Annotated in this window: 115 protein-coding genes, 3 pseudogenes and 1 riboswitch; of the genes and pseudogenes, 59 read left to right on the top strand and 59 right to left on the bottom strand. The window is 73.7% G+C overall.

Annotated elements, in window-relative coordinates; genetic code table 11:
* Positions 1-66: 66 nt before the first annotated feature.
* Together V5O46_RS10540 and V5O46_RS10535 are read left to right on the top strand one after the other, a co-directional pair.
* Positions 67-1,017: a cytochrome c oxidase assembly protein gene (locus V5O46_RS10540; RefSeq protein WP_332884252.1), complete on the top strand. Its 951-nt coding sequence runs from the start codon at positions 67-69 to the stop codon at positions 1,015-1,017.
* Positions 1,018-1,091: 74 nt separating this feature from the next.
* Complete coding sequence (locus V5O46_RS10535; RefSeq protein WP_332884251.1) at positions 1,092-1,259, top strand: hypothetical protein; 168 nt, start codon at positions 1,092-1,094, stop codon at positions 1,257-1,259.
* A 3-nt stretch (positions 1,260-1,262) separates the two neighbouring features.
* Here V5O46_RS10535 and V5O46_RS10530 read toward each other — a convergent pair whose 3' ends face one another.
* Genes V5O46_RS10530 through V5O46_RS10515 form a run of 4 tightly spaced genes read right to left on the bottom strand, consistent with a single transcriptional unit; the run spans position 1,263 to position 5,342 of the window.
* Positions 1,263-2,468: a sensor histidine kinase gene (locus tag V5O46_RS10530; protein ID WP_332884250.1), complete on the bottom strand. Its 1,206-nt coding sequence runs from the start codon at positions 2,466-2,468 to the stop codon at positions 1,263-1,265.
* Positions 2,465-4,195, bottom strand: coding sequence for a sodium/solute symporter (locus V5O46_RS10525; protein WP_332884249.1), 1,731 nt, complete (start codon positions 4,193-4,195; stop codon positions 2,465-2,467). The genes V5O46_RS10530 and V5O46_RS10525 overlap by 4 nt, the downstream gene beginning before the upstream one ends.
* Positions 4,196-4,214: 19 nt before the next feature.
* Positions 4,215-4,574: a hypothetical protein gene (locus V5O46_RS10520; RefSeq protein WP_332884248.1), complete on the bottom strand. Its 360-nt coding sequence runs from the start codon at positions 4,572-4,574 to the stop codon at positions 4,215-4,217.
* 3 nt (positions 4,575-4,577) lie between these two features.
* Positions 4,578-5,342, bottom strand: a complete 765-nt coding sequence (locus V5O46_RS10515) for a LytR/AlgR family response regulator transcription factor (RefSeq protein ID WP_332884247.1) — start codon at positions 5,340-5,342, stop codon at positions 4,578-4,580.
* 77 nt (positions 5,343-5,419) lie between these two features.
* On the opposite strand from V5O46_RS10515, the gene V5O46_RS10510 reads away from it, so the two are divergent.
* The 3 genes from V5O46_RS10510 to rocD all read left to right on the top strand — a co-directional run bounded on the left by V5O46_RS10510 (position 5,420) and on the right by rocD (position 8,117).
* On the top strand, positions 5,420-5,944 hold the full coding sequence (locus tag V5O46_RS10510; RefSeq protein ID WP_332884246.1) for an Lrp/AsnC family transcriptional regulator: 525 nt from the start codon (positions 5,420-5,422) through the stop codon (positions 5,942-5,944).
* 116 nt (positions 5,945-6,060) lie between these two features.
* Positions 6,061-6,900 carry a dimethylargininase gene (gene ddaH, locus V5O46_RS10505; protein WP_332884245.1) on the top strand — a complete coding sequence of 280 codons (840 nt, stop codon included), beginning with the start codon at positions 6,061-6,063 and terminating at the stop codon, positions 6,898-6,900.
* A complete protein-coding gene (rocD, locus tag V5O46_RS10500; RefSeq protein ID WP_332884244.1) occupies positions 6,897-8,117 on the top strand; it encodes an ornithine--oxo-acid transaminase in 1,221 nt (406 codons plus the stop codon). Before ddaH ends, rocD begins: the two co-directional genes overlap by 4 nt.
* A gap of 72 nt (positions 8,118-8,189) precedes the next feature.
* Here the strand turns inward: rocD and V5O46_RS10495 are convergent.
* Positions 8,190-8,610: pseudogene (locus V5O46_RS10495) on the bottom strand (RpiB/LacA/LacB family sugar-phosphate isomerase); the annotation flags it as partial.
* A gap of 239 nt (positions 8,611-8,849) precedes the next feature.
* On the opposite strand from V5O46_RS10495, the gene V5O46_RS10490 reads away from it, so the two are divergent.
* Together V5O46_RS10490 and V5O46_RS10485 are read left to right on the top strand one after the other, a co-directional pair.
* The gene (locus V5O46_RS10490; protein WP_332884243.1) at positions 8,850-9,602 is read left to right on the top strand and encodes a lysophospholipid acyltransferase family protein; all 753 of its coding nucleotides are present in this window, start codon (positions 8,850-8,852) and stop codon (positions 9,600-9,602) included.
* Positions 9,603-9,660: 58 nt separating this feature from the next.
* A complete protein-coding gene (locus V5O46_RS10485) occupies positions 9,661-10,695 on the top strand; it encodes an NAD-dependent epimerase/dehydratase family protein (RefSeq protein ID WP_332884242.1) in 1,035 nt (344 codons plus the stop codon).
* 98 nt (positions 10,696-10,793) lie between these two features.
* On the opposite strand, the gene V5O46_RS10480 is transcribed toward V5O46_RS10485, so the two are convergent.
* From V5O46_RS10480 to V5O46_RS10450, 7 genes are all read right to left on the bottom strand, one after another.
* Positions 10,794-11,582: an urease accessory protein UreD gene (locus tag V5O46_RS10480; RefSeq protein WP_332884241.1), complete on the bottom strand. Its 789-nt coding sequence runs from the start codon at positions 11,580-11,582 to the stop codon at positions 10,794-10,796.
* Positions 11,579-12,259 (bottom strand): urease accessory protein UreG, encoded by a 681-nt coding sequence (gene ureG / locus V5O46_RS10475; RefSeq protein ID WP_332884240.1) that lies wholly within the window; start codon positions 12,257-12,259, stop codon positions 11,579-11,581. Before ureG ends, V5O46_RS10480 begins: the two co-directional genes overlap by 4 nt.
* A 119-nt stretch (positions 12,260-12,378) precedes the next feature.
* Complete coding sequence (locus V5O46_RS10470; RefSeq protein ID WP_332884239.1) at positions 12,379-13,053, bottom strand: urease accessory protein UreF; 675 nt, start codon at positions 13,051-13,053, stop codon at positions 12,379-12,381.
* An 11-nt stretch (positions 13,054-13,064) separates the two neighbouring features.
* On the bottom strand, positions 13,065-14,786 hold the full coding sequence (locus tag V5O46_RS10465) for an urease subunit alpha (protein WP_332884238.1): 1,722 nt from the start codon (positions 14,784-14,786) through the stop codon (positions 13,065-13,067).
* Positions 14,779-15,090, bottom strand: a complete 312-nt coding sequence (locus tag V5O46_RS10460) for an urease subunit beta (RefSeq protein WP_332884237.1) — start codon at positions 15,088-15,090, stop codon at positions 14,779-14,781. The genes V5O46_RS10465 and V5O46_RS10460 overlap by 8 nt, the downstream gene beginning before the upstream one ends.
* A gap of 38 nt (positions 15,091-15,128) precedes the next feature.
* Complete coding sequence (locus V5O46_RS10455; RefSeq protein WP_332884236.1) at positions 15,129-15,431, bottom strand: urease subunit gamma; 303 nt, start codon at positions 15,429-15,431, stop codon at positions 15,129-15,131.
* A 128-nt stretch (positions 15,432-15,559) separates the two neighbouring features.
* Entirely contained in the window at positions 15,560-16,207 is a 648-nt protein-coding gene (locus V5O46_RS10450) for a TetR/AcrR family transcriptional regulator (protein ID WP_332884235.1), read from the bottom strand.
* 106 nt (positions 16,208-16,313) lie between these two features.
* On the opposite strand from V5O46_RS10450, the gene V5O46_RS10445 reads away from it, so the two are divergent.
* Positions 16,314-17,306, top strand: a complete 993-nt coding sequence (locus V5O46_RS10445) for an ABC transporter permease (RefSeq protein ID WP_332884234.1) — start codon at positions 16,314-16,316, stop codon at positions 17,304-17,306.
* Between the two features lie 92 nt (positions 17,307-17,398).
* Here V5O46_RS10445 and V5O46_RS10440 read toward each other — a convergent pair whose 3' ends face one another.
* Positions 17,399-17,683, bottom strand: a complete 285-nt coding sequence (locus V5O46_RS10440) for a type II toxin-antitoxin system Phd/YefM family antitoxin (RefSeq protein WP_332884233.1) — start codon at positions 17,681-17,683, stop codon at positions 17,399-17,401.
* A 106-nt stretch (positions 17,684-17,789) separates the two neighbouring features.
* Between V5O46_RS10440 and V5O46_RS10435 the strand changes: the two genes are divergently transcribed.
* The 4 genes from V5O46_RS10435 (at position 17,790) to V5O46_RS10420 (ending at position 20,220) form a co-directional block, all read left to right on the top strand.
* Positions 17,790-18,158: a VOC family protein gene (locus tag V5O46_RS10435; protein ID WP_332884232.1), complete on the top strand. Its 369-nt coding sequence runs from the start codon at positions 17,790-17,792 to the stop codon at positions 18,156-18,158.
* A 113-nt stretch (positions 18,159-18,271) separates the two neighbouring features.
* The gene (locus V5O46_RS10430) at positions 18,272-18,907 is read left to right on the top strand and encodes an ATP-dependent Clp protease proteolytic subunit (RefSeq protein ID WP_332884231.1); all 636 of its coding nucleotides are present in this window, start codon (positions 18,272-18,274) and stop codon (positions 18,905-18,907) included.
* A 7-nt stretch (positions 18,908-18,914) separates the two neighbouring features.
* Positions 18,915-19,223: a hypothetical protein gene (locus tag V5O46_RS10425; protein WP_332884230.1), complete on the top strand. Its 309-nt coding sequence runs from the start codon at positions 18,915-18,917 to the stop codon at positions 19,221-19,223.
* 374 nt (positions 19,224-19,597) lie between these two features.
* Positions 19,598-19,743, top strand: a riboswitch (cyclic di-AMP (ydaO/yuaA leader).
* Positions 19,744-19,746: 3 nt separating this feature from the next.
* Positions 19,747-20,220 carry a C40 family peptidase gene (locus V5O46_RS10420; RefSeq protein ID WP_332884229.1) on the top strand — a complete coding sequence of 158 codons (474 nt, stop codon included), beginning with the start codon at positions 19,747-19,749 and terminating at the stop codon, positions 20,218-20,220.
* 42 nt (positions 20,221-20,262) lie between these two features.
* Here the strand turns inward: V5O46_RS10420 and V5O46_RS10415 are convergent, their stop codons facing one another.
* Positions 20,263-20,724: an ATP-binding protein gene (locus V5O46_RS10415; RefSeq protein ID WP_332884228.1), complete on the bottom strand. Its 462-nt coding sequence runs from the start codon at positions 20,722-20,724 to the stop codon at positions 20,263-20,265.
* Between the two features lie 216 nt (positions 20,725-20,940).
* On the opposite strand from V5O46_RS10415, the gene V5O46_RS10410 reads away from it, so the two are divergent.
* Both V5O46_RS10410 and V5O46_RS10405 read left to right on the top strand, forming a co-directional pair.
* The gene (locus tag V5O46_RS10410) at positions 20,941-21,801 is read left to right on the top strand and encodes a helix-turn-helix domain-containing protein (RefSeq protein WP_332884227.1); all 861 of its coding nucleotides are present in this window, start codon (positions 20,941-20,943) and stop codon (positions 21,799-21,801) included.
* A gap of 9 nt (positions 21,802-21,810) precedes the next feature.
* The gene (locus V5O46_RS10405) at positions 21,811-22,041 is read left to right on the top strand and encodes a DUF397 domain-containing protein (protein WP_332884226.1); all 231 of its coding nucleotides are present in this window, start codon (positions 21,811-21,813) and stop codon (positions 22,039-22,041) included.
* Positions 22,042-22,078: 37 nt separating this feature from the next.
* Here the strand turns inward: V5O46_RS10405 and V5O46_RS10400 are convergent, their stop codons facing one another.
* On the bottom strand, positions 22,079-23,206 hold the full coding sequence (locus tag V5O46_RS10400; RefSeq protein WP_332884225.1) for an 8-amino-7-oxononanoate synthase: 1,128 nt from the start codon (positions 23,204-23,206) through the stop codon (positions 22,079-22,081).
* A gap of 168 nt (positions 23,207-23,374) precedes the next feature.
* Between V5O46_RS10400 and bioB the strand changes: the two genes are divergently transcribed.
* From bioB to V5O46_RS10380, 4 genes are all read left to right on the top strand, one after another.
* A complete protein-coding gene (bioB, locus tag V5O46_RS10395) occupies positions 23,375-24,589 on the top strand; it encodes a biotin synthase BioB (RefSeq protein ID WP_332884224.1) in 1,215 nt (404 codons plus the stop codon).
* A complete protein-coding gene (locus V5O46_RS10390; RefSeq protein WP_332884223.1) occupies positions 24,582-25,868 on the top strand; it encodes an adenosylmethionine--8-amino-7-oxononanoate transaminase in 1,287 nt (428 codons plus the stop codon). The genes bioB and V5O46_RS10390 overlap by 8 nt, the downstream gene beginning before the upstream one ends.
* Before the next feature lies 1 nt (position 25,869).
* The gene (gene bioD / locus V5O46_RS10385; RefSeq protein ID WP_332884222.1) at positions 25,870-26,586 is read left to right on the top strand and encodes a dethiobiotin synthase; all 717 of its coding nucleotides are present in this window, start codon (positions 25,870-25,872) and stop codon (positions 26,584-26,586) included.
* Positions 26,587-26,828: 242 nt separating this feature from the next.
* A complete protein-coding gene (locus V5O46_RS10380) occupies positions 26,829-27,527 on the top strand; it encodes a class I SAM-dependent methyltransferase (RefSeq protein ID WP_332884221.1) in 699 nt (232 codons plus the stop codon).
* A gap of 47 nt (positions 27,528-27,574) precedes the next feature.
* On the opposite strand, the gene V5O46_RS10375 is transcribed toward V5O46_RS10380, so the two are convergent.
* Positions 27,575-27,949, bottom strand: a complete 375-nt coding sequence (locus tag V5O46_RS10375; protein WP_332884220.1) for a fic family toxin-antitoxin system, toxin component — start codon at positions 27,947-27,949, stop codon at positions 27,575-27,577.
* A gap of 3 nt (positions 27,950-27,952) precedes the next feature.
* On the bottom strand, positions 27,953-28,171 hold the full coding sequence (locus V5O46_RS10370; RefSeq protein ID WP_332884219.1) for a toxin-antitoxin system HicB family antitoxin: 219 nt from the start codon (positions 28,169-28,171) through the stop codon (positions 27,953-27,955).
* Positions 28,172-28,396: 225 nt separating this feature from the next.
* Here V5O46_RS10370 and V5O46_RS10365 point away from each other — a divergent pair, with 225 nt between their 5' ends.
* From V5O46_RS10365 to mug, 11 genes are all read left to right on the top strand, one after another.
* Positions 28,397-29,251 (top strand): ABC transporter ATP-binding protein, encoded by an 855-nt coding sequence (locus tag V5O46_RS10365; RefSeq protein WP_332884218.1) that lies wholly within the window; start codon positions 28,397-28,399, stop codon positions 29,249-29,251.
* A gap of 4 nt (positions 29,252-29,255) precedes the next feature.
* Positions 29,256-31,823 (top strand): ABC transporter permease, encoded by a 2,568-nt coding sequence (locus V5O46_RS10360; RefSeq protein WP_332884217.1) that lies wholly within the window; start codon positions 29,256-29,258, stop codon positions 31,821-31,823.
* A gap of 151 nt (positions 31,824-31,974) precedes the next feature.
* Complete coding sequence (locus V5O46_RS10355) at positions 31,975-32,442, top strand: nuclear transport factor 2 family protein (protein WP_332884216.1); 468 nt, start codon at positions 31,975-31,977, stop codon at positions 32,440-32,442.
* 18 nt (positions 32,443-32,460) lie between these two features.
* On the top strand, positions 32,461-33,051 hold the full coding sequence (locus V5O46_RS10350) for a TetR/AcrR family transcriptional regulator (RefSeq protein WP_332884215.1): 591 nt from the start codon (positions 32,461-32,463) through the stop codon (positions 33,049-33,051).
* A 79-nt stretch (positions 33,052-33,130) separates the two neighbouring features.
* Complete coding sequence (locus V5O46_RS10345) at positions 33,131-33,559, top strand: GNAT family N-acetyltransferase (RefSeq protein ID WP_332884214.1); 429 nt, start codon at positions 33,131-33,133, stop codon at positions 33,557-33,559.
* Positions 33,560-33,641: 82 nt separating this feature from the next.
* Positions 33,642-34,988 (top strand): hemolysin family protein, encoded by a 1,347-nt coding sequence (locus tag V5O46_RS10340; RefSeq protein ID WP_332884213.1) that lies wholly within the window; start codon positions 33,642-33,644, stop codon positions 34,986-34,988.
* The gene (locus V5O46_RS10335; RefSeq protein WP_332884212.1) at positions 34,985-35,998 is read left to right on the top strand and encodes a hemolysin family protein; all 1,014 of its coding nucleotides are present in this window, start codon (positions 34,985-34,987) and stop codon (positions 35,996-35,998) included. The genes V5O46_RS10340 and V5O46_RS10335 overlap by 4 nt, the downstream gene beginning before the upstream one ends.
* An 89-nt stretch (positions 35,999-36,087) precedes the next feature.
* Entirely contained in the window at positions 36,088-36,861 is a 774-nt protein-coding gene (locus V5O46_RS10330; protein ID WP_332884211.1) for an SGNH/GDSL hydrolase family protein, read from the top strand.
* Positions 36,862-36,960: 99 nt separating this feature from the next.
* Complete coding sequence (locus tag V5O46_RS10325; RefSeq protein ID WP_332884210.1) at positions 36,961-37,176, top strand: hypothetical protein; 216 nt, start codon at positions 36,961-36,963, stop codon at positions 37,174-37,176.
* A 113-nt stretch (positions 37,177-37,289) separates the two neighbouring features.
* Complete coding sequence (gene purB, locus V5O46_RS10320; protein WP_332884209.1) at positions 37,290-38,732, top strand: adenylosuccinate lyase; 1,443 nt, start codon at positions 37,290-37,292, stop codon at positions 38,730-38,732.
* Between the two features lie 19 nt (positions 38,733-38,751).
* Entirely contained in the window at positions 38,752-39,297 is a 546-nt protein-coding gene (gene mug / locus V5O46_RS10315) for a G/U mismatch-specific DNA glycosylase (RefSeq protein WP_332884208.1), read from the top strand.
* 33 nt (positions 39,298-39,330) lie between these two features.
* Here mug and V5O46_RS10310 read toward each other — a convergent pair whose 3' ends face one another.
* Together V5O46_RS10310 and V5O46_RS10305 are read right to left on the bottom strand one after the other, a co-directional pair.
* Positions 39,331-40,056: an ABC transporter permease gene (locus V5O46_RS10310; RefSeq protein ID WP_332884207.1), complete on the bottom strand. Its 726-nt coding sequence runs from the start codon at positions 40,054-40,056 to the stop codon at positions 39,331-39,333.
* A gap of 2 nt (positions 40,057-40,058) precedes the next feature.
* The gene (locus V5O46_RS10305) at positions 40,059-40,979 is read right to left on the bottom strand and encodes an ABC transporter ATP-binding protein (protein WP_332884206.1); all 921 of its coding nucleotides are present in this window, start codon (positions 40,977-40,979) and stop codon (positions 40,059-40,061) included.
* A gap of 108 nt (positions 40,980-41,087) precedes the next feature.
* Between V5O46_RS10305 and V5O46_RS10300 the strand changes: the two genes are divergently transcribed.
* The 3 genes from V5O46_RS10300 (at position 41,088) to V5O46_RS10290 (ending at position 44,171) form a co-directional block, all read left to right on the top strand.
* Positions 41,088-42,242, top strand: coding sequence for a sensor histidine kinase (locus V5O46_RS10300; RefSeq protein ID WP_332884205.1), 1,155 nt, complete (start codon positions 41,088-41,090; stop codon positions 42,240-42,242).
* Positions 42,243-42,268: 26 nt separating this feature from the next.
* The gene (locus tag V5O46_RS10295; protein ID WP_332884204.1) at positions 42,269-42,931 is read left to right on the top strand and encodes a response regulator transcription factor; all 663 of its coding nucleotides are present in this window, start codon (positions 42,269-42,271) and stop codon (positions 42,929-42,931) included.
* Positions 42,932-43,016: 85 nt separating this feature from the next.
* On the top strand, positions 43,017-44,171 hold the full coding sequence (locus V5O46_RS10290) for an ROK family transcriptional regulator (RefSeq protein WP_332884203.1): 1,155 nt from the start codon (positions 43,017-43,019) through the stop codon (positions 44,169-44,171).
* 207 nt (positions 44,172-44,378) lie between these two features.
* Here V5O46_RS10290 and V5O46_RS10285 read toward each other — a convergent pair whose 3' ends face one another.
* On the bottom strand, positions 44,379-45,140 hold the full coding sequence (locus V5O46_RS10285; protein ID WP_332884202.1) for a GntR family transcriptional regulator: 762 nt from the start codon (positions 45,138-45,140) through the stop codon (positions 44,379-44,381).
* Between the two features lie 326 nt (positions 45,141-45,466).
* Here V5O46_RS10285 and V5O46_RS10280 point away from each other — a divergent pair, with 326 nt between their 5' ends.
* On the top strand, positions 45,467-46,345 hold the full coding sequence (locus tag V5O46_RS10280; protein ID WP_332884201.1) for an alpha/beta fold hydrolase: 879 nt from the start codon (positions 45,467-45,469) through the stop codon (positions 46,343-46,345).
* On the opposite strand, the gene V5O46_RS10275 is transcribed toward V5O46_RS10280, so the two are convergent.
* Together V5O46_RS10275 and V5O46_RS10270 are read right to left on the bottom strand one after the other, a co-directional pair.
* Complete coding sequence (locus V5O46_RS10275) at positions 46,297-47,163, bottom strand: alpha/beta fold hydrolase (protein ID WP_332884200.1); 867 nt, start codon at positions 47,161-47,163, stop codon at positions 46,297-46,299. The two genes, V5O46_RS10280 and V5O46_RS10275, sit on opposite strands and share 49 nt — an antisense overlap.
* A 142-nt stretch (positions 47,164-47,305) precedes the next feature.
* On the bottom strand, positions 47,306-47,845 hold the full coding sequence (locus V5O46_RS10270; protein WP_332884491.1) for an SRPBCC family protein: 540 nt from the start codon (positions 47,843-47,845) through the stop codon (positions 47,306-47,308).
* Positions 47,846-48,220: 375 nt separating this feature from the next.
* Between V5O46_RS10270 and V5O46_RS10265 the strand changes: the two genes are divergently transcribed.
* From V5O46_RS10265 to V5O46_RS10240, 6 genes are all read left to right on the top strand, one after another.
* Positions 48,221-48,871 carry an HD domain-containing protein gene (locus V5O46_RS10265; RefSeq protein WP_332884199.1) on the top strand — a complete coding sequence of 217 codons (651 nt, stop codon included), beginning with the start codon at positions 48,221-48,223 and terminating at the stop codon, positions 48,869-48,871.
* A 46-nt stretch (positions 48,872-48,917) separates the two neighbouring features.
* Positions 48,918-50,681, top strand: a complete 1,764-nt coding sequence (locus tag V5O46_RS10260) for an NAD(P)/FAD-dependent oxidoreductase (protein ID WP_332884198.1) — start codon at positions 48,918-48,920, stop codon at positions 50,679-50,681.
* A 113-nt stretch (positions 50,682-50,794) separates the two neighbouring features.
* Positions 50,795-51,352: an RNA polymerase sigma factor gene (locus tag V5O46_RS10255; protein WP_408648963.1), complete on the top strand. Its 558-nt coding sequence runs from the start codon at positions 50,795-50,797 to the stop codon at positions 51,350-51,352.
* A gap of 47 nt (positions 51,353-51,399) precedes the next feature.
* Complete coding sequence (locus tag V5O46_RS10250; protein WP_332884196.1) at positions 51,400-52,089, top strand: hypothetical protein; 690 nt, start codon at positions 51,400-51,402, stop codon at positions 52,087-52,089.
* Between the two features lie 101 nt (positions 52,090-52,190).
* Positions 52,191-53,762 (top strand): ABC1 kinase family protein, encoded by a 1,572-nt coding sequence (locus V5O46_RS10245; protein ID WP_332884195.1) that lies wholly within the window; start codon positions 52,191-52,193, stop codon positions 53,760-53,762.
* A gap of 52 nt (positions 53,763-53,814) precedes the next feature.
* The gene (locus V5O46_RS10240) at positions 53,815-54,693 is read left to right on the top strand and encodes an SAM-dependent methyltransferase (RefSeq protein WP_332884194.1); all 879 of its coding nucleotides are present in this window, start codon (positions 53,815-53,817) and stop codon (positions 54,691-54,693) included.
* Between the two features lie 75 nt (positions 54,694-54,768).
* Here the strand turns inward: V5O46_RS10240 and V5O46_RS10235 are convergent, their stop codons facing one another.
* From V5O46_RS10235 to V5O46_RS10195, 9 genes are all read right to left on the bottom strand, one after another.
* On the bottom strand, positions 54,769-56,010 hold the full coding sequence (locus tag V5O46_RS10235) for a wax ester/triacylglycerol synthase domain-containing protein (RefSeq protein ID WP_332884193.1): 1,242 nt from the start codon (positions 56,008-56,010) through the stop codon (positions 54,769-54,771).
* Between the two features lie 52 nt (positions 56,011-56,062).
* Complete coding sequence (locus V5O46_RS10230; RefSeq protein ID WP_332884192.1) at positions 56,063-57,385, bottom strand: NAD(P)/FAD-dependent oxidoreductase; 1,323 nt, start codon at positions 57,383-57,385, stop codon at positions 56,063-56,065.
* Positions 57,382-57,966 carry a flavin reductase family protein gene (locus tag V5O46_RS10225; RefSeq protein ID WP_332884191.1) on the bottom strand — a complete coding sequence of 195 codons (585 nt, stop codon included), beginning with the start codon at positions 57,964-57,966 and terminating at the stop codon, positions 57,382-57,384. Before V5O46_RS10225 ends, V5O46_RS10230 begins: the two co-directional genes overlap by 4 nt.
* A complete protein-coding gene (locus tag V5O46_RS10220) occupies positions 57,938-58,405 on the bottom strand; it encodes an SRPBCC family protein (RefSeq protein ID WP_332884190.1) in 468 nt (155 codons plus the stop codon). The genes V5O46_RS10225 and V5O46_RS10220 overlap by 29 nt, the downstream gene beginning before the upstream one ends.
* Positions 58,406-58,459: 54 nt before the next feature.
* Positions 58,460-59,755, bottom strand: coding sequence for an aspartate aminotransferase family protein (locus V5O46_RS10215; protein WP_332884189.1), 1,296 nt, complete (start codon positions 59,753-59,755; stop codon positions 58,460-58,462).
* The gene (locus V5O46_RS10210; RefSeq protein ID WP_332884188.1) at positions 59,752-60,894 is read right to left on the bottom strand and encodes an SDR family oxidoreductase; all 1,143 of its coding nucleotides are present in this window, start codon (positions 60,892-60,894) and stop codon (positions 59,752-59,754) included. Before V5O46_RS10210 ends, V5O46_RS10215 begins: the two co-directional genes overlap by 4 nt.
* Before the next feature lie 164 nt (positions 60,895-61,058).
* Positions 61,059-62,192, bottom strand: coding sequence for an acyl-CoA dehydrogenase family protein (locus V5O46_RS10205; RefSeq protein ID WP_332884187.1), 1,134 nt, complete (start codon positions 62,190-62,192; stop codon positions 61,059-61,061).
* 85 nt (positions 62,193-62,277) lie between these two features.
* Positions 62,278-63,240 (bottom strand): bifunctional lysylphosphatidylglycerol flippase/synthetase MprF, encoded by a 963-nt coding sequence (locus tag V5O46_RS10200; protein WP_332884186.1) that lies wholly within the window; start codon positions 63,238-63,240, stop codon positions 62,278-62,280.
* Positions 63,224-63,742, bottom strand: a complete 519-nt coding sequence (locus V5O46_RS10195) for a hypothetical protein (RefSeq protein ID WP_332884185.1) — start codon at positions 63,740-63,742, stop codon at positions 63,224-63,226. Before V5O46_RS10195 ends, V5O46_RS10200 begins: the two co-directional genes overlap by 17 nt.
* Before the next feature lie 231 nt (positions 63,743-63,973).
* On the opposite strand from V5O46_RS10195, the gene V5O46_RS10190 reads away from it, so the two are divergent.
* The 4 genes from V5O46_RS10190 (at position 63,974) to V5O46_RS10175 (ending at position 67,960) form a co-directional block, all read left to right on the top strand.
* A complete protein-coding gene (locus tag V5O46_RS10190; RefSeq protein WP_332884184.1) occupies positions 63,974-65,560 on the top strand; it encodes an alkaline phosphatase D family protein in 1,587 nt (528 codons plus the stop codon).
* A gap of 129 nt (positions 65,561-65,689) precedes the next feature.
* Positions 65,690-66,061: a hypothetical protein gene (locus tag V5O46_RS10185; RefSeq protein WP_332884183.1), complete on the top strand. Its 372-nt coding sequence runs from the start codon at positions 65,690-65,692 to the stop codon at positions 66,059-66,061.
* Positions 66,058-66,600: a hypothetical protein gene (locus V5O46_RS10180; protein ID WP_332884182.1), complete on the top strand. Its 543-nt coding sequence runs from the start codon at positions 66,058-66,060 to the stop codon at positions 66,598-66,600. Before V5O46_RS10185 ends, V5O46_RS10180 begins: the two co-directional genes overlap by 4 nt.
* 109 nt (positions 66,601-66,709) lie before the next feature.
* Positions 66,710-67,960, top strand: coding sequence for a GNAT family N-acetyltransferase (locus V5O46_RS10175; protein WP_332884181.1), 1,251 nt, complete (start codon positions 66,710-66,712; stop codon positions 67,958-67,960).
* Positions 67,961-68,010: 50 nt separating this feature from the next.
* On the opposite strand, the gene V5O46_RS10170 is transcribed toward V5O46_RS10175, so the two are convergent.
* Positions 68,011-69,300 (bottom strand): trans-sulfuration enzyme family protein, encoded by a 1,290-nt coding sequence (locus V5O46_RS10170; protein ID WP_332884180.1) that lies wholly within the window; start codon positions 69,298-69,300, stop codon positions 68,011-68,013.
* Between the two features lie 60 nt (positions 69,301-69,360).
* Between V5O46_RS10170 and V5O46_RS10165 the strand changes: the two genes are divergently transcribed.
* Positions 69,361-69,843 carry an Lrp/AsnC family transcriptional regulator gene (locus tag V5O46_RS10165; RefSeq protein WP_332884179.1) on the top strand — a complete coding sequence of 161 codons (483 nt, stop codon included), beginning with the start codon at positions 69,361-69,363 and terminating at the stop codon, positions 69,841-69,843.
* Positions 69,844-69,921: 78 nt separating this feature from the next.
* Entirely contained in the window at positions 69,922-71,610 is a 1,689-nt protein-coding gene (locus V5O46_RS10160) for a DUF885 domain-containing protein (protein WP_332884178.1), read from the top strand.
* Between the two features lie 9 nt (positions 71,611-71,619).
* On the opposite strand, the gene V5O46_RS10155 is transcribed toward V5O46_RS10160, so the two are convergent.
* From V5O46_RS10155 to V5O46_RS10145, 3 genes and pseudogenes are all read right to left on the bottom strand, one after another.
* On the bottom strand, positions 71,620-72,330 hold the full coding sequence (locus V5O46_RS10155) for an SDR family oxidoreductase (protein ID WP_332884490.1): 711 nt from the start codon (positions 72,328-72,330) through the stop codon (positions 71,620-71,622).
* Positions 72,326-72,665, bottom strand: a pseudogene (locus V5O46_RS10150) (Imm21 family immunity protein); the annotation flags it as partial. The pseudogene V5O46_RS10150 and the gene V5O46_RS10155, both read right to left, overlap by 5 nt.
* A gap of 21 nt (positions 72,666-72,686) precedes the next feature.
* On the bottom strand, positions 72,687-73,166 hold the full coding sequence (locus V5O46_RS10145; protein ID WP_332884177.1) for a rhodanese-like domain-containing protein: 480 nt from the start codon (positions 73,164-73,166) through the stop codon (positions 72,687-72,689).
* A gap of 94 nt (positions 73,167-73,260) precedes the next feature.
* Here V5O46_RS10145 and V5O46_RS10140 point away from each other — a divergent pair, with 94 nt between their 5' ends.
* Positions 73,261-73,707, top strand: a complete 447-nt coding sequence (locus V5O46_RS10140) for an Lrp/AsnC family transcriptional regulator (RefSeq protein WP_332884176.1) — start codon at positions 73,261-73,263, stop codon at positions 73,705-73,707.
* A gap of 114 nt (positions 73,708-73,821) precedes the next feature.
* On the opposite strand, the gene V5O46_RS10135 is transcribed toward V5O46_RS10140, so the two are convergent.
* The 3 genes from V5O46_RS10135 to V5O46_RS10125 form a co-directional block, all read right to left on the bottom strand.
* On the bottom strand, positions 73,822-74,259 hold the full coding sequence (locus V5O46_RS10135) for a DUF2267 domain-containing protein (protein ID WP_332884175.1): 438 nt from the start codon (positions 74,257-74,259) through the stop codon (positions 73,822-73,824).
* Positions 74,260-74,315: 56 nt separating this feature from the next.
* Positions 74,316-74,711, bottom strand: coding sequence for a DUF2267 domain-containing protein (locus V5O46_RS10130; RefSeq protein ID WP_332884174.1), 396 nt, complete (start codon positions 74,709-74,711; stop codon positions 74,316-74,318).
* A 94-nt stretch (positions 74,712-74,805) separates the two neighbouring features.
* Positions 74,806-75,237 carry an Hsp20/alpha crystallin family protein gene (locus V5O46_RS10125; RefSeq protein ID WP_332884173.1) on the bottom strand — a complete coding sequence of 144 codons (432 nt, stop codon included), beginning with the start codon at positions 75,235-75,237 and terminating at the stop codon, positions 74,806-74,808.
* Between the two features lie 105 nt (positions 75,238-75,342).
* On the opposite strand from V5O46_RS10125, the gene V5O46_RS10120 reads away from it, so the two are divergent.
* A complete protein-coding gene (locus V5O46_RS10120; protein WP_332884489.1) occupies positions 75,343-76,002 on the top strand; it encodes a type III effector protein in 660 nt (219 codons plus the stop codon).
* A gap of 81 nt (positions 76,003-76,083) precedes the next feature.
* Here the strand turns inward: V5O46_RS10120 and V5O46_RS10115 are convergent, their stop codons facing one another.
* The 5 genes from V5O46_RS10115 to V5O46_RS10095 all read right to left on the bottom strand — a co-directional run bounded on the left by V5O46_RS10115 (position 76,084) and on the right by V5O46_RS10095 (position 82,367).
* Entirely contained in the window at positions 76,084-79,092 is a 3,009-nt protein-coding gene (locus tag V5O46_RS10115; RefSeq protein ID WP_332884172.1) for an SMC family ATPase, read from the bottom strand.
* Between the two features lie 40 nt (positions 79,093-79,132).
* Complete coding sequence (locus V5O46_RS10110) at positions 79,133-80,296, bottom strand: exonuclease SbcCD subunit D (RefSeq protein ID WP_332884171.1); 1,164 nt, start codon at positions 80,294-80,296, stop codon at positions 79,133-79,135.
* Between the two features lie 159 nt (positions 80,297-80,455).
* Positions 80,456-81,082, bottom strand: a complete 627-nt coding sequence (locus V5O46_RS10105; RefSeq protein WP_332884170.1) for a YigZ family protein — start codon at positions 81,080-81,082, stop codon at positions 80,456-80,458.
* Positions 81,083-81,099: 17 nt separating this feature from the next.
* Positions 81,100-81,642: a SixA phosphatase family protein gene (locus tag V5O46_RS10100; RefSeq protein WP_332884169.1), complete on the bottom strand. Its 543-nt coding sequence runs from the start codon at positions 81,640-81,642 to the stop codon at positions 81,100-81,102.
* On the bottom strand, positions 81,639-82,367 hold the full coding sequence (locus V5O46_RS10095) for a hypothetical protein (protein ID WP_332884168.1): 729 nt from the start codon (positions 82,365-82,367) through the stop codon (positions 81,639-81,641). The genes V5O46_RS10100 and V5O46_RS10095 overlap by 4 nt, the downstream gene beginning before the upstream one ends.
* A gap of 137 nt (positions 82,368-82,504) precedes the next feature.
* On the opposite strand from V5O46_RS10095, the gene V5O46_RS10090 reads away from it, so the two are divergent.
* On the top strand, positions 82,505-82,924 hold the full coding sequence (locus tag V5O46_RS10090; protein ID WP_332884167.1) for a CoA-binding protein: 420 nt from the start codon (positions 82,505-82,507) through the stop codon (positions 82,922-82,924).
* Between the two features lie 69 nt (positions 82,925-82,993).
* On the opposite strand, the gene V5O46_RS10085 is transcribed toward V5O46_RS10090, so the two are convergent.
* On the bottom strand, positions 82,994-83,353 hold the full coding sequence (locus tag V5O46_RS10085) for an ArsR/SmtB family transcription factor (protein ID WP_332884166.1): 360 nt from the start codon (positions 83,351-83,353) through the stop codon (positions 82,994-82,996).
* Between the two features lie 59 nt (positions 83,354-83,412).
* On the opposite strand from V5O46_RS10085, the gene V5O46_RS10080 reads away from it, so the two are divergent.
* Complete coding sequence (locus V5O46_RS10080; RefSeq protein WP_332884165.1) at positions 83,413-84,540, top strand: cation diffusion facilitator family transporter; 1,128 nt, start codon at positions 83,413-83,415, stop codon at positions 84,538-84,540.
* Between the two features lie 4 nt (positions 84,541-84,544).
* Here the strand turns inward: V5O46_RS10080 and V5O46_RS10075 are convergent, their stop codons facing one another.
* The 3 genes from V5O46_RS10075 to V5O46_RS10065 form a co-directional block, all read right to left on the bottom strand.
* Positions 84,545-85,102 carry a YbaK/EbsC family protein gene (locus tag V5O46_RS10075; RefSeq protein WP_332884164.1) on the bottom strand — a complete coding sequence of 186 codons (558 nt, stop codon included), beginning with the start codon at positions 85,100-85,102 and terminating at the stop codon, positions 84,545-84,547.
* Between the two features lie 43 nt (positions 85,103-85,145).
* Positions 85,146-85,718 carry a helix-turn-helix domain-containing protein gene (locus V5O46_RS10070; RefSeq protein ID WP_332884163.1) on the bottom strand — a complete coding sequence of 191 codons (573 nt, stop codon included), beginning with the start codon at positions 85,716-85,718 and terminating at the stop codon, positions 85,146-85,148.
* A gap of 177 nt (positions 85,719-85,895) precedes the next feature.
* A complete protein-coding gene (locus tag V5O46_RS10065; RefSeq protein WP_332884162.1) occupies positions 85,896-86,660 on the bottom strand; it encodes an acyltransferase in 765 nt (254 codons plus the stop codon).
* Positions 86,661-86,767: 107 nt separating this feature from the next.
* Here V5O46_RS10065 and V5O46_RS10060 point away from each other — a divergent pair, with 107 nt between their 5' ends.
* On the top strand, positions 86,768-87,301 hold the full coding sequence (locus V5O46_RS10060) for a gamma carbonic anhydrase family protein (RefSeq protein ID WP_332884161.1): 534 nt from the start codon (positions 86,768-86,770) through the stop codon (positions 87,299-87,301).
* Positions 87,302-87,867: 566 nt separating this feature from the next.
* Here the strand turns inward: V5O46_RS10060 and V5O46_RS10055 are convergent.
* Together V5O46_RS10055 and V5O46_RS10050 are read right to left on the bottom strand one after the other, a co-directional pair.
* Complete coding sequence (locus V5O46_RS10055; protein WP_332884160.1) at positions 87,868-89,853, bottom strand: ricin-type beta-trefoil lectin domain protein; 1,986 nt, start codon at positions 89,851-89,853, stop codon at positions 87,868-87,870.
* Positions 89,854-90,210: 357 nt separating this feature from the next.
* A pseudogene (locus V5O46_RS10050) lies at positions 90,211-90,637 on the bottom strand (DUF4442 domain-containing protein).
* Positions 90,638-90,823: 186 nt separating this feature from the next.
* Here V5O46_RS10050 and V5O46_RS10045 point away from each other — a divergent pair.
* Positions 90,824-91,846 (top strand): hypothetical protein, encoded by a 1,023-nt coding sequence (locus V5O46_RS10045; protein WP_332884159.1) that lies wholly within the window; start codon positions 90,824-90,826, stop codon positions 91,844-91,846.
* A 10-nt stretch (positions 91,847-91,856) separates the two neighbouring features.
* Here the strand turns inward: V5O46_RS10045 and V5O46_RS10040 are convergent, their stop codons facing one another.
* From V5O46_RS10040 to V5O46_RS10030, 3 genes are all read right to left on the bottom strand, one after another.
* Positions 91,857-92,702 (bottom strand): spermidine synthase, encoded by an 846-nt coding sequence (locus V5O46_RS10040; RefSeq protein ID WP_332884158.1) that lies wholly within the window; start codon positions 92,700-92,702, stop codon positions 91,857-91,859.
* Positions 92,703-93,084: 382 nt separating this feature from the next.
* Positions 93,085-94,254, bottom strand: coding sequence for an elongation factor Tu (tuf, locus tag V5O46_RS10035; protein WP_332884157.1), 1,170 nt, complete (start codon positions 94,252-94,254; stop codon positions 93,085-93,087).
* Between the two features lie 329 nt (positions 94,255-94,583).
* On the bottom strand, positions 94,584-95,306 hold the full coding sequence (locus V5O46_RS10030; protein WP_332884156.1) for a DNA alkylation repair protein: 723 nt from the start codon (positions 95,304-95,306) through the stop codon (positions 94,584-94,586).
* Between the two features lie 49 nt (positions 95,307-95,355).
* On the opposite strand from V5O46_RS10030, the gene V5O46_RS10025 reads away from it, so the two are divergent.
* On the top strand, positions 95,356-96,225 hold the full coding sequence (locus V5O46_RS10025) for a TVP38/TMEM64 family protein (RefSeq protein WP_332884155.1): 870 nt from the start codon (positions 95,356-95,358) through the stop codon (positions 96,223-96,225).
* 21 nt (positions 96,226-96,246) lie between these two features.
* On the opposite strand, the gene V5O46_RS10020 is transcribed toward V5O46_RS10025, so the two are convergent.
* Complete coding sequence (locus V5O46_RS10020) at positions 96,247-97,416, bottom strand: thiolase family protein (protein ID WP_332884154.1); 1,170 nt, start codon at positions 97,414-97,416, stop codon at positions 96,247-96,249.
* A gap of 184 nt (positions 97,417-97,600) precedes the next feature.
* Here V5O46_RS10020 and V5O46_RS10015 point away from each other — a divergent pair, with 184 nt between their 5' ends.
* From V5O46_RS10015 to V5O46_RS10005, 3 genes are all read left to right on the top strand, one after another.
* A complete protein-coding gene (locus tag V5O46_RS10015) occupies positions 97,601-98,074 on the top strand; it encodes a winged helix-turn-helix transcriptional regulator (protein WP_332884153.1) in 474 nt (157 codons plus the stop codon).
* 139 nt (positions 98,075-98,213) lie between these two features.
* Positions 98,214-99,089, top strand: a complete 876-nt coding sequence (locus tag V5O46_RS10010; protein ID WP_332884152.1) for an undecaprenyl-diphosphate phosphatase — start codon at positions 98,214-98,216, stop codon at positions 99,087-99,089.
* 81 nt (positions 99,090-99,170) lie between these two features.
* Positions 99,171-99,371, top strand: coding sequence for a hypothetical protein (locus V5O46_RS10005; RefSeq protein WP_332884151.1), 201 nt, complete (start codon positions 99,171-99,173; stop codon positions 99,369-99,371).
* Between the two features lie 94 nt (positions 99,372-99,465).
* Here the strand turns inward: V5O46_RS10005 and V5O46_RS10000 are convergent, their stop codons facing one another.
* On the bottom strand, positions 99,466-100,068 hold the full coding sequence (locus V5O46_RS10000; RefSeq protein WP_332884150.1) for a DUF4291 domain-containing protein: 603 nt from the start codon (positions 100,066-100,068) through the stop codon (positions 99,466-99,468).
* 91 nt (positions 100,069-100,159) lie between these two features.
* On the opposite strand from V5O46_RS10000, the gene V5O46_RS09995 reads away from it, so the two are divergent.
* Entirely contained in the window at positions 100,160-100,645 is a 486-nt protein-coding gene (locus V5O46_RS09995; protein WP_332884149.1) for a nuclear transport factor 2 family protein, read from the top strand.
* 69 nt (positions 100,646-100,714) lie between these two features.
* Positions 100,715-102,289, top strand: coding sequence for an apolipoprotein N-acyltransferase (gene lnt / locus V5O46_RS09990; protein ID WP_332884148.1), 1,575 nt, complete (start codon positions 100,715-100,717; stop codon positions 102,287-102,289).
* Here lnt and V5O46_RS09985 read toward each other — a convergent pair.
* Entirely contained in the window at positions 102,213-103,118 is a 906-nt protein-coding gene (locus tag V5O46_RS09985) for a Gfo/Idh/MocA family protein (protein ID WP_332884147.1), read from the bottom strand. The genes lnt and V5O46_RS09985 overlap by 77 nt on opposite strands.
* Positions 103,115-104,389: an FAD-dependent monooxygenase gene (locus V5O46_RS09980; RefSeq protein WP_332884146.1), complete on the bottom strand. Its 1,275-nt coding sequence runs from the start codon at positions 104,387-104,389 to the stop codon at positions 103,115-103,117. Before V5O46_RS09980 ends, V5O46_RS09985 begins: the two co-directional genes overlap by 4 nt.
* 124 nt (positions 104,390-104,513) lie before the next feature.
* Here V5O46_RS09980 and V5O46_RS09975 point away from each other — a divergent pair, with 124 nt between their 5' ends.
* Positions 104,514-105,104: a TetR/AcrR family transcriptional regulator gene (locus V5O46_RS09975; RefSeq protein ID WP_332884145.1), complete on the top strand. Its 591-nt coding sequence runs from the start codon at positions 104,514-104,516 to the stop codon at positions 105,102-105,104.
* A 334-nt stretch (positions 105,105-105,438) separates the two neighbouring features.
* The gene (locus V5O46_RS09970; protein WP_332884144.1) at positions 105,439-105,987 is read left to right on the top strand and encodes a hypothetical protein; all 549 of its coding nucleotides are present in this window, start codon (positions 105,439-105,441) and stop codon (positions 105,985-105,987) included.
* Between the two features lie 73 nt (positions 105,988-106,060).
* On the opposite strand, the gene V5O46_RS09965 is transcribed toward V5O46_RS09970, so the two are convergent.
* The 3 genes from V5O46_RS09965 to V5O46_RS09955 form a co-directional block, all read right to left on the bottom strand.
* The gene (locus V5O46_RS09965; protein WP_332884143.1) at positions 106,061-106,582 is read right to left on the bottom strand and encodes a hypothetical protein; all 522 of its coding nucleotides are present in this window, start codon (positions 106,580-106,582) and stop codon (positions 106,061-106,063) included.
* Positions 106,583-106,783: 201 nt separating this feature from the next.
* The gene (gene ung, locus V5O46_RS09960) at positions 106,784-107,467 is read right to left on the bottom strand and encodes a uracil-DNA glycosylase (RefSeq protein WP_332884142.1); all 684 of its coding nucleotides are present in this window, start codon (positions 107,465-107,467) and stop codon (positions 106,784-106,786) included.
* A gap of 94 nt (positions 107,468-107,561) precedes the next feature.
* A complete protein-coding gene (locus V5O46_RS09955; protein WP_332884141.1) occupies positions 107,562-109,148 on the bottom strand; it encodes an ABC transporter substrate-binding protein in 1,587 nt (528 codons plus the stop codon).
* Positions 109,149-109,352 lie beyond the last annotated feature (204 nt).

The raw sequence follows: 109,352 nt of genomic DNA, 5'->3' as shown, positions 1-109,352 counted from the left end.
CAAACAGCTGTCGGCAGACAGCTGTGGACAGACCGTACGCAACCCCCACGAATCAGGAGCCGGCGGATGGATCACAGCGGGCACGGCATGATGATGGATCTGCCGCCGTTCACGCTGGCGCGGAGCCTGGAGTGGTCCACGGACCCGTTCTTCCTCGTGGCCTGCCTGCTCGGGCTGGCCCTGTACGGCTGGGGCGTGGCACGCCTGGTGCGGCGCGGCGACCGGTGGCCGGTCGGGCGGACCGCCGCGTATGTGCTCGGGGTGCTGTCCATCGTGCTGACGATGTGCACCAAGCTGAACGACTACGGCATGGTCATGTTCAGCGTGCACATGGTGCAGCACATGATCATCAGCATGGTGTCGCCGATCCTGATCCTGCTCGGCGCCCCGATCACGCTGGCGCTGCGCGCGCTGCCGCCGACGGGCCGGGGCCGCAAGGGTCCGCGCGAGCTGCTGTTGATGCTGCTGCACAGCCGGTACATGCGGATCGTCACCCACCCGGTGTTCACCATTCCGCTGTTCATCGCGAGCCTCTACGGGCTGTACTTCACCCCGCTCTTCGACTTCCTGATGGGCTCGCGGGCCGGGCACATCGCGATGATGGTGCACTTCCTCGCCGTCGGCCTGGTCTTCTTCTGGCCGATCATGGGCGTGGACCCCGGGCCGCACCGCCCCGGGTACCTGATGCGGATGCTGGAGCTGTTCGCGGGCATGCCGTTCCACGCGTTCTTCGGCATCGCGCTGATGATGGCGTCCACCACCATGGTCGAGACGTTCCAGAACCCGCCCGCCTCGCTCGGCATCGACCCGCTCTCCGACCAGAACGCGGCCGGCGGTATCGCCTGGGCGTTCAGCGAGATCCCGTCCGTGCTGGTGCTGGTCGCGCTGCTGTTCCAGTGGTACGCCTCGGACCAGCGGCAGGCCCGCCGCACCGACCGGGCCGCCGACCGGGACGGGGACAAGGAGCTGGAGGCGTACAACGCCTATCTGGCGTCGCTGCACGCCCGCGGGAACTGAGGCCGCCGCACCGTTCGGCTTCCGCCCGGGGCTGGGGCACCATGGAGGGAACGGCCTACGAGGAGGGTGTTGCGATGCCCGGTTCCATGGACGGTTCCACGAAGGCGATGGGGGCGCTGACCATCGGCGGCCTGGTCACGGTGACCGCGTACACGGTGGCGCTCGGCGGGAACGGCTGGCTGTGGTTCGGCTGGGTCGTCCTGGGTCTGCTCACCCTGGGGATGGTCGCCACCCGCTCCTGATCCTCAGGGGCCGCTGAGCCGTCCGCCCGAGTGCACGCCCGGCTGGTACTTGGGCAGCCGGACGGAGATCCTCATGCCGGCACCGGCGGCCGTCTCGATGACCAGGCCGTGGTCGTCGCCGTAGACCTGGCGGAGCCGGTCGTCGACATTGGACAGCCCGATGCCGCCCGAGGGGCTGACCTCGCGGGCGAGGATGCGGCGCAGCAGGCCGGGGTCCATGCCCGCGCCGTCGTCCTCGATGACGACCAGGGCCTCGGCGCCCGCGTCCTGGGCGGTGATCTGGATGTGGCAGCGGTCGGACTTGCCCTCCAGGCCGTGCTTGACGGCGTTCTCGACCAGTGGCTGCAGGCAGAGGAAGGGCAGGGCGACCGGCAGCACCTCGGGGGCGATCTGCAGGGTGACGGCGAGCCGGGCACCGAAGCGGGCCCGCACCAGCGCCAGGTAGTGGTCGATGGCGTGCAGCTCGTCGGCGAGGGTGGTGAAGTCGCCGTGCCTGCGGAACGAGTAGCGGGTGAAGTCGGCGAACTCCAGCAGCAGCTCGCGGGCGCGCTCGGGGTCGGTGCGGACGAACGAGGCGATGACCGCGAGCGAGTTGAAGATGAAGTGCGGGGATATCTGCGCGCGCAGCGCCCTGATCTCGGCCTCGATGAGCCGGGTGCGGGACTGGTCCAGATCGGCGAGCTCCAGCTGCACGGAGACCCAGCGGGCCACCTCCCCCGCGGCCCGGACGAGCACGGCCGACTCGCGGGGCGCGCACGCGACCAGGGCGCCGTGCACCCGGTCGTCGACGGTGAGCGGGGCGACGACCGCCCAGCGGACCGTGCAGTCGGGGGTGTCGCAGGCCAGCTGGAAGGCCTCGCCGCGGCCGGTCTGCAGCGGTCCGGCGAGCCGTTCCATGATCTCGGTGCGATGGTGGCCGCCGATGCCGTCCCAGGCCAGGACCTGTTTCTCGTCGGTCAGGCACAGCGCGTCCGTGCCCAGCAGGGAGCGCAGCTTGCGGGCCGACCTGCGGGCGGTCTCCTCGGTCAGCCCTGCACGCAGCGGCGGTGCGGCGAGGGAGGCGGTGTGCAGGGTCTCGAAGGTGGCGTGCTCGACGGGGGTGCCGAGTCCGCCGAGGTGCTGCGGCCGGGCCGTGCGCCGGCCGAGCCAGAAGCCGACCGCCAGCAGCGGCAGCACGGCGACGCAGAGGCCCGCCAGGAATCCGCTCACGTGCTCACCTCCGTACGCCGTTCCTCGGTGCGCAGCTCCTCCGGCAGATGGAACCGGGCGAGGATCGCCGCCGTCCCGGCCGGCACCCGGCCCGGCGTGGCCAGCGACACCAGGATCATGGTGAGGAAGCCCAGCGGCACCGACCAGAGCGCGGGCCAGGCCAGCAGCGCGTGCAGGGCACCGCCGCCGCCCGGGAAGCCGGCCATGGTCGCGGCGACGGCGACCAGCGCGGAGCCGCCGCCGACCAGCATCCCGGCCGCCGCGCCCGGCGGGGTGAGCCGCCGCCACCAGATGCCGAGGACGAGCAACGGGCAGAAGGAGGAGGCGGAGACGGCGAAGGCGAGACCCACGGCGTCGGCGATCGGCAGCCCGCCGACCGGCATGCTCGCCGCCAGCGGCGCGGCCATGGCGAGGACGGTGCCGAGCCGGAAATGCCGCACGCCACGGGAGGGCAGCACGTCCTGGGTGAGCACGCCCGCCACGGCCATGGTCAGCCCGGAGGCGGTGGACAGGAACGCGGCGAAGGCACCGCCCGCGATCAGCGCACCCAGCAGATCGCCGCCGACTCCCCCGATCATCCGCTCGGGCAGCAGCAGCACCGCAGCGTCCGCGTCCCCGGTCAGGGCGAGCTCGGGGGCGTAGAGGCGGCCGAGGGCGCCGTAGACGGGCGGCAGCAGGTAGAAGGCGCCGATCAGGGCGAGGACGGCGACGGTGGTGCGGCGGGCGGCGACGCCGTGCGGGCTGGTGTAGAAGCGGACGACGACATGCGGCAGTCCCATGGTGCCGAGGAAGGTGGCGAGGATCAGTCCGTAGGTGGCGTACAGCGGGCGTTCGGTGCGGCTCTCGGCCCGGGACGGCGACAGGGCGTCGTCGGCGCCCCGGTCGGTGGCCGGGACGGCGGTGCCCTCGGTGAAGGTGAGGCGGGTGCCGGCGTCGATGCGGTGGGTGCCGGCGGGCAGCCGGAGCCGGGTTCCGTCGTGCGGACGGCCGTCGACGGTGCCGTCGATGGTGACGGTGAGCGGCCGGTCCAGCTTCAGGGTGAGGGCGTCCTCGACCCGGACCGACCGCTGCTCGCGGAAGGCGGCCGGTTCGTCGAAGGCGCGGCCGGTCGCCCCGTCGCCCTGCCAGGCCAGGACCAGGAAGAGGGCGGGCACCAGCAGGGCGGTGAGCTTGAGCCAGTACTGGAAGGCCTGGACGAAGGTGATGCTGCGCATGCCGCCGGCGGCGACGATGGCGGTGACCACGACGGCGACGATCACCCCGCCGAGCCAGTCGGGGGCGTCGGTGAGCACGGTGAGGGTCAGCCCGGCGCCCTGCAGCTGGGGCAGCAGATAGAGCCAGCCGGTGCCGACGACGAAGGCCCCGGCCAGGCGCCGGACGGCCGGTGAGGCGAGCCGCGCCTCGGCGAAGTCGGGCAGGGTGTAGGCGCCGGAGCGGCGCAGCGGGGCGGCGACGAACAGCAGCAGGACCAGGTAGCCGGCGGTGTAGCCGACCGGGTACCAGAGCATGTCGGGGCCCTGCACCAGGAGCAGTCCGGCGATGCCGAGGAAGGACGCGGCGGACAGGTACTCACCGCTGATCGCGGCGGCGTTCAGGCGCGGGCCGACGGTGCGGGAGGCGACGTAGAAGTCGGAGGTGGTGCGGGAGATGCGCAGGCCGAAGGCGCCGACGAGGACGGTGGCGACGACGACGAGGGCGACGGCGGTGACGGCGTAGCCGGAGTTCATGGGCGGGTGACTGCCGGGGTCAGCGGTCTTCGACGAGGCGGACGAAGTCGCGCTCGTTGCGTTCGGCGCGGCGCACGTACCAGCGGGCGAGGAGGACGAGCGGGGCGTACAGGCCGAAGCCGAGGACGGCCCACTCCAGCTGCCGGGCGTCCGGTGCCGCGGCGAACACCAGCGGCAGCGGGCCGACGAGCAGCACGAGCACCGCGAAGACGGTGAGCCCGGCGCGCAGTTGGCTGCGCATCAGGGAGCGCACATAGGTGTGGCCGAGGGTGGTCTGCTCGTCGATCTCGGTGCGGGGGCGGTAGGAGCCGGGGCCGGTCCGGGTGCGCCGGGGCGGGCCGGTGACGACGACGCGCCGGTCGGCGGGGTGCGGGGTCACGGGTCACGGCCTCCTCATCAGCAGGTCCCGCAGCTCGCGGGCGTGGCGCCGGCTGACCTGGAGTTCCTCGTCGCCGATGCGGACGCTCACGGTGCCGGCGTCGAGGCGTAGCTCGCCGATGTGGCGCAGAGCGACCAGATGGCGGCGGTGGATGCGGACGAAGCCGCGGGAGCGCCAGCGCTCCTCCAGGGTGGACAGCGGGATGCGGACCAGATGGCTCCCGTTGCCGGTGTGCAGCCGGGCGTAGTCGCCCCGGGCCTCGACATGGGTGATGTCGTCGACGGCGACGAAGCGGGTCACACCGCCCAGCTCGACGGGTATGTGGTCGGGGTCGGGTTCGTGGACGGGGATACGGGGTGCGGTGGGCTCACCGCCCCGGCCGCGCAGTTCGGCGGCGCGGCGCACGGCCTCGGCCAGGCGTTCCCTGCGGACGGGTTTGAGCACGTAGTCGACGGCCTTGAGGTCGAAGGCCCGGACGGCGAAGTCCTCGTGCGCGGTGACGAACACGACCAGGGGCGGCCGGGCGAACCCGCCGAGCAGCCGGGCCAGGTCGAGGCCGTCGAGGCCGGGCATCTGGATGTCGAGGAAGACGACGTCGATGGCCTCGGGGCCGTCGGGCCCGGACTCCAGGGCGCGGGTGATGCGGCGCAGCGCCTCGGTGGCGTCGCCGGCGCCCTCGGCGGCGGAGATCCGCGGATCGGCGTTGAGCAGGTACACGAGTTCCCCGAGCGAGGGGCGTTCGTCGTCGACAGCCAGGGCGCGCAGCATGGACGTGGAGTCTAGGGGCGATCCGGGCGCCTGCACATGTGCCCGGCGTCGGCGTTCGCGCTGGATACAGTGCCCGCATGAGCAGCAGGCCCACGTCGTTCGACGAGCTCGACCGGAAGATCGTCACCGCCCTGATGGCGAACGCCAGGACCTCCTTCGCCGAGATCGGCGCGGACGTCGGGCTGTCCGCGACGGCGGTCAAGCGCCGGGTGGACCGGCTGCGGGAGACCGGGGTGATCACCGGGTTCACGGCGACGGTGCGGCCGGCGGCGCTGGGCTGGCGGACCGAGGCCTATGTGGAGGTGTACTGCGAAGGGGCCGCGCCGCCGCGGCGGCTGGCGGAGGTGGTGCGCAACCATCCGGAGATCACGGCGGCGATGACGGTGACCGGGGGTGCGGACGCGCTGCTGCACGTGCGGGCGCGGGACGTGGAGCACTTCGAGGAGGTGCTGGAGCGGATCCGTACGGAGCCGTTCATCCGGAAGACGATCAGTGTGATGGTGCTGTCCCATCTGATCCCGGACAGTCCGGAGGCGGGCACCAGTCAGCCTGCCCCGGAGGACGCCGGGGAACGCGCATCGGACGTGCGTCGGCCAGGCTGAGAACGCAGCGATCCTGCGTGAACACGCAGTCATTGTTCCTTGTCGCCCGTCCGGGTCGCTTCTTACCGTGGTGTCAACCCCGTCACACCCTGTGAGCGAAGCGGAGGAACCCCTCTGTGACCGACCCCCGTGTGCCGCGCCGGCGGCGCTTCTTGGTCTGCGAACCCAGACACTTCGCCGTGCAGTACGCGATCAACCCGTGGATGCAGCCCGACGCTCCCGTGGACACCGTCCTGGCCCTGCAGCAGTGGCGTGCGCTGACGGACACCTACCGTGCCCACGGCCACACCGTGGAGACCGTGGAACCGGTGCCCGGTCTGCCGGACATGGTCTTCGCCGCCAACGCCGCCGTCGTCGTGGAGGGCAGGGTCTTCGGCTCGCTGTTCCACGCCCCCGAGCGCCGCCCGGAGTCCGTGCCGTACGCGGCCTGGTTCAAGGGCCGCGGCTTCGACGTCCACCAGCCCGAAGCGGTCTGCGAGGGCGAGGGCGACCTGGTGCCGGCGGGCCGCTGGATCCTGGCGGGCACCGGGTTCCGCACCACCCGGGCGGCCCATCGCGAGGTGCAGGAGCACCTCGGGGTGCCGGTGATCGGGCTGACGCTGGTCGACCCGTACTTCTACCATCTGGACACGGCCCTGTTCGTCCTCGACGACGCCGGGCACGGGACGGACGGGAACATCGCGTACTACCCGGAGGCGTTCTCGCCCGGCAGCCGCGAGGCGCTCGCCCGGCTGTACCCGGACGCGGTGCTCGCCACCCGCGAGGACGCGATGGCGTTCGGCCTCAACTCCGTGTGCGACGGCCGCCATGTGTTCATCTCGCCCGGCGCGACCGGTCTGGCCGAGCGGCTCGCCGACCGTGGCTACGTCCCCGTCCCCGTCGACCTGTCCGAGTTCCACAAGGCAGGCGGCGGCATCAAGTGCTGCACCCAGGAAATCCGGGAGAACCACTCATGACCGCACCCGCCCGCACCCGCAGCTCGGCGGAGCTGATCCGCGCCGAGGAGCCCGTCCTCGCGCACAACTATCACCCGCTGCCCGTGGTCGTCGCCCGGGCGGAGGGCGCCTGGGTGGAGGATGTCGAGGGCCGCCGCTACCTGGACATGCTGGCCGGCTACTCGGCGCTGAACTTCGGCCACCGGCACCCGGCGCTGATCGAGGCCGCCCACCGCCAGCTGGACCGGCTGACGCTGACCTCCCGTGCCTTCCACAACGACCGCCTCGCCTCGTTCGCCGAGCGGCTCGCGGGGCTGACCGGCATGGACATGGTGCTGCCGATGAACACCGGCGCCGAGGCGGTGGAGAGCGGCATCAAGGTGGCCCGCAAGTGGGCCTACGACGTCAAGGGCGTCCCGGCCGACCGGGCGACGATCGTGGTCGCCGCGGACAACTTCCACGGCCGGACCACGACGATCGTCGGCTTCTCCACGGACGAGGACGCCCGGCGGGGCTTCGGCCCCTTCGCACCCGGCTTCCGCATCGTGCCCTACAACGATCTGGCGGCCCTGGAGGAGGCTGTCGACGCGACCACGGCGGCCGTGCTGATCGAGCCGATCCAGGGCGAGGCCGGGGTGATCATCCCGGACGACGGCTATCTGGCGGGCGTCCGGGAGCTGACCCGCCGCGCGGGCTGTCTGTTCCTGGCGGACGAGATCCAGTCGGGGCTCGGCCGTACCGGGCGCACCCTCGCCGTCGAGCACGAGTCGGTGGTACCGGACGTGGTGCTGCTCGGCAAGGCGCTGGGCGGCGGCATCGTGCCGGTGTCGGCGGTGGTCGGCCGGCGCGAGGTGCTCGGGGTGCTGCACCCGGGCGAGCACGGCTCGACGTTCGGCGGCAACCCGCTGGCCGCGGCGGTCGGCACGGCGGTGGTGGAGCTGCTGGAGACCGGGGAGTTCCAGCGGCGGGCGGACGAGCTGGGCGAGGTGCTGCGGGCCGGGCTCGCCGGTCTGACCGGCAAGGGCGTGACCGGGTTCCGGGCGCGCGGACTGTGGGCGGGCGTCGACGTGGACCCGGCGCTCGGCACCGGCCGTGAGGTCAGTGAGCGGCTGATGCGGGAGGGCATCCTCGTCAAGGACACCCATGGCTCCACGATCCGGATCGCGCCGCCGCTGACCATCACGGCGGAGGAGCTGCAGGAGGCGCTGGGCACCCTGGAGAAGGTCCTGACGGCCTGAGCCCCGGCGGCGCGGACCGCCGGCGCGCGGACCGCGCGCCGCTACGGAGCGGCTCGGCCCCGGTCGAGCCGCCACGTGTGCCACGTTCTCCGGGTCCTCGGCGTCCGTGCCTGCCTCCCCGGCCAACCAGGCGGCCGGGATCTCCTCGAGCGGCGGCTCCGACGTCAGCCGCAGGCTGAGCGTCGGCACATGGGCAGCGTTCCAGCGGCGGGCTCCGTCCGCCGTGCAGGCGTCCGGGCAGAGGACGCCCGGACGCCGGGCACCTTGTTCGCGGCGATCGAGGCGCCGGTGCCGGTCCGGCAGCACACCACGGCCTGGCCGGCCGAGCCCTCGGCGACATCCCGCGCGGCCCGCTCCGAGCAGACCGCCCACCGGGGGGCGTCCCCGGGACGCAGCGCCCCGTGCGGGCGCACCTCGTGCCCGCGCCGGTGCAGTTCCTCGACCGGGAGCGGGCGGCGGGTTCGGCCATGTCGGAGGAGACGGAGATCCGCATGCCGCCGAGCCTGCCCGCGCGCCGTGACCACGACCGGAGTGCCGTTCACCGCTTCCCCCGCCGTCCCGCCGTCCCGCCGTCCTGGTTGTCCCGCCGGCCCGGTTGCCCTGGCCTCCCGGTTGTCCTGGCTCCCGGTCGTCCTGGCTCCCGGTTGTCCTGACGCCCCGGTGCGGAACCCGGGCCCGACCGGGTATGACAGCAACAGTCACGCGGGTCCCGGCCGACGGAGGGAACGAACGGTGTTCTACCACCTGCTCAAGTACGTGCTGCTGGGCCCGTTGCTGCGGCTGCTCTTCCGCCCCCGGATCGAGGGGCTGGACCGGGTGCCGGCGTCGGGTCCGGCGATCGTGGCCGGCAACCACCTCTCGTTCTCCGACCACTTCCTGATGCCCGCCGTGCTCAGACGCCGGATCACCTTCCTGGCCAAGGCCGAGTACTTCACCGGCCCCGGGCTCAAGGGGCGGCTGACGGCGTTCTTCTTCCGCAGCGCCGGGCAGATCCCGGTCGACCGCTCGGGGAAGGAGGCGGGCCGGGCCGCGATCCGCGAGGGGCTGGCCGTGCTCGGCAGGGGCGAGCTGCTCGGCATCTATCCGGAGGGCACCCGCTCGCACGACGGACGGCTCTACAAGGGCAAGGTCGGTGTCGCGGCGATGGCGCTGAGAGCGGGTGTGCCGGTCGTCCCCTGCGCGATGATCGGAACCTTCGAGGCACAGCCGCCCGGCAGGATCGTCCCGCACCTCCACCCGGTGGTGATCCGGTTCGGCAAGCCGCTGGACTTCTCCCGGTACGCCGGCATGGAGAACGAGAAGGCGGTGCTGCGGGCCGTCACGGACGAGATCATGTACGCGATCCTGGCGCTGTCCGGGCAGGAGTACGTCGACCGGTACGCGGCCGTCGTCAAGGCGGAAGAGGCCGAGCAGACACAGGCGGCGCAGCGGGCGGCCCGCACGGCGCGGCGGCGCCGCTCCGGCCGGCGGATGCCGCTCGGCTGACTTCTGCCGCCGGCAGAACGGGCTGCGGCGAACGCCACCGTCGCCGTACCGTCCCCGCATGACACGAGCTGTGGTGATCGGGGCGACGGGGCAGATCGGGCGCGCGACGGTGGACGCGCTGGCGCGCGACGGGTGGGACGTGACGGCCGTCTCGCGGAGCGGCGACGGGGATCGCGGCCGGCCGGAGGGGGTGCGCGTGGTGCGGGCCGACCGGGAGGACGACACGCAGCTGGCGGCTGCGGTCGGCGACGGCTGCGACGTGCTGGTGGACACGGTGGCGTTCGGGCCCGGGCACGCCCGGCAGCTGATCTCACTGGCCGGGCGGGTCGGCTCGGCGGTCGTGATCTCCAGTGTGTCGGTGTACGAGGACGACCGGGGGCGGAACTTCGACACCCAGGGCGAGCCCGGCGGGTTCCCCGAGTACCCGGTGCCGCTCAGCGAGGAGCAGCGCACGGTCCGGCCGGGCGACTCCTCGTACAGCACCCGGAAGGCGGCGCTTGAGCGGGAGCTCCTGGCGGCGGGCGACCGGCTGCCGGCCACACTGCTGCGCGCCGGTGCGGTGCACGGCACGCACTGCCGGACCCCGCGGGAGCTGTACGTGGTCAAGCGCAACCTGGACGGCCGGCGGCAGCGCGTGCTCGCCTACGGCGGGGAGAGCCGGTTCCATCCGGCGAGCGTGCACAACATCGCCGAACTGGTCCGGCTCGCGGCCGCCCGGCCGGGCTCCCGGGTCCTGAACGCCGTGGACCCGGACGCGCCCACCGTGGCCCGGATCGCGCGGGAGATCGACGCGGTGATGGGCGTGCGGACCGAGAGCGTGCTGGTGGACGGAGCGCCCCCCGCGCCCCGGGTGGGCGACACGCCCTGGACGGTGCCGGCGCCGGTGGTGTGCGACATGTCGGCGGCGGAGCGGGAGCTGGGCTACCGGCCGGTGGTCCGGTACGCCGACACGCTGCCGGACACCATCGCCTGGATCGAGGGGCACCTGGACGGTCGGGACTGGCGGGAGGCGTACCCGAAGATGGCCCGGGCGTACGGCGACCTGTTCGACTACACGGCGGAAGACGCCTGGCTGGCCGGGCTCCCCGTCTGACGGGCGGCTTGCGTCCCGTCCCCGCACGTCCGGGCGGGCTGCCGGGCAGGGATACGCCACAGCCCACCGCCGGGGACGGCGGCACAGGACGGCCGGTGTCAGGCGCGGAGGCGCGCCTCGGGGCGGGTGCCGAGGTACGCCAGCGCTGCGTCCAGGACCCGCCGCAGCCGCAGTGCGTCCGGTGAGACCGCCGTGACCAGCGCGGCCGGCCCGGCCAGCGGCATGATGGCCGCTCCGTCCGCGAGAACCCGGGCGGCCGGCGGGGCTTCGGCGAACTCCGGCCGGACGAGGACCAGTTGGCCGACGGCGCGGTGTCCCGCCAGTCCGGCCGGGCCGTCCCAGCCGCCCGGTGCGCCGGGTCCGCAGGTCAGCTCCTGGTCGAGGACGCACCGCCCGGCGACCCGCACCGTGAGCCGGCTGCCGAGCCGCCCCGGTTCCTCACCGGCGCGGCCGAGCACCTGCTCCTCGCGCAGCACCAGCCGCCCGGTGGCCGCGAGATCGACGCGGGTGGTGACGGACAGGTCACTTCCGCGGGCGGAGATCAACTGCTCGGGCAGCCAGTGCAGTTCCGCCCCGTCGCCGACGGTCAGCCGGACGTCGTAGCGGGCGTCGCCCTTGCCGGGCCCCGGCAGCGCGATGGTGGCGGCGGCCGATCCGATCCGCAGCCGGGCGCCGTCGCCGGCCTCCGCCTCGACGGCGAGACGGTCGCCGCCCAGCGGCCCGCTCATCGCGCCGACCAGCATCACCCGGGCCTCGGCGCCGCTCCCCCGAGTGCGGCGCGGGGCCAGCGGCCCCCCACCCTCCAGCACGGGCAGGGACGTGCCGCCCCGCCCGTCGCCGCGGGCGAGGATCCGCGCGGTGGCCCGGACGCCGCCGGGGGTGCTCATGCCGACGTCCACGCGGCGAGGCGGCCCCGCACCCAGTCGGCGGCCTCGCGCACTCCGGCCTCCTCGCGCAGCGACTGCAGGACGACGGGGAGTTCGCCGCGCTGCTCCTTGGCGTCGGCGGCCATCCGGGCCAGGTCGGAGCCGACGTACGGCGCCAGGTCGGTCTTGTTGACGACGAGCAGGTCGGCGGTGGCGACGCCGGGACCGCCCTTGCGCGGGATGTCGTCGCCGCCGGCCACGTCGATGACGAAGACCTGGGCGTCGACCAGGCCCTTGGAGAACGTGGCGGTGAGATTGTCGCCGCCGGACTCCACCAGGATCAGGTCGAGCGGCCCGGCCTCCTCCTCCAGGTCCTCGACGGCTTCGAGGTTGGCGGAGATGTCGTCGCGGATCGCGGTGTGCGGGCAGGCGCCGGTCTCCACGGCGGTGATCCGCTCGGGCGGCAGCACCGCCTCGCGGAGCAGGAACTCGGCGTCCTCACGGGTGTAGATGTCGTTGGTGACGACGGCGAGCGACAGCTCGTCGCGCAGCGCCCGGCAGAGCGCGGCGACGGTCGCGGTCTTCCCGGACCCGACGGGCCCGCCCAGGCCGATCCGCAGCGCGCGGCGGGTCCCGTCGGGCCGGTGCGCATCGGCGCTGACGGCGGCGGGCCCGTGGTGGGAATGGTCGAGATGCATACAGCGGCTCCATGTCTCGGCCCGTCCGGCGCTCGAGGACGAGGCCGCAAGGCCGGTACGGGGTCCGGGGCGAGGCCCCCCGGGGTCGGGAAAGGAAGGGGCGGCAGGGGCGGAGGTACCTAGGACGCGAACAACCGCACCCCCCACGCCGCATGCTCCTCCGCCGCGATCTCCATCAGCGGCGCAGAAGCCGCGGGCAGCACCTCGACCCCGCACTCCACGACCGACCGCGCCGCCTCCACGGCCCGGTCGACCGTCCGGTCCACCTCGGCCGCCGTCCGCGCCAGCACCCCCGTCGCATCGAACGGATCGAGGCTGAGCAGCCGCACCGTCGCCGTCGCCGGCCCGCTGACACTCTCGTACGCCGCGCAGTACGCCGCGTCGACCGGCCCCAGCCCCGCCGCCCGCGCGGCGAGCCCGAGCACCACCGGCTGGTGGGCGCCCTTGGGGAACTCCCGTGCCAGGGCGTCCAGTTCACCCGAGGGCCAGGTGGCGCGGGCGGCCCGTAGCAGCTGCCGCCCGAGCCGACGGGCGGCGGTCCGCAGCGCGGGCGAGGGCGTCCGGGCGTCCGCGGCCCCGTCCAGCGCCACCGGATCGGCACCGAGAGCGGCCGCCGCCGCGAGCGAGGCCGCGACCAGCCCCGTGGTGTGCAGCCGGCCCCGGCAGAAGGTCTCCAGGCTCGCGGCGTCGGTGACCCGCCCGGCTTTCACCGCCGCCTCGGCTCCGCCGGAGTGGGCGTGCCCGCCGGCCGGGAAGCGGCCGTCGGCCAGGACGAGGAGTGCTGCTCTCGACATGACGCCCGGCCTCAGAACAGGAAGTAGCGCTGTGCCATGGGCAGTTCCACGGCCGGTTCCGCCTCGACCAGCTCCCCGTCGATGTGTACGGCGAAGCTGTCCGGGTCGATCACCACCTCGGGCCGGGCGTCGTTCTCGCGCATGTCGGCCTTGGTGACGCCGCGCGTCGAGGCGATCGCCACGTATCGCTTGCCGAGCGGCAGCCGCTCCGGCAGCCCGCCCTCGAGCGCCGCGTCGGCGACGAAGTTGACCGAGTTGGCGGCGGGCGCGCGGCCGATCGCCCCGAACATCGGCCGGGGCAGGACCGGCTGCGGGGTCGGGATGGAGGCGTTGGCGTCACCCATCTGCGCATAGGCGATCTGCCCGCCCTTGAGCACCAGCAGCGGCTTGACGCCGAAGAACGCCGGTTCCCACAGCACCAGGTCGGCGAGCTTGCCGGTCTCGACCGAGCCGATCTCGCGGGCGAGGCCCTGGGCGAGCGCGGGGTTGATCGTGTACTTGGCGACGTAGCGGCGTACGCGGTGGTTGTCGGCGCCGCCGTCGCCGGGCAGTGCGCCGCGCTGCCTCTTCATCGCGTGGGCGGTCTGCCAGGTCCGCATGACCACCTCGCCGACCCGGCCCATCGCCTGGGAGTCGGAGGAGATGATGGAGATCGCGCCCAGGTCGTGCAGCACGTCCTCGGCACCGATGGTGGACGGCCGGATCCGGGACTCGGCGAAGGCCAGGTCCTCGGGAACCGCCGGGTTGAGGTGGTGGCACACCATCAGCATGTCGAGATGTTCCTCGGCGGTGTTGACGGTGAACGGCCGGGTCGGGTTGGTGGAGCTGGGCAGTATGTGGGGCTCGGAGACCACGGTCATGATGTCGGGTGCGTGTCCGCCGCCCGCGCCCTCGGTGTGGTAGGCGTGGATGCCCCGGCCGCCGATCGCGGCGAGGGTGTCGCCCACGAATCCGGCCTCGTTGAGGGTGTCGGTGTGGATGGCGACCTGGACGCCGGTGCGGTCGGCGACGGTGAGGGCCGCGTCGATGGCGGCCGGGGTCGCTCCCCAGTCCTCGTGGATCTTCAGCCCGACCGCCCCGCCCCGGATCTGGGACAGCATCGCCTCGTGGGAGACGGTGTTGCCCTTGCCGAGCAGGCCGACGTTGACGGGATGGGCCTCCATCGCCTCCAGCATCCGGGCCAGATGCCAGGGGCCCGGAGTGACGGTGGTGGCCTTGGAGCCCTCGGCCGGGCCGGTGCCTCCGCCGACCAGGGTGGTGATGCCGGCGGCGAGCGCCTCGTCGGCGATCTGCGGGCAGATGAAGTGGACATGGGCGTCGATGGCCCCGGCGGTCAGGATGCGGCCGTTGCCCGCGATCACCTCCGTCTCCGGGCCGATGACCAGGTCGGGGTGGACGCCGTCCATGGTGTCGGGGTTGCCGGCCTTGCCGATGCCGGTGATCCGGCCGTCGCGGATGCCCACGTCGGCCTTGACGACGCCCCAGTGGTCGACGACGACCACGCCCGTGATGACGGTGTCGGGGGTGCCGTCGGCCCGGGTGGCCCGGGACTGGCCCATGGACTCCCGGATGACCTTGCCGCCGCCGAACACCGCCTCCTCGCCGGCGAGCCCGGGGCCGCCCGCGCGGTCCTCCTCGATCTCGATCAGCAGGTCGGTGTCGGCGAGCCGGATGCGGTCGCCCGTGGTCGGGCCGAACAGGTCGGCGTAGGCGGCGCGGGAGATCTCAGGCATCGAGGGCGCCTCCGGTCTCCCCGCGCAGTCCGGGCACGACGCGGGCGCCGGCCACGGGGACGAGCTCGACCTCGACCGGGACGCCGGGCTCGAAGCGTACGGCGGTGCCGGCGGCGATGTTGAGCCGCTTGCCGTGGGCGGCTGCGCGGTCGAACTCCAGGCCGGGGTTGGCCTCGGCGAAGTGGTAGTGGGAACCGACCTGGACGGGCCGGTCGGCGGCGTTGAGCACGGTCAGCCGGGTGACCACGCGGCCCTCGTTGTAGACGATCGGCGGGTCGGCGTACAGGATCTCTCCGGGAATCACGGCAGCAGCCCTTTCACACGAGCGGTCACGCGACGGGGTCACACGATCGGGTCGTGGACGGTGACGAGCTTGGTGCCGTCCGGGAAGGTCGCCTCGACCTGCACGTCGTGGACCATCTCCGGGATGCCGTCCATCACGTCGTCGCGGGTGAGCAGCTTGCGTCCGGAGGACATCAGCTCGGCGACGGTGCGGCCGTCCCGGGCGCCCTCGAGGATGTGCGCGGTGATGAGGGCGACGGCCTCGGGGTGGTTGAGCCGCAGGCCGCGGGCCCGGCGCTTCTCGGCGACGTCGGCGGCCACATGGACGAGCAGCCGTTCTTGTTCGTGCGGGGTCAGTTGCACGTCCCACCTCACAGTCCTCGCTCCGGACCGTGGGGGTCCGGTTGCCGCGGCTACCGGGCCACGCCCCTGGTGTCCGGGGTCCGCAGGCTAGCTGCACCGGGTTTCGGTCACGTTAACCCCGCGGACGATCACGATCGTTGCTCAGGGCTACTTTCTTGATCGTTCCTTTGCACGCTCATCAACGCCCGCAGACCGTCCCGCAGCGTCTCCTCGGGCACCGGACCGAACAGGGCGAGCTGCGCCGCGAACCCCTGCACAAAGGCGATCATCACTCGGGCCATGGCGTCGGCGTCGGCGTCGGCGGGCATCAGCCCCGCCTCCTTGTACGCCTCGACCAGCAGCCGCCAGGACCCGCGGACCACGGCGAACCCGTCCCGCAGCACGGCCGCCAGCTCCTCGTTGCGCACGGTCTCCGCCCAGACCTGCAGCATCAGCCGGGGGAACATCCAGGTGCCGTCGGCCAGCAGGGTCGGCCGCTCCTGCTGCAGCTGCGCCATGGTCCGGGGGATCAGCACATCGGGGGTGGGCGGCGGGGTCTCCCGAGCGGCCCGCTCGTACACCTCCCGCACGGTGCCGAGCACCTCGGCGACGATGGCCCCGATGAGCTCGTCCTTGCCGCTGAAGTAGCGGTAGACCGCACCGGCGGACAGATCCACCTCTTTCAGGACGTCCTGCATGGACGTGGCGTGGAAGCCGTTCCGGGCGAAGCAGAGAGCGGCGCCGTCGAGGATCTGACGGCGGCGGGCGTCGAGGTGCGCCTGGGATACGCGAGCCATGGTGGTGAATGTAAAACGAACATTCCTTCTTGACAAGGAACCGGAGTGGCGCGACGGTGGGGGCACATCCAAAACGAACGATCCTTCTTTTTACGGAGGGGTTTCCATGACCACATCGCCGGCCGGCCGTCGCGCCGTCGCCGTCGCGCTCCTGATTCCGGCCCTGATCGCGCTGGCCCTGTGGGCCTTCGCCTGGCCGGCCGCCCGCACCGCGCCCCGCGATCTGCCGCTCGGCGTGGCCGGACCGGCTCCCGCCGCCGCCCAGGTCGAGGAGCGGCTCGCCGGGCAGGGCGACGCCTTCGAGGTCCACCGCTACGCCGACGAGTCCGCCGCCCGCGACGCCATCGAGGACCGCACGGTGTACGGCGCACTGGTCGTGACCGGGCAGGGCCCGAAGCTGCTCACCGCCACAGCGGCGGGCCCCGCCGTCGCGCAGCTGCTGCAGCAGGCGGCGGAGCAGATGTCCGCCACCGGCGCCCGGCCGCAGACGGTCGACGTGGTGCCGGCACCCGCCGGGGATCCGCGCGGCTCCGGTCTGGCGTCCAGCGTGCTGCCGCTCGCGCTGGCCGGGATCGCCACCGGTGCCGCGGTGAGCCTGCTCGGCCTGCGCGGGATGCGCGCGGTGGCCCTGCTCACCGGTACCGCGGCCCTGGTCGGCGTGGTTGCCGCCGGGATCGCGCACAGCTGGCTGGGGGTGACCACGGGGAACTGGTGGGCGGTGGCCGGGGTGCTCGGACTGTCCACGCTGGCCGTGGCCGGGGCCGTCGCCGGGCTCGGTGCGCTGCTCGGCCGGCCGGGCATCGGACTCGGCTCGTTCCTGGTGATGCTGCTCGGCAACCCGTTCTCGGGCGCGGCCTCGGCACCGGAGCTGCTGCCCGAGCCGGTCGGCGCGATCGGTCAGTGGCTGCCGCCGGGCGCGGGTGTCTCGCTGCTGCGCTCGGTGTCGTTCTTCGACGGGGCGGCGGCCGCCGGCCCGGCCCTCACTCTGGCCTGGTGGGCCGCCCTCGGCCTGGGCGCGGTCCTGCTCGGCGGTGCGCTGCGGGACCGCAATCGCCCCGCCGCGGCCACCGCCGACCGCCGGCCGGCGCCGGTCGGCTGACCCGGCGTGCCGTCATGCTCCGGCCGTGCGCCGCGCACCGCGGTCGAGGAGCGGCGCGCGCCCGGCCGGACGCATGCCGCGCGCGGGCCGGCTCAGGACGGGGCGGCGCCCCGGTGCTCCGCCGCGATACCGAAGCGCTGCCGCGGGCGCTCGCGCGGCGCCGCGGTGGCATCGCGTACGCCGGAGACGGAGGTGGCCACCTGCTCGCCCGGGGGCTCCGGGCCCTCCTCCAGGCGCTCGAGGTCGGCGGCGGAGACCAGGGCGACCAGAGGCTTCCCGTGCCGCGTCACGACGACGCGCTCACCGCCGTACACCACGCGGTTGATCAGATCGGCGAGCTCAGCCCTGGCTTGCGTCACCGGAATCTCGTAGGCCATGACCCCAGCTTACGGCGGGAGTCGGGGCGGCCCGGCTGCGCTGTTCCGCCCCGGGGAGCACGATGGGGGCGGGACACGTGTACGGCGCGGGCCGCGGGAGGTCTCCATGGCAGGCGAACCGTCGTTCTTCGAACTCGGCGTGGCCGACCCCGAGCGGGGGCGGGTCTTCTACGGCGCCCTGTTCGGCTGGGCCATGGATCCGGGACCCACCGGGCGCGGTTACACCCTCGGCACCGGCGGACTGCCGGGCGGTATGCACGGCGGGGACGCGGGGGCCTCGCCGTATCTCTTCTTCCGGGTCGACGATCTGGAGGCCGCGGCGGCCCGGGTGCGGGAGCTGGGAGGGTCGGTGGAGAGCATCGGCGGCGAGGGCGGGGAGGACCCGGAGTCGGCGGGCCGGTTCGGCCGGTTCATGCTCTGCCGGGACGACCAGGGATCGGCGTTCGGGCTGCACGAGCCGCCGGGGAAGCGCTGACCGGACACGTCGGCCGTCCGCTGCGGGCGAACCCCGGATCCCTCGCCGTTGATACGTACGTCCTGTACATTTTTTGTGGAGCGCAGCCGATTCCGCCGCCAGGAGGGTTCGCCATGTCCCGACCGTCCGCCCGTCATGTCCTGCCCGAGTTCACGGAGCGCACGGGCCTCGGGACCCGGACGACGGATCCGTACGCGAAGCTCCTGCAGGAGCGGATCGTCATCCTCGGCACGCCGATCGACGACGTCTCGGCGAACGACGTGATGGCGCAGTTCATGCATCTGGAACACCAGGCCCCGGACCGCGACATCGCCCTGTACATCAACTCCCCCGGCGGCTCGTTCAGCGCCATGACGGCGGTCTACGACACGATGCGGTACGTGACCTGCGACGTGGAGACGACCTGCGTGGGCCAGGCCGGCCCGGCCGCGGCGGTGCTGCTGGCCGCGGGCACCCCGGGCAAGCGGTCCGTGCTGCCGGACGCGCGGGTGGTGGTCCACCAGCCCGCGCTGACCGGGCCGGTCCAGGGGCAGACCAGTGATCTGGCCATCCAGGCGGAGGAGTTGACGCGCATCCGCGCCCGGCTCGAGGAGCTGCTCGTCCGGCACACCGGGCGCAGCCCGGAGCAGGTCCGCGCAGATCTGGAGCGGGAGACGGTCCTGGACGCCCGGCAGGCACTGGAGTACGGCCTGGTGGACCGCGTCGTGGCCAGCCGCAAGGGCGCCCGCCCCACACCGGCCGCGGGGTGAGCCCCCGATGCTGCCGCCGGAGCTGCCGCCGCTGCCCGCCCTGACCCGCGCGGAGGCCGAGCTGATCGACCGGTACCTCGACGTCGTCGATCTGGTGGGCCGGATCAACCCCGCCCACGACGGCGACACCTACCGCGGACTGCGCGCCGCCCAGGCCCTGGTCGGCCGCGCCGCGGCGCTGCGCGACGCGCTGGAGGTGATGCACCGGCGCGGCGAGACGCGGCTGCACGCCGCCACGCTGGCGCGTGCTCTGCGCGTGCTGGACGGCGAGCGGCGCGCGGCGCGGGTGGCCCTGCCGCAGCCGCGGGCTGAGTGACGCGGTTGCACGGTCCGAAACGGACCAAACGGCGTACCCCCTTTCGGCGGAGAATCACCTCTTTTTTCGGCACGGTCGCGGTTGCGCGCCGGGTATGCGCGGGACCGGTGCCGGTGGTCTCCGTAGCTGGTTGGGCCGTGGCCCGGTGCATCGGTGCGGCTTCGGACATCCTGGCGTCCCCCCGAACGGACGCGTGGCGCGTAACAACACGACCCCCCTGTCCCACTGGGATTTTCCGACCGGGGTGCAGCAAGATCCGTGACTGACGACAAGACCTCGCCGCAGCGGCGGGGCGATCCGGGCGGACGCCGAGTCCTGCCGCCGCCCGGATGACCGGTCGACAGGAGTGGATCGGCAGGAGTGGAGGACCCGAGCACGTCGGGTCGCCGGAACGGCCGTCTCTCGTCCGAGGGGCACCGGGCCGAGCAGCCCTTGGGGTGAAGCCGCACCCGTGCGGCCGGGCAACTTCGCCAGCCCGAATCCGACAGGTCATCCTTCACAGGCGGCTGACGAAGGGTTGCGCATGACCGCGCTCAATCGTGTCCCGCACTTCCTGGCCCGGGCCGGTACCGCCTCGGCCCTCACCCTCGCCGCCGTGGGCGGCTCCGTCGTGGTCCCGGGCGCCGCCTCGGAGGCCTCCGCCGCGGCCGTGGCGACCAGGGCCCTGCAGGTGGCCGCGTCCAAGAAGGGCTCCCCGTACCAGTACGGGGCCACCGGCCCGTACCGCTTCGACTGCTCCGGGCTGACGCTCTACTCGTTCAAGAAGGCCGGCAAGCGGCTGCCGCGCACCGCGGCCCAGCAGTACAACCGGACCCGGCCCGTCTCCGTCCGCCACCGCAAGGCCGGGGACCTGGTGTTCTTCCACTCGGGCCGCAGCGTGTACCACGTCGGCATCTACGCCGGGAAAGGCCGGATCTGGCACGCCCCGAAGACCGGGGACGTGGTGCGGCTGCAGAAGATCTGGACCAGCAGCGTCCTGTACGGGCGCGTGCGCTGACCCCGGGTCCCGGGGGCTGACGGCCCGTCCGGACGGCTGCCGTCACCCCCGGGGCTGGCCTCCTGCGGCGACCGGCTCGGTGGCCGGGGCCGCCCACGGGAGTTCGATGGACACGGTCTTGCCGCCCTCACGGGTGGGCCGGACCCGCAGTCTGCCGCCGCACTCGGCGGCCAGCCAGCGGATGATCACCATGCCCCGGCCGTTGTCCTGCTGCACCGCCGCGGGCAGTCGCTTGGGCAGACGGGGGTGACTGTCCGTCACCCCGATGTGCAGGCGTTCGTCCCGGTCCAGGACGACGTCCACCGTGAACGTGGGCGACTGGCCGAGGGTGTGCTGCACGGCGTTGGTCGCGAGCTCCGAGACGATGAGCCGGATCGTCTCGGAGACCTCGGTGTCCGCCGGCAGTCCCCACTCCGCCAGGGTGCCGACCACATAGCCGCGGGCCGCGGAGACCGAGGCGGGATCGCTCGGCAGAGTGACGGATGCTTCCAGATGGTCTGCCATGGCGACGTCGTCCCTTTCCCACGGGACCGCAGTCCGACACGGAGCGGATGGTTCGAGTACGGTCCCGGACTGGTGCTTCGCCCGCCAGACTGCCATCACCACGCCGGTGAAGGGCGGCGATCCGCCAAGATATGCATATATCTGTCGCTCGAAGCGGTGAAATCTGCGACGGCAGACCGTATGTGGGCGGCTCGGAAGGACTGGAAGGAATGGCCCATGGAGCACGGTCCCGTGGTGCGCCGCCGGAAGCTGGGTGCCGAACTGCGCGCGCTGCGCACCTCGGCGGGCATCACCAGCGGTGAGGCTGCCCGGATGGTGGGCTGGCACCAGTCGAAGGTGAGCCGGATCGAGACGGGCACGAGCGGCTCGAAACCCGCCGACGTACGGTTACTGCTGGACGCCTACCGGGTTTCCGACGCCCAGCTCCGGGAGCTGCTGCTGACGCTGGCGGGCGCCGACGGCGACGGCGGCCGGCACCACTGGTGGCACGCCTACCGCGGGGTGCTGCCGCCCACCTACCGGGACTTCATCAGCCTGGAGTCGCAGGCGAGCGCGATGCGGACCCTGGAGACCACCGTGGTGCCCGGGCTGCTGCAGACGCCGCGGTACGCCCGGGCGGTGACCCGTGCGGCGGCGGACGGGCTGCCGGACGAACGGCTCGACGCGCTGGTGGAGGTGCGGCTGGCCCGTCAGGACGTACTGCGTGGGAGTCCGCCGCTACGGCTGAGCGCGGTCCTGGACGAGGCGGTGCTGCGCCGGGAGGTCGGCGGGCCGGAGGTGATGGCCTGCCAGCTCCAGCGGCTGGTCGAGGCGGCACGGCTGCCGCATGTCCGGCTCCAGGTGCTGCCGTTCACCGCGGGGGCGCATATCGGCGTCACCGGACCTTTCGTAATCTTCTCATTTTCGAGCACTTCTGATCTGGACGTGGTTGTTCTCGACCACTTGACGAGTAGCCTCCATCTCGAACGGAAAGAAGACCTGGAGGCCTACACCGAGGCCTTCAACGCCCTTCGACACCACGCCCTTTCGCCCGACGACTCGTTGGAATTCATCGCCGCGACAGCGGCCGGCGCGTAAGGAGGCACCATGACAGCACTGCCTCGCAACGTCACTTCCGGTACCCGACCGCACGAGGTGCGATGGCTGCGCAGCAGCTACAGCACCGGAGCGAACAACTGCGTCGAGACGGCCCGGCCGGCGGCCGGCCCCTGGGCCGGACTGCTCGCCGTGCGCGACTCCAAGGCACCGTCCGGACCCGCCCTGCTCTTCTCCCCCGAGAGCTGGACGGAGTTCACGGCGGCGCTCCGCGAGGGCTAGACCGCCCTCCGGTGACGCCCGGCCGTGCCTCGCCGACTCATGGCCGCGTGTCGCCGATCACCCGTACAGCGCGTTCGATCTGGTCCCCGGACAGATCCGCACGGGCCGTCAGCCTGAGCCGTGAGATGCCGTCGGGCACGGAGGGAGGACGGAAGCATCCCACGGCCAGGCCGGCGGTTCGGCAGTCGGCCGCCCAGCGCACGGCCGCCTCCGGGGACGGCGCGCGCACCGAGACGACCGCGGCGTCCGGACGGACCGCCTCCAGGCCGGCACCGGTGAGCCGCGCGTGCAGTTCCGCCGCCACCTCGCGCGCGCGTGCCGCCCGCCCGGGCTCCCGGCGCAGCAGCCGCAGCGCCGCCAGGGCCGCCCCCGCCGGGGCAGGGGCCAGCCCCGTGTCGAAGATGAACGTCCGGGCAGTGTTGACCAGGTGGTCGATCACCCTGGCCGGCCCCAGCACGGCACCGCCCTGGGCCCCGAGCGACTTGGACAGCGTCACCGTGACGACGACGTCGCCGGCGCCCGCCAGGCCCGCGGCCTGCGGGGCTCCCCGGCCGCCGTCGCCGAGCACGCCGAGGCCGTGGGCGTCGTCGACGACCAGCCCGGCGCCGTGCGCACGGCACGCCTCGGCGAGCGCGGCCAGCGGTGCGGCGTCGCCGTCGACGGAGAACACCGTGTCGGAGACGGCGACGGCGGGCCCGTCGTGCGTCTGAAGTGCCTTGGCCACCGCCTCGGGGTCCGCGTGCGCCACGACCTGGGTGGCGCCGCGGGCGAGCCGGCAGCCGTCGATCAGGGACGCGTGGTTGCCTGCGTCGGAGATCACGAGGGAGCCGTGCGGGGCCAGCGCGGTCACCGCGGCGAGATTGGCCGCGTAGCCGGAGGAGAACACCAGCGCCGCCTCGAAGCCGCAGAAGGCGGCGAGTTCCCGCTCCAGCTCGGCGTGCAGCCCGGTGGTCCCGGTGACCAGCCGGGAGCCGGTCGCGCCGGCGCCCCAGGTGCGCGCCGCCTCCGCGGCGCCCTCGGTGACCTCGGGATGCCGGGCCAGGCCCAGGTAGTCGTTGCTCGCCAGGTCCAGCAGCGGGGAGTCGGCCGGGCGCGGGCGCAGGCTCCGCACGAGGCCCGCGCGGCGGCGCAGCGCCGCCTGCTCGTCGATCCAGCCGAACGCCATGGGCCGATCCTCCCCCGGAGAGTTCGTGAGCGTGGTTTTGTAGGCAGTGCACAGACACTAGCGCCACGACGGGCCGCGCACGGTGTGGCGATACCCACACGGTGAACCGCCGGTGTTGTGCGAAGTCTCCTTGGCCCGGGGCCCTTGTGTAGGACAGGATCGGCTCTCATGGACCTGTTGAACACGCTGGTGGACAAGGGGCTGCGGCGCGAGCCGCCGACCCGCGAGGAGGCGCTGGCCGTCCTCGCGACTTCCGACGACGCTCTGCTCGATGTGGTGGCCGCGGCCGGCAAGGTGCGCCGGCACTGGTTCGGCCGGCGGGTGAAGCTCAACTATCTCGTCAATCTCAAGTCCGGCCTCTGCCCGGAGGACTGCTCCTACTGCTCCCAGCGGCTCGGCTCCAGGGCCGAGATCCTCAAGTACACCTGGCTCAAGCCGGACCAGGCCTCCGAGGCCGCCGCCGCGGGCGTGGCCGGGGGCGCCAAGCGGGTGTGCCTGGTGGCCAGCGGGCGCGGGCCCACCGACCGGGACGTGGACCGGGTGTCGGACACCATCAAGGCCATCAAGGAGCAGAACGAGGCGGTCGAGGTGTGCGCCTGCCTCGGGCTGCTCTCCGACGGCCAGGCGGAGCGGCTGCGCGCGGCGGGGGCGGACGCCTACAACCACAATCTGAACACCTCCGAGGCGACCTACGGCGACATCACCACCACCCACACGTACGCCGACCGGGTGGACACGGTCCACAAGGCGCACGCGGCCGGGCTGTCCGCCTGCTCCGGGCTGATCGCCGGGATGGGCGAGAGCGACGACGACCTGGTCGACGTGGTGTTCTCGCTGCGCGAGCTGGACCCGGACTCGGTTCCGGTCAACTTCCTGATCCCGATGGAGGGCACCCCGCTGGCCGGGGAGTGGCATCTGACCCCGCAGCGGTGCCTGCGCATCCTGGCGATGGTGCGGTTCGTCTGCCCGGACGTCGAGGTGCGCATCGCGGGCGGACGCGAGGTCCATCTGCGCGCGATGCAGCCGCTCGCCCTGCACCTGGCCAACTCGATCTTCCTGGGCGACTATCTCACCAGCGAGGGCCAGGCCGGCCGGGCGGACCTGGAGATGATCGCGGACGCCGGTTTCGAGGTGGAGGGCGCCGGCCAGGTCACGCTTCCGCAGCACCGGGCGGCGGCCGGGGGCGGCTGCGGCTCGCACGGAGGCGACGGCGGGGGCTGCGGCTCGCACGAGACCGACGCCGCGGGCGCGGGGTGCGGCTCGCACGCGGGCGGCGGGGTCTGCGGCACCGCTCCGGCCGCCGGGCGGCCCGAGGAGCCCCGCACGGACCTGGTCTCCGTACGCCGCCGCGGCGCCGGAACGGACCTCGCGCCCAATGCCTGACCCGGACCTGAGCGTGGACGCGCTGCTGGCCCTGGACCGGCGGCACGTCTGGCACCCGTACGGCCCGATGCCCGGCCGGCAGGACCCGCTCGTCGTGGAGTCGGCGAGCGGGGTCCGGCTGCGGCTCGCCGACGGCAGCGGCGAGCTGGTGGACGGCATGTCGTCGTGGTGGTCGGCGATCCACGGCTACAACCACCCGGTGCTGAACGAGGCGGCGCGCGGGCAGCTGGAGCGGATGAGCCACGTCATGTTCGGCGGGCTCACCCACGAGCCCGCCGTGCGGCTGGCGAAGCTCCTTGTCGACATGTCACCGGAGGGCCTGGAGCACGTGTTCCTCGCCGACTCCGGCTCGGTGTCGGTCGAGGTGGCGGTGAAGATGTGCCTGCAGTACTGGCGCTCGCTGGGCCGCCCCGGCAAGCAGCGTCTGCTGACCTGGCGCGGCGGCTACCACGGCGACACCTGGCAGCCGATGTCGGTGTGCGACCCCGAGGGCGGCATGCACGAGCTGTGGAGCGGGGTACTGCCCCGCCAGGTCTTCGCGGACCCGCCGCCCGCCGCGTACGAGGAGACCTACGCCGAGCATCTGCGCGCGCTCGTCGCCCGGCACGCGGACGAACTGGCCGCGGTGATCGTCGAGCCGGTGGTGCAGGGCGCGGGCGGGATGCGGTTCCACTCCCCCGCCTATCTGCGGGTGCTGCGCGAGGCGTGCGACGCGCACGACGTACTGCTGGTGTTCGACGAGATCGCGACCGGCTTCGGCCGCACCGGCGCGCTGTTCGCCGCCGGGCACGCGGCCGTGACGCCGGACGTGATGTGCGTGGGCAAGGCGCTGACCGGCGGCTATCTGACGATGGCGGCGGCTCTGTGCACGTCCCGGGTGGCGGACGGCATCTCACGGGGCGAGGTGCCGGTGCTGGCCCACGGCCCGACGTTCATGGGCAATCCGCTGGCCGCGGCCGTCGCCTGCGCGTCGATCGAGCTGCTGCTCGGCCAGGACTGGCGTGCCGAGGTCAAGCGGATCGAGTCGGGGCTGCGCGAAGGGCTGACGCCCGTGGCCGGGCTGCCGGGCGTCACGGACGTGCGCGTGCTCGGTGCGATCGGCGTGGTGCAGCTGGACCGCGCGGTGGACATGCGGGCCGCCACCGCCGCGGCGGTGCGCGAGGGCGTGTGGCTGCGGCCGTTCCGTGATCTGATCTACACCATGCCGCCGTACGTCACCAGTGACGCGGACGTGGCACGTATCGCCCGCGCGGTGTGCGCGGCGGCGCGGGAGGGATGAGATGCCGGTACTGGTGATCACGGGCACGGGCACGGAGGTCGGCAAGACGGTGGTGACCGCCGCCGTGGCCGCGACCGCGCTGGCCGCCGGCCGGTCGGTGGCCGTGCTGAAGGCCGCACAGACCGGTGTACGGCCGGACGAGCCCGGCGACGCCGAGGAGGTCGCACGGCTGGCCGGTGCGGTGACCGCGGCGGAACTCGCCCGGTACCCGGAGCCGTTGGCGCCGGCGACGGCGGCCCGCCGGGCCGGGCGGGCGCCGGTTCACCCGGAGGAGGTGGCCGAGACCGCGGCCAAGCTGGCCACCGAGCACGACCTGGTGCTGGTGGAGGGGGCGGGCGGACTGCTGGTGCGGTTCGACGCGGCGGGCGGCACGCTGGCGGATGCCGCCGTCCTGCTGCGGGCGCCGGTGCTGGTGGTCGCGGCGGCGGGCCTGGGCACCCTGAACACCACCGAGCTGACGACGCGTGAGCTGCGGCGCCGGGGGCTGGAGGTGGCCGGTGTCGCCATCGGCAGCTGGCCGTCCGCGGCGGACCTGGCCTCGCGCTGCAACCTCGCCGACCTGCCGGACGTCGCCGGGGCACCGTTGCTCGGCGCGGTACCCGACGGGGCCGGTGCCCTGGCTCCGGAGGCGTTCCGCGCGGCGGCACCGCACTGGCTGGCGCCCCGTCTGGAGGGGACCTGGGACGCGGAGGCGTTCCGGGTGCGGCAGGCGCCCTGAGAGGCGCGCCGGGGCGCCTCCCGGCGGGGGCCGTCGTGCACCCGCCCGGCGCGTCCGGGAAGGGCACCCCGGCGGCCGTCGGCGGGTCCCGTCGACCGGAGCGGACGCGGCTGTACGCGCCCGGCAACGGTTGCGGACCGGGGAAACCGATGCGGGGGCCGAACGGCGGAGCGTGGCCGGGGGTGCGGTGGCGCCGGGCGGGGGACAATCGCGGTAAGGCGCCATCCGGCGAGGGAGGTCCCATGCCGTTCCGTTCCGACCGCTCCGTCCGTACGGCCCGTTCCGGCACGGTGCCGCACGACGCCGTGCACCACCCGGTGTTCGCCCGCTACTACGCCCGGTTCAGCGCCGGCGCCGAGAGGCGGATGGGCCTGGGCGCGCTGCGCGACCGGATGCTGGCCGGGCTGTCCGGCCGGGTGATCGAGATCGGCGCGGGCAACGGTCTGAACTTCGCGCACTACCCGAGCGCCGTCTCCGAGGTCGTCGCCATCGAACCGGAGCGGTATCTGCGGCAGTTGGCCGTGGAGGCGGCGCTGCGCTCGGAGGTGCCGGTGGACGTGGCGCCGGGCGCGGCCGAGGCACTGCCGGTCAAGAGCGAGGCGTTCGACGCGGCCGTGCTGTCGCTGGTGCTGTGCAGCGTCCGCGATGTGCCGCGGGCCCTCGGCGAGCTGCAGCGGGTGCTGCGGCCGGGCGGTCAGGTGCGGTTCCTGGAGCACGGCCGGGGCGGTGGCCGGGTGATGACCTTCACCCAGCGGGCCATGGACCGGACGGTGTGGCCCGCGCTCTCCGGCGGCTGCCATGTCTCCCGGGAACCGGTCGCCGCGCTGCGGGCCGCCGGGTTCACGCTGGGCCCCTACCGGCGGCTGCTGGTGCCGGAGCACGGGCCGCCGCTGCCCAGCTCGTACTGCGCGCTGGGGACGGCCTGGCGGCCGGTCCAGTGACGGCGGGGCCCGGGGGCACGGAAGCACTGCGCATCAGGATCAGCGGGTCATCCGCACCAGGCGCGCAGCTCCCGGGCGATGTCGTGGACCGAGGCCTCGCCGCTCTTGACCAGCCGGGCCAGATCGCGGACCTGCTCGGGCGAGGTGGCGACCTTCAGGCCGCTGCCGACCAGATAGGCGTAGGCGACCGCGGAGGCGAACAGCGCGTTGGAGCGCTCCAGCGCGGGCACGTGGATCAGCAGCTGGAGCAGTGCGGCGGCGCGGGCGTGCGGGCTGTCGTAGACGGGGACGTCGAGTATCTCGGCCTGGTGGCGGGCGACGGCGGCGACCAGCGCACCCCAGTCGGTGACCTGGGGGTCTCCCGGGGTTCGCTGCTCGGCGAGCAGCAGCAGCCAGGCCAGATCGATGCGCAGCGGGCTCAAAGGTCAGCGACGGCCCTCGCCGGCCTCTTCGGCGAACACCTTCTCGTACTGCTGCATGAAGTCGGCGGCGGCCTCCACGAACGTCCGGCCGACCTCGCCGGTGTCCTGCCGGACCAGCTCCTCGATGTAGCGGTTGACGCTCATCCCGCGGGCCAGGGCGCGCTCGCGGGCCGCTCGGGCCGTGCCCTCGTCCACCCGCACGTTCAGCTGGGTCTTCGCCATACTCCGAAGCTAGCGCCGGAACGCTAGCACCGGCAAGGGCGGGCGGCAGGGACGTCACCGTGAGTGGCCCCGGCGTCCGTACGGCTGTCCCCGTACCGCTGCCCCCGTACGGCGGCTGCGCCTGGACGGCGCCGCGACACCCGGGACGGATACCCGGTGTGGGACGGGTCACAGTACCCTCGGGCCCAGGCAGTCACCCTGCGAGGCACGCGTCAGGAGGCCGTCGTGTCCCCACTCCCCGCCGAGCACGCGGCCGCGCCGGCACCGGGCGGCGACCTGATCGCGGCCCGCGCCCGCGGGCTGACCAAGGCCTACGGTGCGGGCGAGGCGACGGTGCTCGCGCTGGACGCGGTGGACGTGGACATCGCCCGCGGGCGGTTCACGGCGGTGATGGGACCGTCCGGTTCCGGGAAGTCCACGCTGATGCACTGTCTGGCGGGGCTGGACACGGTGTCGGCCGGACAGGTGTGGCTGGGCGGCACCGAGATCACCGGGCTGCGGGACCGCGAGCTGACCCGGCTGCGCCGGGACCGGGTCGGGTTCATGTTCCAGTCGTTCAACCTGGTCCCCACGCTGAACGCGCTGGAGAACATCACCCTGCCGATGAACATCGCGGGCCGGCGGCCGGACGCCCGCTGGCTGGACCAGGTCGTCGACACCCTGGGCCTGCGCGACCGGCTGCGGCACCGGCCGGCCCAGCTCTCCGGCGGACAGCAGCAGCGGGTGGCCTGTGCCCGGGCGCTGGTCTCCCGGCCCGAGCTGATCTTCGCGGACGAGCCGACCGGGAACCTGGACTCGCGCGCGGGGGCGGAACTGCTCGGCTTCCTGCGGGAGGCGGTCGACGCGCTCGGCCAGACCGTCGTCATGGTCACCCATGACCCGGGCGCCGCCGCCCGTTCCGACCTGGTGCTCTTCCTCGCCGACGGCCGCATCGTCGACACGCACGAGCACCCCACGGCGGAGGCGGTGCTGGACCGGATGCGTCTGTTCGCCGGCCCCGCCGCCGGCCCGACGGGCCCGCCCGCGGACCGTGCCGCCCCACCCGCCCCCGGGCCGCCCGGGTCACCGGGCGAGGACTGACGCCGTGCTCAAGGCGACGTTGCGGAGCTTTCTCGCGCACAAGGGGCGGTTGCTGCTCTCGGCGCTGGCCGTGGTGCTGTCGGTGGCATTCGTCACCGGCAGCCTGATCTTCTCCGACACACTGAGCCGGACCTTCGACCGGCTGTTCGCCTCGACGGCCGCGGACGTCACCGTCAGCCCCCGGACCGGACTGGCCGAGGCGGTCCCGTCGGGCCGTACGGCCACCCTCCCGGCAGCGCTGGCGCAGCGCGTGGCCGGGATCGAGGGGGTCGCCGCGGTGCGTGCCGAGGCAGAGGTCCAGAACATCACGGTCGTCGACGACGCCGACGCGTCGGTGAGCCCCACCACCGGCGCGCCGACGATCGGCACGGCCTGGCAGCCGACCGAACGCAGCCCGGTCGAGCTGACCTCCGGCCATCCGCCGCGCGGGACCGGTCAGGCGGTGCTGGACGCGGAGACCGCGGACCGCGCGGACGTGTCCGTCGGCGACGTCCTCACCGTCGTCGCCCCGCCGGGTTCCTTCCGGGTCGAGGTGGTCGGCATCGCGACGTTCACCACCACCAACCCCGGCGCGGCGCTGCTGTTCCTGGATCCACCGGCCGCGCGGACCATGCTGCTGGGCGATGCCGGGGCGGCCACCGCCCTCGCGGTGACGGGCACGGAGGCCGTGAGCGACGAGGTGCTCAAGCAGCGCGTCGAAACCGCTCTGGGCGCGGGCGCCTACGAGTACCGCACCGCCGCCGAGCAGGCACAGTCCGACGTCGAGCAGCTCGGTGGGTTCCTGGACGTCCTCAAGTACGTGATGCTCGGGTTCGCCGGCGTCGCCGTGCTCGTGGGCATCTTCCTGATCGTCAACACCTTCTCCATGCTGATCGCGCAGCGCACCCGGGAGCTGGGGCTGCTGCGGGCACTGGGTGCGGACCGGCGCCAGGTGCGCCGCTCGGTGCTCACCGAGGCACTGCTGACGGGCCTGGTCGGCGCCACGCTCGGGCTGGCCGCGGGCATCGGCCTGGCGGCGGGGCTGATCGAACTGCTGAACGTCATCGGCATGAACATCAGCGCCGCCGAGATGGTGATCGGCTGGGTGACCCCGGTCGCCGCGTACGCCGTCGGCCTCGGCGTGACCTTCGTCGCCGCCTATCTCCCGGCCCGCCGCGCGGCGGCCGTCTCACCGATGGCGGCCCTGGCCGCGGCCGAGGTGGCCGACGTGGGCCGGCCACTGCACGTGCGGGCCGTGGTGGGCTCCGTGGTCGGGGCGGGCGGTGCGGCGGCGCTGGCCGGGTGCGTGGCGTCGGAGGAGACCGCCTCGGCGGCGTCGCTGCTGGGGCTCGGCGTCGGGCTGACCCTGGTGGCGACGGTGATCGGGGGCCCGCTGCTGGTCCGGCCGGTGATCCGGGTGCTGGGCGGGGCATTCCCGGCGCTGTTCGGTGCGGTGGGCCGGATGAGCCGGCGCAACGCCCTGCGCAATCCGCGGCGTACCGGCGCGACCGCCGCCGCGCTGATGGTGGGGCTGGCACTGGTCGGCGGCATGTCGGTGGCCAGCGCCTCCATCACGGAGTCCTTCGACCGGCGGATCGACCGGACGCTGGGCGCGGACTTCGGCGTGCAGAGCGGACGGTTCGTGCCGTTCCCGTCGGAGATCACCGAGCAGGTGCGCGACACACCGGGCGCCGGGCTGGTGGTGAGGGCGCGGTTCGCGCCGGTGGCGGTGCGGCTGCCGGACGGGCAGCGCGTGGAGACCACGGCCGCGGCCTACGATCCGCGCCTCGACGAGGTCGCCAACATCACCTATGCGCGCGGCGACACGGCGGCGGCGCTGGCGCCCGGGCGGCTGGCCATGGACGCGGACTTCGCGCGGGAGCACGGGGTGCGGCCCGGCACCGTGCTGCCCGTCGAGTTCCAGGGCGGGCGCTCCGCCGAGCTGACCGTCGGTGCACTCACCGACCTGGACACGGCCGAGGGGTTCGGCACCCGGGGCGGGCTGTTCTTCGGGATGACGACGCTGGAACGGTACGCGCCGGGCGGCCAGGAGTCCGCCCTGTACGTCAACGCCGCCCCGGGCACGGGTGACGACGAGCTGCGCGCCGCCCTGGAGCGGACGCTCCAGCCGTATCCGCAGGTGCAGGTGCGGGACCTCGCGGACTACAAGCAACTGGTGCGCGACCAGATCGTCGTGCTGCTCTATCTGGTGTACGCGCTGCTGGGGCTGGCGATCGCGATCGCGGTGCTCGGCGTGGTCAACACGCTCGCGCTGTCGGTGGTGGAGCGGACCAGGGAGATCGGGCTGCTGCGGGCGATCGGGCTCTCGCGGCGGCAGCTGCGGCGGATGATCCGGCTGGAGTCGGTGGTGATCGCCGTGTTCGGTGCGGTGCTGGGGCTCGCCCTGGGGCTGGTGTGGGGCGTGTGCACCCAGCAGGTGCTCGCGCTGCAGGGCATGACGGCGCTGGCGATCCCCTGGGGCACGGTCGCCGCGGTCGTGGTCGGCTCGGCGGTGATCGGCGTGGTGGCGGCCGTGCTTCCGGCGTTGCGCGCCTCGCGCATGAACGTCCTGGAAGCCATCGCGCACGAGTGATCGAGCACCTCGGCGCCGCTGCCGGAAGGTACGACGGGCCGCGCAGACCCAACTCCTTAACGAGAAGACTTTCGCGTTATCAGTATGCGGTGCTACATTGGGACCACTAACGCGAAGTCCCTCGCGTTAGTGGTTACCGAAAGGACCGGCCATGACCAGCCGTACCGCCGACGCCGCCGTGCGCGCCGCCGCCCAGCAGACCTTCCGCGACCACCTCGACCACCTGTCGTCCGGGCGGATCGAGGAGTGGGTGGAGCTGTTCACCGAGGACGGTGTGCTGGAGTTCCCCTACGGACCCGCCGGCTTCCCCCCGTCCGTCACGGGGAAGGCCGAACTCCTCGCGTACATGCAGAACTTCCCCCGGCACTTCGACGTGGAGTTCACCGGCCCGCGGTTCCACGAGACGCTCGACCCGGCCCTCGTCGTCGCCGAGTTCTCCAGTGTCGGTACGGCGATCAGCACCGGCCGGCCCTACCACCAGCGGTACATCTCCGTCGTGGAGACGAGGGACGGGAGGATCAGCCGTTACGTCGACTTCTGGAACCCGCTGGTGGCCGCCGAGTCGCTGGGTGAGGACACCCAGGGCGTCTACACCACGTTCCGGGCCGACGTGCCGTGACAACTAAGCTCGGGGACCATGTCCGACCCCCGCCCCGCCCGCCGCCCCGGTGGCCGAACCGCCCGGATCCGCGCCGACGTCCACCGGGCCGTGGACGAGCTGCTGCGCGAGCAGCCGGCGACCGAGCTGACGATCGCCCGGATCGCCGAACGCTCCGGCGTGCACCTCGGCACCCTCTACCGGCGCTGGGGCAGCGCGGACGGCATCCTCGTGGACGTGGTCGGCGAGCGCCTCACAGCACGCTCGCCCGTGCCCGACACCGGCGACTTCAGCCGTGACATGGAGACCTACGCCCGGGAGGCCGCCGAGGACCTCTCGGGCCCCGAGGGCATCCTCTTCCTGCGCGCCCTCGTCGCGGTCCGCCTCGGCAACGACACCGAGGACGATCTGCCTCCCACGCTCGCCCACCGTTTCGACGAGATGCAGGCCATGCTCGACCGTGCCGCCGCGCGGGGAGTCGACGTGCCGAGCGCACAGGACGTCTTCGAGATCATCATCGCGCCCCTCGTGGCGGGCCTCCTCTTCGGCACCGAACCCAGCGGCCCCGACGCGACCGCCCGCCTCGTCGACCGCCTGCACCGGCTCACCGGGCACCGGGCCGTCGGCTGATCCGGGGCGGGCTGCCCGGGTCGTCGTCCGGATACCGGAATTCCCCCTGCCCGCGCACCCCGCGTGATGGGATCACCGCATGACTGATCCGCGGATCCGCACCGCCGCACCCGAGGACCTGGACGACGTGCTGGCCTTCTGGAAGACGGCCGCGGAAGGCACCAGCATCAGCGACGACCGGGACGGGGTGGAACGGCTGGTCGCCCGGGACCCCGAGGCGCTGCTGCTCGCCGTGCGCGGCAGCGAGCTGGTCGGCACGGTGATCGCCGGCTTCGACGGCTGGCGCTGCCATCTGTACCGGCTGGCGGTGCACCCGGACCACCGCCGGCAGGGCGTCGCCGCCGCGCTGCTCGCCGCCGCCGAGGAACGGTTCGTCCGGCTCGGCGGGCGGCGCGCGGACGCGATGGTGCTGGTGCACAACACGTCGGCGCAGCACGCCTGGCGCTCCTCGGGGTACACGCCCGAGGAGCGGTGGCGGCGCTGGGTGAGGCCGCTGACCGACGGCTGAGCAGCCGCCGCGGCGAATCCTCCGGGGCGCGACAGCGAGCGGTCCGCACCGGTCTGGCCGATCATGGGACGGAGGTGACGCCATGACCGAAGTGCTCCTGCTGCTGGTGGCGATCCTGCTGTCGCTGACCTGCGGTGCCTTCGTCGCGGCGGAGTTCTCCCTGACCACGGTGGAGCGCGGCGAACTGGAGCGGGCCGCGGCGCGCGGCGACCGGGGCGCGGCCGGTGCCCTGAAGGCGGTACGGAACCTGACGTTCGAGCTGTCCGGGGCACAGCTGGGCATCACCGTGACCAATCTGGTCGTCGGCATGCTCGCCGAGCCCTCGATCGCCCGGCTGATCGCGGGCCCGCTGCGCGACCTGGGGGTGTCCGGATCGGCGGCCTCGTCGCTGGCGCTGGTACTGGGCACGGCCATGTCCACGGTGGTCCTGATGGTGGTCGGCGAGCTCGTGCCGAAGAACTGGGCGATCTCCTCGCCGCTTGCCGTGGCCCGGCGGGTGGGCACCCCCATGCGTTGGTTCAGTGCCGTCTTCCGCCCCTTCATCACCCATCTGAACAACACCGCCAACCGCATCGTGCGCAGGTTCGGCGTGGAACCCGCCGAGGAGCTGGCGTCCGCGCGAGGGCCCCAGGAGCTGGCGGCGCTGGCCCGGCACTCCGCCAAGGAGGGCGCGCTGGAGGCGGACACCGCCGAACTCTTCGTCCGGACGCTCAACCTCGCCGACCTGACCGCGGAGAACGTGATGACGCCGAGGGTGCAGGTCATCGCCCTGGAGGACCGGGCGACCTGCGAGGACGTGGCGAACGCGACCCGGGCGACCGGGCTGTCCCGGTTCCCCGTCTACCGGGAGAGCCTGGACGTGGTGGTGGGCACCGCGCACATCAAGGACGTGCTGGCCGTGCCGGCCGAACGCAGGCCCCGGGTCCTGGTCTCCGAGCTGCTGCGCGAGCCGCTGCTGGTACCGGAGTCGCTCACCGTGGACCGGCTCCTCGACCGGCTCTCCGGACGGCGCACGATGGCGGTCGTGATCGACGAGTACGGCGGGATGGCCGGCGTGGCGACGCTGGAGGACATCGTCGAGGAGGTCGTCGGCGAGGTACGGGACGAGCACGACCCGCACGAGACACCCGAGCTGGACCCGGCCGGCACGGACGAGCAGGGCCACGCCCTGTACTGGGCCGACGGTGCGGCACGGGTGGACCGGCTCGCCCGGTTGGGACTGCGGGTGCCTCAGGGGCCGTACGAGACGCTCGCCGGTCTGGTCGCCACCGGGCTGGGGCGGATTCCGGAGGTCGGCGACACCGTGGAGGTGGCGGGCTGGCGGCTGGACGTGGTGGACGCGACGGGCCGCCGGGCCGCCCGGGTGCTGCTGCACGCGCCGCTCGACGACGAACGGCGCGGTGCCGGGGAGGAGGGGAGGGGGCGATGATCGCCGTACAGCTGCTGACCGGTCTGGCGATGCTGGTCCTGAACGCGTTCTTCGTGGGCGCCGAGTTCGCGCTGATCTCGGTGCGGCGCAGCCAGGTGGAGCCGTACGCCGAGGAGGGCGACCGGCGGGCCGGGAGCGTGCTGTGGGGGCTGAAGCACGTGTCCGCCCTGATGGCGGCGGCCCAGCTCGGCATCACCCTGACCACCCTGGTGCTGGGCATCGTCGCGGAACCGGCGATCGCCCACCTGTTGGAGCCGGTCTTCCATGCGCTGGGGGTGCCGTCCGGTGCGGGACACGTGGTGTCGTTCGTGATCGCGCTGTCGCTCGCCACGTATCTGCACATGCTGCTGGGCGAGATGGTTCCGAAGAACATCGCGGTGGCGGAGCCGGTGCGCAGCGCGCTGCTGCTCGGCCCGCCGCTGGTGGCGCTGGCGCGCGCGCTGCGGCCGGTCATCTTCACCATCAACGCCTTCGCCAACGGCCTGCTCAGGCTGCTGCGGGTGGAGACCAGGGACGAGGTCGCGGCGACGTTCACGGACCGGCAGCTGGCCGAGATCGTGAAGGACGCGAGCGAGGCGGGCCTCATCGACGACCGGGCCCAGGAGCGGCTGCACGACGCGCTGGAACTGGGTCGGCGCCCGGTGCGGGACGTGGTGCTGCCGCTGGAGCGCGTCGTGCACGCGCGCGTGGGCATCACGCCGGAGCAGCTGGAGCGGCTGTCGGCGGAGTCCGGGTTCTCCCGCTTCCCGGTGGTGGACGACGGACGGCGGATCGTCGGCTATCTGCACGTCAAGGACGCCCTGGACGCCTCGCCGCGCGATGTGGCGTTCCGGCTGCGCGACATGCGGCCCATCGCCAGGGTGCGGGAGGGCACTCCGCTGGACGACGTGCTGACGGCGATGCGCGGCAGCCGTACGCATCTGGCGGCCGTGCTCGGCACGGACGGGCGGCTGGCGGGCCTGGTGACGATGGAGGACGTGCTGCAGGAGCTGTTCGGGCAGCGCACCTGAGGCACCGGCGCGGGCAGAGGTGGGCCTCCGCGGTGCGCCGGAGGGCGACAGACCGGGGGGTATGTGCAGGCGCTACCATTTCTGTCGCCATGCAGACGAACCCCACCCACACCAGCCTGGTCGCGGTCGGCGACTCGTTCACCGAGGGCATGTCCGACCGGCTGCCCGACGGCTCCTACCGGGGCTGGGCCGACCTCCTCGCCGGCCGGATGGCCGCCCGTACCCCCGGATTCCGGTACGCCAACCTCGCGGTGCGCGGAAAGCTGATCGGACAGATCGTCGACGAGCAGGTCGACACGGCGGCGGCCATGGGTGCGGATGTGATCACTCTGGTCGGCGGGCTCAACGACACGCTGCGGCCCAAGTGCGACATGGGGCGGGTACGGGGGCTGCTGACCGAGGCCGTGGAGCGGCTCGCCCCCGGCTGCGAACAGCTGGTGCTGATGCGCAGCCCCGGCCGCCGGGGCCCGGTGCTGGAGCGGTTCCGGCCGCGCATGGAGGCGCTGTTCGCCTGCATCGACGAGCTCGCGGAGCGGCACGGCGCCGTGGTGGTCGACCTGTACGGCGCGCCGTCGCTGGGCGACCCGCGGCTGTGGGACGTGGACCGGCTGCACCTGACCGCCGAGGGCCACCGCCGGGTGGCGGAGGCGGTGTGGCAGGCGCTCGGCTACGAGGCGGAGGACCCCCGGTGGCGCACCCCCCTGCCGGCGGCGCTGCCGCCCGGGTGGGCCGTGCGGCGGGCCGCGGATCTGCGGTTCGCGCAGCGGCATCTGCTGCCGTGGATCGGCCGGCGGCTGACCGGCCGCTCGTCCGGCGACGGGCTGCCCGCGAAGCGGCCGGAGCTGCTGCCGTACGAGGGCTGACAGGCCGCGAGAAGTGCCGCCGGGGGCGAACGGGTGACGGGGGCGTTTCCCGGCGTTTCCCGGCGTTTCCCGCCGGTGGCCGCCGTCGTTGAGCCGTGCATGATCAAGAAGCTCGCCTGTGTCTCCGTCCTCGCCGCCGCTGCGCTGGCGTCCGCCCCCGCGGCCCAGGCCGCTCCGGCCGCCGTACCGGACCCGGGCCCGGCCCGGGGCGTTCCCGGGGCACCGTTCCTGCAGGGCCTCCTCGGGTCGCTCGAGGTCGGCCATCCGGTCGCCTCCCCGCGGTCGCTGCTCCCCACGGGCGTCCTCGGCCGGTGAGGCCGCCCCGGTGACGCATGCTGTCGCCGCAGGTCGGGGGGCGTCCCGGCGGCGCTCCCCGGCTCGTGTGCACCTTCCGGGGCGGGCGCGGACGCCGGGTAGACTCCGTGCACGTGACTTCCGCTCCCGCCAAGCCCCGCATCCCGAACGTCCTCGCCGGACGGTACGCCTCCGCCGAGCTCGCCACGCTCTGGTCCCCCGAGCAGAAGGTGAGGCTGGAGCGGCAGCTCTGGCTCGCCGTGCTGCGGGCCCAGCAGGACCTCGGCATCGAGGTGCCCGCCGCGGCGATCGCCGCCTACGAGGGTGTGCTCGACCAGGTCGACCTGGCCTCGATCGCCGAGCGTGAGAGGGTCACGCGGCACGACGTGAAGGCGCGGATCGAGGAGTTCAACGAGCTCGCCGGGCACGAGCACGTGCACAAGGGCATGACCTCCCGTGACCTGACCGAGAACGTCGAGCAGCTGCAGATCCGGCTCTCGCTGGAGCTGATGCGCGACCGCACGGTGGCCGTCCTGGCCCGGCTGGGCCGGCTGGCCGGGGAGTACGGCGAGCTGGTGATGGCCGGACGCTCGCACAACGTGGCCGCACAGGCCACGACCCTGGGCAAGCGATTCGCCACCGCCGCCGACGAGCTGCTGGTCGCCCACGGCCGGCTGGAGGAGCTGCTCGGCCGCTACCCGCTGCGCGGTGTCAAGGGCCCGGTCGGCACCGCCCAGGACATGCTGGACCTGCTCGGCGGCGACGCGGGCCGGCTCGCCGAGCTGGAGCGCCGGATCGCCGCCCACCTGGGCTTCTCCCAGGCCTTCACGTCGGTCGGCCAGGTCTACCCGCGCTCCCTGGACTACGAGGTGGTGACCGCGCTGGTGCAGCTCGCGGCGGCGCCGTCCTCGCTGGCGAGGACGGTCCGGCTGATGGCCGGGCACGAGCTGGTGACCGAGGGCTTCAAGCCCGGCCAGGTCGGCTCCTCGGCGATGCCGCACAAGATGAACACCCGCTCCTGCGAGCGCGTGAACGGCCTGATGGTGATCCTGCGCGGCTACGCCTCGATGACGGGTGAGCTGGCGGGCGACCAGTGGAACGAGGGCGACGTGTCGTGCTCGGTGGTGCGCCGGGTGGCGCTGCCGGACGCGTTCTTCGCGCTGGACGGTCTGCTGGAGACGTTCCTGACCGTCCTCGACGAGTTCGGCGCCTTCCCGGCCGTCGTGGCCCGTGAGCTGGACCGCTACCTCCCCTTCCTCGCCACCACCAAGGTGCTGATGGGCGCGGTGCGCGCGGGCGTGGGACGCGAGGTCGCCCACGAGGCGATCAAGGAGAACGCGGTGGCGTGCGCGCTGGCCATGCGCGAGCAGGGTGCCGAGCGCAACGAGCTGCTGGACCGGCTCGCCGCGGACGAGCGGATCCCGCTGGACCGTGCGCAGCTGGCCGAGCTGATGGCGGACAAGCTCTCCTTCACCGGTGCCGCCGCCGACCAGGTGGCCGCCGTCACCGGGCGCATCGAGGAGATCGTCAAGCAGTACCCCCGGGCCGCGGGCTACACGCCCGGCGCGATCCTCTGACACCCGGCCGCCCCTCCCCATGGCGCGCTTCACCCCGGCGGAGCTGGAGGCCGCCCGCGACCGTCTGGTACCCGACGTGGCCGCGGACGGGCTCCGCGTGCTCTTCTGCGGCATCAACCCCGGGCTGACGACGGCTGTGACGGGGCACCACTTCGCCCGCCCCGGCAACCGCTTCTGGCCGGTGCTCCACCGGTCCGGCTTCACCCCACGGCTGCTGAGGCCGGACGAGCAGCGGGAGCTGTTGTCCCACGGGCTCGGCATCACCAATGTCGTGGCCCGGGCGACCGCGCGGGCGGACGAGCTGTCCGCCGAGGAGTACCGGGAGGGCGGCCGGCTGCTGGCGCTGAAGGTGGCGCGGCTGCGGCCCCGTTGGCTGGCCGTGGTGGGGGTGACCGCCTACCGGGCGGCGTTCGGCGAGCGCAGGGCGCAGGTGGGCCCGCAGCAGCGGCGGATCGCGGACGCGCACGTGTGGGTACTGCCCAACCCCAGTGGGCTGAACGCCCATTGGACCGTGCGGACGATGGCGGAGGAGTTCGCCCGGCTGCGGGCCGCGGCGGAGGGGTAGGCGGGCGGGTGCCCGGGGTCGGACACCCGCCGTTCAGGCATCCTGGCGGTGCAGCCGCCGGGCGCCGGCTAGCACGGCGGCCGTGGCCCACAGCGCGGTCACCGCCGGCCCCGACCAGGGACCCGGCGGCCCGTCGTGGGACCGGTGCAGCACCGCCTGCCCCGCCCGGTCCGGCAGGAAGCCGGTCGCGCTTCCGGCGATGTCCCCGATCACGAACGGGACCACGAGCAGCAACGGGATCAGCAGGGAGAGGGTGGCCACCCCGCTGCGGAACAGCGCGGTGAGGCCGGCTGCGAGCACGGCCATCAGCATGAAGTAGATCCCGCAGCCCACCACGGCGCGCGTCTGTTCCCCGGCGGTGAGCCCGCCCGCAGCGGAGCCCAGGCCCGCGCGGGCCGCCCACAGCGCGACCGCGGCCGTGACCAGCCCCACCGCGAGGGTGGCCGCGGCGACGACCGTGAGCTTCGCCGCGAACCACCGCGCGCGCTGCGGCACCGCGGCCAGCGAGACCCGGATCGCGCCCCCGTGGTACTCGCAGGACACGGCCATGGCGCCGAAGGTGACCGCGGCGATCTGCCCGGGCACGACGCCCGACAGGGCGGTGAACAGCGGGTCGAACTCCGGGTCCGAGGTGTCGGAGAGCCCGGCGAGCGCCGAGAACCCGGTGGTGACGGCGAACAGCGCCAGCAGCGCACCGCACAGCGACCGCAGGGTCCGGATCCTGATCCACTCGGCGCGGAGAACGGGTGTGAAGGACATGGTCAGGCCTCCTGCGGCGGTGCGGTGAACTCGGTCTCGGCCGCCGTCAGGCCGAGGTAGGCCTGCTCCAGCGTGCCCTCCTCCGCGGCCAGTTCGAGGAGCGGTACCCCTGCGGTGGCGGCGAGGCGCCCGATGTCGTCCACGCGCGCGTCGTACACGGTCCAGTGCCCGTCCTCGTGCTCCACGGCGTGGTGGCCGTGCCGGGCGAGGGCGCCCTTGAGGGCGGCGTCGTCGGTGGTCCGGATTCGGACGCGCGCCCGCACGTGCGCATGGATGAAGTCCGGCAGCGGGGTGTCGGCGAGCAGCCGTCCCCTGCCGAGGACGACGAGGTGGTCGGCGAAGGACGCGGTCTCGGACATCAGATGGCTGGAGACCAGGACGGTGCGCCCCTCGGCGGCGAGCCGGCGGAGCAGCTCCCGGATCCAGATGATGCCTTGCGGGTCGAGCCCGTTGGACGGTTCGTCCAGCATGACCACCTCCGGGTCGCCGAGCAGGGCGGCGGCGATACCGAGCCGCTGGCGCATGCCGAGGGAGTACGTCTGCACCCGGCGGCGGGCCACGGCCGCGATGCCGGTCTCCTCGAGGACCTCGTCCACGCGGCGCTGCGGGATGCGGTTGCCGGCCGCCAGGGCGCGCAGATGATCGCGGGCCGTGCGCGACCCGTGGGCGGCCTGCGCGTCGAGCAGCGCGCCGACGTGCCGCAGCGGCTCCTGCAGGGCGGAGTAGACGCGTCCGCCGACGGTGGCGGTCCCGGAGGTCGGCCGGTCCAGGCCGAGCACCAGCCGCATGGTGGTGGACTTGCCGGCGCCGTTGGGTCCGAGGAAGCCGGTGACGCGGCCGGGTTGCACGGTGAAGGTGAGGTCGTCGACGGCGCGTCGGTGGCCGTACTCCTTGGTGAGGGCGTGGACGTCGATGCTGGTCATGGCAGCAGCGTGCCGGGGCGTACCGGGGCGGGGCCTCCCCCGCCGGTGGAGATCGTCTCCCCTGTGCGGGGGAGGCCCGCTGTCGGTGGCCGCTGGCACGATGGCGTCATGGTCCGCTTGCTGCGCCCGCTGGTCCGGGGGACGACATACACACGGCTGCTGCATCTGTGGGTGCCGATGCTGTTCGTGAGCGTGTGGGCGCTCGTCGACGACACCAGACTGTGGGTGCCCGCGGTGGTCCTGGTCGCCATGGGGCTGCTCCCGGCGGTGCGTACCGGCGAGGGCGTGCAGGCGCGGCTGCTGCTCACACCCGGCGAGGACGATCCGGCGTACTCGGTGGCCCCGTCGGCGGGCCTGCGGGACCGGCTGCGCACGGTGGGGTGGCTGCAGGTGCGGCTGCTGCTCGGTGGGGCCACCGCGTACGCCTGCGTATGGCTGCCGGTGGTCACCGTCCAGCTGGTGCGGCTGGCACTGGGCCACCCCGGCGGCGGTGGGCCGATCCCGTCCGGAGTGGAGCCCCACTGGGGGTACGGGCTGCTCGCCCCGCTCCCCCTCCTCGCTCTGTACGGCGCCGTGGTGGGCCTCGGTCTCCTGGTGACGGCGGCGGCCCGGGCGTTCCTCGGCCCTTCCGCCGCCGAGCGCCTCGAGGCCCTCGAGGAACGCACCGAGCAGTTGCTGGAACGCAACCGCATCGCCCGCGAGTTGCACGACTCCATCGGTCACGCGCTGACGGTGGCCGTCGTCCAGGCCGGGGCCGCCCGCGCGGCGAACAGCCCCGAGTTCACCGACCGGGCGCTGACCGCGATCGAGGAGACCGGCCGGTCCGCGCTGGAGGACCTGGAGCGGGTGCTCGGCGTGCTGCGCGAGGCGGAGCGGCCGATGGGCAGCCGGCCGACGCTGGCGGACGCCGACCGGCTGCTGGAGTCCGCCCGGTCCTCGGGCGCGAAGGTCGACACCGAGGTCACCGGAGCGCTGGACAGCGTGCCCGGGCCGGTGTCCCGGGAGGGTTACCGCATTCTGCAGGAGTCGCTGACCAACGTGCTGCGGCACGCGGGCGCCGTCCCGGTGCGCGTCCGCATCGACGTGGCGGACGGCGTCCTGACCCTGGAGATACGCAATCCGCTCCCGGGGGCCGCACCCGCCGCGGGCCGCGGCACCGGTCTGCGCGGCATACGCGAGCGGGCCGCGCTGCTCGGCGGGCACGCCCGGACGGGGTGCGACGACGGGGACTGGCGGGTGCGTGTGATGCTGCCGTCGGGCTGATCAGGGACAGGCTCTAGGCTGGCCGGATGCCGGTCACCGTCCTTCTCGTCGACGACGAGCCCCTGGTACGCGCGGGTCTGCGGGCCGTGTTGGAGGCCCAGCCGGACATCGAGGTCGTCGGGGAGGCGGCCGACGGGGCGGCGGTCGTACCACTGGTGCGGCAGATGCGGCCCGACGTGGTGGCGATGGATGTGCGTATGCCGCTGCTGGACGGCATCGAGGCCACCCGCACCCTGCTGCGGACGGTGCCGGGGCCTCCGAAGATCCTCGTCGTGACGACGTTCGAGAACGACGAGTACGTGTACGAGGCGCTGCGCGCGGGTGCCGACGGGTTTCTGCTGAAGCGGGCCCGGCCGGCGGAGATCGTGCACGCGGTGCGGCTGGTGTCCGAGGGCGAGTCGCTGCTGTTCCCGGCGTCGGTGCGGCAACTGGCCGCGGAGTACGGGGACGGTGGCGGCAACCGCGCGGCGCGGGCGGCGCTGGAGCGGGCGCGGCTGACCGAGCGGGAGGGCGAGGTGCTCCGGCTGATGGCGCGGGGGATGTCGAACGCGGAGATCGCCGCCCGGCTGGTCGTGGGCACGGAGACGGTGAAGTCGCATGTCAGCGCCGTCCTGGCGAAACTTGGGGCGCGGGACCGGACTCAGGCGGTGATCGCGGCGTACGAGTCTGGGTTCGTGGCACCGGGCTGAGCGGGTGGTGCGGACCGGCGCTCGCCGGGCGGGCGGGCGGCGAGTACGATCCGGCCAACACGCGCACGAGCTGGGAGGACCGACAGTGGGGCGGCTGACGGGCGGGGATCCCTCGCTGCTGCGGAGGATCAACTCCGCGGTGGTGCTGCATGCGCTGCGATCCACGGACTGCGCGACGCTGACCGAGATCACCCGGGTCACGGGGCTGTCCCGGCCGACCGTCGAGGGCGTCGTGGAGCAGCTGGTCGAGGCCGGTCTGGTGGTGGAGAAGGCGGCCGAGGAGGGGGCGGCCCGGCGGCAGGGGCGGCCCGCACGGCGGTTCCGGTTCCGCGCGGAGGCGGGGCATCTGCTGGGCCTGGAGATCGGGCCGCACCGGGTCGCCGCGCTCCTGTCCGATCTGCACGGGCGGGTGGTCGGCGCGCAGGCCAAGGACGTCGACGAGACCGCGCCGGCCGACGAGCGCCTGGAGCGGCTGCGCACCGCGGTCGCCGAACTGCTGCGCCGGGCCGGTGTCGCCCGCGGCTCGCTGCGGGCCGTCGGCGCGGCCGTCCCGGGGATCGTGGACGCGGACGGCACGGTCCGGCTGGGCACCGCGCTGCCCGGCTGGACGGGGCTGCGGCTGGGCGAGCGGCTGGGCCGTTCCTTCAAGTGCCCGGTGCTGGTGGAGAACGACGCCAACGCGGCGGCGGTCGCCGAGCACTGGAAGGGGGCCGCCACCGGGTCCGACGACGTGGTGTTCGTGCTGGCCGGACTGAGCCCCGGGGCCGGTGCGCTGATCGGCGGGCGGCTGCACCGGGGGTTCGGCGGGGCGGCCGGCGAGATCGGTGCCCTGCATCTGCTGGGCCGGGGGGCGACACCGGAGACTCTGCTGTCGACCACCGACGAGCCCCTGCACCCGCTGGACGAGCAGGCGGTCGCCAAGGTGTTCGCCCAGGCCCGCGACGGCGACCAGGGGGCCCGCGCGGCCGTGGACCGCTTCATCCAGCGGCTGGTGCACGACGTGGCGGCGCTGGTGCTGGCCCTCGATCCCGAACTGGTCGTCATCGGCGGCTGGGCGGCCGGTCTGGACGGGGTCCTGGAGCCGCTGCGCGGTGAGCTGGCCCGCTACTGTCTGCGGCCGCCGAAGGTGACGCTGTCGCTGCTCGGCGAGGCGGCGGTGGCGACGGGCGCGCTGCGGCTGGCCCTCGACCATGTGGAGGAGCAGCTGTTCGCGGTGGAGGGCGCCACGGCGCGCCGCTGAGCGCTGCGCAGGAAGCCCCTCGGTATCGGGAAGGGCCCCGGTATCCGGAGGTTCCGCAGCAGCCGGAGTGCCGTGACCTGTCGTCGGTCCGCTGGTGCGGGGCCGTCGTGACTGGTCCACCCGGCGCGGCGCGGCCCCATGCCGGTCCGGCACCGCGCCCCGCCGGGGCGTCTCCCGGCCGCAGCCGGCTCCCCCGCGGCCTGCGGGTCAGGAGGCCTGGTTCTCCGGGTCGTGGTGGATCTCCACGTCGCCCGAGTCGCCGAAGGTCAGCCGGCAGGTGTCCGCCCGGTAGGTCGCGACGGACAGCGCCGCGGTGCGGTCGGCGGCGAGGTAGCGGGTGGTGACGACGAGGACGGGCGCTCCGGGCAGCCGGTCCAGTTCCTTTGCGTCGTCGGCGCGGGCGGAGCCGAGTTCCACGGCGTTCTCCTGGCGCTGCAGCGGAAGCCGCTGCAGCTCGCGCAGGACCGCACGCGCACGGGCCGCGCCGGACGGCACGTCGATCGCGGAGAGGTCGGGTACCGAGGCCGCGGGAACGTAGAGCAGCTCCGCCGCCACCGGCTGGCCGTGCGACATCCGGGAGCGGCGCACGGTGTGGACGGGCTCCTCGCGCCCGGTGCCCAGCTGCCCGGCGACGGCCGCGGGCGGGGCGGCCGGCATGCAGTCGAGGGGCTGCCAGGTGTCGTCGGCCTCGCCCGGCCAGGCCTGCCCGTGGGCACCGACGGCCACGCCCATGCGCGGCGGGGCGACGGTGGTGCCGACACCGCGGCGGCGCTGCAGCCGCCCCTCGAGTTCGAGCTGCTCCAGGGCCTGGCGGAGCGTGGCCCTGGCGACGCCGAAGCGCGCGGCGAGGTCACGCTCGTTGGGCAGGATCTCGCCCACCGAGAACTCCGCGTCCAGCGCCTCGCTGAGCACGGTCTTCAGATGCCAGTACTTCGGCTCCGGCACCGATTCCAGCTGCGTGGTCCCCACCCTGTCCTCCGCAATCGCCGTGATCCGGCGGCGTTTTCGCGCCCTTGTTTATTAAAGGTTGTTGCACTTCTCAGCGACGATAAGACGGCCCACACCCTTGGTCAAGACCAATCCTCGATCGGCCGGACGCGGTCCGGCCCCGGTGCGGCACAGCGTTCACGTGGCGTTCGCACAGGGCGGCAGGGGTGACGCGACGGCAAATCACCCGTCGCGGGCCGGGGGCTTCCGTGCACCGTCACGAAACCATGACCAAAGGTCTACCCGTCGGTAGCTTTTGCTGACACCCTGTCTACGCACACCTCCGTCACGCGTCCCAGAGGAGCTGCATGTCCACCACCGTCACCTTCCAGGTCACCACCGCGTCGGGCCCGCGGAGCCTGACCCTCGCCTATGCGCGCACCGGCCGCGGCGCACCGCTGCTGCTGATGCACGGCATCGGGCATCACCGGCAGGCCTGGGACCCGGTGGTGGACATCCTCGCCACCGAGCGCGAGGTGATCGCCCTCGACCTGCCGGGGTTCGGCGTCTCCCCCGCGCTGCCGGAGGACCTGCCGCACGACCTGCCGACGATGAGCACCGTGCTCGCCGGGTTCTGCGAAGCCCTGGGACTGGACCGGCCGCACGTGGCCGGCAACTCGCTCGGCGGGCTGCTGGCCCTGGAGCTCGGCCGCGAGGGCCACGCACGGTCCGTCACCGCCCTGTCCCCGGCGGGCTTCTGGTCCGAGCCCGAGCGGCGCTACGCCTTCGGCGTACTGACCGGCATGCGGGCCACCGCCCGGCGGCTGCCGCTGCCGCTGGTCGAGCGAATGGCCCGCACCACGGCCGGGCGCGCGGTCCTGACCAGCACCATCTATGCCCGCCCCGGCCGCCGTTCACCCGAGGCCGTGGTCGCCGAGACGCTCGCGCTGGCCCGCGCCGAGCGCTTCGCCGAGACCCTCCGCTCGGGCCGCGAGGTGCGCTTCACCGACGACGTCCCGGGCATACCGGTGACCGTGGCGTGGGGCAGCCGGGACCGGTTGCTCATACCCCGGCAGGGGGTGCGCGCGAAGCACGCCGTCCCCCGTGCCCGGCTGGTCAAGCTGCCCGGCTGCGGCCATGTGCCGATGAACGACGACCCGGCGCTGGTCGCCCGGGTCTTGCTGGACGGCAGCCGGGATCAGGAGGACAGCGCCTTGAGCACCTCAGCCAGCACCGTGGCGTTGTAGGGCATGCTCACGTGCGGGGTGTGGTCCTCGGGGTCGATGTCCTGCAGGACGATGTTCCGGACGTAGCGGCCCTCCGTCTCCGCCAGGGCGCACGAGGTGTACGGGGTCACCACGTCGTCGTAGCGTGTGGCGATGACGGTGTGCCGGACGCCCTCGGTGGTCTCGCCCAGGTCGGCGAGCTCACGCTGGAAGGGGTGGTCGTGCTGGAGCTGGGGCCACGCCGGGACGACCGTGGCCACGGCGCCCTGCTCGACCAGCTCCACCGCGCCGGGGATCTGACGGGCGAGGTTCATCAGGCCCTGGGCGGTGATGCCGTGGTTGCTGGGCGCGATGCCGACGAAGTTGTGCACCTTGGACCCGCCGCCCAGGGCGTTGAGGTAGTAGCGCGGCATCATGCCGCCCTGCGAGAAACCGACGAGGTCCGCCTTCTCCGCGCCGGTGCGCCGCAGCACCTCGTCGACGAACTCGGCGAGCTGCCGCGCGGACTCCTTGATGTCCCCGAGACCGAAGATCACGGGGTTGAGGTGCCGGCCGTAGTCCGGCCGGAAGACCCGGTGGCCGTGCTGCCGCAGCAGGGGTGTCGCCGAGGTCCAGGTGTAGCCGCGGTTGCCGAAGGTGCCGTGGACGAGCACGACCGGGCGGGGGTGCTCCTCGGTCAGCGGCAGGTCCCAGTCGTCCTCTCCTCCGTCCACGTCGACCGCGGCGACGACCTGGGCGCCGACCGCCTCGGCGACGGCGCCCAGCCGGTGCGGCGCCTCGGTGATGTCCGTGGTGATGTCGTCCGTGTTGATCCCGGGGATACGCGGGTTCAGGCTCACGACGTGACTCCTCCTTTCCGGCCGGAAACCCGGCCTGCGGGAAATCCGGCGGACTTCCCGGACCACTCAGTCTCGCGTCCAGAGATTCCCGTAACGATCCCTCGATAGAGGGAATGAATTCCCTCCATCGCATGATTAGGGCTCATTCCTTCGGGTCCGTATACGGAGCGGGAGCCCACTCCCCCGCCAGACCGGGCGCCAGCCGGACGGTCAGGGCACGCAGCAGGCGCACATACGCGCCGTGTCCGGCCGGACGGGCCACCCGGCCGGTCAGCGCGTGCTCGGCGCGGTCCAGGAGCTGCCGGAAGACCGCGTCGTGCAGGGGGCGGAAGAACAGCGGCCAGGCCGGCCACCGCACCCCGCGCGGGCGGAGCACCAGCGTGTGACGGAGCACGGCCCGCCGCTCCCCCAGTGGCTCGACGGCGAGTTCGTGGAAGCCCTCGAAGCCGCGCGGGCCGGTGAAGCGGAACCGCACCGCGTGGCCGGGCACATAGTGGGTGACCACGTACCGCACGGGACCGTGGCGGCCCGGAACGCCGACGGCGAGCGGGCCCTGGAAGCGCATGGGCGGCCAGCCGGGCGGCCAGAGCCGGTCGTCCGCGCCGCCCAGCGAGTCGATGAGGGCGCCGACGTCCCGTGGAGCGGCGGCGAGAGTGCGTTCGTGGATGTTGAGCACGGCGATCACGGGATGCAGCCTGCCCGGCGGCGCCCGCCCGGAATTCCCACGAAGGGGGTGCCGCTGCGCACGCCCGGAGCGTGCGTCGCGCACCGTGCGCCGCCGCAGTCGCACCAACGCGCTTATCTGGACGGGCACTTGAGAGGTGACAGGTTTTCGCCATCTGTGCCGGCTTCCGCGCACCGGCAGCACGGGACGTCGACTCCCGGTCACCGCGGTCTCGGCACGTGATGCGCAAACACGTTCGACGCCAGGGTGGTGCAGACCGGCCACTCCGTCGGGGGCCGGGGTCCGACGGAGCGAGGGGGGAGGCCGACCCCGGAGCGTAAGGAGAGGTGAGACGTGCGTAACCAAGACGGCGCACCGGCAAGGGGGTTGGTCATGGCCGCAGAGTCCGACGGACCGGGCTTCGGGGGCGGGGAGACCCGCGCCGGTCCGGTGCGCCCCGGTGCGCTGCCCGAGGCGTGGTGGCCGCTGCTCGGCCGGCCACCGCTGGCGGAGCTGCTCGGCCACCCCCTGGCGGGAGCCGCCCTGACGGAACTGGACCGGCGGGTGCCGCGGCGGATCGCGCTGCACTCGCTGCGGACATTCCTGCTGGCCGACGCCTTCGCACGGGCCCGTGGCACCGGGTACGACCGGGTCGGGCTGCTCGCCGCCGCAGCGTTCCACGACACCGGACTGGTGGGACGCGCGCCGCTCGGACCGGGCGGATTTCCCCGCCGGTCCGCCGAGTTGCTCGACCGGTTCCTGGCCGGGCAACGGGTGGACGACCGTCGGCGCCGCGCTCTCACGCGCGCGGTGCGTGAGCACATGCGGCCGTTCCCCGCGCGGGACGCCGGGCCCGAGACGCGGCTGCTGCACTTCGGCGCCTGGCTGGACGTCACGGGGCGCGGGAACCGCCGGATCCCCGGTGAACGGCGGTTGCTGACGGCCGCCGCACCCACCGACTGGTTCGCCCTCTCCTTCTCCGCCCGGGTGGCCGCCTGCGGGCTGCGCCGGGTGCTGCCGGCGCCGTCGGCCGCCGCCCGGTGACCGCCGGCCCGGCAGTCCGCTCTCCCCGTCGCGAAAGGACGTAGACATGCAAGAGGACCAGCGTGAGTTCGACGTCGCCATCGTCGGAGGCGGCATCGGGGGGACGATGCTCGGGGCGATCCTCGCCCGCCACGGGGTGCGGACGCTGCTGCTGGAGGGCAGCGGGCACCCCCGCTTCGCCATCGGCGAGTCCACCGTCCCGGAGACCACCTTCGGGCTGCGGGTGCTGGCCCGCCGCTACGACGTCCCGGAGATCGAACACCTGGCGACCAACGGGGCGGTGCGCCGCCATGTGTCGTCGAACTGCGGGGTCAAGCGGAACTTCAGCTACGTCTACCACCGGGAGGGCGAGCCGGCGCGGGCCGACCAGTGCACCCAGTACCCGACGTGGGGTCCGCCGCTCGGCCCCGACTCGCACTTCTTCCGGCAGGACGTGGACGCCTACCTGTTCCACGTGGCCGTGTCCTACGGCGTCGTCGCACTCACCCACACCATGGTCGACGACGTGAAGTTCGAGGAGGACCGGGCCACCCTGGTCACCCGCGACAAGGGAACGTTCCGGGCGTCGTACGTGGTGGACGCGGGCGGCATGCGGGCCATGCTCCCCGAGCGGCTCGGCCTGCGGCAGGAACCGCCGTACCGCACCCGCTCGCGCACCGTCTTCACGCACATGGTGGACGTGCGCCCCTTCGACACCGTGGCGCCGCCCCGCGAACAGCACGGCATGCCCAGCCCGTTCAGCCAGGGCACCCTGCACCATCTCTTCGAGGGCGGCTGGTTCTGGGTCATCCCGTTCGACAACCACAGCGCCGGCACCAACGGGTTGTGCAGCGTCGGCATCAACCTCGACCTGGACCGCCATCCACGGCCCGAGAACCTCTCGGCCGAGGAGGAGTTCTGGCACCACGTGCGCCGCTTTCCCACCGTGCAGCAGCAGTTCGAGCGAGCCCGCGCGGTACGGCCGTACGTGTCGACCGACCGGACCCAGTTCTCCTCCCAGCAGGTGGTCGGCGACCGGTGGTGCCTGCTGCCGCACGCCAGCGACTTCATCGACCCGCTCTTCTCCAGCGGCCTCGCGGTGACCGTGATGTCGCTGAACGCGCTGAGCCACCGGCTGATCGACGCGGTGCGCCGGAACGACTTCGACACCGCCCGGTTCCGGTACCTGGAGTACTGGACCAAGCGCATGTTCCGGTTCTACGACGACCTGGTGTCCTGCAGCTACATCTCCTTCGACGACTTCGACCTGTGGAACGCCTGGAACCGGGTGTGGACCCTCACCACGCTGTACGGCACCAATGCGCAGAACCAGGTCGCCGTGGCGTACGAGAAGTCCGGGGACCGGTCCTGCTTCGACGCCCTGGAACTGCCGCCGTACCGGGGGCTCCAGGGCGTCGACAACCCGTGGGTGGAGCGGATGTTCCAGCAGTCACGGGACGCCGTACTGGACTACCGGAAGGGGGAGATGACGAAGGAACAGGCGATCGCGCGCATCTACGAGCTGCTCCGGGAGAGCGAACTGGCCCCTGCGGTGTGGGGCACCCTGGACCCCGAGGACCGCTGCCCGTCCGGGGTGTTCACCCTGTGGCCGCTGATGAGGCTCCTGCTCTGGGGCAAGTACCGCTCGCCACGTCATGTGCGCGGCTCCTACTTCACCGGAGGCGCCCGGCTGATCGGCAAGGAGGCGGTCGAGGCGTACACCACGGAGCTGCGCGGCGGCGCGTCCCGGGTGCACCAGACCCTGCGGGACATGTGGGTGAACTGGAACCGCGACTGGACGCGGCAGCCGGCCCCGCGAACCCGGAAATGACGGCGAAAAATCATTCCTGCTGACCGGCGGAGGCAAACATTCCGGTTTGCCGCCCCAAATCCTCGGGTAGGAAAATCCCACGGCCGACGAAAACAATTCGACGGCGATTCTCCCTGCTCATTCCGAGAGACAACGGGCTGCAATCTACAATGGCGCTACAATCCACTTGCCACTCGCCCGCTGAAAGCTCCTGGGAAGACATCTTCCAGCACCAGGACCGCCTTATGCGGCTGGTTCGAAGAAGACTGCCGAGTTTCCAGGACGCCGAGGACTGCGTCCAGGAGACCATGGCCAGAGCAGCCGCGCACCGCACGCTGGACAGGAATCGCATCGGTCCTTTCCTGACGTCGGTGGCACTGCGCCTGTGCATCGACTTCTACCGCGAAATGGACCGCCGCGGCAGGCTGTTGCAGCGCGCGGCGCTCCTGGACTCCCCCGGCACGACCGAGGAGGACGTGTGCGACGAGGACTTCGGCAGATGGCTGCTCGACCAGGTACGCCAGCTGCGCGGCCGGGAGCAGGAAGTGATACTGGCCCGCGCCGCCGGAATTTCCACCGCGGAATTCGCCCGCATGCACAACATCTCGATCAAAGCCGCAGAAGCAGCTTTCACCCGTGGCCGGGCACGCCTCAAGACAGCGTGTGCACGGGCTCTGGAGGGCTGCGCGTAGCAAACCTCCCGCATCCGATCACCGCCCACCAGGAAAGGGATTCCGTCATGGCCAGCAACAAGAACATCCAGGACATTTTCAAGGATTTCGTCGGCGGAATGGCCGACAGCAGCAAGGAAGCCTTCGACGATCTGCTCAACCGGGCGGACAAGCCGGGTTCGGACAACCCGGTCGACGCCCTGGCGGGGCTGCCCGCGAACACGCTGGGCGCCCTGGCCGGCGCGGTCAACCCGGCGACGGCGCTCGCGGGCGCCGCCAACCCGCTCGCCGCGCTCACCGGAGCGGCCGGCGCGGCCAACCCGCTCGCGGCCCTCGGCGGCGCCGCGCAGAACCCGCTGGCCGCGCTGGGCGGCGCTGCGGGCGCCGCCAATCCGCTCGCGGCGCTCGGCGGCGCCGGGAACCCGCTCGCCGCACTCGGCGGGGCCGCCAACCCGATGGCCGCGCTGGGCGGCGCCGCGGGCGCCCTCGGCGGGCTCGGGCAGCTGGCCGGCGGTGCCGGACACGCGGCGTCCGGCGTCGGGGACGTCCTCACCAGCGCCGCCCAGCTGCCGGCCCAGCTCAACCAGCTGGTGCAGATGCTCACACAGGTGCTCCAGCTGCTGCAGAACCCGATCGGCCAGGCGGCGGGCCAGGCGGCCTCGGCCGCCGGGCAGGCGACCTCCGCGGTCAGCGAGGCCACCAAGAGCGCGGGAGACGTGGCCAAGGGCGTGACGGGCCTCACGGGTGGCCTGCTCTGACCCGTCCGGCCGCCCCGTACCGTCCCGCTCCGCCGGTCATGCCGAAACCCTCCGGCTGACGGCCGCGGCATCCACTTGCGGATGGAGGAGGATCGCGCACCATGCCGTCTGTCGTCGGCGACCGGTTGCGTCTCGTGGTCAGGGTCCTGGGCAGCCTCGTCGCCGACGAGGTGGGGCAGGCGACCCGGCTGGGCAGACGCCGTAAGCGGGACTCGTGGCCCCCGGCGGAGTCCGCCGAGCCGCCTTCCGGGGCGGCGGACTCCGCCGGGGCCGAACAGCGGCGCGCCAAGGCGGTCCGCCACGCGCTGGAGAGTCTCGGTCCGTTCTATGTGAAACTGGGTCAGATCCTGTCCACGCGACCGGACATGGTGCCCGAGTCGATCCGCGACGAACTGCAGAACCTGCACGACCAGGTCGATGTCCAGCCGTTCGCCGAGTTCGAGCCGGTGCTGGCCCGCGACCTCGGCCCGGACTGGAAACTGCGCTTCGACGACATCGACACCGTCACCCCCCTCGGTGCGGCCTCCCTCGCGCAGGTGTACCGGGTGACCCTGCCCGGCGGCCGGTCGGCCGTGGTGAAGATCCAGCGGCCCGGCATCCGGGAGGGCGTGCTGGCGGACATGGCGCTGATGCGCCGGGCCGCACGGATCGTGGCCCGCGTCGCACCCCGGTTCAACGAGGTCATCGACATCGAGGCGATGCTCGGCTCCGTCTTCGACGCGATGGAACCGGAACTGGACTTCACCGGCGAGGCCCGCAACATGGACGAGGCCCGCAACAACATCCGGGCCTTCCGCTCCCTGGAGGTGCCCCGGGTGCTGTACGCCAGTCCCCGGGTGCTGGTCCAGTCGATGGCCGACGGGGCGTCGGTGCGGCACATCGACCGGCGCCACTTCTCGGACGACGAGCGCGTCGAGATCGGCAGGGACCTGCTGCGGTTCATGTACCACGGGTACTTCGTGCACCGCTTCTTCCACGCCGACCCGCACGCCGGCAACGTCTTCGCCGCCCCCGGGGGGCCCGCCACGCTGATCGACTGGGGCATGGTCGGCCGTCTGGACCGGCGTACCAGCCTGCAACTGCTGCCGCTGTTCATGACGCTGGCGCAGAACGACGGCGCGGGGCTGGCCCAGCACTGGGCGGAGATGGGCCGGATGACACCGTGGGCCAACATGCCCGCGTTCGCCGCCGACATGGCTGCGTTCGTCCCCAAGGTGTCCCATCTGTCCCTGGAGGACATGAACTTCGGCGTCTCGCTGACCACAGTGCTGGCAAAGGCGACCAAGCGGGGCATCGGCTCGCCGCCGGCGGTCTCGCTGCTGGGCAAGTCGTTCGCGAACCTCGACGGCTCGGTGCGCTGTCTGGCACCCGAGATCACCCTGCCCGAGGTGTTCCAGGGCGAGGTGCCGAGGATCCTGCTGGCACTGGGCCGCGAGTTCCTCGGCCGGCACCAGCTGGCCCGCAACTCGATGGAACTGCTGCTGGCCGCCGTCACCAGCCCCGAACAGGTCCGCGGGGTCCTCACCGACATCGCCAACCGCCAGTTCGCGCTGAGCATCCACGAGCCGCGCACCCCGCCCTCGCTGGGGGGCCAGCGTCCGACCCGCCCTTCCCGCGGGCTGCTGGCACTGGGCGCCGCGGCCTTCCTGCTCGGCCGGCGGCGCTCGGGCTGACGCCCGCCGCGCGCCCGGCCCGCTCTGATCGCCCTCGACTCAAGGAGGATCCATGACGGACATCGCAGATGAGCAGTCGCCGTCCGTGCGACCCGCCCGGTCACCGGCCGCCGTTCCCCGCGCGGCCCTCTGGACCGCCGCGGCGCACGCCGTGGAGGCGGGCCGGCCCGCGCCGCTCGTCCGGGACGCGTGGGCCGCCGACTTCCTCCACGCGGCCGCATTCGAGTCGGGGGCGCCCGGCGACGGGCCGATGCAGCGCCTGCTGCCCGACTGGCAGGTGGTGCGCACCCGCTACTTCGACGACTACCTGGTCACCGCGGCCCGTTCGGGCTGCCGCCAGGTGGTGGTGCTCGGCGCCGGTCTGGACACCCGCGCCTTCCGCCTGGACTGGCCGACCGGGGTGCACCTCTTCGAGGTCGAGGACCCCGCCGTGCTGGCCTTCAAGGAGCGGGTACTGGACTGGAGCCCCGCAGCCTGCGGACGCCGTACCGCAGTCGGGGCCGACGTCACCGGGGCCTGGGGCGCGGACCTCGTCGCGGCGGGCTTCGATCCCGGCCGGCCCACGGCCTGGCTCTGCGAGGCCCCCCTGTACCACCTCCGGCCCGCCGAGGTGGAGACCGTCGTCAGCACCATGACCGGACTCTCCGCCGAGGGCAGCGTGTTCGGCGCCGAGTGCGTGAACTCCGCGACCGCGTCCTCCCCCCTGGTGGCTCCCTTCCTCGAGGCCCTCTCCACCGTCGGGGTGGCCTGGAACTGGCGGCTCGCCGAACCGGAGCGCTGGTGGGCGGAGCACGGCTGGGACGCACGGGTCGCCGACCTGTTCACGCTGCCCTACGTGGTCCAGCGGCTCTCCCCGTACCTGCCGCTGGTCGGCGACGCCGCCGCCAAGTGCGCCTTCCTCACGACCGGGACGCTGCGCGGCACCCCCTGAGGCACCGCACCCAGGCACGCGTGAGCCCCGGACGCGCCCGGTCCGGGGCTCACCCGCGTGCCGCGCCTGCGCCGGTCAGCGGCGTTCCAGTTCCAGCAGTGCCTCGAGCCACCGGTCCGGCAGTTCGTCCGCGGTCGTGAGCGCCACGTCGTGGACGACCGTCAGACACGCCGTGTCGTGGTGGCTGGTCAACGTCACCACGGTCCGGACCCCGGACGCGACGCTCGAGAAGACGGCGCAACGCCGGGCCGCGAGCCCCTGATGGACCAGCGCCTCGCCGAAGTTGACGCTGCTGACCGGGCCGGAGACGAGCCTGCCGTGCACCAGCCGGGTGCCGACCCGAGCACCCACCGCCCGCGGAGTGACCGCGAGCAGCACGCGCATGGCGTCCCGGCGCCTGCTCTCGCGCAGCCGGCCCATGCCGGCCATGACCCGGGCCAAGGCCCGCTGCGGCGAGTCCTCGTCGCACGGCAGCAGTGCCCGCGCGGTGACCATGCGATTGCCGGGGGCGTACTCCTCCCCGGGTGCCCGGACCGACATCGGGATCGCCGCCGGCAGGGGCGGATGGACCGTACCGGTCTCCTTCATGTGCCAGGTGTGCACCGCGTGGGCCATCGCGGCCAGGTAGACGTCGGTCACGGTGGCGCCGTGGGCGCGCCCGATGGCGCGGAGCCGGGACAGCGGGGTGTCGGTGTGGCACACGTCGACGCGGCCGGTGCTCTCCCCGTCGAAGGCCGGTTTGACGACCGGTGGGCCGAAACCGGCCGCCAGGTCGCCGAGACTGCCCGCCAGTCCGCGGAGCGTGGGACGGCGGGGGGACTGCGGGGCGGGGCCGCCGTCGGGCCGGTCGCCGAGCAGCGCGCGGGCGGTGTAGGCGGCGCCCACGCCGTCCTGGAACGCATGGTCGGTGCGGTAGCACAGGCTGTGGCGGTCCGCCGGTCCGTGCACCAGCCACACCTCCCAGGGCGGCCGGTCGTCGGCGCCCATGGGCCGGGACAGCAGCATCCGGCCGGCCGCCGATCCGTCGGTGTCGTCGGGCAGCCACGCCTCGTGCACGTGCCGGTCCGCCGCGATCCGGTCCACCCTGCGGTACCTCCTGCGGTCGCGTGCGATGCGGTACCGCAGCGCGGGAATGCGGTGGGCCCGTTCGGCCACGCGCGCGCGCACCGCGTCCAGGGCGGGAGCCCGGCCGGCGAAGTCGAAGGCGAACACGACGGGCAGCGGCCGGCCGCGGGCCGCCAGGTGGAAGGCGACGTCCGCGGTGCCCATGGACAGGGACGGCGGCAGAGCGCCGTCCGTACCGAGGCGGGATCGCATCGTGGTACCTCCGGGTGAGGTCTCGGGGACGGGTGCGGGCGCGCGCCCGCTGTCAGCACGCGTGCCGCGCGGTCCGGCCGAGCGTGTCCACGTAGGCGCGCAGCAGCGGCCGGACGGGGCCGCTCACGGGCAGCCGCGGGGCCCGGGACCGGTGCCAGGGCAACCGCTCGCCGGGGTCGGGCTCACCGAGCAGGGCCCCGGCCACGTGGGCGCCGTGCGCCACGGACAGCGCCAGCCCGTGGCCGCAGCAGCCGCCGATGTACCAGACCTCGGGGTGGCCGTGGACCGGTCCGACCACCGGCAGGTCGTCCGCGGTCATGCCGATGCGGCCGGACCAGCGGTGGGTGACCCGGATCCGGGCCAGCTCGGGGTGCAGGGACCGCAGCCAGCGCTCCAGCCGGGCCCAGGCCCGCTCGCGCAGCCTCTGCAGCCGGGCGGGTCCGAGCCCGGCCGGCACGACGGCGGTGCCGCCCCCGGCCACCACTCCCCCGTCCGGGAGCAGCCGGAAGTACGGCGCCAGCGGCACCGCGTCGACCACGGCGTACCCGGCGCTCCCGCCCAGCGTCTCGTACGCCGGTCCGCTCAGCGGCGCGGTGGCGACGGCGTACACCTCCAGCGGGAGGACCGTGCCGACCGGCAGGCCCGCCGTCCGGGCGGCGGAGTTGACGGCGAGCACGGCCTGACCGGCGTAGAGCCGGCCGTGCGGGAAGACCAGTTCGGGGCCGACCAGGTCGCCGGGGCGCACCGCGAGCAGCGGGCTGTCGCCGTAGAACCGTACGCCCTTTGCGGCGCAGGCCCGGGCCAGGGCGCAGGTCAGGGCGGCCGGGTCGAGGGTGGCGGCGGGGCGGTGGACGATCCCCGCCCGGTAGGGGACGCCGACGCGTTCCCGGATGTCGGCGCCGGTCAGGACGGGGACGTCCAGGCCGAGCAGGCGGAAGGCGCGGGCCTGGCGGGCGAGTGCCACCAGGCCCGCGGGCGAGCGGGTCGCCATGATCTGCTCGCCCGTCCGCAGTCCGCAGGCCACGTCGAGCCGCCGGGACAGGGCGAGGACCTCGTCGACCGCGCGGATGCTGGCGAGATGCATCCGGTGGGCGGTCCGGGGGCCGTGGCGGCGCACCGCGCGGTCGATCGCCGGACCGGCCCGCGGGCCGAGCAGTCCGGTGCCGCGGCCGCTGGCCCCGGCGGCCGGGCGCTGGGCGTCGACCACGGCGATGTCCAGGCCGGGGGCGCGTTCGGCCAGGTGGTAGGCGCAGGCCAGCCCGGCCAGGCCGGCGCCGACGACGGCCACGTCCGCGGTGACCACGCCGTGCAGCGGCGGCTGCGCAGGAAGTTCCGCCGGGTCCCAGTACGGGGCTCCGGCCGGCGGCCCGGTCATCCGGGGGCGCCCGGAGCCGACCCGGTCAGGGACCGGAAGCGGCGGTCGTGCCACAGCAGCGGGCGTCCCCCGCCCACATGCACCGCGGCGACCCGGCCGACGACGAGCTGGTGGTCGCCGTAGCGGCGCACGTCCTCCGTCAGGCACACCGCCCAGGCCAGCGTTCCGGCGAGCACGGGCACACCGAGCACGGCGCGCAGGTCCGTGCCGGCGAACCGTCCGGACGCGGGGGTCGTCGGGGAGGCGAACCGGGCGGCGAGCTCCTGCTGTTCGTCGCGCAGCAGGTGCACGGCGAAGGCCCGCCGGGCGCGGACGGCGGCCAGGGTGCGGGAGCCGTGGCGCAGGCAGGCCAGCAGCAGCGGCGGGCGGGCGGACAGCGAGGTGACCGCGGAGACCGTCATGCCGAGCGGTCCGTCGTCGCCGCACGCGGTCACCACGGTCACCCCGGCGGCCAGCTTGGCGTACAGCGCCAGGCAGCCGGCCGCGCCCGGGCCGGGTTCCTCGCGCAGCGGCTCGGCGTCCGGCCCCGGCGGGGCGTCGGCGGGCGCCGGGTCAGCCACGGGCCGCGGCGGCGCGGTCATCGGTCACCTCCGCGCCGAGCAGGCCCGTGACGATCTGGGCGATGAGGGTGCGCAGGGTGGACTCGGCGACCGGGTCGAGGATCTCCGCGAGGCTGGGGATGCCCAGGTCGAAGGCGGCGGCGAAGACGACGAGGGTGCCGCCGTCGCGTTCCTCGCAGCGCCAGCTGCCCTCGAAGCTCTGGAAGTCGCCGGAGAGCTGCTCGAAGGTCACGGTGTGCGAGTCGGGGGCGAAGCTGTCGCGTTCCCGCCAGCGCATCAGCCCGCCGCGGAAGACGACGGTCCAGTCCGAGACGACGGTGCCGTCGGGCAGCGGTGGATCGACCCGGACCTCGCGGACCGTCTCGGTGTAGTCGGGATAGCGGCGGAAGTCGGTGATCCGCCGGTAGGCGTCCGCCGGGGCCAGGCCGTCGGCGAGAGCGTGCACGACCACGTGGGGCATGGGTGGTGGGGTTCCTTCCGGGTCTGCTGTCGGAAACGACTGGCGGCGATGGGGTCACCCGGCCATGCGGGCGGCGGTGCTCTTCAGGGCCTCGGCGAAGGTGGTGAGGAACACCTCCAGTGCGGTGTCGTCGACCCGCGCGGGCGGGGTGAGACGCAGCACGTGGCCGGAGTTGAGGGAGTGGTTGACGAGCACTCCGCGGGCGATCATCTCCAGCAGCAGTTCGCCGACGGCCTGTTCCCGGGCGAACTCGATGCCGATCAGCAGGCCCCGGCCGCGTACCTCGCGGACCAGTCCGCCCTCGTACGGCGCACAGACCGCCCGTACCCCGGCGAGGATGCGCGGCCCGAGCTCCGCGGCGCGGGCCACGACGTCCTCGTCCTCCATCGCCCGCACGGCGGCGAGCGCGGCGGCGCAGGCGAGCGGGGAGGCACCGAAGGTGGAGGTGTGCAAGTAGGGGTCGCGGCCGAACGGGGCGTAGGCCTCGGCGGTGGCGGCCATCGCGGCGACCGGGACGACACCGCCGCTGAGTCCCTTGCCGGCCAGCAGGATGTCCGGGGTGACCCCTTCGGCGTCGACGCCCCACCAGGTGCCGAGGCGTCCCATGCCGGTCTGGATCTCGTCGACGACGAGGAGCGCTCCGTAGGCCCGGCACAGGTGGGCGACCTGTTGCAGGTAGCCGGGGCGCGGGATGCGCACCCCGCCCTCGCCCTGGACGGGTTCGAGGACGACGCAGGCCCGGTCGCGGCGGGCGGCGAGGGCCTGTTCGAGATCGGCGGGGTCGTCGTAGGCGACCTGCGCGACGTCCGGGAGCAGTGGCTGGAACGGCGTCTGGTAGGTGGCGTTGGCGGTGACGCTGAGCGCCCCCAGCGTCTTGCCGTGGAATCCGCGCCGGGTGGTGATCACCGAGGTGCGGCCGTGGGCGCGGGCCAGTTTCAGGGCGGCTTCGGTGGCCTCTGCGCCGGAGTTGACGAAGTGGACGTAGTCGATGCCGGGCGGGGTGTGGGCGGCCAGGGCCCGGGCGGCGCGGGCGGCCACGGGTTCCAGGAGGACCCGGCTGGCCAGCGGGTGGATGTCGAGCTGCCGGTGCACGGCTTCGACGACGGCCGGGTGGCGGTGGCCCAGGATGAAGACGCCGTAGCCGCCGAAGTCCAGGAAGCGGCGGCCGTCGTCTGCGTGGATCCACAGGCCCTCGGAGCGCACCTCGGCCATGCCGCCCATGACGCGGCCCATGACGGCGCGTCCGGAGCCGATGTGCCTGCCGTAGAGCCCGACGACGTCCTCTTCCGTCCCGGTGCGGCGGTCGTCTCCCGTACCGATGTGCTCGGCTTCCGGCGGCGAGAGAGTCATGACGCCACCTCCGCGGGGGCGGCAGCGGCGGCCCGGTGCCGGGCGAGCAGGCCGGAGTGTTCCTCGGCCCAGCACTCCGCGTTGCGTTCCAGCCCGGCGCGGATGGCTGCGTTGGTCAGCCGGGTGCCGCAGTCGGGTTCGCCCAGGGAGGAGTCGAACGGCAGCTCCCGCTGGAACACCAGGAGCAGTTCCGCGTAGTGCTCCAGACGGCGGCGGAGCGAGGCGGGCAGCGCGGTGCCCTCCAGCATGGGCAGCAGCAGCCGGTGCACCGCCTCGACCGGGATCAGCCGGGGGCGCTGCGGCCGGGGCAGCCCGTGGCGCACCGCGACGTCGGCGCAGACCTCGGCCAGTTCGCGCAGTTCGACGGCTTCCTTGCCGGCCGTCAGCCAGTACTCGCCGGAGCCGACCCCGCCCCGGATCAGATCGCCGACGGCCCGGCAGACGTAGTCCTGGGGGACCATGTCGATCCGGGCCTCGGGGGCGCCGGGGAGCACCGGCACCTGGCCCAGGATCAGCGAGCCGATCGACTTGGTCAGACCCTGCTGTCCGGCGATCCGGCCGGTGACGGAGTCGCCCATCACCACCGAGGGGCGCACGATGACGCCGGGCACGCCCGCGTCGCGCACCAGCTGCTCAGCCCGGATCTTGGAGGTGAGGTAGGCGGCGGCGCCGGGGAAGCGCCGGTGGTCCTCCTCGGTGGGGGTGTTGGCCACGAAGGCGGTGCTGACCAGGTACATCGGGGCGTCGGCGCGGGCGGCCAGGTCGAGCATGGTGTCGGCGCCGAGGGTGTTGGTGCGCACGATCTCCTCGGGCGGGCGGCGCCAGTTGGTCTCGGCCGCGGAGTGCAGGACGACGTCCACCTCGAGGGCCAGCTCGTGCCAGGCCAGGGGGCTCAGGCCGAGGCGGGGGGCGAGGAGGTCGCCGTTCAGTTCGCGGACCCTGGGGTCGTGCAGCGGGGTGTTGCGGCGCAGGCACAGGAGGTCGAAGTCGGCGGCGAGTTCGTCGATCAGGGCGCGTCCGAGGACCCCGGATCCGCCGGTGAGCAGCAGGGTGGGACGGCGGCCGTCGGGTGCGGTACGGGCCACCGGCGACGCGGCGGCGGTGGGCAGGGCGGTCGGACGAGGGATGTGTCGCGGCATGAACGGTGTACTCCCAACAGGTCTCGGCTGCGGAAGGACGGAACGGAAGCGGTGCAGCGGGCCGGCGGGCGGCCTCGTGGAGCGGGTCAGCGGAGCCGGTCAGCGGAGCGGATCAGTTGAACGGGTCAGTTGAACAGGTCAGTTGAACGGGTCAGTTGAACGGGTCAGGCGATGGCCAGCGGCCGGTCCGCCAGGTAGGCGGAGAACGGCCCGGTCATCCGGGAACGGGACGGCGGGTGCAGCGAGAGCCCGTTGGCGCACGCGGCCAGGTGGCCGACCTCGTCGGAGGTCATGAAGTTGAGGCCGCCGAGCAGTTCGACCGCGCGGGGCACGATCCGGGCGAGGGCGTCCTGGAGGGCGTAGCGGGTGTACAGCGCCTGGGCGAGCGCGGACTCGTCCAGCTCCCCGGCGTCCACCCGGCGGGCGATGCCCTCGGCCGCGGACATGGCGGCCTCGGTCTCCACGAAGAGGCGGACGCGGTCGTGCTCGGGAATGCGGTCGTTGAGCAGGACGCGTTCCACCAGCGCGCTCGCGGCGCCCAGATAGCTCCCGGTCATCAGCACCTGGAACCAGATCAGCCCGGCGGTCTGCAGGTCGTCGAGGTGCGCACCGGAGACCGCCGCGGTGCGCAGCAGCAGCTCCGGCGGGACCAGTACGTCGGAGAGGGTGACCTGCTCGCTCTCGGCCCCGGCGAGGAAGGTGCTGGACCAGAAGCCGCTGACGGAGATGCCCTCGCTCTCGGCGGGCACCAGGGCGACGGCCGGCTCCTCGCCCTGCCCGTCCTCGCGCGGGACGGTGACGCTGGCGGTGAGGACGTCCATGGAGTGGGCGAGACTGCAGGGGCGTTTGACGCCGTTGATGCGGATGCCGTCGGCGGTGACCTCGGCGGTCATCGTCGGGTCCAGGATGCCGGCGCCGCTGCGGCCCTCGGCGAACCCGGAGGCGACGATGCGGTTGCTCGCGGCGACTCCCTCGACGAGCATCCACTCCAGTCCGTCGCCGAGGGCGCCCAGGCCCACGAGGGTGGCCATGGAGAAGTGGTGCATGGTGGTGGCCACGGCCAGGGACGGCGAGCGGCTGCCGATGGCCCGTTGCACGCGCAGTGTGTCCAGGGCGCTCGCTCCGCGGCCCTGGTGGGAGACGGGGACCAGCAGGCCGGGCCCGCCGCTGTCGCGGAACAGCCGGATGCCGGGGCTGCCCGGACGCTCCAGCTCCATCAGCGGGACCTCGCGCAGGGCGGGGTCGAGGTCCGGGAGCAGCTTGGCGAGGGTGGTGCGTTCGCGTTCCAGGAATCTCATGGGCGGACGGTCCTCCTGAGGGCGGACAGGCAGATATCAGGTGTGGTCGGGCCCGGATCCGGCGTCGTCGGGCCGGGGTCCGGCGTCACACGGCGTTGGTGGCGCGCAGCAGTCGCCAGACGGCGCGGAGGCGGGGCTTGCCGAGGAAGGCGATGTACTCCGGGAGGACGGCGTGCGGAGCCCATTTCTCCTTGTACTCGAGCTGCGAGGCCGCCGGGTAGACGGACTCGCCGTACTGCGCCAGCAGCCGGGTGAAGCGGACGAACATGCGGCTGGCTCCCGGCATTTCGTGCGCGGGATCCAGGCCGGTGAACGGAGTGAACCCGAAGTGCAGCCAGCCGGCGCCCTCCTGGGTGAGGCGGTCGATGACGGTTGCGTTGAGCGCCTCCATCACACCGGGCGGGGCGTCGGGGCGCCGTCGGCTCAGGTCGTGCAGCCAGCCCGGGCGGCTGCCGTAGACCGGCGAGTAGTTGATGTAGCCGACCACCTGTCCGTCGATCCGGCCGACGAACAGCCGGCGGTGCTTCTGGAGCGGGCCGTCGCGCTGGCCCACCAGGAAACGCAGTTCCTTGACGTGCCGGCCCTTGTCGCGCAGCCAGCGCTGGTCCAGGTGGTCCAGTTCGGAGCAGTCCTCCCCGGCGTGCGTCTCGGTGATCTCCAGGCCGGCGCGCCGGGCCCGGGAGATCTTGTTGCGCAGCCGGACGAACCGGGAGCCACGCAGGGTGAACCGGGACAGGTCGACGGCGTACGACGCCCCGACCTGGTTGACGGTGAAGCCGTGCGCTGCGTACAGCTCGGCGTCCGCCCGCTGCAGTTGCACCGCGACCAGGCGCTTTCCGGCGTGGGCGACGAACGCCTCCAGCAGCCGGGCGCGGTTCTGCGGCGCCGTGAAGGGGCCGCCGAACTGGAACACATGGCACCCCGAGGTGAGGTAGGCGCAGGCGCCGTCGAACCGGTGGTCGCGGAAGTAGGTGTTTCCGCTGTTGAGGGCGAGAAAGGAGCTGGGGTTGTCGCTGTGGGCGGCGAGTGTGTCAAGCACGGACGGCATCCCGGCCCTCCACGGTGGTCCGCGGTTCCGTCGTGCCGGTGCCGACCGGCGAACCGGGGAACCTGGGCCGGTACCGCTGCTGGAACTCGCGGAAGTCCGGGTCGGTCTGCGGTTCGAAGGCGACTCCGAAGGGTTTGAGGGAGTTCCCGAACAGGGCCCGGTCACCCATGAGGTGGATGGGCAGCGCGAGCAGCGCCCACTCCGGACCGACGAACAGCGCCCAGGCACCGGCCAGCAGACCGGCCGTGACCAGGCTGTGCATCACGTTGTAGGCGACGTAGTAGCCGCGTGCGACACGCCGGTCGGGGCTGCGCCGGAAGGCGATGGCGCCGGGGAGGTAGCCGATGACGTCGATCACCGCGAACAGCAGCGCGAAAACCCACCAGCGGATCTCCGACCGGTGCTGGTAGGCGAGCACGAGCGACACGGCGAGGAATCCCAGCCATTCGAGCCGGGAGAGCGCGAAGGTGGTTCTCGTCTCGAATCGGTTCTTGGCGTCCACGGGCGCTCCAGGATTGCGTGGCGTTCTTCCGGGGCCCGGCATCAGCCTGCCCCCTCGCTGCGGTCTGTCATTCCTGTTTACGGGGTGGCCGGGGCCACCCCTCGTAAGAGCGCGCGCGTGGGCGCACCTCGGTCCGGTCCGGTTGTTCACCCGGGGTTTCCTCGGGGGCCGTGGCGTGGGAGTAGGTGTGGCACCGCCCACTGGTCGGGTCCTGTCCCTGGAGGCACAGCCATGTCGAACCGTCTCTTCCCGGGCCGCCGCAGCGTGCTGCGCGGCTCGCTCGCCGCGTCGGCGGCCCTCACCCTGCCCACCGCGCTCGGCACGGCACCGGCGTTCGCCCGCTCGGGTCGGCCGCAGGCGGACTGGGGCGTGCAGACGGGAGACGTGACCTGCCACTCCGGACTGGTGTGGGTGCGCTCCGACCGGCCGGCCCGGATGATCGTCGAGTCCGCCGCGACCGAGTCGTTCCGCAACGCGCGCCGGTGGTACGGGCCGCTGCTGGGACCGGACACCGACTTCACCGGCACGACCCGGCTGCGTGGGCTGCCGCCGGGCGAGCAGATCCACTACCGGGTGCGGCTGGCCGATCCCGACGACCCGCGCCGGGCCGGCGAACCGGTCGCCGGCACCTTCCGCACGGCCCCGGTACGCCGCCGCGACGGGGTGCGGTTCGTGTGGTCGGGCGATCTCGCGGGCCAGGGCTGGGGCATCGACCCGGAGTTCGGCGGCTACCGCATCTTCGACGCGATGGCGGCGCTGGACCCGGACTTCTTCGTCTTCAGCGGCGACACGGTCTATGCCGACGGCCCCCTCGCTCCCACGGCCGCTCTGCCGGACGGGGGCGTCTGGCGGAACATCACCACCGAGGAGAAGGCGAAGGTCGCCGAGACCCTCGCCGAGTTCCGCGGCAACTTCCGCTACAACCTGCTCGACGAGAACCTGCGCCGCTTCAACGCGCAGGTCCCGACGATCGCGCAGTGGGACGACCACGAGGTGCGCAACAACTGGTACCCGGGCCAGATCGTCGCCGACACCGACGACCGGTACACGGAGAAGCGGGTGGACGTGCTGGCCGCCCGCGCCCGGCGCGCGTTCGGCGAGTACTTCCCGCTGGCCACGCCGCGGCCGGGCCGCCGCGAGGGGCGGATGTACCGGGTGCTGCGGCAGGGGCCGCTGCTGGACGTGTTCGTGCTGGACATGCGGACGTACCGCAACGCCAACTCGGGCAACGACCGGACCGTGGACCCGCAGGGCGTCCTCGGCCGGGAGCAGCTGGAGTGGCTCGAGCGGGAGCTGGCACGGTCGCGGGCGGTGTGGAAGGTGATCGCCTCGGACCTGCCGATCGGCCTGGTGGTGTCCGACTCCACCGAGGGGCAGCCGCACTTCGAGGCGGTGGCGCAGGGTGACCCGGGCGCGCCGCTGGGGCGTGAGCTGCAGATCGCGGAGCTGCTGCGGTTCGTCAAGCACCGCAGGATCACCGGCACCGTGTGGGTGACGGCGGACGTGCACCACACCTCGGCGCACCACTACCAGCCGTCGCGGGCCGCGTTCGCCGACTTCGAACCGTTCTGGGAGTTCGTCTCCGGGCCGCTCAACGCCGGCGCCTTCCCGGCCGGTGCGCTGGACGGCACCTTCGGCCCGGAGCGGGTGTTCGTGAAGGCTCCGACGGCGGCGAACGTCTCGCCGGCCGGCGGCTACCAGTTCTTCGGCGAGGTGGACATCGACGGCGGCAGCGGCGAACTGACGGTGCGGCTGCGCGAGCAGGACGGGACCGTGCTGTTCACCCAGGTCCTGCAGCCGGGTCGGGTCGGGCAGTGAGATCCCGGGCCGTCCGAGGACCCCCGGCCCGGGGCGCGGCTCCTTGACCGACGGAGCCCGGCCTCCCGGCGCGGAGGGAGTTTCCGCAGGTCGGACGAATTGTCAGTGGGCACCCCTACGGTTCTTCCCATGACGCGATCTGTGCAGGCCGTGGCCTATGGGCGATCCTCCGTGCTGGTGACCGGGACGGGTGGACAGCTGCTCGGGCCGGAGACCTCCGGGAGTGCGACGCCCGGCGGTGCCGTGGCCCATCCGCGGTTCTTCTCCGGGTTCCTGACGTCTCCTCGGGCGGCCTCGGAGGAACTGCTGCCGCCCGCGCCGGAGCCGGTGCGGGAGGCGCCCGCGGCGGCGTCGCCGGACGGGCTGGCCGGGGAGGTCGGCGCGCTGCTCGCCGCAGGCGGGGGGATGTCCGCCTGCGAGCGGGCGCTGGACGGGCTGGTGAGACACCCCAGCTGCGGGACGCCCTCCCGGCCCCGTTCCGGGGGCTGGGACGGCCGGTGAGCGAGTCCCGTCAACGCTGGTCCTGCTACCACGGGCGGGACGGCATGGGCGAGCACTGGCTCGCGGTCCTGCCCGAGCGGCCCGAAGCGGTGGCGGCGGGCGTGCTGTTCGACCTGTCCGGGTGTGCGCTGGGCGACACCCGCGGGGCCGCGGAGGTGCTGCCCCGGCTCGCCGGGCCGGAGGGAGCGGCCGGCGGGGCCGTGCATCTGTGCGTGGCGTACGGGCCGGGGGCGCGGCATCCGGAGGACCGGCTCGCGGCCGTGGACGCGCTGCTGGTGCCGGCGGCCCGGGGCCGGATGGACCCGGGCCTGCTGGGCACGGAGCCCGGGGAGTCGGCCCGTGGCGGGGCGGTGAAGCCGCTGCGGCTCGCCGATTCGGTGCGGACGGCGGCGGCGACCGGCGCCAACGCCACCATCTGGGGCGTGCTCCGGCACACCCTGCCGCACCGGGACCTGGCGGCGGACCGGTGGGGCTCCTCCCGGCTGGTGACCCAGGCCCGGCGGCTGCACACGGCGCTGACGGAGGAGGTGGCCGCGTGACGGACCCTCACAAAGGAAGAAAGCTCAACAAATGCACCCAGAAGTACTTTTTACTCACCGGTCACAAAGCGTTCGTGATCACGCAACAGCGTTCCGTCACAGTGGCTGCATGAGTCGAGACATATCTGAAGTGACGCGCATGCACCACCACTTCGCCACCGGAGTCACCGCGGGCTTCCGGTCCTGGTGGACACGGCGCCACGGGCCCCCTCCGCCGGCCGACGATCCCGGTGCCCGGCCGCCGTCCGCCGAGCGGCAGGCCGGGCCGACGGCGCTGTGGCGGATGCGTACCACGGTGAAGGACGAACCGGGCTCGCTTGCCGCGCTGTGCACGGCGCTCGCCGGACTGCGGGTGGACATCCTGAGCCTGCAGACGCATCCGCTGACCCGGGGCACGGTGGACGAGTTCCTGCTACGGGCCCCCGCCGAGCTGGAGGCGCCCGAGCTGGTCCGGGCGGTGGCCGCTGCGGGTGGAGCCGACACCTGGACCGAGCGGGCCGACGCACACGATCTGGTGGACGCCCCCACCCGGGTGCTCGGACTGGCCGCCCGGACCGCACTGGACGCGGCGGAACTGCCGCTGGCGCTGCGCCAGTTGCTGGGCCGCTGCACGATACGTTCGCTGCCCGCGGCCGGCCCCGGCGGCGCGCCGGACGAGGTGCCGGTGGAGGGGGTGCTGGAGGACACGGTGCTGCGTCTGCCGGCGCCCGAGGGCGGAGTGATCAGCGTGGAGCGGCCCGGTCTGCCGTTCACACCGGCCGAGTTCGCCCGGGCACGGGCGCTGGTCGAGCTGGATGCGCGGCTCGGTCCGCGGGTGCCGCGCAGCCGGGACGTACTGACGCTGGCCGAGGGCAACGACATCACGGTCCGCCGGGCGGACACCGGCGACCTGGCCCCGGCGAAGGCGATGCACGAGCGGTGCTCGCAGCACACCCTCGGGATGCGCTACCACGGCCCGGTCGGGGACGCCGACCGCTATCTCAACCACCTGCTCGGCCCCCGTTTCGGCCGCACCCTCGCCGCCCTGACGGCGTCAGGTCGGCTGGTCGGGCTCGGTCATCTGATGTGGGACGGCGACGAGACGGAGGTCGCGCTGCTGGTGGAGGACGCCTGGCAGCGGCGCGGCATCGGCAGCGAACTGCTGGGCCGGCTGGTGGCGATGGCGGCCGAGGCGGGCTGCGAGAGCGTGTACGCCGTGACGCAGTCGTCCAACACCGGGATGGTCGCGGCCATGCGCGGCCTGGGCCTGCCCCTCGACTATCTGATGGAGGAGGGCACCCTGGTCATCACGGCCCGCCTGGACCCCGCCGCCCGGGCCGGATCCCGGCTCCCCCAAGGGGAGCGGGTCGGCCAGGGGTGACAGGGACGGACGTGACGTGACGGAGGGACGGGAGTGCCGGGGCGGGAGGCTCACCCGGCCCCCGACAGCGCCTCCCGCAGGGGTATCGCCCCGGCCGGTTCCCCGAGCGCCCGGTCCAGGTCGGCCCACAGGTCGTCGATGTCCTCCAGCCCCACCGACAGCCGCAGCAGGCGGTCGCTCACACCCGCGCCGCGCCGGTCGTCGGCGTCGACGATGCGGTGGCTGATGGAGGCCGGGTGCTGGATGAGGGTGTCGACGCTGCCGAGGCTGACGGCCGGAGTGATCAGTCGTACGCCGGCGATCACCTCGTGCGGGTCGCCGTGCACCTCGAAGGCGACCATGGCGCCGCCGATGGCCGGGTAGTGGACGCGGGCGACGCGCGGGTCGGCGGCCAGCCGCCGGGCGAGCTCGGCGGCGTTCCCGGAAGCGGCCCGCACCCGTACCGGCAGGGTCGACAGTCCGCGCAGCAGCAGGTATCCGGCGAGCGGGTGCAGCACTCCCCCGGTGGCGAACCGGACCTGCCGAAGCCGCCCCGCGAACTCCTCGTCGCAGGCCACCACCCCGGCCAGTACATCCCCGTGCCCGCCCAGGTACTTGGTGGCGCTGTGCAGCACCAGCCGGGCGCCGTGCTCGGCGGGACGCTGCAGCACGGGAGTGGCGAAGGTGTTGTCCACCAGCAGCGGCACGGAACCGCAGGCGTCGGCGACGGCCCCCAGGTCGACCTCGGCGAGCGTGGGGTTGGCCGGGGACTCCACCAGGACCAGACCGGTGTCCGGGCGCAGCGCGTCCGCGATGCCGGCCGGGTCGGTCCAGGTCACCTCCGAGCCGAGCAGCCCGGCGGTGAGCAGGTGGTCGCTGCAGCCGTACAGCGGCCGTACGGCGACGACGTGCCGGAGCCCCATGGCGCCCCGGGCCAGCAGGACGGCGCTGAGGGCCGCCATACCGCTGGCGAACGCGACCGCGGCCTCGGTGCCCTCCAGCCGGGCCAGGGCGGTCTCGAAGCGGGCGACGGTGGGGTTGCCCAGCCGTCCGTAGACCGGCGGGCCCTCCGGCTCGGCGCCCGTGACGGCGAACGCGTCGATGCGTTCGGCCTCGGCGCGGCTGTCGTGGGAGGGGTAGGTGGTGGACAGGTCGATGGGCGGGGCGTGCAGGCCCTGCCGGGCGAGATCGTCGCGCCCGGCGTGGACGGCTTCGGTGGCCAGGGCCCGGGCCGGGGCGACGGCCGGATCGGCGGCCGTCGCCGTGGCGGGTGCGGTGGCCGGTACGGTGGCCGGCCCCGTTCCCGGTGCGGTGGTGCGTGCGTCGTCGGGGTGCGACGTGCGGGTGCGCGCAGAGTCCATGGCCGGAAGAGTGAACACCGACCGGGTTCCGGTGGCCGGGTACCGTGTTACGTTCGGCCAATGGCCGAATCTGTCGTACTGGACCCGGTGGATCTCGATCTCCTGCGGCTGCTGCAGAACGACGCCCGGACCACGTACCGCGATCTCGCCGCCCAGGTCGGGGTGGCCCCGTCCACCTGTCTGGACCGGGTGAACCGGCTGCGTCACGCCGGAGTGATCCTCGGCCACCGGCTCCAGCTCGACCCGGCCCGGCTGGGCCGCGGGCTGCAGGCGCTGCTTCTGGTGCAGGTGCGGCCGCACCGCCGGGAGCTGGTGGGACCGTTCGTGGAGCGGATCCGGGCGCTGCCGGAATCCCTGACGGTTTTCCATCTGACCGGCCCGGACGACTACCTCGTGCATGTCGCGGTGGCGGACATGGCGGATCTGCAGCGGCTGGTTCTGGACGAGTTCACGTCGCGGCGCGAGGTGGCACGGGTGGAGACGCGGCTCATCTTCCAGCAGTGGGACTGCGGTCCGCTGCTGCCGCCCACCGCCACGCCATGAGCGAAATCGGGCCGCCGACGGCGGGCGGCCCGGGAAAGCGGGCTGACGCGGCCCCGGCCCGCGTACGAGGATGTCCGCATGTCAGACACGAAGAGCCCGCTGCCCCGCGAGGTCGCCGACGCCTACGTCGACGCACTCGTCGTCCTCGACCCGGTGACCGGTACGTATCTGGGCGTACCGGAGAGTTCCGGCCGGCTGCCCGACTTCTCGCCCGCCGGCCAGGAGGCCCTGGCCGAGCTGGCCCGGACCACGCTCGCGGCGCTCGACGAGGCGGAGCAGCAGCCCGGCGGAGACAGTGACGTCGAGCGCCGCTGCGCCCGGCTGCTGCGCGAGCGGCTCACCGCCGAGCTGGCCGTGCACGGGGCCGAGGAGGGCCTGCGCATGGTCGGCAACATGGGCACGCCCGCGCACTCGGTGCGCGAGGTGTTCACCGTGACGCCGACGGAGACGGACGAGGACTGGGGGCGGATCGCCGAGCGGCTGCGCGCGGTGCCGGCGGCGCTGGCGGGCTACCGCGAGTCCCTCGCCCTGGGGCTGGAGCGCAGGCTGTACGCCGGTCCGCGGCCCACCGCCACCCTGGTCGAGCAGCTCGATGAGTGGGCGGACACCGGTGCGGGCCGGGGCTGGTTCGAGGACTTCGCCGCCGCGGGCCCGGACGCGCTCCGGGCCGGGCTGGACGAGGCGGCCCGGGCGGCGACGGCGGCCGTGGGGGAGCTGCGGGACTGGATGCGCGACGTGTACGCGCCGGCCGTCGAGGGCGCCCCCGACACGGTGGGCCGGGAGCGCTACGCCCGCTGGGCGCGCTACTACAACGGCACCGACCTGGACCTGGACGAGGCGTACGCCTACGGGTGGGCGGAGTACCACCGGCTGCTCGCGGAGATGGAGAAGGAGGCCGAGAAGATCCTGCCGGGCGCGGCGACGCCCTGGGTCGCCCTGGCCCACCTGGACGAGCACGGCAGGCATGTCGAGGGCGTCGAGGAGGTCCGCGACTGGCTGCAGGGGCTGATGGACCAGGCCGTCGAGAAGCTCGACGGCGCACACTTCGAACTCGCCGAGCGGGTGCGGAAGGTGGAGTCGCGCATCGCCCCGCCCGGCAGCGCCGCGGCCCCGTACTACACGCCCCCGTCCGAGGACTTCTCACGGCCGGGCCGCACCTGGCTGCCGACGATGGGCCAGACCCGGTTCCCGGTCTACGACCTGGTGTCGACCTGGTACCACGAGGGCGTCCCGGGCCACCACCTGCAGCTGGCGCAGTGGGCCCATGTGGCCGGGGACCTGTCCCGCTACCAGGCCTCCGTCGGCATGGTCAGCTCCAACGCCGAGGGCTGGGCGCTGTACGCGGAGCGGCTCATGGACGAGCTGGGCTTCCTCACCGACCCGGAGGAGCGGCTCGGCTATCTGGACGCGCAGATGATGCGGGCCGCCCGGGTCGTCGTCGACATCGGCATGCATCTGGAGCTGGAGATCCCGGCCGACTCCCCGTTCCACCCGGGCGAGCGCTGGACGCCCGGGCTGGCGCAGCAGTTCTTCGGTGCGCACAGCAGCCGGCCCGCGGACTTCGTGGAGAGCGAGCTCACCCGGTATCTGTCGATCCCGGGCCAGGCGATCGGCTACAAGCTCGGTGAGCGGGCCTGGCTGCTGGGCCGGGACAGGGCCCGCGCCCGGCACGGTGCGTCCTTCGACCTCAAGTCCTGGCACATGGCCGCGCTCTCGCAGGGCTCGCTGGGCCTGGACGACCTGGTGGACGAGCTGGCCCGGCTGTGAGGCGGCCGCTCACCTCCTGAACCCGCCCTCGGAGTCGACGACCTGCCCGGTGACCCACTCCGCCTCGTCGGTGGCGAGCCATGCGATGAGCCGGGCCGGGTCGTCGGGCAGGCCCCAGCGACCGGCGGGGAAGAGCGCGGCGACGGCCTCGTGGTCCTCGCCGGTGAGGTAGCCGGTGTCCACCGGGCCGGGGTTGACGGCGTTCACGGTGACGGCGTGCTCGGCGAGCGTGCTGGACAGCGAGCGGGTGACGGAGGCGAGCGCGCCCTTCTGCAGCGCGTAGGCGATCTCGCCGGGCATGCCGCCGGCGATGTCCTGCCCGGAGGTCATCATCACCACGCGCCCGCCCGGGGTGCGCGGCGGGAGGGCGGCCCGCCTGCGGGCGTACTCCTGCACGAGCAGCAGCACCGAGCGGGTGTCGACCGCCCAGTGCGCGTCCAGCATCGCGGCGTCGATCGTGTCCAGGGTGCCGTCGGAGCCGCTCAGGGCGTGGTTGGCGACCAGGATGTCCAGCCGGCCGCCGAGCGCCTCGGCTGCGGCGGTGACGAGGGCGGCGGGCGCGGCCGGGTCGGACAGGTCGCCGGGCCCGGCGACAACGCTCGCCCCGGGGGCACCGAGCGCCTCGCGCACGGAGGCGAGCACGTCGTCGATCCGGTCGGCGCCCCAGGGCTGGGCGGCGTCGTGCGGCGTGTGGTGGTGCAGGTAGACGCTCGCACCCAGCGCACCTCCGGCTCCCGCTCCGCGGCACGCAGCACTGCCGGGACCCCGGACAGCAGGTCCTCCTCACCGTCCGCGGCGCACCACCGTACGAACGTGCCGTGGTCGGGCAGGAACGCGGTCGAGGCGGGGTCGTCGCCGAGGACCAGGGCGGTGGCGTCACCGACCGGCAGGAGCCCGGCGCTGCCGTCGACCTCGCAGGCCCGGTCGTGGCCGGAGGCCGCCTCCTCGCCGTCGGCGCCGGTCCGGAACGGCAGTACCGCCTCCGGTACCGCTACGAGCGGACCGCCTCCAGACTCGACCCAGTCCACTGCCCCGGGCTCCACGTATCGCACCATGCGGCAGAACCTGCACGCCGGTCAGCAGCCGCAGTCCGCCGCGTCCGCGGGTGCGGTCAGGGGGTCGGGGGCGCGCTGCTCGCGGCCCTGCCAGGTCTCGTGGGCGAACCCCTCCCGCACCCAGTACTCGAAGCCGCCGAGCATCTCCTTGACCCGGTAGCCGAGTTCGGCGAGGGCGAGCGCGGCCCGGGCGGCGCCGTTGCAGCCCGGGCCCCAGCAGTACGTGACGACGGGGACGGCCCGGTCGAGGAGCTGCGCGGCCTGCCCGGGGACGAGTGCGGTGGGCAGGTGGACGGCGCCGGGGACGTGTCCCTGGTTCCAGGCGTCCGTCGAGCGGCAGTCGAGGAGAACGAAGCCGGGGTCCCGGTCGCCGGCGAGCGCGGCGGCGACGTCGGAGACGTCGGTGTGGAAGGCCAGGCCGGCGCGGAAGTGGGCGGCGGCCTCGGCGGGGTGGGCCGGAGCGGTCCGCAGGACGGGGTTGGTGACGGTGTCGGAGGTCATACCGGAAAAACTACGACCGGAGATCTCCTTCCTGAAGGGAGAATCCACGGCACCCCCCTTGATTCGCCGGGGATCACCTGCTAGTTCTCGCCACATGACCGCGTTTTCCCCGGACGCCACCGACTGGCGCATTCTCGATGTCCTCCAGCGGGAGGGCCGGGCCAGCTTCGCCGAGCTGGCCCGTGCCGTCTCCATGTCCGCGAGTGCGGTGACCGAGCGGGTGCGCCGGCTGGAGGAGGCGGGTGTCATCCAGGGGTACGCGGCCGTCGTGGATCCGGAGCGGCTGGGCATGCCGGTCCTGGCGTTCGTGCGGCTGCGCTATCCGAGCGGCAACTACAAGCCCTTCCACGACCTGGTCGCGAGCACACCGGAGATCCTGGAGGCGCATCACGTCACGGGTGACGACTGCTTCGTCATCAAGGTCGCCGCGCGGTCGATGCGTCATCTGGAGGAGGTGTCGGGCCGGATCGGCGCGCTGGGGTCGGTGACCACCAGCGTCGTCTACTCGTCCCCGCTGGCGAGGCGCGCCGTCGGCCGGTGACCGCTGCCGCGCTGCCGCAGCACCGCCCCCGACCGCCCCATGACGGACTCCGGGCCGCACGGACCCGGACCGACGACCGCGTGCGCCGGTACGTCATTGCGCGTACGTCGCCGGCTACGCGGCCGGGGTGAGTTCGGCGCGGCCGAACAGCAGGGCGTAGCCGGCGGGGAGCTGGTGGAGGATGCGGGTGATCAGGTCGGGGCCGGCGCAGGCCGCGACCGCGGAGAAGACGGAGCCGGTGTCCCAGCGGGTGGTGGCCAGGGAGGAGCCGGTGCGGGCGGCGAGGTCCTTGACGAAGGCCCAGCCGGTCAGCGGTTGGGTGCCGGGAATCTGCGCGGTCAGCACACGTGCGGCCGCCAGGGGCAGGCAGGCGGCCAGGTCGACGCGTTCGTCGCCGGACACCTGGCGCCCCAGTCCGGCAAGGACGAGGCGGACGACTTCGTCGGCCTTCTCGCGGGTGGGGTAGGCGCCCTCGTGGCGGACCTTCTCCAGCATCTGCTCGTATGCCGTCCCGGGCGGCTGCTGGGGCGGTGTGTGCCGGTCGGAGATCACTGGGGTGCTTGCCCTTCCTTCTTCGGCCGGTGCTCGGGCACCGGGGTACGGGTTGGTCAGTTGGGCCGGGAGCGGCCGAAGAGCAGGTCGTAGCCGGTGGGGAGCTGGATCAGGATCTGGCCCAGCAGGTCCTCGCCGGCGGCGTCGGCGACGGTGGACAGCACGGCGCCGACATCCCAGGCCGCGGTCGCCTCGGTGGCGCCTTCGATCCACGCGGAGGTTGCGCGGACGAACCGCTCCGGGGGCAGCGGCTCGGCGCTTTGCAGAGGGTTGAGGAGAACCAGGGCGAACTCCTCCGGCAGGAGTGCCGCGAGCTGGGCGCGGACGTCGCCGACGAGGTGCGCGCCGAGGAGGGCGAGCACCACACGGGCCGCGCGCTCGGCTTCCTCCGGGGTGTCGTACCCTCCGCGTTCCTGCACGTGACCGAGGAACGCTTCGCGTCGCAAGGTCATCTCGGCCGCCCCCTTCCGCTTCGACTGCCCACGAGGGTGCGGAGACCGGGGTGAGGGGGATCAGAGGCCCGCCCTCCGCACCCGTCCGGCGATGTCAGCCGGAGATCTCCTTGCGGCCGGATCCGACGCCGACGGAGATCTTGCGGGGCTTGGCGCGCTCCGCGATCGGAATACGCACGGTGAGCACGCCCGCGTCGTAGTCGGCCCGGATGTGCTCGGTGTCGAGGGTGTCGGCGAGCACGATCTGGCGGGAGAAGACACCGAGCGGCCGCTCGGACAGCTCCATCTGCACGTCGTCGGCCTTCGGCACCGGTCGCCGTTCGGCCTTGACGGTGAGCATGTTCCGCTCGACGTCGATGTCGATCGCGTCAGAAGCGACGCCCGGAAGGTCGAAGGCCACCACGTACTCGTCGCCCTCACGGTAGGCGTCCATCGGCATCGCCGACGGTCGGGACCAGGTGCCCGGGCCCATCAGCTGCTGCGCCAGCCGGTCCAGCTCACGGAAGGGGTCGGTGCGCATCAACATCGTGAAAACACCTCCAGCAGGTTCGGGCAGTTGCTGCCAATGCGCCTCACTGACACCGTTGTAGCATGTCATCCAATGGATGACAAACACGATGTCGTCTACGCGATGACCGCAACAGGGGAGGTGTCCGTGACGACCCCAGCCGACGAGCCGTCCACGACCAGCACGAATGCCCACAGCCCGGCGTCCTTCCTCGCCGCCGCGGCAGCCCTGCACGCCATAGACGACGCGCTGCGCGACGCCCAGCGGGAGTCCGCGGACACGTCCGGCACGCCCGTTCCCGGGCCGGAGCAGGCGCTGGCCTCCCTGACGCTGCTGCGGCAGGTCCGCGAGCAGCTCGCCGGCTGGGAAACCGGCCTGATCGAAACCGCACGCGACGCGGGCGCCAGCTGGGCCGATCTCGCCCACCCCCTCGGCGTGGCCAGCCGCCAGGCCGCCGAACGCCGCTACCTGCGAGGCCGCCCCGGCCCCGCGGGGACCACCGGCGAACAACGCGTCCAGGCCACCCGCCAGGCCCGCGCCGCCGAACGCACCACCGCGACCTGGGCCCGCCGCAGAGCAGCCGACCTGCGCCGCATCGCCGGCCAGATCACCGCACTGACCGACCTGCCCGCCACGGCCGAGCTCCCGCTCAGCCGGCTCCACGCGGCCCTCGCCCACGACGACCCGGCCGAGCTCGTTCGCCCGCTCAAAGCCGCCCGCCCCCACCTCACCACCACCCACCCCGACCTCGCAGCACAGCTCGACACCCTCACACCACCCTGAACCCACCCGTTGCACCGAGGGCTACGCAGGAAGGCGTTCCGGCCCGGCTCGTGCCGTCGGGTCCCGGACGCTGAAAGCCGGTCAGCCGCTGAGCGCGTACCCGCTGCCCCGCTGTCGCAGCACCGACCCCGACCGCCCCTTGACGACCTCCAGTTGGGCATGGATCCGCCGCCGCAGGTCGGGGACGTGGCTGACGATGCCGACACTGCGGTCGCGTTCGCGCAGCGAGTCCAGCACGTCGAGCACCTCGTCGAGGGTCTGGTCGTCGAGGCTGCCGAAGCCCTCGTCGATGAAGAGGGTGTCCAGACGGACCCCGCCGGCCTCGTCGGTGACGACGTCGGCGAGCCCGAGGGCGAGCGCGAGCGAGGCGAAGAAGGTCTCTCCGCCGGAGAGGGTCGCGGTGTCGCGTTCGCGGCCGGTCCAGGCGTCGACGACGTGCAGTCCGAGGCCGCTGCGCCCGCGCCCGGTGCGGTCGTCGGAGTGGACCAGGGTGTAGCGGCCGGACGACATGCGCCGCAGCCGCACGGTCGCGGCGGCGGCGACCTGTTCCAGCCGGGCCGCGAGGACGTACGACTCGAGGCGCATCCGGCGGGTGTTGTCCGCCGAGGTGCCGGCGGCGAGGGTGGCGAGCCGTGCCACCCGGTCGTGGGCGTCGCGCAGCGGGCCGAGCCGGTGCGCGGCGGCGGTGGCGCCGGCGGAGAGCGTGTCCAGTTCGGCGCAGCGCCGGGCGGCGGCGTCATGGGCGGAGGCCGCGTCGCGCAGCCGCCGGGCGGCGTCGGCGGCCACGTCCTCGGCGGCGGCGAGGCGGGCGGGCGGCTGCCGGGCGGCTGCCGCGGTGTCGTCCTCGGCGAGCAGCGCGCGGACGGCGGCGTCCTCGGTCCGCCAGGAGTCCAGACGGTGCTGGAGTGCGCGGTGGGCGGCGTCGTCGAGCAGGGCGCCGGCTGCGGCCTGCGGGGTGTCGAACCCGGCGCGGAAGGCGGCGTCGGCGAGCCGGGCGTCGGCGTCCTTGAGCCGCTGGGCGGTGTCCTCGGCGAGGCGGGCGGCCTCGGCGGCGTCGGCGAGGCGGGCGGCGTGCCGCTCCAGTTGGGCGGCGCGGGCGGCGACGCTGTCCGCGGCGCCTCTGGCCCGGGCCAGTTCCTCCTCCAGGGTGGCGCGTTCGCGATCCAGCCGCTCGCGGTGGCCCACCCGGGACGCGGCGCGGACGGCGGCCTCCTGCCGGACGGCGGTGCGCCGCTCGTGCTCCTGTTCCGCGCGGCGCAGCTCCTCCTGCGCGGCGTGCAGCCCGGAGGCGGTGGCGCGGGCCCGCGCGTACCGGCGCTCCAGTTCCTCCGCTTCCTCGGCGAGGAGGCCGGCGGGGGTGTTTCCGGCCTCGGCGTCGGCGGCGGCGAGGGCCTCGCGGGCCCGGGCGAGGCGCTGCTCGTCCTCGGCGCGCTGCACATCGGCGGCCTGGTGGGCGGCGACGGCGCGGTCCTCGGCGGCGCGGTCGACGTGGCCGGCGACCTTGCGGGCGGGGGCGGGGTGGTCGGTGGCGCCGCAGACGGTGCAGGGCCGGCCCGGGGAGAGGTGGGCGGCCAGTTCGGCGGCGATGCCGTTCAGCCGCTGTTCCTTCAGGTCGAGCCAGTGGGCCCGGGCTTCGGCCGCGTGTTCGGCGGAGGCGAGGGCTCGCCGACGGGCGGTGTCGGTGGCGGCGGAGAGTTCGTCGCGCTGCCGGGCCGCGGCCAGCCGCTGCTGCGCCGCCTCGCGCCGGTCGGCCAGCCGGGCGGCCTCGGCCACGGCGTCCTGGGCGGTCTCGATGCGCCGCCGGAGGGCGTCGCGGGTGGCGTCCCAGTCGGCGAGCCAGTTTCCCGCCTCGTGGAGGACGTCCTGGTCGGCGCGTTCGTCGCGGTCCAGGCCGGCGCGCTCGGCGGTCAGTTCGGCGAGGCGCCCTTCGGCGCGGCGCGCGGACTCCAGGCCGCCCAGCTCCTCGGTGACGCGCCGCGCCGCGGCGGCCAGCCCGGCCGCGCCGGCGTCGGTGTGGGCGTCCGGCAGCAGCGCACGCGCGCGTGCCTCGGCCTCGGCGGTCCGGCGGTGTTCGGCGTCCGCGGACCGGCGGAGTTCGAGGGCGGGGGCCACCTTCTCGGCCTTGCGGGCGCGCTCCATGCGCTGCTCGTCGGCACGGTGGGTGCCGGCCTGCTCCGCCAGCCGCTCGGCCCGCTCCCGGGCCCCGGCGTACCGGCGCTGCAGCCGGTCGCGTTCGCGTACGTCGGCGAGGTCGCGCTCGGCGGCGGCCTGGGCGGTCTCGGCGGCGCCGAGCCGGCAGCGGGCGGCCGTGAGCTGTTCGCGGGCGGTGCTGCGGGCCACCGCGGCGGCACCGAGCACGGCCTCGGCCAGTCCGGGCTCGCCGGGGGCCAGTTCCGGCAGCTCCATGGCGTCGCCGGCCGCCTGCTGCATGCGGTGGGCGTCGGCGAGCAGTGCGGCGTCGCCCTCGCGCACCCGGGCCTCGGTGGTGCGGCGCAGGTCGGCGAGGTGCTTCTCGACGTCGGCGAAGCGGCGGGTGACGAACAGCCGCCCGAGCAGCTTGCCGCGGGCCTCGGCGTCGGCGCGCAGGAAACGCGCGAAGTCGCCCTGGGGCAGCAGCACGACCTGGCAGAACTGCTCGCGGCTCATGCCGAGCAGCTGGGTGATCTCCTCACCGACCTCCTGGTGGGAGCGGCTGAGGGCCCTCCAGCTCCCGGCTGTGGCGTCGTACTCGCGCAGCCATGTCTGGGCCTTGTCGACGGTGGTGCCCGAGCCGCGTTTCTTGGGCCGCTCCCACGGCGGCTGCCGGGTGATCTCCAGCCGTCGTCCGGCGACGGTGAGGTCGAGGCGCACCTCGGTGCGGGTGCCGGGGGCGGCGTGGTCGCTGCGCAGGGTGAGGCCCTGGGCGCTCTGCCGGGCGCCGGGCACGGAGCCGTACAGGGCGTAGCAGACGGCGTCCAGGACGGAGGTCTTGCCGGCGCCGGTGGGTCCGTGCAGCAGGAAGAGCCCGGCGGCGGACAGGTCGTCGAAGTGGACGGCCTGCGAGCCGCCGAAGGGTCCGAAGGCGGTGAGGTCCAGCCGGTGCAGCCTCATCGGCCCTCCCGCACGTGCATGGTGGCCGGCGGCCTCGCCGTCACCGTGCCACCTCCCGCACGGTCTCGTCGGCGCGCACGGCGTCGAACGCGTCCCGCAGCACGGCCCGTTCCTGCGTGTCCGGGCCTGTGCCGCGCACATGGGCGACGAAGTCCTCGGCGATCTGCCGGTCGTCGCGGCCGGCCAGCCGCCTGGCGTAGGAGACGGCGGGGTCGTCGGGGGCGCGGTCGGGGTCGAAGCCCAGACTGAGGGTGTGCGGGAAGCGCGCGGTGAGCCTGGCCATGGGGTCGTCCGGGCGGACCGGGTCGGTGAGGGTCGCCTCGACCCACGCCTCCTCGTGGCGGGCCAGTTCCGGGTCGGAGAGCAGCTCCTCCAGGGTGCCGCGGAGCCGGGCCAGCGGGCGCGGCACCGGGCAGTCGAGCCGCTCGGCGGTGACGGCGCCGTCGGCGCCCAGGTCCACGAGCCAGAGGCTCTTGCGGTGGGTGGCCTCGGAGAAGGAGTAGGGCAGCGGGGAGCCGGAGTAGCGGACGCGCTCGGTGATGGTCTGACAGCCGTGGAGGTGGCCGAGGGCCACGTAGTCGACGCCGTCGAAGACCCCGGCCGGGACGGCGGCGACCCCGCCGACGGTGATGTCCCGCTCGCTGTCGCTGGGCTCGCCGCCGGTGACGAAGGCGTGCGCCAGGACGACGGAGCGGGTGCCCCGCGCGCGGCTGGCGAGGTCGGCGCGGACCCGGCCCATGGCGGCGGCGAGCACGGTCTCGTGGCTCGCCTTCTCGACGCCGAACTCGCCGCGCACCAGAGCCGGCTCGAGATAGGGCAGCCCGTAGAAGGCCACGGGGCCGTGGGCGTCGTGCAGCAGCACGGGGGTGCCGCATTCGGCGGGCGCGGTCCGCAGATGGATGCCGGCCCGGCCGATCAGCCCGGCGCCGACACCGAGGCGGCGCGCCGAGTCGTGGTTGCCGGAGATCATCACGGTGGGGACGCCGAGCGCGGCCAGGCGGTGCAGGGCGTCGTCGAACAGCTCGACCGCGGCGAGCGGCGGCACCGCCCGGTCGTACACGTCGCCGGAGACGACCACCGCGTCGATGCCGTGCTCGCGCACGGTACTGACGAGGTGGTCGATGAACACCTCCTGGGCGTCGAGCATGTTCACGCGATGGAATGCCCGGCCCAGGTGCCAGTCGGACGTGTGCAGCAGTCTCATGATCCCCCGAGACTAGCCGCCGGGTCCGACACCACGGGCGGTTACTCCCGTATCGACCGTTCCCACGGTGGCATTTACTCCCGCTATGCCCGGCATTCCCCGCTTGCGCGTCCGACCCGTCCGGCCCGTCTGCTCGGCCCGCTCGTCCTGCCCGGCCGTTCAGGCGTCCCCGTACGCCTCGCCGCCCGCCTCGAACCCGGCGGTCCCTGCGGTGGCGTCCGCGAGCCAGGCGCGGAAGGCGTCCACGTCGGCGTCGGGCAGCCCGATCTCCAGGGTGACGGCCTCGCCGTAGTGCACGTCGCGCACCTCGCGTCCGGTGGCGCGCAGATCGTTCTGGAGCTTGCCGGCGCGCTGGTGGTCGACGGTGACCGTGGCCAGCCGGAAGCGGCGCCGGGTGAGGGTGCCGAGCGCGTCGAGGGCCTCGCCGACGGCTCCGCCGTAGGCGCGGATCAGCCCGCCGGCACCGAGTTTGACCCCGCCGAAGTAGCGGGTGACCACGGCCACGACGTACCGCATGTCGCGGCGCAGGAGCATCTGCAGCATGGGGACGCCCGCGGTGCCGCCGGGCTCGCCGTCGTCGCTCGCCTTCTGGATCGCGGCGTCGGCGCCGATGACGTACGCCCAGCAGTTGTGGTTGGCGTCCGCGTGCTCCTTGCGTACGGCCGCGACGAACTCCTGGGCCTCCTGCTCGGTGGCCGCGGGGGCGAGCGTGCACAGAAAGCGGGAGCGGTTGACCTCGGTCTCGTGCACGCCCGCGCGGGCGACCGTGCGGTACTCGTCCTGCATCCGGCCACCCTATGCGCTCACCGGATGCCGCCCCTGGGCACCGTCACGGAGGTGAGCAGGGCCGCGCCGGGGGCGAGGGTGTGCCAGGCGGGGCCGTGCCAGTCCAGGACGGCGATCGCCGAGGTGGGGAACTTCACCCGGACCCGGTCCAGGGTGTCGTCCAGGCCGTCCGCGGCGAGCTCCAGCACCAGGTCCTCGAGCCCGGGATTGTGCCCGACCACCAGCAGCGTCCCGACCTCGTCGGGCACCTCGCGCACCACGGCCAGCAGCTCCGGCACGTCGGCGGCGTACAGCCGCGGTTCCAGCCGCACCGGGGGTGGGGTGCCCCACTCGGCGGAGGCCAGTTCCCAGGTGGCACGCGCGCGCGTGGCGGTGGAGCACAGCGCGAGGTCCGGCAGGCGGTCCGCCTCGGCGAGCGCCCGCCCGGCGGCCGGGGCGTCGCGCCGGCCGCGCCCGGCGAGCGGTCGGTCGTGGTCGGCGACGCCCGCGGGGCGGGCCGACTTGGCGTGCCGCAGCACGACCAGGCGGCGCAGCGGGCCGGCTCCGGCGCGCGCGGTCACGGCGTCGTCCCGAGGCCGCGGGTGAGGTCGAGGCCGAGGAGCCGGTCGGCGTAGGCGTACGTCTCGAAGCGTGCGCCGTCGGGCAGACCGGGGTCGGTCTCGACCCGGTGCAGGACGCGGAGCACCCCAGGTGCGTCCAGGTCGTCCTCCCATGCGGTGCGGAGCTGTCCGCGCACGTCGTCGGGCACGGGGCGGGAGGGGCTGTGCGCCCAGCGGGCGACGGCGCGGCGCCAGCGCGTCAGCGCGGCACGGGCCTCGGCGGCGGTGTCCGGCCCGACCCGGACGGGCTCGCCGCGGGGGCGGACGAGCAGGGCCAGGCGCAGGGCGTACGGGTCGGTGTCGTCCGGGTCGGCCGGACCGTCCCCCGTGACCGGGCCGACGGCCAGCCGCACCCCCTCGGGGGCGGCCGTGGCATCGGCCGGTACGACATGGACGACCTGGGCCTCGCCGAGGCCGGCGCCGAGGTCCCGGTCGTCCTCGAAGGGACGGACGCCCAGCGCGGCGGCGTCGGCGCGCAGCCCGGCCGCGTCGCCGCGGGCGGTCAGCCGTGCCCATACGGGCGTGCCGCCGAGCTCCAGGGCCCGGACCAGCAGGTCGGCGACGAGCAGCACCCGCAGGCCGGTGGTGTCGCGTCCCGGCGCATGTGCCTCGACCCGGGTCAGGCCCCGGCGGACGGGGGCGGCGGGGACCGGCTCACCGGTCCGGGCGTCGATGATGCGCAGCACAGGGCGAGCGTAGGCGGCCGTGGGGCGCGCCGCAGGCGGGCGGCCCGGAAGGCCCGGGAATCTCTGCGGTCCGCGGGCCGTTGTGCGGGGCGGGAGCGCGCACCCGGAGCGTGTCCCGGAGCCCGAGGAGGCCGCAGGTGTACGGCGACGACGCAACCGTCCGCAGGATTCTGACCGAGCTGGGTGACACCTGGGCGGTGGTCGGTCTGTCGTCCAACCGGCGGCGTGCGGCCTACGGCGTGGCGGACGTGCTGCAGCGTTTCGGCAAGCGGGTGGTGCCGGTGCATCCGAAGGCGGAGACGGTCCATGGCGAGCGGGGGTACGCCTCCCTCGCGGACATCCCCTTCGACGTCGATGTGGTCGACGTGTTCGTCAACAGCGCCCTGGCGGGGCCGATCGCCGGCGAGGCGGTGACGAAGGGCGCCGAGGCGGTCTGGTTCCAGCTCGGCGTCGTCGACGAGGCGGCGTTCGAGCGGACCCGCGCGGCGGGCCTGGAGATGGTGATGGACCGCTGCCCCGCGATCGAGATACCGCGGCTCGGGCAGGGCCTCCGTTAGGCGGGGTCGCGACGCGGGCAGCGCTGCTGCCGGGCAGGACGCTCCGCCGGGCAGGCACTCCCGGTGGGGTCAGTCGTGGGTGGGCCGGTCGCGCAGCCGGTGGTCGGCGACGTTCAGCGCCTCGCCCAGCAGTCGGCGCAGATGCCCGTCCCGCAGTGAGTAGACCACCCGGCGCCCCTCTTTTCTGGTCTCCACCAGCCCGGCCAGCCGCAGCCTCGCCAGATGCTGGCTGACCGCGGGCCGGGCCGCTCCACAGGCCTCGGTGAGCGTCGTGACGTCCGCCTCGGCCGTGGTCAGGGTGTGCAGCAGGGCGAGGCGGGTGCGGTCGCCGAGGAGGGCGAGCAGTTCGGCGGCGAGGGCCAGTTGCTCCTCGCTCGGGGTGCGCGGATGCGCATCGTGCGCAGTTGATAGGTGCATGCGTGCGCTCATACGCACATAATGGCGCCGTGGGCAGCGCGCGTCCACCTCCGATTCCGGAAGGGGAACCCGTGAGCGACCGGCATCCGCACCACGGCGGCCACGAACACGTCAGCGACCACCAGCACCCGGGCCAAAGCCACCACAGCCACAGCCACCATCGCCACCACGGCGACCGCACCGGCAGCCACCGCCATGACGACGCGGACCCCGGCCTGCGCCACCGGCTGCGGCATCTCCTCTCCCTCCACTCCCACGAGACCGCCGACAAGGTGGACCCGGCCCTGGAGTCGTCGGCCCGCGGGCTGCGTGCGCTGTGGGTGTCGCTGGCCGTGCTCGGCGCGACCGCACTGGCCCAGGCGGTGGTCGTGGTCGCCTCCGGCTCGGTGGCGCTGCTCGGCGACACGGTGCACAACGCCGCCGACGCGCTGACCGCCGTACCGCTCGCCGTCGCCTTCGTCCTGGGCCGGCGGGCGGCCACGCGCCGTTTCACCTACGGCTACGGCCGGGCCGAGGACCTGGCCGGCATCGTGATCGTGCTGACCATCGCGGCGTCCGCGGCCTTCGCCGCCTGGACGGCGGTGGACCGGCTGTTCGATCCGCGCGACATGGAGCACATCCCGGCGGTGGCGGTGGCCGCGCTGGTCGGCTTCGCCGGCAACGAGTGGGTGGCCCGCTACCGTATCCGGGCCGGCCGCGCGATCGGCTCCGCCGCGCTGGTCGCCGACGGCCTGCACGCCCGGACCGACGGCTTCACCTCGCTGGCGGTGCTGCTGAGCGCCGGAGGTGCGGCGCTGGGCTGGCGGCTCGCCGACCCGCTGGTGGGGCTGGCGATCACGGCCGCGATCACGCTGGTGCTGCGGGACGCGGCGCGCGAGGTGTTCCGGAGGGTGCTGGACGCCGTCGACCCGGCGCTGGTGGACCGGGCCGAGCGGGCGCTGGCCGAGGTGCCGGGCGTGCACGGGGTCGGCGAGCTGCGGCTGCGCTGGATCGGGCACCGGCTGCGCGCCGAGGTGGCCGTGGTGGTGGACGCCGAGGCCACCCTCCGCGAGGCCCACCGCGTCGCCGTGGACGCCGAGCACGCGCTGCTGCACGCCGTACCCCGGCTGACCGCCGCCCTGGTGCACGCCGATCCGGCTCCGGTGCCGGGGGAGGCGGATCCGCATCTGCCGCTGGCCCATCACGCCGCCCCGGCCTGATGCGTCAGGCGGTGCCCAGGCCCTCCAGGACCACCGCGCCGGGCAGCTCGGCGAACGCCTTGCCGGGCACCAGCAGTTTGCCGCGCCGGCGTCCGCTGCCGACGAGGACGTACGGCAGATCGACGACGGCCGAGTCGACCAGCACCGGCCAGCCCTCGGGCAGACCGATCGGCGTGATGCCGCCGTACTCCATGCCGGTCTCGCCGGTGGCGGTGTCCATCGGGGCGAAGGAGGCCTTGCGGGCGCCGAGTCGGCGGCGGACGGCACCGTTGACGTCCACCCGGGTGGTGGAGAGCACGACGCAGGCGGCGAGCGTGGTCCCACCGCCCCGCTTGCCGGTGACCACGACGCAGTTGGCGGACTGTTCGAGCAGCTCGCGGCCGTAGTGCTCGACGAAGACCGCGGTGTCGGCCCACTGCGGGTCGGTGTCGACGTAGACGATCTGCTCGGCGGGGACGCTGCCGCGCCAGTGGCGTACGGCGTCGGCGACCGGGGCGGTCAGCTCGTCGAGCCGCTCGGGGGCCGGCGCGGCGGTGTCGAAGTGTCCGATGGGTGCGTCCATGGCGGCACGCTAGCAAGGGCGGCAGTGACGGAGCCGGGCCGTCTCACCGCACGGGCGGCACCGAGACGGCCATGACCATCTCCATCGGTACGTCGCCCGCGTTGCCGTACGTGTGCGGGGTGGCCGCCTCGAAGGAGGCGCTGGCGCCGGCCGGCACCCGGAACTCGGCGCCGTCCACGGTGAGGGTCAGTTCCCCGGCGGTGACGTGCACCAGCTCGACGGTGCCGACGGGGTGCGGGTCGGAGGGGCTGTTCTCCCCCGGCATCAGCCGCCAGTCCCACATCTCCAGCGGCCCGGGGGCCTCGGTTCCGGCCAGCAGCCGGTTGTAGCTGCCGGCGTCGGTGTGCCAGAGCCGTACCGCCTGCTCCGCGGGCACGACACGGACGACCGGGCCCTGTTCGTAGTCGAGCAGCGTGGTGACGCTGACCCCGAGCGCGTCGCCGATCTTCACCACGGTGCCGATGCTGGGGTTGGTGCGGGCCTGCTCGATCTGGATGAGCATGCCGCGGCTGACCCCGGCGCGAGCGGCGAGCGTGTCCAGGGTGAATCCACGCTCGGCGCGCCAGCGCTTGACGTTGCGTGCCAGGGACTGGGTCAGCAGGTCGAGGTCGGCCACGATCCGTCCATTGTTCCGTCCATTGTTCCCGTCCGTCTTCCCGTCCGCCGTCGCGGCTCCACCCGTCCGCCGTCGCGGCTCCGCTTCCGCAGTGCGGGCTGGTGAACTACCGCCGGGTGCACCTGATCGTCCATCGAACTGTACTGCCAGCGACCGTGTCCGGCCGATCGGCCGGGCTCAGGCCTCGGCGTCCAGCCGGGCCAGGTCGGCCGCCGCGGCCTCGTCCAGCTCCGCCAGGGCGCGCAGCTGGTCCGGTGTGGTGCCGTCCGGTATCGGCACCGGGGCCGGGGTCCGCAGCGGCGGCTGCCAGCCGGCGTCCGGGGTCCAGCGACGTACGACGCGGGCGGGTGCGCCCGCGACCACGGCGTGGTCGGGCACCCGGCCGCGGACCACCGCGCCCGCGGCCACCACCACGTTCCGCCCGATACGCGCACCGGGGAGGATCACCGCGCCGGTGCCGATCCAGCAGCCGGGGCCGATCTCCACCGGCTCCATGCGGGGCCACTGCTTGCCGATGGGCTGGTCCGGATCGTCGTAGGAGTGGTTCGTGGAGGTGACGTAGACGTACGGGCCGAAGTAGCAGTCGCTGCCTATGGTGACCGAGGTGTCGGCGATGACGTGGCTGCCCCGGCCCAGGACCACGCCGTCGCCGATGCGCAGGATCGGCTCCGGGCCGAGGTCGAGGTCGGGCATGAGCCCGGCGGTCAGGGTGACCTGCTCGCCGATGATGCAGTGGGCGCCCAGCTCGATCCAGGGCTCACCGAAGACCGTGCCGAGCGGGAAGGCGAGCCGGGTGCCGGTGCCCAGGGCGCGGAAGCGCAGGCGCCCGGGGTGTTCTGCGGTGACGGAGCCGGTGCGCTGCACCCAGGCCCAGCCCGCGTGGACGGCCCGCTGCGCGAGGCGGCGCCGCCAGGATGAGAACGTGTTCTTGCGCTTCGGCACCCGCTCACGGTACTCAGCACGCCGTACGGCCATGCGGCCGGAGCCCTGTGATCTTCGCCCCACCGGGTGGCGTACGGTGCTCTGCATCACCCGACCAGGAGGCGACGATGACGCAGAAGGCGCTGATCACGGGCATCGGCGGCAAGGAACCGAAGGTGGACCAGGAGGCGTTCGTGGCGCCGGCGTCCACCGTGATCGGGGACGTGACGCTGCACGCCGGGGCGAGTGTCTGGTACGGGGCGGTGCTGCGCGGCGACGTCGAGTCGATCACGGTCGGTGCGAGCAGCAACGTCCAGGACAACTGCACGCTGCACGCCGACCCGGGTTTCCCCGTCACGGTCGGCGAGCGGGTGTCGATCGGTCACAACGCCGTCGTGCACGGTGCGAGCATCGGCGACGACTGCCTGATCGGCATGGGTGCCACGGTCCTCAACGGTGCGGTGATCGGCTCCGGTTCGCTGATCGCCGCGCAGGCCCTGGTACCGCAGGGCATGGAGGTGCCGCCGGGCTCACTGGTCGCGGGGGTGCCGGCGAAGGTGCGGCGGCAGCTGACCGACGAGGAACGGGAGGGGGTCACGCTCAACGGGACGGTGTACGCGGAGCTGGCTGTGGCCCATCGCGGGGTGCACGGAGCGGCGTGAGCGCCGGCCTCGGGCCCGGGGACGTCTCCGGTTCGGCGACGGTGTCCGGGCAGTCCCCCGGCGCGGGGCCCGGAGCGGCGTTGCGGCGACCACGAGGGCGGGCGCGGCCCGCGCGCTTGCGGTGACCTGCTCGGCGGGACGTCCGGCGCCAGGGTGACCGGCGGGGACGGGGAGCCCGCGCGGCCCGGCGCCGACAGGGTGCGGCCCGCGCCCACCCGTGCCGCCCTCGGGGTACCTCCCGGGCCCTTCATGCGCTGGGGAAGGCACGACCGCCCACGGGGCCGGGCGAGACCGGCCACCCCGGCCGCAGCAGCACCGAACACTCCGGGACGCGACACCCCAGCAGCCACGACCGTCCACGGCCCGGCAGGGCCGGCCAACCCGGCCGCGGCGGCAGCGGCCACTCGGCGTGGGTGCCGCCCTGGGGGTACCTCCCAGGCCCTTGAGCCACTGAGGGAACGGCCACCCACGGACGGGCGAGACCGGCCACCCCGGCCGCGGCGACAGCGGCCGGGCAGTGTGGGTGCCCGGCCCGGTGGAGGACTTGCCGTGGGACAGGGCGGCGGCTAGGTCGAGGCCGCGTGCTCGCTGCTGCCCCGGTGCGGTTGGCCGTGGTCCACGCTGCCCCCGCCGCGGGGCCGCGGATCCGAGTGGCGGTACCGTCGCGGGAGGTCGGCCCACCCCCCGTGCCCCTGTCTCTCCCGTCCTTCCTGCTCTTGTCGCCCTCGTTCTTCCTGCTCTTGGCGCCCGCGTTCTTGTCGCCCTTGATCGTCCCGCCCGCGTCCGTCCCTCCCCCGCTCGGCTCCTCCTCGGCGGGTTTCCGAAGGGCTCGGATCCGTTGCGCCGGGCGGCTCCGGGTCCGGTGGGCGCACCTCGGGCTGCCGCTCCCCCTCGGGCCGGCCCTTGTCCTGCGGCCGGTCCGTCCGCGCCGGCCCGTCCGTCCTCGGCGGTGCGTCGTCCTTCCCTGACGGATTCTTCTGCGGTGCCCCGTCCTTCGACAGCGGAACGTCCTCGTGCACCCTCGGCTCCCTGGTGTCGCGCGTCCGGGGCTGGTCGGACGGGCCGGTGTCGAGCAGCCAGCGCTGGCCGGCGGATCCGTCGCGCGTCGCGACGGCCACGGCACCGTCCGGACCGCCGGCGACGACGCTGCCGGTCCCGCCGCGCAGGAGGAGTTCACCGCGGACGGTGAGGTCGTAGCGCACCTCACCCGGATGTACCACACAACCCGCGAGGAGGACCGACCCCGTATCGGCGTCGGAGCCGAGACAGCGGGTGGGATCGGCGACGCCGCGCAGCAGTCCGTCCTCCCGGTACGACCACTGCTGTGAGGCGGCCGCGGAGCACTCCGCCAGGGTCACCCCGGCGCCCCCGTCCGCTCCTCCGTCGCGGGCGTCGAGGCACAGGCCGACCGCGAGGTTCCGCAGCCGGCCGCGGGCGACCTCCTGAGCGTGGTCCGCGCCGGGCCGGGTCCCGGGGCCCGGCCCGGCACTGCTGGGGGCTCCCCAGGTGGCGCCGGGCCCGGTCTCGCCGCCCTCGGACCAGCCGCGGGTGACCAGCGCGGTCGCGAGGAGTGCGAGGGAGGCCAGGCCGACGCCGACGGCCACGGCCCGGCCCCGCCGTCCTGGAACCGCCGGGAGACCGGCCGTCCCGGACGCGCCGGTGCGGACCCGCAGTCGGTGGCGTCCGCCGCCGTCTGCCCGGCCTGCCGCCTGCCGGGCAGGATGCGCGGCGGCGGTGCGGCCGGGGCGCGAGTCGTAGTAGCGCCGGGCGCCCCAGCCCAGCACCGTCTCGGCGAGAAGGAGGCCGGTGGCGGCCTCGGCCCGGCCGATCTGTTGGACGGCGTCGCGACAGTACCGGCACTCCGTCAGATGCCGGCGCACATCAGGCAGCAGTACCCCGCCGCGGCGCACGGGACCGTCCAGGAGCCGGTTGTAGTAGCCGCATTCCCGGGTGGGGGCGAGTTCCCGGTGTGCGGAGACGCAGCCGTCCCGGAATTGTTCGCGGGCCCGCTGCAGGGCGGCCGATGCGGTGGCGGCGTCCACTCCCAGCAGACCGGCCGGTACGGAAATCGGCTGGCCTTCTGCCTCGGCATGCCAGAGCAGGCATTGGGAGGCCGCGGGTAGTGCCCGGAATGCATGCTCTGCGATATGCCGCCTTTCGGGTGTCCCGGTACGCGCGGCACGCAGTCCGCGACCTCCGGTGGGTTTGCGGAGTTCGGGCAGCAGTGCGCTTATGCGGTCGTCGTCCGCCCAGCCGGCGACGGTCTGCCGGACGGTGACCAGCACCTGGGGGCGCAGCGCCCCGGCGACCGGCCCGGCGAGCACCTCCCGAAGGGCGGCGGTGGCGGCCAGCGCGGCCGGATCCGCCGCGGAGGCACAGCAGATGACGGCGTACTCGTAGGCCGCACGCCAGTGCCGGGCCAGCAGCAGGGCGACGGCACGCGGGCCCTCCCGGGAATCGCCGACGGCGGCGAGGAGATCGCGGTCGGAATCCTGCGAGGCCGCCCCGGGGCACGGCGGGTACGGCGGGCGTGGGGGGTGAGCGGATTGCACTGAACCCATTCCTTCCAGTGCGACATCGGTGCATACCTGCCGTGAGTGCGGGCTTGGCCGCTCACGGGTGGCTCACACTCGCACAACTCACCGAGAACGAACAAGGAGTTCGACCGACCATCATTCACCGTGCGGAAATTCCCGCGGAGTTACCGCGGGTATACGTACCGGCTTTCGCAATTTCGAGGTCGACTCGTCGTCAAGTCGTGGACATAGAGAGCCGGATGACGCCGCGGTCTCCACGAAATCTCCGGATCCGGCGGGAAAGACCCGGGGCCCCGGCCCGGGCACGGTGCCCGGGCCGGGGCCCTGGGGGTCGCGGGCCGGACCCCGGGAGGTCGTCGGCCGGATCGCGGCTCAGCCGTTGGGGCGCAGGGTCCACACGACGGTCATCTCGCCGGTGACGGCGCCGTCCGCACGCCGGATGGCGACCTCCACCGGGAACTCGGGCCGCTCGCCCTCGTCCAGTTCGGCGACGACATCGGCGATCGGGCGCCCCAGCGTCGCGGTGGCGGTGACCGGGCCGAGCGCGATCTTCTTGAACGCGATCTCCGCGGTGACCGGCAGCGGCACGGCACGGGAGAGCTGGTCCCCGAAGGCCGCCAGGACGACGGCACCGCTCGCGGACTCTCCGAGGGTGAACATGGCTCCGGCGTGCGGCCCGCCCACGTGGTTGCGGTACTCGCTCTGGTCCGGCAGGGCCAGCACGGCCTTCTCCGGGGTGGTCTCCAGGTACTCCAGGTTCAGGGTGCACCGTGGCGGCGAGCATCTCGCCGATCGACATCTGGTCTGCGCTCATGGCGACAGGTTACCCGCGAGTAGGAAGAGGGGCCAGATCCGGCCGCCCGATCGCCTCGGCCGATCGCGACCACCCCCCGGGCGTCCGGATCTTCCGGTTCCCGCTTTCGGTACGTCCCTGACAAGGGGCGGTGACCGAATCGTTTCCCGGACGCGGCTAGGGTTGCTGCCCATGTGGCCAGGACAGCAGCCGCCCGGGGGCGAGCAGAATCCGCAGCAGAACCCGCAGAACAACCCGTATCAGCAGCCGGGGTACCAGCAGCCGAATCCGTACCAGCAGCCCGGCTACCAGCAGCCCAACTCCTACGCGCAGCAGCCGCAGTGGGGTGCCACCCAGCCGGTGGGCGCCCCGCAGCCGCCCACCAGGGGCGGCGGGAACCAGACCAAACTGGTCGCGATCGTGGCGGCCACGGCCGTGGTGATCGCCGCCGGAGTCACGGGCTTCCTGGTGCTGGGCGGTGACAAGGACGACCAGGCGGACGGCGGCAAGGACGAGAAGCCGTCGGCGAGCGCGTCGGCGGATCCGAGCAAGTCACCCGAGGAGAGCCCCTCCGGTTCGGACGACAACCCGCGCGGCGGTGACGAGCTGAAGCCGACCGTCCCGGGCTGGAAGGTCGTCGCCAACCCGCGCTTCGGCACCCTGTTCGACGTACCCGCCGACTGGGAGATCGAGAACACGGGTACCAGCGTCGGCTTCGAGTGGGAGGACGAGGACGGCAAACTGGACCGGACCACCGTCACCGCTCCCGCCTATCTGAAGTCCGAGTGGTGCACGACCGACGACAACAAGGACGGCCGCGAGGAGCACACCGCCCTCGTCACCGCCGGCACGCGCGGCGAGAACGGCGCCAAGGACTCCGACGAGGCGGCCGAGACCCGGGTGCCGTGGTGGATCTTCGGCGGCTACACGCAGCCGGACAAGAAGAGCGTGAAGTACGACAAACCGAAGGCGTACACGACCAAGTCCGGGATCAAGGGCAGCATCGCCACAGCCCACTCGGTGAACACCCCGCAGAAGGGCAAGTGCGCCACCGACGGCAAGGCGATCACCTTCGCGTTCAAGAACGGTGCGGGCGATTTCGTCACCTGGAACCTGTACGGCGCCAAGGGTGTCGACGAGGAGATCCCGGAGGCGACCGTGCAGAAGATCCTGAGCACCGTGCGGCTGACCGAGGAGCCGCCCACGGAGTCCTGACCCGCACGGGTCAGCCGATGCCGAACGCCCCCTCGGGAGGCTCGGGCGAAGGTACCGCGTCCGCGTCCCGAACCGGCACGGCGTCGCCGGTGAACTCGCGCAGGGCGGCGCTGTGCACCACCCGGGCCGGGAAGGCGTCGGCGGCCGTGCGCCGGGCCAGTACCGCGGTGTCGAGGGGCCGGTGCGCGGCCACCAGTACCGCGTTTCCGAACCGGCGGCCGCGCAGCACACCCGGCTCGGCGATCAGCACCAACTCCTCGAACACAGTGCCGAACGTGGCGAGCTGGGAGCGGAGGAAGGCGAACGGCGCGGAGTCGGCGAGGTTGGCGAGGTAGACCCCGTCCGGCCGCAGCGCCCGAGCGGCCTCGCGGGCATAGCCGAGCGAGGTCAGATGGGCGGGCACCCGGGAACCGCCGAAGACGTCGGCGACCAGCAGGTCCGCCGAGTCCGCCGGGGCCGCCGCGAGCCAGGCGCGGGCGTCGGCCGGGTGCAGGGCGATGCCGGAACCGTCCGGCAGCGGCAGTTCCTCGGCGACCAGCTCCAGCAGGCCCCGGTCGGCCTCCACCACGTCTTGCCGGGAGCCGGGCCGGGTAGCGGCGACGTACCGGGGCAGGGTGAGCGCCCCGCCGCCCAGGTGCAGCACGTCCAGTGGGCGCCCCGGCCCGGCGACGGTGTCCAGGACGTGCCCGAGGCGCCGCGTGTACTCGAACTCCAGGTGCTCCGGCTCGTCCAGGTCGACGTACGACTGCGGGGCCCCGTCGACCGTCAGCAGCCAGGCCCGCTTCCGGTCGACGTCGGGCATCAGCTTGGCAGTACCGTGGTCGACGGCCCGGCTGACGGGGATCGGCTCGTTCACGCGCTCCATTGTGCCGGGGCCCGTACGGGTGCCCGTCCCCCCGGAGGCCCGACCCTGGTCCTCCTCACCGGGCTCCACGCCGCCGGGGAGCTCCCGCTGCGGCAGCGGGTCGCACCCCGGTGCCGGCCCGGCACGGACGCCGAGGGTGTGCGGGCGCTGATCGCGCAGCAGGGGTGAGCTGCAGCCTGTGGCGGACGGCTGCCCTCAAGACCGGGAACGGTTCCTCGCACCGACAGGACGGTGGCCCCGCAGACGGCGCGACGGCGGGCGCTCGGCACCCACCGCTCGTACCCGGACCCCGAGCCCCCGGGCACCCACCGCTCGTACCCGGGCGGCGGGGCCCCACCGTCGTACCGAGGGCGGGGTCCCGCCGGGACGGGGCTCAGCCGACCGTCGTCACCGTGCCCGCGCCCACGGTCCGGCCGCCCTCGCGGATCGCGAAGCCGAGACCGGGCTCCAACGGCACGGCACGGCCCAGTTCCACCGTCATGGTGACGGTGTCGCCGGGACGGGCGACCGCCGCCTCGCCCAGGTCGATGTCGCCGACGACGTCCGCGGTGCGCAGGTAGAACTGCGGCCGGTAACCCGTCGTGACGGGCGCCGTCCGGCCGCCCTCGCGCGCCGGGAGGACGTAGACCCGCGCGGTGAACCGCCGGGCCGGCGTGATGCTGCCGGGCGCGCCGACCACATGTCCTCGGCGGACGGCGTCGCGCGGCACCCCGCGCAGCAGCACGGCCACACTGTCCCCGGCCTGCGCCTCCTCCATCGGCTTGCCGAAGGTCTCCAGTCCGGTGACCACCGTCTCCAGGCCCGCACCCGTGACCTCGACCCGGTCGCCGACACGCACGGTGCCACGCTCGACCGCGCCGGTGACCACCGTGCCGCGGCCGGTGATGGTGAGCACGTTCTCCACCGGCAGCAGGAACGGTGCGTCCAGATAGCGCTCCGGCAACGGCACATACGTGTCCACCGCGTCGAGCAGCGCCTCGACCGAAGCCGTCCAACGGGGCTCCCCCCGCAGCGCCTTCAGCCCGGAGACGCGCACGACGGGCGCGGTGTCGCCGCCGTACCCCTGGGCGGTGAGCAGCTCGCGGACCTCCAGCTCGACCAGGTCGGTGAGCTCCTCGTCCCCGGCGTCGGCCTTGTTGAGGGCGACGACGATGTGGTCGACCCCCACCTGTCGGGCGAGCAGCACATGCTCGGCGGTCTGCGGCATGATCCCGTCCAGCGCCGAGACGACGAGGATCGCGCCGTCGAGCTGGGCGGCGCCGGTGACCATGTTCTTCACGTAGTCGGCGTGGCCCGGCATGTCCACGTGCGCGTAGTGCCGGGTGTCGGTCTCGTACTCGACGTGCGCGATGTTGATGGTGATGCCGCGCGCGGCCTCCTCCGGGGCACGGTCGATGCGGTCGAACGGCACGAACGTGCCGGCGCCGCGGTCGGCGAGGACCTTGGTGATCGCAGCGGTCAGGGTGGTCTTGCCGTGGTCGACATGGCCCATCGTGCCGATGTTGAGATGCGGTTTGGTGCGGACGTACGCCGTCTTGGGCATGGCGGTACCTCGAAGCCTGGTGAGCGAGATGGGGACCCCGGTGACGGGCCGACCCTCCCCCTGCGGGGTCCGCCGGACGATCCGGAGAGGGTCAGCTTCGGGCGCCGTCGACAGCGGCCGGGAAGGTGGGAACGGCAGCCTTCGGGGCATCCGCTGCGGCGGATGCTGCGAGGGGGAAGGCGTACCGGAACATGGCGTCGATCCTTCCCGACTCCGGACGGTCCGTCGACTCATTTTCCGGGCGCGGCCGTTCGGCCCGGTAGGTCTGCCGTCCGGGCACGGCCGTTCGGCCCGGTCGGTCTGCCGCCCGGGCGCGGCCGTTCGGTCCGTCACGCGCCGATGTTCTTCAGTCCCTCCCGGACGGACAGCGGCGCGAAGCGGTGGCCCTCCCGCGCCAGGAAGGAGCGGACCGCCTCCGGGTCGGTCCGGGCGTACTCGCGCAGGGCCCAGCCGATCGCCTTGCGGACGAAGAAGTCGCCGTGCCCGGACCGGCGCAGGCAGTAGCCGAACAGGCGGGCGGTGTCGGTGCGTTCCTTGTAGCGGAGCTGGTGGAGCAGGGCCGTGCGGACCAGCCACAGGTCGTCGCCGTCGATCCAGTCGTCCATGGTGGCGGCGAGCCCGGGGTCGGCGGCGACCAGGGCACCGACGACATGCGCGGCGAGCGGGTCGACGGTGTCCCACCAGGGCACGGTGGTGATCAGCTGCCGGACGACGGGCAGGAAGCCGGAGGAGCAGCGCCGCACATGGCGGCGCAGATAGTCGACGGCGAAGTAGTGGTACTCGCGCTCGGGCAGTCGCCAGCAGCGCAGGGCGACCGCGGTGCAGTCCGCCTCACCGGGGCGTGGCGTGCCCTGCAGGACGGTGCGGGACAGGGCACGGCGGTCGGGGGTGGCCAGGCCCAGGAAAGGGGCCGCGTCCTTCATGTACGCGGCCATCGCGACGGCGCGCTCCGGGTCGGCCGCGGCGGGGAAGACGGTGGTGAGCCGCGCCAGCACGGTGTCGGCGAGCGTGCTGGGCGGCGGTTCGTGAGTTCCGGCACCTGTGACGCGCATGAGACGCACCATACGGCGATCACACATACCTGTCGGTTAATGTCACCGGATGCTCGATGCCACCACCCGCTCTGGGGGCACCGCCGCGGCCTCTCCCCGGGCCGCCGCCACGGAGTTCGCCCAGGCCACGGCGTCCGCCACCGCCACGGCTTCTCCGACAGTGACAGCGTCGCCCGCGTCCGCTGTCACGGCCACCGCGTGCGGTTCCGCGGCCACCGGGCCGGGCGCGTCCGCCCTACCGGCCGGACCTGCCGCGCGCACGGCCAGAGTCCTGCTCGCACCGTGGTCCCGGCTCTGTCTGCTCGTGCTGCTGCTCGCCTCGGCCGCCTCGGCCGTGCTGCTGTTCCAGCCGCAGCGGCTGCTCGTGGACGGCTGGCCGCCGCAGCTGGGCGGCGCAGCGGCGGCCGTCGCCTACGCACTGGCGTACGGGCTGTGCACGGTCGCCTTCGTGCCGCGCCCGCTGCTGAACCTGGCGGCCGGTGCGCTGTTCGGGTCCCAGCTGGGGCTCGCCTCGGCGCTGGCGGGCACCGTGCTCGGTGCCGGGACCGCCTTCTGCCTGGGCCGGGTGCTGGGCCAGGACGCGCTGCGCCCGCTGCTGCGCGGCAGGTGGCTGAAGGCGGCGGACGGGCAGCTGAGCAGGCACGGCTTCCGCTCGATGCTGGCGGCGCGGCTGTTCCCGGGGGTGCCGTTCGCCGCGTCGAACTACTGCGCCGCCGTCTCCCGCATGGGCCTGCTGCCCTTCCTGCTGGCGACCGGGCTCGGCTCGATCCCGAACACCGCCGCCTACGTGGTCGCGGGTGCCCGTGCCTCCACCCCGACGTCCCCGGCGTTTCTGATCGCGCTGGCCTGCATCGCCGTGCCGGGGCTGGCCGGCGCGGTGGTGGCCTGGCGCAAGCGCCACCGGCTGCGCGGGCGCTGACGGCGGGTCACCCGACCCGGGTCACACCGCCTCCAGGATCATCGCGTTGGCCAGCCCGCCCGCCTCGCACATGGTCTGCAGGGCGTAGCGCGCGCCACGCTCCCGCATGGCGTGGACGAGGGTGGTGGTCAGCCGGGTGCCGCTGGCCCCCAGCGGGTGGCCGAGGGCGATGGCGCCGCCGTGCACATTGACCTTGCCGAGGTCGGCTCCGGTCTCCTGCTGCCAGGCCAGGACCACACTGGCGAACGCCTCGTTGACCTCGAACAGATCGATGTCGCCGAGGGTCAGCGACGCCCGGCGCAGCACCTTCTCGGTGGCGGGGACGACGCCGGTCAGCATCAGCAGCGGGTCGGAGCCGGTGACGGCGAAACTGTGCAGCCGCGCGAGCGGGGTGAGTCCCAGGCGGGCGGCGGTCTCGCTCGACGTGATCAGCACGGCCGCGGCGCCGTCGTTGATCGGGCTGGCATTGCCCGCGGTGACGTTCCACTCGATCTGCGGAAAGCGCTCGGCGAAGGCCGGGTCGTGGTAAGCGGGCGGGAGTCCGGCGAGGATCTCGGTGGTGCTGGCCGGCCGCACGCTCTCGTCGCGCGCTACGCCGTCCAGCGGTGCCACCTCCGCATCGAACCGCCCGGCGGCCCAGGCCGCGGCGGCCCTGCGGTGCGAGGAGACGGCGAACTCGTCCATCCGCTCGCGGGTGATCGACCACTTGGCGGCGATCAGCTCGGCGCTGATGCCCTGCGGCACCAGGCCCTCGGGGTAGCGCTCGGCGACGCCCGGACCGAAGGGGTCGGCGCCGGGCGGCACGTTCGACCACATCGGCACCCGGCTCATGGACTCGACGCCGCAGGCCACGACGAGGTCGTAGGCCCCGGCCAGGACGCCCTGCGCGGCGAAGTGGACGGCCTGCTGGGAGGAGCCGCACTGACGGTCCACCGTGGTCGCCGGGACCGACTCGGGGAAGCCGGCGGACAGCGCGGCGTACCGGGTGGTGTTCATGGCCTGCTCGCCGACCTGGTCGACGGTGCCGCCGATGACGTCGTCGATCAGCTCCGGGTCGACGCCGGAGCGCTCGACCAGGGTGCGCAGCGTGTGCGCGAGTAGGTCGACGGGGTGGACATGGGCGAGGGCGCCCGATGGCCTGCCCTTGCCGACGGGGGTGCGTACGGCTTCGACGACGACTGCGTCACGCATGGTGCGGGCCTCCTGGGTCGGACGGTCTGGGTCGGACGGAGCCCGGAGCGGCCGGTGGATGGGACGCCGGCGCCACTACCGGAGAGTAGGAAATCCGAACTCACCATAACTCTGTGAGTTGGAAAAACAAACCCATAAGAGGGCGTGTGCGTTGGAAAACCGGACCCTCCCCTAGACTGGCGTCATGGCCGCCGCCCCCAAGAGCTCCCGCCCCTGCTCGATCGCCGACGCCCTGGCGCTCGTCGGTGAGAAGTACTCCTTGCTCGTCCTGCGCGAGGCGTGCCTCGGCAACGGCCGCTTCGACCAGCTGGTGCGCAACACCGGCGCCCCGCGCGACGTCCTGACCACCCGGCTGCGCCGTCTCGTGGACGCCGGGATCCTGGTCCGGCACCTCTACAGCGAGCGCCCGCAGCGCTTCGAGTACCGGCCGACACAGGCGGGCCTGGAGCTGGAGCCCGTCCTGATGACCCTGATGGCGTGGGGGGACCGCCATCTGCGCGGGGAGGGCGCCCGGCCCATGGTGATCGAGCACACCTGCGGCCACGAGCTGGCGCCCCGGGTGACCTGCGCGGCGTGCGGCGCCACCGTCCGGCACGAGGACCTGACGGCCCGTCCGCAGGCACCCGGCTGGACCCTGCGGGGGCCGGCCGCGGTCTGATCCGCCGCTCACCAGCCCCTGTGCGCCGCCCGTCACCCAGGGGCGCTACGCTGCCCCTCGACACGCTCCGATCACCGCTCGCGGCGGCTCGGTGTGTCCATCGACCGTTCCACGATCGGCACTTGGACTCCGTAACTTCATGTCTTGGTTTGAATCCCTCATCCTCGGACTCGTCCAGGGGCTGACCGAGTTCCTTCCCGTCTCCTCCAGCGCGCACCTGCGGCTGACCGCGGCGTTCTCCGGCTGGGAGGACCCGGGCGCAGCGTTCACGGCGATCACCCAGATCGGCACCGAGGCCGCCGTGCTCATCTACTTCCGCAAGGACATCGGGCGGATCCTGTCGGCGTGGACCCGGTCGCTGACGAACAAGGAGATGCGCCGGGACCCCGATGCGCGCATGGGCTGGCTGGTGATCGTCGGTTCGATCCCGATCGGCGTGCTCGGCGTGACGCTGAAGGACCAGATCGAGGGCCCGTTCCGCGATCTGCGGATCACCGCGACCATGCTGGTGGTGGTCGGTGTGATCATCGGCATCGCCGACCGGATGGCGGCGCGCGACGAGAGCGGCGGCCGGCACCGCGCCCCCAAGCAGCGCAAGGAACTCACGGATCTGAACGTCCGGGACGGCCTGATCTACGGTCTCTGCCAGGCGGCGGCGCTGATCCCTGGCGTCTCGCGGTCCGGGGCGACCATCAGCGGCGGCCTCTTCATGGGCTACCGCCGGGAGGCCGCGGCGCGGTACTCGTTCCTGCTGGCGATTCCCGCGGTGCTGGCCTCCGGCCTGTTCGAGCTGAACGGCGCCATGGAGGACGACCATGTCTCCTGGGGGCCGACGATCTTCGCGACGGTCATCGCCTTCGGCGTCGGCTACGCGGTCATCGCCTGGTTCATGAAGTTCATCTCGACCAAGAGCTTCATGCCCTTCGTCTACTACCGGGTCGCGCTCGGCCTCGTGATCATCGTGCTGGTCAGCATGGGTGTCCTGTCCCCCGACGCGGGCGAGCCGGCGCACTGACCTCCCGGACGGCCGGGCCCGGGGCGGGGTGCGTAGCCGTCCGGTAGCGCAGTGTCAGTGGCTCCCCCTAGGCTTGTCCGCATGTCCCCAGAATTCCCGGTCCCTGGTTCCGTGCGCCCTGCCGCGGAGGTGAACGAGCAGATCCGCGCCCTGTGGCAGCGCACGGGCGGCTCCCTGTCCGCCCGGGAACGCGCGGAGTACGAGTTACTGGTGGTCGAGTGGGCCGCTGCCGTCCGCGGCGAGATCATGGAGGCGGCCGGCGGGGTGATAGAGGCGGCCTGAGAGCCGACGCCGGCATTCACCCGGTCGACCGCCGCGGCGGTCCCGTCCCTGCCCCTGCCGCCTGGCCCCCCGGTCCGGGTCGCCCGCGATCACGTCAGGCCCGCAGATGCGCCACGTCACCGTCCGCGACCGGATACGGCCGCTCCTGCGGCAGCAGAGCGGCGGCCCGTCCGAGGTCACCCGCGTGGACAAGGGCATGGACCTCGGTGGCCAGCGGTGTCACGTCCTCGATGCCGGTGATCCACTCGTCGGCGTAGCGCGCTGCCGCCTCCCCCGACAGCCCGAGCTGCAGCGACCGGTGCGGCAGCGGGTTGAGCCGCAGATCGCGTTCGGGATCCCACTGCACCCGCGCCGACGCCTCGCGCAGCTGCCGCTTCCAGGACGCCTCGTCGTCGTGCAGGGCCGGGACGTAGTGGGAGAGGCAGGCGTTGCGCAGCGCCCACGCGAAGCCGTCCCGGCTGATCTCCACCGCGAGGACGGTCTCCTGGTCCTGCTTCGTGGCCCAGCCGCAGCGATACATCATCCACAGGAAGGAGGGCTTGATCCAGGTCATGCGCTCCCGCTTCCACGAGGACGGGAAGCGGCCCGCGCGGGCGGCCGGGCGGCCGATGCCGGGGCGGTAGGCCTGGTAGACGGTGACCGTGGCGTCGGTGTGGCGGGCGCGGATCTGGAATCGGGGCGGCTGCACGTCGTTCACGCCGGACAGCGTGCGCCGGTCGGGTGGCCCGGTGCCACCGAATATCGCCGCACCCCTTGGCGCGGCCCGTCCCGTGACCAACACTGACCCGATGACGCAGCGTGTGGAACTCGCGACCGTGAGGGACCGGCTGGCCGTGGACGGCCTGGTCACCGACTACGCCGTGGCCGTGGACGACGGGGACTGGCCGGCGTACCGGAGGCTGTTCGCACCGGAGGGACGCGCCGACTACCGGTCGGCCGGCGGCATCACGGGGGACGCGGATGCCGTGGCCGCCTGGCTGGCGGAGGCCCTGCAGGCGTTTCCGGTGCGGCAGCATCTGATCGTCAACCGCCGGGTCCGCTTCGGTGTGTGGGAGCAGGACACCGGGGACACGGCCGAGGTGCAGGCCGACTACGTCAACCCGATGGCGTCCGCCGACGGCGACGGCGGCCCGGTCGCGCCGGACTTCGTGTGCGGCGGCCGGTACGCGTTCGCGCTGCTGCGGACGGTGGACGGCTGGCGGCTGAGCGAGGTGGTGGTACGGGAGAAGTGGCGCCGCCTGCCCGAACGGCGGACCCGCGATGTGATCGACTGACCGGGCGCCCTGCTGCCCGGCCCGCCGGCGCGGCGCACACTGGAAGGTCCCGCGGGGTAGGAGGCGTGCATGAAGACGCTCGGCCACTGGCTCGCCTCCCCGTGGCGCCGCTCGGTACTCGCCGTACTGGCCGGTGCGCTGCCGGTGCTGGCCTATCCGGCACCGGCGCTGTGGTGGTGGGCCTATGTCGCCCTGGTCCCGTGGCTGCTGCTCGCCCGCGCCGCGCCGACCGGCCGGCGGGCGGTGTTCGACGGCTGGTGGGGCGGCTTCGGCTTCATGCTGGCGATGCACCACTGGCTGCTGCCCAACCTGCATGTGTTCACCTTCGTCGTCGCCGCGCTGCTCGGTGTGCTGTGGGCGCCCTGGGGCTGGCTGGTGCGCCGGATGCTGGGCGGCGAGCCCTCGTGGGACCGGACGACGGCGGCCCTGCTGGTGCTGCCGTCGGGCTGGCTGGCGGTCGAGCTGGTCCGCTCCTGGGAGGGGCTCGGCGGTCCGTGGGGCATGCTCGGCGCGAGCCAGTGGCAGGTGGCGCCGGCGTTGCGGGTGGCCTCGGTCGGCGGGGTGTGGCTGATCAGCTTCCTGCTGGTGGCCGTCAATGTGGCGGTCGCCGTCCTGATCGCCGTCCGCCGGTCCCGGCTGCCCGCCGTGGCGGGGCTCGTCGCGACCGCCGTGGCCGGCTCGGCGGCGTGGCTGTGGGCGCCGCGGCCGGAGCCCGGCGGCCGGGTCGCGATCGCGGTGGTGCAGCCGGGCATCGTCGGCGGCCCGGACAGCGCCGAGCGCCGGTTCGACCGCGAGGAGCAGCTGACCCGGCAGCTCGCCGGCCGGGATCTCGATCTGATCGTCTGGGGCGAGAGCAGTATCGGCTTCGATCTGGGCGCCCGGCCCGACCTCGCCGGGCGGGTGGCGGCGCTGTCCCGCGAGACCGGCGCCGAGATCCTGGTGAACGTGGACGCGCGCCGCTCCGACCAGCCCGGCATCTACAAGAGCTCGGTGCTCATCGGCCCGGACGGCCCGACCGGCGACCGGTACGACAAGATGCGGCTGGTGCCCTTCGGCGAGTACGTCCCGCTCCGGTCGCTGCTGGGCTGGGCCACCTTCGTCGGTGAGGCCGCGGTCGAGGACCGCCGGCGGGGCGGCGAGCAGGTGGTGCTGAGCACCTCGGACGGGCTGCGGTTCGGCCCGATGGTGTGCTTCGAGACCGCGTTCCCCGACGTGAGCCGCCATCTCGCCGCCGACGGCGCTCAACTGCTGGTCGCCCAGTCGGCGACGTCGACGTTCCAGCAGAGCTGGGCGCCGGAGCAGCACGCGACGCTGGCCGCGCTGCGGGCCGCGGAGACCGGCCGCCCCATGGTGCACGCCACCCTGACGGGGGTGTCCGCCGTGTACGACGCCGACGGTGCGCGGATCGGGCCGTGGCTGGGTACCGACGCGAGTACCACACACGTCTACGACGTCCCGCTGGCCGAGGGCACCACGCTGTACGTCCGGCTGGGCGCCTGGCCGGTGTACGCGGCGCTGCTGATCCTGGTCGCGTGGGCCGGCGCCGACGGCGTGCGGACGCTGCGGCTCAGGCGATCCGCTCGTGCACCGCACGCACCACCCGCTCGCACAGCTCGTGGGTCTGGAGCGCGTCGCGGGCGCTGAGCACCTTGCCCGCGCGCACCGCGTCGAGGAAGGCCAGCACCGCCTGCTCGATGCCGCGCTGCCGGGCCACCGGCACCCAGTCGCCCCGCCGCCGCACGGTCGGCTGGCCCTTGTGGTCGATCACCTCGGCGAGGTTGACCACCTGCCGCTTGGTGTCCTGGCCGGAGACCTCGAGGATCTCCTCGGCGGAGCCGCTGAGCCGGTTCATGACGCCGAGCGCGGTGAAGCCGTCCCCGGCGAGCTGCAGGACGACATGGTGGAGCAGGCCGCCGTCGGTACGGGCCCGGACGGTCACGTCGTCGACCGGACCGGGCGCCAGGAAGCGCAGGGTGTCGACGACGTGGATGAAGTCGTCGAGGATCATGGTGCGGGGTTCCTCGGGCAGGCCTATGCGGTTCTTCTGCATGAGGATCAGCTCACGCGGATGGTCGGCGCACTGGACGTATCCGGGGGCGTGGCGCCGGTTGAAGCCCACGGCGAGGCTGGTGCCCTGCTCCTCGGCGAGCGCCACCAGCCGTTCCGAGTCGGCGAGTTCGTAGGCGAGCGGCTTGTCGACGTAGGTCGGGACACCCGCCCGGAGCAGCCGGGTGACGATGTCCGGGTGGACGGCGGTCGGCGCGTGCACGAAGGCGGCGTCGAGGCCGGCGGCGAGCAGCGAGCCGAGGCCGGTGTGGCGCTGCCCGGGCGGGAGGTGGAGGGCGTCGGCGACCCGGGTGAGGGTCGCCGGGGTGCGGGTCTGCAGGTGCAGCTCGACTCCGGGCTGCTGGGCGAGCACCGGGAGGTAGGCCTTCTGCGCGATGTCGCCGAGTCCGATGCAGCCGACCTTCACGGGGTGTTCTCCTCTGGTGCTGGTTCTCCGGAACCGGTTCCCGCGGACGGGTACCACTCGTCCGGCAGGTACCGCTCGTCCGGGTACTGCTCGTCGCCGACCCGGGTTCTCCGGGAAGCATACGGCCGCTGCGGTGGCCGCCAGTCGGCGATGCCGTCGAAGCCGCGCAGGAGCAGGGCGGGCCCGAGCCCGGACAGGGTGGCGACCGCGGTGTTGCGGACGGCGATCCCGGCACGGTTGCTCATCAGGTTGAGCCGGGCCGCCTTCACCGCCCGGCGGGTGACCGCGGCCGTGCGGGGCAGTCGGGCCGCCGTGTAGGCGGGGAGGTCGTCGGCGTGGTGGGCGAGGACGATCGCGTCCTCGACGGCCTGGTTGCCGCCCTGGCCGAGGTTGGGCGGCATGGCGTGTGCGGCGTCGCCGACGAGGGCGACCCGGCCGTGGTGGAAGGCGGGCAGCGGCTCGGCGAGGTGGTGCACGTCGTGGCGCAGGACGTCCCCGGGCCGGGCCGCGGCGAGCACGGCGGGGATCGGCTGGTGCCAGTGGCCGAACCGGCGCAGCAGTTCGGCCCGCTCGTCGTCCTGGGCCCGCCCACCGGCGGGGGTGACGGCCGCCGCGTAGGCGTAGACGCGGCCGTCCGCGAGCGGGTGGGTGCCCCAGATGCGGCCCCTGCCCCAGGTCTCGTGCGAGGCGAACCGCACGCCGGGTACCGGGATCGCCACACGCCAGGTGGTGAACCCTGAGTAGACGGGTCCCGGGTGGTCCGGGAACAGTGCGCGGCGTACGGCGGAGCGGATGCCGTCCGCGGCCACGACGAGATCGGCCTCCAGATCGCCGTCGGGTGTGTGCACCCTGGCGGGCCGGTGCGCGTCGCCGGGGTCGGCGAGCACGGAGCCGGCGGCCGTGCGGACCGCCTCCGGCGGGAGCCGGGCGGCCAGGTGATCGATCAGGGTGGCCCGGTGCAGCAGTACCAGAGGTCCGCCGAACCGCCGGGCCGCCGCGTCGGCGCTGGTGCGGGAGAGCCAGTGCCCGCCCGGGGTGCGCAAGCCCCCGTCGCCCTGCCAGACGGCCAGCGCGCGGATCCCGTCGCCGAGGCCGACGACGTCCAGCGCGCGCAGGGCGTTCGGTGCCAGGGAGATGGCCGCGCCGACCGGCTCCAGGGACCGGGAACGCTCCAGGACGGTTACCTGCCGGCCGCTCAGGTGCAGGGCCACCGCGGCGGCCAGGCCCCCGATCCCTCCCCCGATGACGACGACCCGCTGCGGCTGTGCCATGACCCCTCCCGTTGTCCCACGCTCCACGATCACTACAGGTACTCACCACAGGAACTCACTACATATGTAGTAGCCCGCTGCTCGACTTTACTACAGCAGTAGTACGACGGGTAGGTTGACTTCCATGTCCGCACGCACCCCCGGCGCCGCGCGCGCCGACCTCGTCGCCGACACCGCCCTCGCGCTGCTCGCCGAGCGGGGTATGCGCGGATTGACGCACCGGGCGGTGGACGAGGCGGCCGGGCTCCCGCAGGGCTCCACCTCGAACCTGGCCCGGACCCGCCAGGCCCTGCTGGAGCTGACGGTGCGGCGGCTGGCCGAGCGGGAGGCGCGGGTCCTTGCGCTGGACGAGCTGCCGGATCCGGGCGCCGGCGCGGAGGCCGTGGCGGAGGCACTGGCCCTGGCCACCCACCGCGCCCTGACCCGCAACCGGGAGCTGACGCTGGCCCGCTACGAACTGGCCCTGGAGGCGACGCGACGCCCCGAGCTGCGTGCGCACTTCGACGCGGCGGGCGCCCGCTTCCGGGAGCAGCTCGGCGCCCTGGTCACCGGACTCGGCTCGGCGGACCCGGCCCGGCACGTGCTGTCCCTGGTGGCCTGGGCCGACGGGCTGATGTTCAGCTGCGTGGCCGGGTCCTTCCACGCCGAGGTGCCGAGCCTGCAGGAGGTCCGGGCCGGCCTGCGGGAAGTGCTGCACGGGCTGCTGGGCCACTGAGCACCCGTCGCGCGGGCGACCCCCGCCGGTCGGCGGGGATACGGACCCGACGACACAGCGCCACGTGGGCCGCCGGCAGGCCGCCGACACCGATGAGACGCCCTGCACACCCCGCCGGCTCCACACCTGCACCCTGGCTCCACACGTGCACCGTCGAGGAGCACGCCCGGTGCAACGGGGACGCCGATCTGGTCCGGGAGCGGCTCGACGGCACCCCGGTACGACGTCACCGGCGCGGGGCGTGGCGTCCTCACGGGGCCGGGGGATCACCCGTGCGGGGCATCATCCGTCTGTCCGGCGTCGGGACCGTGCTCGACGCAGCAGAGTGGCGCGCGTGCATCGAACGACGACCACCGCAACGCTCCTGGTCACCGTGGCGGTCTCGGCCCTGTCGGGCTGCGTGACCGTCCAGCGCCCGCCCACGCCGGAACCGGCGCCGGTCCAGACCCGGCCCTCGGCGCCCCGCCCGGACGATGCGGCCGAGCCGCGGCTGGTACGGGCCCCGGCACGGGAGGCACTGGAGATGATCGACCCGGGCCCCGGCCCGGACCCGGAGGAGGCCGGCCGCACCTCGTCCTCCTCGTCCCCGTCGGCGTCGGTCACACCGCGGCGGACGCCGGGGGCCGCGCCCCCGGAGGACCGCAAGCCGCCGCCTCGCTCCGGGCGGCCGGGCACGCCCGCGCCGTCGGCAGCCCGCCGCCCCCCGCGCCCGGTGCTGCCCTCCGTCCCCGATGTCCCCGCCTTCCCGGACCCCGCGGGACGCGGTACGGGCGGGAACGGCAAGGTCGACAGCGGTGCCGTGTGCGCGCTGGGCAAGCAGTACGGCAGGTGGCACCCGGACAGCCCGGAGGCCCGTATCTGCGAGCAGACGTACGGCAAGTGAACCCGGGAGAGGCGTGGGAGGACCACGGGAGGGACACGAGCGGAGCAGGCCGCGGCGCCCCGGGGCGAAGGGTCTACGGCCGCTGTCGCCACGGCCCCCGGGGGCCTGCGCCCGGGGGGCCGTCGTCGTCCAGCCGTGCCGCCAGGCGCCCGATGGCCGCGCGTACGCCCTGGACGTACGGGCCGTCCGGGAGGACTCCGGCCGCACCGCGGGCCCGGTGCAGATGCAGCCGGGCGGCCTCGCGCTGGCCGAGGCGGTCGTAGTCGGCGGCGAGGTTCAGATGCAGAGAGGGGTACAGGGCGCGCGCGGCCGGCGCGCTCTCGCGGCCGGCGAGCCGCTCGTCGGTGCACTCCTCGGCCGCCGACAGCGCTCTGAGGTCCCAGGCCAGTTCGTCGGCGGGGTCGTCCTGGGTGTCGGCCAGGTAGTGGGCCAGGGTGCAGCGGTGCAGCGGGGGGCCGTCCTCGCCGACCTCCGTCCACAGGCCGAGCAGCCGGTGCCGGGCTTCCTCGCGGTCGCCCGCGTGATGCAGCATCACGACCTGTCCGATCCGCGTCAGCACGGCGTCCGGTGCCGCCCGCTCCTGCCCCTCGGCCACCGCGTCCTCCGCACCGCTCGCCGACCGTCCCTCACGACGACGCTAGCCGCAGACGCGGCAGATCCCCGTGAGGCGGCTCCGGGGAGGACCGGCGCGACGAGGAGGACCGGACCGGAAGCGGCGCCGGGGCCCGGCCGCCGCGTCCGGTCCGGGCGCCCGCCCCCGAGCGCACCCGCTCCCGGTGCGCCCGCGCCGCGCCGGTCAGCCCAGGTCGGGGATGGTCCAGTCGATCGGCTCATGGCCCTGCCGGGCCACCGCCTCGTTGATCTGGGTGAACGGACGGGAGCCGAAGAACTTCTTCGCCGACAGCGGGGAGGGGTGCGCGCCCTTGACCACCACGTGGCGCGTCTCGTCGATGAGCGGGAGCTTCTTCTGCGCGTAGTTGCCCCAGAGCACGAACACCGCCGGGTCGGGGCGGTCGGCCACGGCCCGGATCACCGCGTCGGTGAACAGCTCCCAGCCCCGGCCCTTGTGCGAGTTGGCCTCGCCGGCCCGGACCGTGAGCACCGCGTTGAGCAGCAGCACGCCCTGGCGGGCCCACGGCATCAGACAGCCGTTGTCCGGGACGGGCGTGCCCAGCTCCTGGTGCAGTTCCTTGTAGATGTTCCGCAGGGAGGGCGGGATCTTCACCCCGGGCCGGACCGAGAAGCACAGCCCGTGGCCCTGACCCTCGCCGTGGTACGGGTCCTGGCCGAGCACCAGGACCTTCACCCGGTCGTACGGGGTGGCCTCCAGGGCGGCGAAGACCTCCTCGCGGGGCGGATAGACGGGGCCGTTCGCCCGCTCCTCCTCGACGAACTCCGTCAGCTCCTTGAAGTAGGGCTCCTGGAGCTCGCCGCCGAGCACTTCGCGCCAGGACTCGGGCAGCATGGCGATGTCGGTCACGTCAACGTCCTTACGGTCTGCGGTCACTTCCCGGTGCCACAGAACCTACCGCCCACCACTGACAACGCCCGCCGGACCGCGGTATCGCCCCGTGCTACCAGCTGGTCTTCCGCTGCAGCTCCCACACCATCATGATGGTCGACGGGTCCAGCGCCCGCTCCGCGCCCGAGATGTCGTCGCTGGCCGCCACGTACGCCTTGCCCTGCCACAGCGGCAGCAGCCGCGCGTCCTCCACGAGGATCTGCTGGGCCTCCTCGAACTCCCGCTCCACGCCCCCGCGGTCGCTCTCCCGCCGGGACCGGGGCAGCAGATCCTCGGTGATCTTGGGTGCCTCGTACGGCGTACCGAGCGCGTTCTGCTCACCCACGAACGGGGCGATGAAGTTCTCGGCGTCGGGGAAGTCCGGGAACCAGCCGCGCCCGAACACCGGGTACTCGCCCTTCTGGTAGCCCTCCACGTACGTCTTCCACGGGCGGCTCTTGAGGGTGATGGTGAACAGGCCGGAGTCCTCCAGCTGGCGCTTGATCTCCGCGAACTCCTTGCCGGTCTCCGAGCCGTACCGGTCGGTGGTGAACCAGAGGGTGAGCGGGACCGGCTCGGTGATGCCGGCGTCGGTGAGGATCTCCCGGGCCTTGTCGACGCTGGGGTCGCCGTACTCGTCGAAGAAGCCCGTGGTGTGGCCGGTCAGCCCCTTGGGGACCATCGAGTACAGCGGGTCGACGGTGTCCCGGTAGACCGTGTGGGCGATGGCGGCGCGGTCGATCAGCTGGGCGACCGCCTGGCGCACCGGCTTCTTGCTGGCCCAGGGGTCCCCGGGGTTGAAGACCAGATAGCTGATGTCGGTGCCGGAGCCCTCGATCAGCTGGAGGTTCTCGTCCCTGGTGGACGTGCCCTGGAGGGTGATGATCTGGTCCGCGGCCAGGCCCCGGTAGGTCACCTGGATCTCGTCACCGCGGAGCGCCTTGACCATGCTGCCGGAGTCCTGGAAGTAGCGGATGGTCACCGCCTCGTTCCGGCGCTCCGCGTAGCCCTGGTAGCGGTCGTTGCGCACGAGTTCGGCCTTCTTGCCCTCCTCGTAGGCCTGGAGGGTGTACGGCCCGGAGCCGAGCACCGAGCCGTCCTCGCGCACCTTGTCCTCGGGGTAGGTGTCGGGGTCGACGATCGACATGGCCGGCGTCGCCAGCACGAACGGGAAGGTGGCGTCGGGCTGGTTGAGGTGGAAGACGACCTCGCGCTCGCTGGTGGCCTGGACGCGGTCGAGGCTGCCCAGCAGACCGGCCGGGCCGCCGTTGAGGTTGATGTCCCGGATCCGGTCGATCGAGTACTTGACGGCCTTGGCGTCCAGCGCGTCACCGTTGGAGAAGGTCAGGCCCTCGCGCAGTTCGCAGCGGTAGACCTGGTAGGAGCTGTCGGTGAACGAGCACTTCTCGGCGGCGTCCGGCTCCGGTGCGGTCGCGCCGTTCGGATAGCTGAGCAGCGTCTGGTAAATATTGCGGAACAATTCCCAGGAACTGTCCCAGGAAGCGGCAGGATCCAGGGTGCTGGGCGCACTGGTCGTGCCCACGACGATGGGCCCGCCCTCGTCCGAGGAGTCGGACGACAGGATGCCGCATCCGGTGACCAGGGCCGATATGGACGCGATGGCCGCCACTCGCCGCAGGCATCGGTTCCGGTTGAACACGCGCACACTCCTCGATCTGCCGTACCAAGGGTCGGCAGACGATACCGCAGCACCTGGCCCCCTGAACCCCCTTCCGAGCAGGGGGTTTGATCACGAACCGATGACGACGTTGTCATCGGCCCCCGGTTCCGGTCCGTGGACGCGGGAGCCGCCGGTGCGGCTGAACCGCCCATAGTGTCCAGGCCCTGCGGCAGTTCGTCACGG

The organism is Streptomyces poriticola, from assembly GCF_036689765.1.
In the GTDB taxonomy this organism is placed as follows: Bacteria; Actinomycetota; Actinomycetes; order Streptomycetales; family Streptomycetaceae; genus Streptomyces; species Streptomyces poriticola.
The sequence above is the reverse complement of the archived record's forward strand: the minus strand, read 5'-3'. Positions and strand labels throughout refer to the sequence as shown.

Excerpts from the sequence above, each read along its gene's own strand:
- V5O46_RS10355 (WP_332884216.1), top strand. The coding sequence starts at position 31,975 with ATGACCAGCCGTACCGCCGACGCCGCCGTGCGCGCCGCCGCCCAGCAG.
- V5O46_RS10330 (WP_332884211.1), top strand. The coding sequence starts at position 36,088 with ATGCAGACGAACCCCACCCACACCAGCCTGGTCGCGGTCGGCGACTCG.
- V5O46_RS10020 (WP_332884154.1), bottom strand. The coding sequence starts at position 97,416 with ATGCGTGACGCAGTCGTCGTCGAAGCCGTACGCACCCCCGTCGGCAAG.
- V5O46_RS09995 (WP_332884149.1), top strand. The coding sequence starts at position 100,160 with ATGACGCAGCGTGTGGAACTCGCGACCGTGAGGGACCGGCTGGCCGTG.
- V5O46_RS10480 (WP_332884241.1), bottom strand. The coding sequence starts at position 11,582 with ATGAGCACCCCCGGCGGCGTCCGGGCCACCGCGCGGATCCTCGCCCGC.
- V5O46_RS10420 (WP_332884229.1), top strand. The coding sequence starts at position 19,747 with ATGACCGCGCTCAATCGTGTCCCGCACTTCCTGGCCCGGGCCGGTACC.
- V5O46_RS10415 (WP_332884228.1), bottom strand. The coding sequence starts at position 20,724 with ATGGCAGACCATCTGGAAGCATCCGTCACTCTGCCGAGCGATCCCGCC.
- V5O46_RS10465 (WP_332884238.1), bottom strand. The coding sequence starts at position 14,786 with ATGCCTGAGATCTCCCGCGCCGCCTACGCCGACCTGTTCGGCCCGACC.
- V5O46_RS10075 (WP_332884164.1), bottom strand. The coding sequence starts at position 85,102 with ATGGACGCACCCATCGGACACTTCGACACCGCCGCGCCGGCCCCCGAG.
- V5O46_RS10060 (WP_332884161.1), top strand. The coding sequence starts at position 86,768 with ATGACGCAGAAGGCGCTGATCACGGGCATCGGCGGCAAGGAACCGAAG.
- V5O46_RS10115 (WP_332884172.1), bottom strand. The coding sequence starts at position 79,092 with ATGAGGCTGCACCGGCTGGACCTCACCGCCTTCGGACCCTTCGGCGGC.
- V5O46_RS10525 (WP_332884249.1), bottom strand. The coding sequence starts at position 4,195 with ATGAACTCCGGCTACGCCGTCACCGCCGTCGCCCTCGTCGTCGTCGCC.
- V5O46_RS10445 (WP_332884234.1), top strand. The coding sequence starts at position 16,314 with ATGACCACATCGCCGGCCGGCCGTCGCGCCGTCGCCGTCGCGCTCCTG.
- bioB (WP_332884224.1), top strand. The coding sequence starts at position 23,375 with ATGGACCTGTTGAACACGCTGGTGGACAAGGGGCTGCGGCGCGAGCCG.
- V5O46_RS10220 (WP_332884190.1), bottom strand. The coding sequence starts at position 58,405 with ATGCCCCACGTGGTCGTGCACGCTCTCGCCGACGGCCTGGCCCCGGCG.
- V5O46_RS10210 (WP_332884188.1), bottom strand. The coding sequence starts at position 60,894 with ATGCCGCGACACATCCCTCGTCCGACCGCCCTGCCCACCGCCGCCGCG.
- V5O46_RS10045 (WP_332884159.1), top strand. The coding sequence starts at position 90,824 with ATGTGGCCAGGACAGCAGCCGCCCGGGGGCGAGCAGAATCCGCAGCAG.
- V5O46_RS10450 (WP_332884235.1), bottom strand. The coding sequence starts at position 16,207 with ATGGCTCGCGTATCCCAGGCGCACCTCGACGCCCGCCGCCGTCAGATC.
- V5O46_RS10245 (WP_332884195.1), top strand. The coding sequence starts at position 52,191 with ATGCCGTCTGTCGTCGGCGACCGGTTGCGTCTCGTGGTCAGGGTCCTG.
- V5O46_RS10170 (WP_332884180.1), bottom strand. The coding sequence starts at position 69,300 with ATGGACTCTGCGCGCACCCGCACGTCGCACCCCGACGACGCACGCACC.
- V5O46_RS10370 (WP_332884219.1), bottom strand. The coding sequence starts at position 28,171 with ATGGCGAAGACCCAGCTGAACGTGCGGGTGGACGAGGGCACGGCCCGA.
- rocD (WP_332884244.1), top strand. The coding sequence starts at position 6,897 with ATGACCGCACCCGCCCGCACCCGCAGCTCGGCGGAGCTGATCCGCGCC.
- V5O46_RS10400 (WP_332884225.1), bottom strand. The coding sequence starts at position 23,206 with ATGGCGTTCGGCTGGATCGACGAGCAGGCGGCGCTGCGCCGCCGCGCG.
- lnt (WP_332884148.1), top strand. The coding sequence starts at position 100,715 with ATGAAGACGCTCGGCCACTGGCTCGCCTCCCCGTGGCGCCGCTCGGTA.
- V5O46_RS10235 (WP_332884193.1), bottom strand. The coding sequence starts at position 56,010 with ATGCGATCCCGCCTCGGTACGGACGGCGCTCTGCCGCCGTCCCTGTCC.
- V5O46_RS10025 (WP_332884155.1), top strand. The coding sequence starts at position 95,356 with ATGCTCGATGCCACCACCCGCTCTGGGGGCACCGCCGCGGCCTCTCCC.
- V5O46_RS10110 (WP_332884171.1), bottom strand. The coding sequence starts at position 80,296 with ATGAGACTGCTGCACACGTCCGACTGGCACCTGGGCCGGGCATTCCAT.
- V5O46_RS10540 (WP_332884252.1), top strand. The coding sequence starts at position 67 with ATGGATCACAGCGGGCACGGCATGATGATGGATCTGCCGCCGTTCACG.
- V5O46_RS10015 (WP_332884153.1), top strand. The coding sequence starts at position 97,601 with ATGGCCGCCGCCCCCAAGAGCTCCCGCCCCTGCTCGATCGCCGACGCC.
- V5O46_RS10470 (WP_332884239.1), bottom strand. The coding sequence starts at position 13,053 with ATGTCGAGAGCAGCACTCCTCGTCCTGGCCGACGGCCGCTTCCCGGCC.
- V5O46_RS10030 (WP_332884156.1), bottom strand. The coding sequence starts at position 95,306 with ATGCGCGTCACAGGTGCCGGAACTCACGAACCGCCGCCCAGCACGCTC.
- V5O46_RS10335 (WP_332884212.1), top strand. The coding sequence starts at position 34,985 with ATGATCGCCGTACAGCTGCTGACCGGTCTGGCGATGCTGGTCCTGAAC.
- V5O46_RS10010 (WP_332884152.1), top strand. The coding sequence starts at position 98,214 with ATGTCTTGGTTTGAATCCCTCATCCTCGGACTCGTCCAGGGGCTGACC.
- V5O46_RS10405 (WP_332884226.1), top strand. The coding sequence starts at position 21,811 with ATGACAGCACTGCCTCGCAACGTCACTTCCGGTACCCGACCGCACGAG.
- V5O46_RS10295 (WP_332884204.1), top strand. The coding sequence starts at position 42,269 with ATGCCGGTCACCGTCCTTCTCGTCGACGACGAGCCCCTGGTACGCGCG.
- V5O46_RS10160 (WP_332884178.1), top strand. The coding sequence starts at position 69,922 with ATGTCAGACACGAAGAGCCCGCTGCCCCGCGAGGTCGCCGACGCCTAC.
- V5O46_RS10240 (WP_332884194.1), top strand. The coding sequence starts at position 53,815 with ATGACGGACATCGCAGATGAGCAGTCGCCGTCCGTGCGACCCGCCCGG.
- V5O46_RS10390 (WP_332884223.1), top strand. The coding sequence starts at position 24,582 with ATGCCTGACCCGGACCTGAGCGTGGACGCGCTGCTGGCCCTGGACCGG.
- V5O46_RS10435 (WP_332884232.1), top strand. The coding sequence starts at position 17,790 with ATGGCAGGCGAACCGTCGTTCTTCGAACTCGGCGTGGCCGACCCCGAG.
- ureG (WP_332884240.1), bottom strand. The coding sequence starts at position 12,259 with ATGCATCTCGACCATTCCCACCACGGGCCCGCCGCCGTCAGCGCCGAT.
- V5O46_RS10125 (WP_332884173.1), bottom strand. The coding sequence starts at position 75,237 with ATGTTGATGCGCACCGACCCCTTCCGTGAGCTGGACCGGCTGGCGCAG.
- V5O46_RS10515 (WP_332884247.1), bottom strand. The coding sequence starts at position 5,342 with ATGCTGCGCGCCCTGGCTGTCGACGACGAACGCCCCTCGCTCGGGGAA.
- V5O46_RS09975 (WP_332884145.1), top strand. The coding sequence starts at position 104,514 with ATGTCCGCACGCACCCCCGGCGCCGCGCGCGCCGACCTCGTCGCCGAC.
- V5O46_RS10145 (WP_332884177.1), bottom strand. The coding sequence starts at position 73,166 with ATGACCTCCGACACCGTCACCAACCCCGTCCTGCGGACCGCTCCGGCC.
- V5O46_RS10165 (WP_332884179.1), top strand. The coding sequence starts at position 69,361 with ATGGCCGAATCTGTCGTACTGGACCCGGTGGATCTCGATCTCCTGCGG.
- V5O46_RS10120 (WP_332884489.1), top strand. The coding sequence starts at position 75,343 with ATGACCGCAACAGGGGAGGTGTCCGTGACGACCCCAGCCGACGAGCCG.
- V5O46_RS10250 (WP_332884196.1), top strand. The coding sequence starts at position 51,400 with ATGGCCAGCAACAAGAACATCCAGGACATTTTCAAGGATTTCGTCGGC.
- V5O46_RS10300 (WP_332884205.1), top strand. The coding sequence starts at position 41,088 with ATGGTCCGCTTGCTGCGCCCGCTGGTCCGGGGGACGACATACACACGG.
- V5O46_RS10305 (WP_332884206.1), bottom strand. The coding sequence starts at position 40,979 with ATGACCAGCATCGACGTCCACGCCCTCACCAAGGAGTACGGCCACCGA.
- V5O46_RS10350 (WP_332884215.1), top strand. The coding sequence starts at position 32,461 with ATGTCCGACCCCCGCCCCGCCCGCCGCCCCGGTGGCCGAACCGCCCGG.
- V5O46_RS10310 (WP_332884207.1), bottom strand. The coding sequence starts at position 40,056 with ATGTCCTTCACACCCGTTCTCCGCGCCGAGTGGATCAGGATCCGGACC.
- V5O46_RS10085 (WP_332884166.1), bottom strand. The coding sequence starts at position 83,353 with ATGAGCGCACGCATGCACCTATCAACTGCGCACGATGCGCATCCGCGC.
- V5O46_RS10140 (WP_332884176.1), top strand. The coding sequence starts at position 73,261 with ATGACCGCGTTTTCCCCGGACGCCACCGACTGGCGCATTCTCGATGTC.
- V5O46_RS10205 (WP_332884187.1), bottom strand. The coding sequence starts at position 62,192 with ATGAGATTCCTGGAACGCGAACGCACCACCCTCGCCAAGCTGCTCCCG.
- V5O46_RS10280 (WP_332884201.1), top strand. The coding sequence starts at position 45,467 with ATGTCCACCACCGTCACCTTCCAGGTCACCACCGCGTCGGGCCCGCGG.
- V5O46_RS10005 (WP_332884151.1), top strand. The coding sequence starts at position 99,171 with ATGTCCCCAGAATTCCCGGTCCCTGGTTCCGTGCGCCCTGCCGCGGAG.
- V5O46_RS10440 (WP_332884233.1), bottom strand. The coding sequence starts at position 17,683 with ATGGCCTACGAGATTCCGGTGACGCAAGCCAGGGCTGAGCTCGCCGAT.
- V5O46_RS10200 (WP_332884186.1), bottom strand. The coding sequence starts at position 63,240 with ATGCCGTCCGTGCTTGACACACTCGCCGCCCACAGCGACAACCCCAGC.
- V5O46_RS10340 (WP_332884213.1), top strand. The coding sequence starts at position 33,642 with ATGACCGAAGTGCTCCTGCTGCTGGTGGCGATCCTGCTGTCGCTGACC.
- V5O46_RS10425 (WP_332884230.1), top strand. The coding sequence starts at position 18,915 with ATGCTGCCGCCGGAGCTGCCGCCGCTGCCCGCCCTGACCCGCGCGGAG.
- V5O46_RS10345 (WP_332884214.1), top strand. The coding sequence starts at position 33,131 with ATGACTGATCCGCGGATCCGCACCGCCGCACCCGAGGACCTGGACGAC.
- V5O46_RS10410 (WP_332884227.1), top strand. The coding sequence starts at position 20,941 with ATGGAGCACGGTCCCGTGGTGCGCCGCCGGAAGCTGGGTGCCGAACTG.
- V5O46_RS10190 (WP_332884184.1), top strand. The coding sequence starts at position 63,974 with ATGTCGAACCGTCTCTTCCCGGGCCGCCGCAGCGTGCTGCGCGGCTCG.
- tuf (WP_332884157.1), bottom strand. The coding sequence starts at position 94,254 with ATGCCCAAGACGGCGTACGTCCGCACCAAACCGCATCTCAACATCGGC.
- V5O46_RS10225 (WP_332884191.1), bottom strand. The coding sequence starts at position 57,966 with ATGACCGCGCCGCCGCGGCCCGTGGCTGACCCGGCGCCCGCCGACGCC.
- V5O46_RS10105 (WP_332884170.1), bottom strand. The coding sequence starts at position 81,082 with ATGCAGGACGAGTACCGCACGGTCGCCCGCGCGGGCGTGCACGAGACC.
- V5O46_RS10430 (WP_332884231.1), top strand. The coding sequence starts at position 18,272 with ATGTCCCGACCGTCCGCCCGTCATGTCCTGCCCGAGTTCACGGAGCGC.
- V5O46_RS10535 (WP_332884251.1), top strand. The coding sequence starts at position 1,092 with ATGCCCGGTTCCATGGACGGTTCCACGAAGGCGATGGGGGCGCTGACC.
- V5O46_RS10510 (WP_332884246.1), top strand. The coding sequence starts at position 5,420 with ATGAGCAGCAGGCCCACGTCGTTCGACGAGCTCGACCGGAAGATCGTC.
- V5O46_RS10260 (WP_332884198.1), top strand. The coding sequence starts at position 48,918 with ATGCAAGAGGACCAGCGTGAGTTCGACGTCGCCATCGTCGGAGGCGGC.
- V5O46_RS09980 (WP_332884146.1), bottom strand. The coding sequence starts at position 104,389 with ATGGCACAGCCGCAGCGGGTCGTCGTCATCGGGGGAGGGATCGGGGGC.
- V5O46_RS10130 (WP_332884174.1), bottom strand. The coding sequence starts at position 74,711 with ATGACCTTGCGACGCGAAGCGTTCCTCGGTCACGTGCAGGAACGCGGA.
- V5O46_RS10175 (WP_332884181.1), top strand. The coding sequence starts at position 66,710 with ATGAGTCGAGACATATCTGAAGTGACGCGCATGCACCACCACTTCGCC.
- V5O46_RS10265 (WP_332884199.1), top strand. The coding sequence starts at position 48,221 with ATGGCCGCAGAGTCCGACGGACCGGGCTTCGGGGGCGGGGAGACCCGC.
- bioD (WP_332884222.1), top strand. The coding sequence starts at position 25,870 with ATGCCGGTACTGGTGATCACGGGCACGGGCACGGAGGTCGGCAAGACG.
- V5O46_RS10185 (WP_332884183.1), top strand. The coding sequence starts at position 65,690 with ATGACGCGATCTGTGCAGGCCGTGGCCTATGGGCGATCCTCCGTGCTG.
- V5O46_RS10325 (WP_332884210.1), top strand. The coding sequence starts at position 36,961 with ATGATCAAGAAGCTCGCCTGTGTCTCCGTCCTCGCCGCCGCTGCGCTG.
- V5O46_RS10230 (WP_332884192.1), bottom strand. The coding sequence starts at position 57,385 with ATGACCGGGCCGCCGGCCGGAGCCCCGTACTGGGACCCGGCGGAACTT.
- mug (WP_332884208.1), top strand. The coding sequence starts at position 38,752 with ATGGCGCGCTTCACCCCGGCGGAGCTGGAGGCCGCCCGCGACCGTCTG.
- V5O46_RS10215 (WP_332884189.1), bottom strand. The coding sequence starts at position 59,755 with ATGACTCTCTCGCCGCCGGAAGCCGAGCACATCGGTACGGGAGACGAC.
- V5O46_RS10485 (WP_332884242.1), top strand. The coding sequence starts at position 9,661 with ATGACACGAGCTGTGGTGATCGGGGCGACGGGGCAGATCGGGCGCGCG.
- V5O46_RS10380 (WP_332884221.1), top strand. The coding sequence starts at position 26,829 with ATGCCGTTCCGTTCCGACCGCTCCGTCCGTACGGCCCGTTCCGGCACG.